General features: G+C 33.9%; 95 protein-coding genes, 1 rRNA gene, 1 pseudogene and 1 other annotated feature. Of the genes and pseudogenes, 77 read left to right on the forward strand and 20 right to left on the reverse strand.

Annotation, left to right across the window (positions count from 1 at the left end):
• The 3 genes from rrf to LQ693_RS04875 all read left to right on the forward strand — a co-directional run.
• A 5S ribosomal RNA gene (rrf, locus tag LQ693_RS04865) occupies positions 1-89 on the forward strand; the annotation flags it as partial.
• 87 nt (positions 90-176) lie between these two features.
• Positions 177-614 (forward strand): hypothetical protein, encoded by a 438-nt coding sequence (locus LQ693_RS04870; protein WP_232339621.1) that lies wholly within the window; start codon positions 177-179, stop codon positions 612-614.
• Between the two features lie 57 nt (positions 615-671).
• Positions 672-2,075 (forward strand): FUSC family protein, encoded by a 1,404-nt coding sequence (locus tag LQ693_RS04875; RefSeq protein ID WP_233670824.1) that lies wholly within the window; start codon positions 672-674, stop codon positions 2,073-2,075.
• A 27-nt stretch (positions 2,076-2,102) separates the two neighbouring features.
• Here the strand turns inward: LQ693_RS04875 and pdxR are convergent, their stop codons facing one another.
• Positions 2,103-3,491, reverse strand: a complete 1,389-nt coding sequence (pdxR, locus tag LQ693_RS04880; RefSeq protein ID WP_107565220.1) for a MocR-like pyridoxine biosynthesis transcription factor PdxR — start codon at positions 3,489-3,491, stop codon at positions 2,103-2,105.
• Positions 3,492-3,602: 111 nt separating this feature from the next.
• Here pdxR and pdxS point away from each other — a divergent pair, with 111 nt between their 5' ends.
• Both pdxS and pdxT read left to right on the forward strand, forming a co-directional pair.
• On the forward strand, positions 3,603-4,490 hold the full coding sequence (gene pdxS / locus LQ693_RS04885) for a pyridoxal 5'-phosphate synthase lyase subunit PdxS (protein WP_025904838.1): 888 nt from the start codon (positions 3,603-3,605) through the stop codon (positions 4,488-4,490).
• A 1-nt stretch (position 4,491) separates the two neighbouring features.
• Positions 4,492-5,067 (forward strand): pyridoxal 5'-phosphate synthase glutaminase subunit PdxT, encoded by a 576-nt coding sequence (gene pdxT, locus LQ693_RS04890; protein WP_103360788.1) that lies wholly within the window; start codon positions 4,492-4,494, stop codon positions 5,065-5,067.
• A 55-nt stretch (positions 5,068-5,122) separates the two neighbouring features.
• Here the strand turns inward: pdxT and LQ693_RS04895 are convergent, their stop codons facing one another.
• Complete coding sequence (locus LQ693_RS04895) at positions 5,123-6,343, reverse strand: NupC/NupG family nucleoside CNT transporter (RefSeq protein WP_103360789.1); 1,221 nt, start codon at positions 6,341-6,343, stop codon at positions 5,123-5,125.
• Positions 6,344-6,518: 175 nt separating this feature from the next.
• Here LQ693_RS04895 and LQ693_RS04900 point away from each other — a divergent pair, with 175 nt between their 5' ends.
• The 30 genes from LQ693_RS04900 to tuf all read left to right on the forward strand — a co-directional run bounded on the left by LQ693_RS04900 (position 6,519) and on the right by tuf (position 37,531).
• Positions 6,519-6,980, forward strand: coding sequence for a CtsR family transcriptional regulator (locus tag LQ693_RS04900; RefSeq protein WP_025904841.1), 462 nt, complete (start codon positions 6,519-6,521; stop codon positions 6,978-6,980).
• A 14-nt stretch (positions 6,981-6,994) separates the two neighbouring features.
• On the forward strand, positions 6,995-7,531 hold the full coding sequence (locus LQ693_RS04905) for a UvrB/UvrC motif-containing protein (RefSeq protein ID WP_025904842.1): 537 nt from the start codon (positions 6,995-6,997) through the stop codon (positions 7,529-7,531).
• Positions 7,532-8,539: a protein arginine kinase gene (locus tag LQ693_RS04910; RefSeq protein WP_025904843.1), complete on the forward strand. Its 1,008-nt coding sequence runs from the start codon at positions 7,532-7,534 to the stop codon at positions 8,537-8,539.
• A 16-nt stretch (positions 8,540-8,555) separates the two neighbouring features.
• Positions 8,556-11,018, forward strand: a complete 2,463-nt coding sequence (locus tag LQ693_RS04915) for an ATP-dependent Clp protease ATP-binding subunit (protein ID WP_107572780.1) — start codon at positions 8,556-8,558, stop codon at positions 11,016-11,018.
• A gap of 155 nt (positions 11,019-11,173) precedes the next feature.
• Positions 11,174-12,544, forward strand: coding sequence for a DNA repair protein RadA (gene radA / locus LQ693_RS04920; protein ID WP_025904845.1), 1,371 nt, complete (start codon positions 11,174-11,176; stop codon positions 12,542-12,544).
• A 22-nt stretch (positions 12,545-12,566) separates the two neighbouring features.
• Positions 12,567-13,625, forward strand: coding sequence for a PIN/TRAM domain-containing protein (locus LQ693_RS04925; RefSeq protein WP_103360791.1), 1,059 nt, complete (start codon positions 12,567-12,569; stop codon positions 13,623-13,625).
• Position 13,626: 1 nt separating this feature from the next.
• On the forward strand, positions 13,627-14,313 hold the full coding sequence (gene ispD / locus LQ693_RS04930; protein WP_107572781.1) for a 2-C-methyl-D-erythritol 4-phosphate cytidylyltransferase: 687 nt from the start codon (positions 13,627-13,629) through the stop codon (positions 14,311-14,313).
• Complete coding sequence (gene ispF, locus LQ693_RS04935) at positions 14,306-14,785, forward strand: 2-C-methyl-D-erythritol 2,4-cyclodiphosphate synthase (RefSeq protein WP_107572782.1); 480 nt, start codon at positions 14,306-14,308, stop codon at positions 14,783-14,785. The genes ispD and ispF overlap by 8 nt, the downstream gene beginning before the upstream one ends.
• A gap of 15 nt (positions 14,786-14,800) precedes the next feature.
• On the forward strand, positions 14,801-16,255 hold the full coding sequence (gene gltX / locus LQ693_RS04940; RefSeq protein ID WP_107572783.1) for a glutamate--tRNA ligase: 1,455 nt from the start codon (positions 14,801-14,803) through the stop codon (positions 16,253-16,255).
• 253 nt (positions 16,256-16,508) lie between these two features.
• Complete coding sequence (gene cysE / locus LQ693_RS04945; RefSeq protein WP_025904850.1) at positions 16,509-17,150, forward strand: serine O-acetyltransferase; 642 nt, start codon at positions 16,509-16,511, stop codon at positions 17,148-17,150.
• Positions 17,134-18,537: a cysteine--tRNA ligase gene (gene cysS, locus LQ693_RS04950; protein WP_107572784.1), complete on the forward strand. Its 1,404-nt coding sequence runs from the start codon at positions 17,134-17,136 to the stop codon at positions 18,535-18,537. Before cysE ends, cysS begins: the two co-directional genes overlap by 17 nt.
• A 13-nt stretch (positions 18,538-18,550) precedes the next feature.
• Positions 18,551-18,940 (forward strand): Mini-ribonuclease 3, encoded by a 390-nt coding sequence (locus tag LQ693_RS04955; protein ID WP_162841903.1) that lies wholly within the window; start codon positions 18,551-18,553, stop codon positions 18,938-18,940.
• On the forward strand, positions 18,933-19,679 hold the full coding sequence (rlmB, locus tag LQ693_RS04960) for a 23S rRNA (guanosine(2251)-2'-O)-methyltransferase RlmB (protein WP_025904853.1): 747 nt from the start codon (positions 18,933-18,935) through the stop codon (positions 19,677-19,679). Before LQ693_RS04955 ends, rlmB begins: the two co-directional genes overlap by 8 nt.
• Positions 19,679-20,197 carry an NYN domain-containing protein gene (locus LQ693_RS04965; protein WP_025904854.1) on the forward strand — a complete coding sequence of 173 codons (519 nt, stop codon included), beginning with the start codon at positions 19,679-19,681 and terminating at the stop codon, positions 20,195-20,197. Before rlmB ends, LQ693_RS04965 begins: the two co-directional genes overlap by 1 nt.
• A gap of 78 nt (positions 20,198-20,275) precedes the next feature.
• Positions 20,276-20,890: a sigma-70 family RNA polymerase sigma factor gene (locus tag LQ693_RS04970; protein WP_107565224.1), complete on the forward strand. Its 615-nt coding sequence runs from the start codon at positions 20,276-20,278 to the stop codon at positions 20,888-20,890.
• A 50-nt stretch (positions 20,891-20,940) separates the two neighbouring features.
• Positions 20,941-21,081: a 50S ribosomal protein L33 gene (gene rpmG, locus LQ693_RS04975; RefSeq protein ID WP_075577615.1), complete on the forward strand. Its 141-nt coding sequence runs from the start codon at positions 20,941-20,943 to the stop codon at positions 21,079-21,081.
• Between the two features lie 14 nt (positions 21,082-21,095).
• Positions 21,096-21,275 carry a preprotein translocase subunit SecE gene (gene secE, locus LQ693_RS04980; protein WP_025904856.1) on the forward strand — a complete coding sequence of 60 codons (180 nt, stop codon included), beginning with the start codon at positions 21,096-21,098 and terminating at the stop codon, positions 21,273-21,275.
• Between the two features lie 14 nt (positions 21,276-21,289).
• The gene (nusG, locus tag LQ693_RS04985) at positions 21,290-21,838 is read left to right on the forward strand and encodes a transcription termination/antitermination protein NusG (protein WP_107565225.1); all 549 of its coding nucleotides are present in this window, start codon (positions 21,290-21,292) and stop codon (positions 21,836-21,838) included.
• Positions 21,839-21,985: 147 nt separating this feature from the next.
• Positions 21,986-22,408, forward strand: a complete 423-nt coding sequence (gene rplK, locus LQ693_RS04990; RefSeq protein WP_025904858.1) for a 50S ribosomal protein L11 — start codon at positions 21,986-21,988, stop codon at positions 22,406-22,408.
• Positions 22,409-22,523: 115 nt separating this feature from the next.
• Positions 22,524-23,216 carry a 50S ribosomal protein L1 gene (gene rplA / locus LQ693_RS04995; RefSeq protein WP_037589918.1) on the forward strand — a complete coding sequence of 231 codons (693 nt, stop codon included), beginning with the start codon at positions 22,524-22,526 and terminating at the stop codon, positions 23,214-23,216.
• 41 nt (positions 23,217-23,257) lie between these two features.
• Positions 23,258-23,398, forward strand: a sequence feature (ribosomal protein L10 leader region).
• 42 nt (positions 23,399-23,440) lie between these two features.
• Positions 23,441-23,947: a 50S ribosomal protein L10 gene (gene rplJ / locus LQ693_RS05000; RefSeq protein WP_239703106.1), complete on the forward strand. Its 507-nt coding sequence runs from the start codon at positions 23,441-23,443 to the stop codon at positions 23,945-23,947.
• 40 nt (positions 23,948-23,987) lie between these two features.
• Entirely contained in the window at positions 23,988-24,350 is a 363-nt protein-coding gene (gene rplL / locus LQ693_RS05005) for a 50S ribosomal protein L7/L12 (RefSeq protein WP_267919501.1), read from the forward strand.
• Positions 24,351-24,432: 82 nt separating this feature from the next.
• On the forward strand, positions 24,433-25,041 hold the full coding sequence (locus LQ693_RS05010) for a class I SAM-dependent methyltransferase (protein WP_037589919.1): 609 nt from the start codon (positions 24,433-24,435) through the stop codon (positions 25,039-25,041).
• 206 nt (positions 25,042-25,247) lie between these two features.
• Positions 25,248-28,802 (forward strand): DNA-directed RNA polymerase subunit beta, encoded by a 3,555-nt coding sequence (rpoB, locus tag LQ693_RS05015; protein ID WP_037589920.1) that lies wholly within the window; start codon positions 25,248-25,250, stop codon positions 28,800-28,802.
• 100 nt (positions 28,803-28,902) lie between these two features.
• On the forward strand, positions 28,903-32,520 hold the full coding sequence (rpoC, locus tag LQ693_RS05020) for a DNA-directed RNA polymerase subunit beta' (RefSeq protein WP_107572785.1): 3,618 nt from the start codon (positions 28,903-28,905) through the stop codon (positions 32,518-32,520).
• Positions 32,521-32,655: 135 nt separating this feature from the next.
• Positions 32,656-32,910: a ribosomal L7Ae/L30e/S12e/Gadd45 family protein gene (locus tag LQ693_RS05025; RefSeq protein WP_025904865.1), complete on the forward strand. Its 255-nt coding sequence runs from the start codon at positions 32,656-32,658 to the stop codon at positions 32,908-32,910.
• A gap of 91 nt (positions 32,911-33,001) precedes the next feature.
• Positions 33,002-33,424: a 30S ribosomal protein S12 gene (gene rpsL, locus LQ693_RS05030; RefSeq protein ID WP_025904866.1), complete on the forward strand. Its 423-nt coding sequence runs from the start codon at positions 33,002-33,004 to the stop codon at positions 33,422-33,424.
• A gap of 85 nt (positions 33,425-33,509) precedes the next feature.
• Positions 33,510-33,980 carry a 30S ribosomal protein S7 gene (gene rpsG / locus LQ693_RS05035; RefSeq protein WP_025904867.1) on the forward strand — a complete coding sequence of 157 codons (471 nt, stop codon included), beginning with the start codon at positions 33,510-33,512 and terminating at the stop codon, positions 33,978-33,980.
• A 142-nt stretch (positions 33,981-34,122) separates the two neighbouring features.
• The gene (fusA, locus tag LQ693_RS05040; protein ID WP_107565229.1) at positions 34,123-36,204 is read left to right on the forward strand and encodes an elongation factor G; all 2,082 of its coding nucleotides are present in this window, start codon (positions 34,123-34,125) and stop codon (positions 36,202-36,204) included.
• A gap of 136 nt (positions 36,205-36,340) precedes the next feature.
• The gene (tuf, locus tag LQ693_RS05045; protein WP_107565230.1) at positions 36,341-37,531 is read left to right on the forward strand and encodes an elongation factor Tu; all 1,191 of its coding nucleotides are present in this window, start codon (positions 36,341-36,343) and stop codon (positions 37,529-37,531) included.
• Positions 37,532-37,603: 72 nt separating this feature from the next.
• On the opposite strand, the gene LQ693_RS05050 is transcribed toward tuf, so the two are convergent.
• From LQ693_RS05050 to LQ693_RS05060, 3 genes are read right to left on the reverse strand one after another with little or no spacing between them, the layout of a single operon-like run.
• Positions 37,604-38,779, reverse strand: a complete 1,176-nt coding sequence (locus LQ693_RS05050) for a M20 metallopeptidase family protein (RefSeq protein WP_107565231.1) — start codon at positions 38,777-38,779, stop codon at positions 37,604-37,606.
• A complete protein-coding gene (locus LQ693_RS05055) occupies positions 38,763-39,962 on the reverse strand; it encodes an amidohydrolase (protein ID WP_025904871.1) in 1,200 nt (399 codons plus the stop codon). Before LQ693_RS05055 ends, LQ693_RS05050 begins: the two co-directional genes overlap by 17 nt.
• 2 nt (positions 39,963-39,964) lie before the next feature.
• Entirely contained in the window at positions 39,965-41,134 is a 1,170-nt protein-coding gene (locus LQ693_RS05060) for a M20 family metallopeptidase (protein ID WP_107565232.1), read from the reverse strand.
• 153 nt (positions 41,135-41,287) lie between these two features.
• Between LQ693_RS05060 and LQ693_RS05065 the strand changes: the two genes are divergently transcribed.
• From LQ693_RS05065 to LQ693_RS05080, 4 genes are all read left to right on the forward strand, one after another.
• Positions 41,288-42,475, forward strand: coding sequence for a glycine C-acetyltransferase (locus LQ693_RS05065; protein ID WP_025904873.1), 1,188 nt, complete (start codon positions 41,288-41,290; stop codon positions 42,473-42,475).
• A gap of 500 nt (positions 42,476-42,975) precedes the next feature.
• Complete coding sequence (locus tag LQ693_RS05070) at positions 42,976-43,938, forward strand: L-threonine 3-dehydrogenase (protein WP_107565233.1); 963 nt, start codon at positions 42,976-42,978, stop codon at positions 43,936-43,938.
• 106 nt (positions 43,939-44,044) lie between these two features.
• Positions 44,045-45,139 (forward strand): branched-chain amino acid aminotransferase, encoded by a 1,095-nt coding sequence (locus LQ693_RS05075; RefSeq protein WP_049319454.1) that lies wholly within the window; start codon positions 44,045-44,047, stop codon positions 45,137-45,139.
• Between the two features lie 70 nt (positions 45,140-45,209).
• Positions 45,210-45,920, forward strand: coding sequence for an HAD family hydrolase (locus LQ693_RS05080; protein WP_107565234.1), 711 nt, complete (start codon positions 45,210-45,212; stop codon positions 45,918-45,920).
• Between the two features lie 49 nt (positions 45,921-45,969).
• Here the strand turns inward: LQ693_RS05080 and LQ693_RS05085 are convergent, their stop codons facing one another.
• Positions 45,970-46,638 (reverse strand): deoxynucleoside kinase, encoded by a 669-nt coding sequence (locus LQ693_RS05085; protein WP_025904877.1) that lies wholly within the window; start codon positions 46,636-46,638, stop codon positions 45,970-45,972.
• The gene (locus LQ693_RS05090; RefSeq protein WP_037589930.1) at positions 46,628-47,242 is read right to left on the reverse strand and encodes a deoxynucleoside kinase; all 615 of its coding nucleotides are present in this window, start codon (positions 47,240-47,242) and stop codon (positions 46,628-46,630) included. Before LQ693_RS05090 ends, LQ693_RS05085 begins: the two co-directional genes overlap by 11 nt.
• An 83-nt stretch (positions 47,243-47,325) precedes the next feature.
• Between LQ693_RS05090 and tadA the strand changes: the two genes are divergently transcribed.
• The 3 genes from tadA (at position 47,326) to LQ693_RS05105 (ending at position 49,405) form a co-directional block, all read left to right on the forward strand.
• A complete protein-coding gene (gene tadA / locus LQ693_RS05095) occupies positions 47,326-47,793 on the forward strand; it encodes a tRNA adenosine(34) deaminase TadA (protein WP_037559967.1) in 468 nt (155 codons plus the stop codon).
• Positions 47,794-47,852: 59 nt separating this feature from the next.
• Positions 47,853-48,722, forward strand: coding sequence for a Cof-type HAD-IIB family hydrolase (locus tag LQ693_RS05100; protein ID WP_025904880.1), 870 nt, complete (start codon positions 47,853-47,855; stop codon positions 48,720-48,722).
• 104 nt (positions 48,723-48,826) lie between these two features.
• Entirely contained in the window at positions 48,827-49,405 is a 579-nt protein-coding gene (locus LQ693_RS05105) for an NADPH-dependent FMN reductase (protein ID WP_025904881.1), read from the forward strand.
• A gap of 159 nt (positions 49,406-49,564) precedes the next feature.
• On the opposite strand, the gene folE2 is transcribed toward LQ693_RS05105, so the two are convergent.
• The 4 genes from folE2 to LQ693_RS05125 form a co-directional block, all read right to left on the reverse strand.
• Positions 49,565-50,443 (reverse strand): GTP cyclohydrolase FolE2, encoded by an 879-nt coding sequence (gene folE2, locus LQ693_RS05110; RefSeq protein ID WP_025904882.1) that lies wholly within the window; start codon positions 50,441-50,443, stop codon positions 49,565-49,567.
• An 18-nt stretch (positions 50,444-50,461) separates the two neighbouring features.
• The gene (gene bshB2 / locus LQ693_RS05115) at positions 50,462-51,130 is read right to left on the reverse strand and encodes a bacillithiol biosynthesis deacetylase BshB2 (RefSeq protein ID WP_025904883.1); all 669 of its coding nucleotides are present in this window, start codon (positions 51,128-51,130) and stop codon (positions 50,462-50,464) included.
• A 12-nt stretch (positions 51,131-51,142) separates the two neighbouring features.
• Entirely contained in the window at positions 51,143-51,502 is a 360-nt protein-coding gene (locus LQ693_RS05120) for a YojF family protein (protein ID WP_025904884.1), read from the reverse strand.
• 77 nt (positions 51,503-51,579) lie between these two features.
• On the reverse strand, positions 51,580-52,386 hold the full coding sequence (locus LQ693_RS05125; protein ID WP_025904885.1) for a MurR/RpiR family transcriptional regulator: 807 nt from the start codon (positions 52,384-52,386) through the stop codon (positions 51,580-51,582).
• 125 nt (positions 52,387-52,511) lie between these two features.
• Between LQ693_RS05125 and LQ693_RS05130 the strand changes: the two genes are divergently transcribed.
• The 6 genes from LQ693_RS05130 (at position 52,512) to LQ693_RS05155 (ending at position 57,949) form a co-directional block, all read left to right on the forward strand.
• Positions 52,512-54,047, forward strand: coding sequence for a PTS transporter subunit EIIC (locus LQ693_RS05130; protein ID WP_107572786.1), 1,536 nt, complete (start codon positions 52,512-52,514; stop codon positions 54,045-54,047).
• 15 nt (positions 54,048-54,062) lie between these two features.
• Positions 54,063-54,731, forward strand: coding sequence for an N-acetylmannosamine-6-phosphate 2-epimerase (locus tag LQ693_RS05135; RefSeq protein WP_025904887.1), 669 nt, complete (start codon positions 54,063-54,065; stop codon positions 54,729-54,731).
• A gap of 2 nt (positions 54,732-54,733) precedes the next feature.
• Entirely contained in the window at positions 54,734-55,474 is a 741-nt protein-coding gene (gene nagB / locus LQ693_RS05140) for a glucosamine-6-phosphate deaminase (protein WP_107572787.1), read from the forward strand.
• A 104-nt stretch (positions 55,475-55,578) separates the two neighbouring features.
• Positions 55,579-55,917, forward strand: a complete 339-nt coding sequence (locus tag LQ693_RS05145; protein WP_232157687.1) for a hypothetical protein — start codon at positions 55,579-55,581, stop codon at positions 55,915-55,917.
• 540 nt (positions 55,918-56,457) lie between these two features.
• Positions 56,458-57,297 carry an ABC transporter ATP-binding protein gene (locus LQ693_RS05150; RefSeq protein WP_232151886.1) on the forward strand — a complete coding sequence of 280 codons (840 nt, stop codon included), beginning with the start codon at positions 56,458-56,460 and terminating at the stop codon, positions 57,295-57,297.
• Position 57,298: 1 nt separating this feature from the next.
• Positions 57,299-57,949 (forward strand): ABC-2 transporter permease, encoded by a 651-nt coding sequence (locus tag LQ693_RS05155; protein WP_107596549.1) that lies wholly within the window; start codon positions 57,299-57,301, stop codon positions 57,947-57,949.
• Positions 57,950-58,568: 619 nt separating this feature from the next.
• Here LQ693_RS05155 and thiD read toward each other — a convergent pair.
• Positions 58,569-59,399 (reverse strand): bifunctional hydroxymethylpyrimidine kinase/phosphomethylpyrimidine kinase, encoded by an 831-nt coding sequence (gene thiD / locus LQ693_RS05160; protein WP_025904890.1) that lies wholly within the window; start codon positions 59,397-59,399, stop codon positions 58,569-58,571.
• Between the two features lie 114 nt (positions 59,400-59,513).
• Here thiD and LQ693_RS05165 point away from each other — a divergent pair, with 114 nt between their 5' ends.
• The 5 genes from LQ693_RS05165 (at position 59,514) to gltS (ending at position 63,839) form a co-directional block, all read left to right on the forward strand.
• Positions 59,514-60,170 carry a uracil-DNA glycosylase gene (locus LQ693_RS05165; RefSeq protein WP_107634239.1) on the forward strand — a complete coding sequence of 219 codons (657 nt, stop codon included), beginning with the start codon at positions 59,514-59,516 and terminating at the stop codon, positions 60,168-60,170.
• On the forward strand, positions 60,170-60,505 hold the full coding sequence (locus LQ693_RS05170) for a DUF5327 family protein (protein WP_107634238.1): 336 nt from the start codon (positions 60,170-60,172) through the stop codon (positions 60,503-60,505). Before LQ693_RS05165 ends, LQ693_RS05170 begins: the two co-directional genes overlap by 1 nt.
• A gap of 20 nt (positions 60,506-60,525) precedes the next feature.
• Positions 60,526-60,888 (forward strand): DUF423 domain-containing protein, encoded by a 363-nt coding sequence (locus LQ693_RS05175; RefSeq protein WP_107634237.1) that lies wholly within the window; start codon positions 60,526-60,528, stop codon positions 60,886-60,888.
• Between the two features lie 50 nt (positions 60,889-60,938).
• Positions 60,939-62,417 (forward strand): APC family permease, encoded by a 1,479-nt coding sequence (locus tag LQ693_RS05180; protein WP_239703105.1) that lies wholly within the window; start codon positions 60,939-60,941, stop codon positions 62,415-62,417.
• A 213-nt stretch (positions 62,418-62,630) separates the two neighbouring features.
• Positions 62,631-63,839, forward strand: a complete 1,209-nt coding sequence (gene gltS / locus LQ693_RS05185; RefSeq protein ID WP_107565239.1) for a sodium/glutamate symporter — start codon at positions 62,631-62,633, stop codon at positions 63,837-63,839.
• A gap of 161 nt (positions 63,840-64,000) precedes the next feature.
• Here gltS and hemQ read toward each other — a convergent pair whose 3' ends face one another.
• Entirely contained in the window at positions 64,001-64,753 is a 753-nt protein-coding gene (gene hemQ / locus LQ693_RS05190) for a hydrogen peroxide-dependent heme synthase (protein ID WP_107565240.1), read from the reverse strand.
• A gap of 196 nt (positions 64,754-64,949) precedes the next feature.
• Between hemQ and LQ693_RS05195 the strand changes: the two genes are divergently transcribed.
• The 9 genes from LQ693_RS05195 to LQ693_RS05235 all read left to right on the forward strand — a co-directional run bounded on the left by LQ693_RS05195 (position 64,950) and on the right by LQ693_RS05235 (position 73,166).
• A complete protein-coding gene (locus LQ693_RS05195; RefSeq protein ID WP_119489250.1) occupies positions 64,950-65,672 on the forward strand; it encodes a methionine ABC transporter ATP-binding protein in 723 nt (240 codons plus the stop codon).
• The gene (emtB, locus tag LQ693_RS05200; protein ID WP_103361272.1) at positions 65,669-66,340 is read left to right on the forward strand and encodes a metal ABC transporter permease EmtB; all 672 of its coding nucleotides are present in this window, start codon (positions 65,669-65,671) and stop codon (positions 66,338-66,340) included. The genes LQ693_RS05195 and emtB overlap by 4 nt, the downstream gene beginning before the upstream one ends.
• A 7-nt stretch (positions 66,341-66,347) precedes the next feature.
• Positions 66,348-67,154 (forward strand): MetQ/NlpA family ABC transporter substrate-binding protein, encoded by an 807-nt coding sequence (locus LQ693_RS05205; protein WP_119489252.1) that lies wholly within the window; start codon positions 66,348-66,350, stop codon positions 67,152-67,154.
• A gap of 21 nt (positions 67,155-67,175) precedes the next feature.
• The gene (locus LQ693_RS05210) at positions 67,176-68,084 is read left to right on the forward strand and encodes an ABC transporter substrate-binding protein (protein WP_119489254.1); all 909 of its coding nucleotides are present in this window, start codon (positions 67,176-67,178) and stop codon (positions 68,082-68,084) included.
• 183 nt (positions 68,085-68,267) lie between these two features.
• Positions 68,268-70,067, forward strand: a complete 1,800-nt coding sequence (locus LQ693_RS05215) for a purple acid phosphatase family protein (protein ID WP_119489257.1) — start codon at positions 68,268-68,270, stop codon at positions 70,065-70,067.
• Between the two features lie 95 nt (positions 70,068-70,162).
• Positions 70,163-70,819, forward strand: a complete 657-nt coding sequence (locus LQ693_RS05220; protein WP_239703104.1) for a hypothetical protein — start codon at positions 70,163-70,165, stop codon at positions 70,817-70,819.
• 113 nt (positions 70,820-70,932) lie between these two features.
• Positions 70,933-71,919, forward strand: a complete 987-nt coding sequence (gene pta, locus LQ693_RS05225) for a phosphate acetyltransferase (protein ID WP_025904903.1) — start codon at positions 70,933-70,935, stop codon at positions 71,917-71,919.
• A gap of 2 nt (positions 71,920-71,921) precedes the next feature.
• On the forward strand, positions 71,922-72,761 hold the full coding sequence (locus LQ693_RS05230; RefSeq protein ID WP_037589955.1) for a lipoate--protein ligase family protein: 840 nt from the start codon (positions 71,922-71,924) through the stop codon (positions 72,759-72,761).
• Between the two features lie 78 nt (positions 72,762-72,839).
• Positions 72,840-73,166: a YuzB family protein gene (locus tag LQ693_RS05235; RefSeq protein ID WP_103361268.1), complete on the forward strand. Its 327-nt coding sequence runs from the start codon at positions 72,840-72,842 to the stop codon at positions 73,164-73,166.
• 81 nt (positions 73,167-73,247) lie between these two features.
• Here LQ693_RS05235 and LQ693_RS05240 read toward each other — a convergent pair whose 3' ends face one another.
• Positions 73,248-74,597, reverse strand: a complete 1,350-nt coding sequence (locus LQ693_RS05240; RefSeq protein ID WP_239703103.1) for a sugar porter family MFS transporter — start codon at positions 74,595-74,597, stop codon at positions 73,248-73,250.
• A gap of 109 nt (positions 74,598-74,706) precedes the next feature.
• Positions 74,707-75,411 carry a sugar phosphate isomerase/epimerase family protein gene (locus LQ693_RS05245; RefSeq protein WP_345772884.1) on the reverse strand — a complete coding sequence of 235 codons (705 nt, stop codon included), beginning with the start codon at positions 75,409-75,411 and terminating at the stop codon, positions 74,707-74,709.
• Positions 75,412-75,588: 177 nt separating this feature from the next.
• On the opposite strand from LQ693_RS05245, the pseudogene LQ693_RS05250 reads away from it, so the two are divergent.
• The 14 genes and pseudogenes from LQ693_RS05250 (at position 75,589) to LQ693_RS05315 (ending at position 88,198) form a co-directional block, all read left to right on the forward strand.
• Positions 75,589-76,455 (forward strand): annotated as a pseudogene (locus LQ693_RS05250) (NAD-dependent epimerase/dehydratase family protein).
• 347 nt (positions 76,456-76,802) lie between these two features.
• Positions 76,803-77,279 carry a GNAT family N-acetyltransferase gene (locus LQ693_RS05255; protein ID WP_048541439.1) on the forward strand — a complete coding sequence of 159 codons (477 nt, stop codon included), beginning with the start codon at positions 76,803-76,805 and terminating at the stop codon, positions 77,277-77,279.
• Positions 77,280-77,292: 13 nt separating this feature from the next.
• Positions 77,293-78,054 (forward strand): 2-keto-4-pentenoate hydratase, encoded by a 762-nt coding sequence (locus tag LQ693_RS05260; protein ID WP_107565872.1) that lies wholly within the window; start codon positions 77,293-77,295, stop codon positions 78,052-78,054.
• Positions 78,055-78,077: 23 nt separating this feature from the next.
• Positions 78,078-79,376 (forward strand): HD domain-containing protein, encoded by a 1,299-nt coding sequence (locus tag LQ693_RS05265; RefSeq protein WP_103361264.1) that lies wholly within the window; start codon positions 78,078-78,080, stop codon positions 79,374-79,376.
• 68 nt (positions 79,377-79,444) lie between these two features.
• Positions 79,445-79,957: a YwhD family protein gene (locus LQ693_RS05270; protein ID WP_025904914.1), complete on the forward strand. Its 513-nt coding sequence runs from the start codon at positions 79,445-79,447 to the stop codon at positions 79,955-79,957.
• Between the two features lie 205 nt (positions 79,958-80,162).
• Positions 80,163-80,579 (forward strand): YwiB family protein, encoded by a 417-nt coding sequence (locus LQ693_RS05275; RefSeq protein ID WP_025904915.1) that lies wholly within the window; start codon positions 80,163-80,165, stop codon positions 80,577-80,579.
• Complete coding sequence (gene argS, locus LQ693_RS05280; protein ID WP_049319477.1) at positions 80,576-82,234, forward strand: arginine--tRNA ligase; 1,659 nt, start codon at positions 80,576-80,578, stop codon at positions 82,232-82,234. Before LQ693_RS05275 ends, argS begins: the two co-directional genes overlap by 4 nt.
• A 95-nt stretch (positions 82,235-82,329) precedes the next feature.
• The gene (locus LQ693_RS05285) at positions 82,330-83,220 is read left to right on the forward strand and encodes an ABC transporter substrate-binding protein (RefSeq protein ID WP_239703102.1); all 891 of its coding nucleotides are present in this window, start codon (positions 82,330-82,332) and stop codon (positions 83,218-83,220) included.
• Positions 83,213-84,193: a FecCD family ABC transporter permease gene (locus tag LQ693_RS05290; protein ID WP_119495209.1), complete on the forward strand. Its 981-nt coding sequence runs from the start codon at positions 83,213-83,215 to the stop codon at positions 84,191-84,193. Before LQ693_RS05285 ends, LQ693_RS05290 begins: the two co-directional genes overlap by 8 nt.
• 86 nt (positions 84,194-84,279) lie before the next feature.
• Positions 84,280-85,044, forward strand: coding sequence for an HAD family hydrolase (locus LQ693_RS05295; protein WP_239703101.1), 765 nt, complete (start codon positions 84,280-84,282; stop codon positions 85,042-85,044).
• Entirely contained in the window at positions 85,041-85,820 is a 780-nt protein-coding gene (locus LQ693_RS05300; RefSeq protein ID WP_025904920.1) for an alpha/beta fold hydrolase, read from the forward strand. The genes LQ693_RS05295 and LQ693_RS05300 overlap by 4 nt, the downstream gene beginning before the upstream one ends.
• A gap of 124 nt (positions 85,821-85,944) precedes the next feature.
• Complete coding sequence (locus LQ693_RS05305; RefSeq protein ID WP_025904921.1) at positions 85,945-86,472, forward strand: SA0570 family protein; 528 nt, start codon at positions 85,945-85,947, stop codon at positions 86,470-86,472.
• Between the two features lie 94 nt (positions 86,473-86,566).
• Complete coding sequence (locus LQ693_RS05310) at positions 86,567-87,283, forward strand: hypothetical protein (protein WP_025904922.1); 717 nt, start codon at positions 86,567-86,569, stop codon at positions 87,281-87,283.
• Between the two features lie 132 nt (positions 87,284-87,415).
• Positions 87,416-88,198 (forward strand): alpha/beta fold hydrolase, encoded by a 783-nt coding sequence (locus LQ693_RS05315; RefSeq protein WP_119495210.1) that lies wholly within the window; start codon positions 87,416-87,418, stop codon positions 88,196-88,198.
• 192 nt (positions 88,199-88,390) lie between these two features.
• On the opposite strand, the gene sarA is transcribed toward LQ693_RS05315, so the two are convergent.
• The 5 genes from sarA to LQ693_RS05340 all read right to left on the reverse strand — a co-directional run bounded on the left by sarA (position 88,391) and on the right by LQ693_RS05340 (position 94,271).
• Positions 88,391-88,759, reverse strand: coding sequence for a global transcriptional regulator SarA (gene sarA, locus LQ693_RS05320; RefSeq protein ID WP_025905497.1), 369 nt, complete (start codon positions 88,757-88,759; stop codon positions 88,391-88,393).
• 380 nt (positions 88,760-89,139) lie between these two features.
• Positions 89,140-90,258, reverse strand: a complete 1,119-nt coding sequence (locus tag LQ693_RS05325; protein WP_119495557.1) for a mannitol-1-phosphate 5-dehydrogenase — start codon at positions 90,256-90,258, stop codon at positions 89,140-89,142.
• Positions 90,258-90,692, reverse strand: coding sequence for a PTS mannitol transporter subunit IIA (locus LQ693_RS05330; RefSeq protein ID WP_025905499.1), 435 nt, complete (start codon positions 90,690-90,692; stop codon positions 90,258-90,260). Before LQ693_RS05330 ends, LQ693_RS05325 begins: the two co-directional genes overlap by 1 nt.
• A gap of 6 nt (positions 90,693-90,698) precedes the next feature.
• On the reverse strand, positions 90,699-92,741 hold the full coding sequence (locus LQ693_RS05335) for a BglG family transcription antiterminator (protein WP_025905500.1): 2,043 nt from the start codon (positions 92,739-92,741) through the stop codon (positions 90,699-90,701).
• 24 nt (positions 92,742-92,765) lie between these two features.
• On the reverse strand, positions 92,766-94,271 hold the full coding sequence (locus tag LQ693_RS05340; protein ID WP_025905501.1) for a PTS mannitol transporter subunit IIBC: 1,506 nt from the start codon (positions 94,269-94,271) through the stop codon (positions 92,766-92,768).
• 367 nt (positions 94,272-94,638) lie between these two features.
• On the opposite strand from LQ693_RS05340, the gene LQ693_RS05345 reads away from it, so the two are divergent.
• Positions 94,639-95,185, forward strand: a 547-nt coding sequence (locus LQ693_RS05345; RefSeq protein WP_239703100.1) for a transposase, incomplete at its 3' end; no start/stop codon positions are given.

A 95,185-nucleotide genomic window follows, 5' to 3' on the forward strand; every position in this document is an offset into this window, starting at 1 on the left:
ACCTGTTCCCATGCCGAACACAGAAGTTAAGCTCTTTAGCGCCGATGGTAGTTGGGCTTACGTTCCGCGAGAGTAGGACGTTGCCGGGCAAATGTTTATAAATGGATGCGATGAGTCGCACTCGAGACCTGTTAGGTCTCTTTTTTTTGCTTGAAAATTGTGAGAGGAGATATGACATGAAAAAATATTTTGAAGTGATGTTTAAAGTGAATAAAAATAATTTAGCAACTAAAAAAGCATTTATGCAAGCCATCATTGTTTTTATCATTTTAGCTGGAAGTGTATTACTTGGAAGATTCGATCTAGGACTAACTGCGTTATTAGGATCATTTAGTAATATATACATTATTAATGGATCATATCCTTCACGAATTAGAAAAGTTATAGCAGTTTCTATAGTATTAAGTATTTGTATCATGTTAGGAACGATTACAATCACGATTCCATTTTTATATGCATTAGTATTAGGACTTATAGGGATGATAGGTCATTTCGTTTTAAAAGCTTTTCAAATACCTGGTCCTTCTTCTTTATTCTTTGTACTTACATATAGTGTAGCTTCTATTATGCCAATTATGCCTGAGGATTTCCTGAACAGAGGATTACTTGTTTGAGGATTACTTGTTTTATGTGGGGGTATTGTTAGTACAATTGTTGTAATAATTGATGCAATGTTTAATCATAAAAAGCCGGAAGCTGAAAGTGTATCAAATATTTATAAGAATTTAGCAATTTTAACTGGAAATTTTAGTGGGAAAAAATTTGATGATGCACGTAGTAATACTTTAAATGCGATACATCATGCAACAAATACTTTAACAACTGCTAATGCTTTTTGGAATAAAACGCATGGTTATAATAGAATGTTGCAGTTAAAAGGGCGTGCTGAAGCTATATGGTCTGCCTGCTTAGAATTATCGTCTAAAGGTTATGAAGTGTTACCAAAAGAAATAAGTGAAGCACTTACTTATATTCAGCTTAGAATTGCAGGTAGTGAATCTGCTCAATATGTACCGATTGAATATGATGGAGAAAGCTCTTACATAAAGTCATTAGCTGAATTAATTAATGATACAGTCATGATTCTTAACGATAAGAATTTGCAATTTGATAAACAAATTAAATATAGAAAACCGATGTACTCAAGAATTATTAAGGAAAATTTATCAAGAGATTCATTAGTTTTAATGTCTTCTATGCAATATGGAATTATATTATTTACTTCAGTTATCATCGCATTTGGTATGGGGTTTGAAAGAGCTTATTGGATACCAATATCTTGTTGTTCTGTATTATTAGGTTCATCATCACTCTCTACAATCCAAAGAGCATTGCAAAGAACAGTAGGTACAATTACGGGTATGTTAGTTGCAATTTTAATTTTAGCATTTGAGCCTAATACATGGACGATTGTCATACTAATGGCTATCTTGATGGGAACAGCTGAGTTATTAGTCGCATTTAATTATACAATTGCAGTCACATTTATTACACCGAATGTTCTTTTAATGTCAGCAGCAATCACTCAACATTTCGATACATATTTAGTGATGCCAAGAATTGTTGATGTAGTAATAGGTTCAGTAATAGGTTTAATTGGTGTACTAATAGTAGGAAGAAATCAAGCGTCTAAAAAATTACCTAAGACGATTAATAATACGTTAAAACTACAAGCAAGTTTGTTACATGCAATATTTTCTTCTAATAAGTATCATCATAATATAGCAAAATCAAAAATCATCACAGATTTGCACACTGAAATCATGAATACGAAGGCAATGTATCAAGCTGCGTTGAATGAAATGGATAACAAAGTTAAAAAGATTGAATATGTTTATCCGATTATATTTACAGTTGAACAATTAGCATTTACGTTAGAAAGAGCTTATGCACAAGGTAAGATTACGACGCTATCAGATCATGACTTAGGACTTTATTTAACGACATATGAGAATATTTGTAAGAAAGTGGTCTTTAATGCAGACTATGAAAAAATTGATTTACCAGAATTAAAAGAATATACAAGCATTAGAAATGAATTAATGAAATTACAAAGTTTAAGTCATAGCAAATAAAAAAAGACTTCATTGCGAAGTCTTTTTTTATTTGGTTAAACATTCTATTAAACTATTGATATGTGTTTTGGCATCTTCAATATTAATACCACCGAATCCGAGAACAAAGTGAGGTTTCTCATCAGTTTGTTTAAAGCGATAATGAGAGAGGGGTTTAATATCGATATTGCATGCTTCAATTCTTCTTATACATTCCTCTAAAGATAAACCATTATGAACATTTAATATAAAATGCATTCCCGTTAATTCCCCTGAAATCGAAAAGGTTTCAGGATATTTTTTGAGTTGTTCGAGTATAATATCTCTTTTAGTTCGATATATTTTTCTCATGCGATTTAAATGTCTTTCGAAATGACCTTCATTCATAAACCTTGCTAACATATATTGGGTATGTCTTGGTACGGTGCCACCTTCTATGTTTGTCTTTTTGTGATATAAAGCAATTAAATTTTTCGGAAGTACAGCATAGGCCACTCGCAATGAAGGCGAAATAGATTTAGAGAACGTACTGACATATATAACGCTATCTGAATGATCTAAACTTTGTAGTGCTGGTATCGGCCTTCCACTATATCTAAATTCTGAATCATAGTCATCTTCAATAATAAATCGATTGTCTCGTTCTGAAGCCCATTTAATGAGTTGTGTTCGTCGTTTTAAGTCCATAATGACACCAGTTGGAAATTGATGACTAGGTGTTATATACACAACATCACTATCCGTCTTGATAATTTGCTCTATATCAATCCCATTTTGTGTAACTGGAATAAAATCAAATGGGATATGTTTTCTTTTTAATAGATCTCTCACTTGTTTGTATAGAGGATCTTCAATCATATATTTAGACTCTGAAATGATATCCGTAATAATGGATAATAACTGCTCTGTTGACGACCCAACGACAATTTGATCTGGTGAACAATTTACGCCACGGCTATGAAAGACATAATAACTGATTTCTTTTCTTAGATTAAAATCACCTTGCTTATGGCCACTATCTAATAAATCTATTTGTTGTTCATCAAATGCTTCTTTAGCGTATTTTCTAAAAAGGTCATTCGGGAAATGCGTTTTGTCTATTGCACCTAATTTAAAGCTATATTGATACTTTTGTTCTTCTATGTAGTGAGCTTCAGGAATTTTCGTTTTATAGGTTACCGGTAGATTAACGATGTCATTAATATAAAAGCCAGAACGATTTTTACTATAGATATAACCTTCATCGCAAAGTAGCTGATAAGCGTGTTCTATCGTTGTTTGACTTACCGATAAATAATGACTTAATTGCCTTTTTGAAGGTAATTTTTCGTTATACCTCATAACGTCGTTAATAATATTTTTTTTGATATTTTCATATAGTTGTATGTATATAGGCGTATTAATCTTCCTATTGATGTTGAACATGAGCATTTCCATTTTATTCACCTCGAAAACTGACCACTAATTATTTGATAAATCTGACTCTTTTACCAGTTCAGAATTTAGTATAACCTACTAGTAAGCGATTTAAAAGGAGGAAGTTTTACGATGTCAAAAATTACTGGTTCAGATAAAGTTAAAAGAGGTATGGCAGAAATGCAAAAAGGTGGCGTAATCATGGATGTGGTTAATGCCGAACAAGCTAAATTAGCTGAAGAAGCAGGTGCTGTTGCTGTAATGGCATTAGAACGCGTACCATCTGATATTAGAGCAGCTGGTGGGGTAGCAAGAATGGCTGACCCACGTATTGTAGAAGAAGTTATGAATGCTGTATCTATTCCTGTTATGGCTAAAGGTAGAATTGGTCATATCACAGAAGCACGTGTATTGGAATCAATGGGCGTAGATTATATTGATGAGTCAGAAGTGTTAACACCAGCAGATGAAGAATATCATTTGAAAAAAGATGAATTTACAGTGCCATTTGTTTGTGGTTGCCGTAATTTAGGTGAGGCTGCACGTAGAATTGGTGAAGGTGCTGCAATGTTACGTACGAAAGGTGAACCAGGAACTGGTAATATAGTTGAAGCAGTTCGTCATATGAGACAAGTGAATGCAGAAGTACGTAAATTAGTTGTGATGAGTGACGACGAAATTATGACTGAAGCTAAAAATATTGGTGCACCATATGAAGTATTAAAAGAAATTAAAGATCTAGGTCGTTTACCAGTTGTAAACTTTGCAGCAGGTGGGGTAGCAACGCCAGCTGATGCTGCATTAATGATGGAATTAGGCGCTGATGGTGTATTCGTTGGATCTGGTATCTTTAAATCTGAAGCACCAGAAAAATTTGCTAAAGCTATTGTTCAAGCAACTACACATTATCAAGATTATAAATTAATTGCTGAATTGTCTAAAGAATTAGGACCAGCTATGAAAGGTTTAGACATCAATCAATTATCATTAGAAGAACGTATGCAAGAGCGTGGATGGTAATATGAAGATAGGTGTCCTAGGTTTACAAGGTGCTGTAAGAGAACATATTAAGCATATTGAAAAAGCTGGCCATGAAGGTATTACAATTAAGCATGTAGAGCAGTTAGATGAAATTGATGGTTTAGTCTTACCTGGTGGAGAATCAACGACTATGCGTCGTTTAATGGATTTATATTGCTTTACAGAAGCACTAAGAAATAGTTCCTTACCTATGTATGGAACTTGTGCGGGGTTAATACTTTTAGCGAAAGAAGTAGTTGGCCAAGAAAGTCATTTAAATAAATTGGACGTTGTTGTTGAGAGAAATTCATTTGGTAGACAAGTAGATAGCTTTGAACAAGATTTAGATGTTAAAGGTATTGAAGAAGCGGTTAATGCAGTATTTATACGTGCACCTCACATACAATCAGCTCATGAAGGTGTGGAGGTATTATCTAAGGTTGAAGATAGAATTGTAGCTGTAAGACAAAATCAATACTTAGGTATTTCATTCCATCCGGAACTTACTGAAGACTACAAAATTATGGCGTATTTCATTGAAGAAATCGTAAAACAATATCAAATAGAACAAGTATAATAAACAAAAAAGCAGTCTACAGAACGATTATTGTTCTGTAGACTGCTTCTATTTATTATAAGAAAAATCCTGCGATTGTAGCTGATAAGAATGATACTAATGTTGCACCGTATAATAATTTAATACCGAAGCGTGCGACATTATCCCCTTGTTTATCATTTAATGATTTAACAGCACCCGCGATGATACCAATAGAACCAAAGTTTGCGAATGAAACTAAGAATACTGAAATGATACCATTTGCTCTTTCTGAAATATCTGCATCAGGTAGAATACCCATCGCAACAAATTCATTTGAAAGAACTTTAGTAGCCATAATACTACCTGATTGTACTGCATCTGCCCAAGGAACCCCTGTTAAGAAAGCGAATGGTGCAAATACAAATCCAATTAATGTTTGGAAGTCCCATGAAACTGTACCACCAGAAACGAAACTTAAAATGTTAGACGTAACACCATTTAATAGTCCGATTAATGCAACATAACCGATTAACATTGCTGCTACGATAACGGCAACTTTGAAACCATCTAAAATATATTCACCTAACATTTCGAAGAATGATTGTTTTTCTTCTGATTCTTGAATCATGATGTCGTCTTCTTTTGGATCTACTGTATATGGATTAATAATGGATGCCATAATAAATCCACCAAATAAGTTTAATACGATAGCTGTTACAACGTATCTTGGTTCAACCATCGTAAAATATGCACCAACGATTGATGCAGATATAGTAGACATAGCTGAAGCTGTTAATGTATACATACGATGTTTAGGAATTAATGGAAGTTGTTTTTTGATAGAAATAAACACTTCTGATTGACCTAAAATTGCAGATGCGACCGCATTATATGATTCTAATTTACCCATACCATTAACTTTAGAAATGACTAAACCTAAATATTTAATGATAAGAGGTAAGATTTTAAGGTATTGTAAAATACCGATAAGTGCTGATACAAACACAATTGGCATTAATACGTTAAGGAAATAAACTGAAACAGGCTTATCTGTCTTAGGATCGATATTTGCAATACCCGCAAATACGAAGTTTATCCCTTCCATAGCTTTTGCTATGATGTAGCCAAAACCACTTGAAATACCACCTATGATAGTTAATCCACCTGTTGTTTTTAATAATAAGAAAGCAAATATAAACTGGATTACGATCATTAATCCTATATACTGCCATCTGACACGCATTTTATCAGAGCTTACTAACCATGCTAGAAATAGGAATAATAAGATACCGATAATCCCGATAATATAATGCATAATTGACACACCTTTCCCTTCGTTTATACTCAATCATAACCTACCTTATATGATAACTTATTTCTTTTGAAAGCGGTATAAAATTTTAAAAATTTTTAAAGAAACAAATTAATTGAAATAATAAACAACAGAACATATAATATAGTCAAAGAAGGTCAAAAGAGGTGATGAATTAATGCACAACATGTCGGATATCATTGAGCAATACTTAAAGCAATTGCTAGAGGAGGCTCAAGGAGATGTCGTTGAAATTAAACGTGCACATATTGCTGAAAAGTTTGATTGTGTACCTTCCCAATTAAACTATGTTATAAAAACAAGATTTACAAATGAGCACGGATACGCTATTGAAAGTAAAAGAGGCGGCGGTGGTTACATTCGTATTTCAAAAGTTGAAACGAATAGTCAATCAGCATTCATTAGACATCTAATTGAATTGACAGGCGATCAAATCTCACAAGCAAATGCATTTAGAATTGTGGATGGTTTGTATGAAAATGACTTAATTACAGATAGAGAGAAAAAAATGATTGTTCAAACGCTTCATAGAGATACATTGCAAATAGAAATACCATATAGAGATATTATTCGAGCAAATATATTGAAACGTATACTTGCCGTCATACATTATAGTTAAAAAGGAGTGACAGTATGCTTTGTGAAATTTGTGGTAAAGAAGAAGCAACAATTCAATTAACATCAACAGGTAAGAAACATAAAACAGAACAATGGATATGTAAAAACTGTGCTTCAGAACATTTTTATTTCCAAGATGATCATATGAGTGATCAAAATTTGGACCAAGAATTTGTTGTGAACCAATTTCTACAATATTTAGTAGGTAAACATGGTATTAACTTTAAACAAGTTCAACCACAAGAAGAAAAGCACTGTCCTACTTGTGGCATGACTTTAACAGATATTGCTAAAGTTGGTAAGTTTGGTTGTCATGACTGCTATGAAACTTTTAAAGATGATGTACCGCAAATTATTAGAAGAGTTCAAGCGGGCAGTGGGGAGCATACAGGTAAAATACCTGTATCTTCAAGAAGTAAAATACAACTCAAACAACAAATTGCTGAGAAAGAAAAAATACTCCAAGGCTTAATTGAAGAGCAAGCCTTTGAAGATGCAGCAGTTGTAAGAGATGAAATAAAAGCATTGAAAGCAGAAGGTGAGGTCGAGTAAATGGAAGAGCATATGAATGAACATATTAGCGATTGGATGAAAGAAACAGAAGACACGCCAATTGTCATGAGTTCTAGAATAAGACTTGCACGTAACCTTCAAGACGAAGTTCATCCGCTCAAATATGAAGAAGATGACGAAACAGGCAACAAAGTAATAGAAAAAGTGAGTAAAGCATTATCAGAATTGAAATTGACGAAGTTATCAGATTTAAGTGAACTAGATCAGAATAAACTCGTGTTCAAACATCTTATTAGCCCAGCTCTGACAAAACAGAAATTTGGTGCAGTATTATTAAATGAAGATGAATCAACAAGTGTTATGATCAACGAAGAAGATCACGTTAGAATACAAGTTATGGGTCACAATCTCGTGCTAAACGAGTTGTATGAAACAGCATCTAAATTAGATGATGAGCTTGATAAACATCTAACGATTTCATATGATGAACAGCACGGATTTTTAACGACTTGTCCAACGAACATTGGAACAGGGTTAAGAGCGAGTGTTATGTTGCACTTACCTGGCTTAAGCATTATGAAACGTATGAAACGAATTGGACAAGCTATCAATAGATTCGGATATACTATTCGAGGTATTTATGGTGAAGGTACAGGTGCACTTGGTCATGTGTATCAAATATCCAATCAATTAACACTTGGTAAGACTGAAGAAGAAATCATTGAAGATTTAACTCAAATTGTTGAACAAATCATTAGTGAAGAAGAACAAATTAGACAAAGACTTGATCGCTTTAATCATATGGAAACAAAAGACAGAGTTCATCGTGCGAAAGGTATATTGAAATCTGCACAATTAATATCTGTTGAAGAAGCTTCATTAAGATTAAGTGAAATGAAACTGGGTATAGATTTAGGACATATCGAGAGTAATAACTTTAATTTTGATAATTTAATGGTTACAATACAAACACCATTCTTTGAAGGTAATGACTCGGAACAATCTGTAGATGAACAAAGAGCAACCTTTTTAAGAGAACATATATAAAATAGGAGGTTAGTTTATGCTATTTGGTAGATTAACAGAACGTGCGCAACGTGTATTAGCGCATGCACAAGAAGAAGCAATGAGATTGAATCATTCAAATATAGGTACGGAACATTTATTATTAGGTTTAATGAAAGAACCTGAAGGCATTGCAGCAAAAGTGTTAGATGCTTTCGGTATTACTGAAGAAAAAGTAACAAAAGAAGTTGAAAACTTAATTGGCCAAGGTCAAGAACAAGTTGGTGCGATTCATTACACACCAAGAGCTAAGAAAGTAATTGAACTTTCAATGGATGAAGCAAGAAAGTTAAACCATACATTTGTTGGAACAGAACATCTATTACTTGGATTAATTCGTGAGAACGAAGGTGTGGCAGCACGTGTATTTGCTAATTTAGATTTAAATATCACGAAAGCAAGAGCACAAGTTGTTAAATCATTAGGCAGTCCAGAACAAGGTTCAAAAAATGCTCAAACGACTAAAAATCAAGCAACACCAACTTTAGATGGATTAGCAAGAGACTTAACAGTCATCGCGCAAGATGGTACGTTAGATCCAGTAGTTGGTCGTTCAGATGAAATTACACGTGTCATTGAAGTGTTAAGTAGAAGAACTAAAAATAATCCGGTATTAATCGGTGAACCAGGTGTCGGTAAAACGGCTATCGTTGAAGGCTTAGCACAAGCAATCGTACAAAACGAAGTACCAGAAACATTAAAAGGTAAACGCGTTATGTCATTAGACATGGGTACTGTTGTAGCAGGTACTAAATATCGTGGTGAATTTGAAGAAAGACTTAAAAAAGTAATGGAAGAAATTCATCAAGCAGGCAATATTGTGTTATTCATCGATGAGTTACACACACTGATTGGTGCAGGTGGAGCAGAAGGTGCTATCGATGCATCAAACATCTTGAAACCAGCATTAGCTCGTGGTGAACTACAATGTATCGGTGCAACTACATTAGATGAATACCGTAAATATATTGAAAAAGATGCTGCATTAGAACGTCGTTTCCAACCTGTAACAGTTGATGAACCAAATACTGAAGATTCAATTGCGATTTTAAAAGGTTTGAGAGATCGTTACGAAGCGCATCACCGTATTAATATTTCAGATGAAGCGATTGAAGCGGCCGTTAATATGAGTGACCGTTACATTTCAGATAGATTCCTACCTGATAAAGCAATCGACTTAATCGATGAAGCAAGTTCTAAAGTAAGACTTAGAAACTATACAACACCTCCAAGTCTTAAAGAACTTGAATCAGAATTAGAAACAGTTAAGAAAGAAAAAGATGCTGCCGTACATTCTCAAGAGTTTGAAAATGCAGCTAATTTAAGAGATAAACAAACAAAACTTGAAAAACAATTAGAAGATACTAAAAACGAATGGAAAAAAGTACAAGGTGAGAAAAACACTTGTGTAACTGCTGAAGATATCGCAGTCGTTGTCGCAAATTGGACAGGTATTCCAATTACGAAATTAAACGAAACTGAGTCAGAGCGATTACTAAACTTAGAAACTATCTTACATGAACGTGTAATCGGTCAAAACGATGCAGTTAAATCTATTTCTAAAGCAGTAAGACGTGCCCGTGCTGGTCTTAAAGATCCTAAGAGACCAATTGGTAGCTTTATATTCTTAGGACCAACAGGTGTTGGTAAAACTGAACTTGCACGTACATTAGCTGATGCAATGTTCGGTGAAGAAGATGCTATGATCAGAGTGGACATGAGTGAGTTTATGGAGAAACACTCTGTCAGTCGTTTAGTAGGTTCTCCTCCAGGTTATGTAGGTCATGATGATGGTGGACAATTAACTGAAAATGTAAGACGTAAACCATATTCGGTTATCCTATTTGACGAAATTGAAAAAGCACATCCAGATGTATTTAATATCTTGTTACAAGTGTTAGATGATGGTCATTTAACAGATTCTAAAGGTCGTAAAGTAGACTTTAGAAATACTGTCATTATCATGACATCAAACGTTGGTGCACAAGAATTACAAAATGCTAAATTTGTTGGATTCGGTGCTAAAGAAAGTGGACCGGATTACGAAACTATCAGGAAAACAATGATGGATGAATTAAAACAACAATTTAGACCAGAATTCTTAAACCGTGTAGATGATATTATCGTCTTCCACAAACTTGAAAAAACACATCTTAAAGAAATTGTGAATAAAATGGCTGGTAACTTAACGAAACGATTATCAGAACAAGGTATTCACATTACGCTTTCAGATTCAACACAAGAAAAAATTGCTGATGAAGGATTTGATCCAGAATATGGTGCAAGACCATTAACACGTGCTATTCAAAAACACGTCGAAGATAATTTAAGTGAATTAATCTTATCTGGACAAGATTTAGTAGGTAAAGATGTCATTGTAGATTATAGAGATGATGAATTTAAATTCGATTTATCAGATCATAAGGAAGATAAAGAAGCAGAAGAAACTTCAAAAGCTTAAAAATCAACAATGTTAATTTAATATTATAATGAGTCCGCAAGCTATTTATCATAATAGTTTGCGGGCTTTTATATTGATTTTAAAGTATATTAATTTGTTTTTAATGTCAGTCAAGTTTAAAATATAACTATTCAATTAATACGGAGGTAACATGAATGGCCAAAAAGAAAGTAATATTTGAGTGTTTAGCCTGCGGATATCAATCTCCAAAATGGATGGGGAAATGCCCTAATTGTGGTGCATGGAACCAAATGGAAGAATCAATAGAACATAAAGAAACTAAAGGTCCTAAAAATACATTCAAGTCAGATGTACCCGCACAAAAAATAGAAAAATTAAAAGACGTTAAAGAAGAAGATACACCTAGAATTAAGACAAAAATCAATGAATTTAATCGCGTTTTAGGTGGCGGTGTTGTAGAAGGTTCGCTTGTACTCATTGGTGGTGACCCTGGTATTGGTAAATCCACATTATTATTACAAATTTGTGCGGCTTTATCTCAACAAAAAAATGTCTTATATGTTTCAGGTGAAGAATCTGTAAGACAAACAAAATTAAGAGCTGAAAGATTAGTTGAAGATTCAGGAGAATTAAATGTTTATGCTGAAACGAATTTAGAGATTATACATAGTATGGTTCAAAAAGAAAAACCAGATGTATTAGTAATAGATTCCATTCAAACTGTCTTCCACCCTGAAGTCACTTCTGCGCCAGGTTCTGTTTCTCAAGTTAGAGAATGTACACAAAATTTAATGCACATCGCAAAACAAATGAACATTGCTACATTTATTGTTGGACACGTAACGAAAGATGGACAAATTGCTGGTCCACGTTTGTTAGAACATATGGTAGATACAGTATTATATTTTGAAGGCGATACACATCATGCATACAGAATATTAAGAGCAGTCAAAAACCGTTTTGGTTCAACAAATGAAATGGGTATTTTTGAAATGAAGCAAACGGGTCTTAACGAAGTTAAAAATCCGTCTGAAATGTTCTTAGAAGAAAGAACGAAACATGTATCGGGTTCGACTATTGTGGCAACTATGGAAGGTACGAGACCTATTTTAGTTGAAGTACAAGCTTTAGTGACGCCAACGACTTTTCATAATCCACGAAGAATGGCAACAGGTATTGATCACAATAGATTAAGCTTATTGATGGCTGTATTAGAGAAGAAAGAGAATTTCTTATTACAACAACAAGACGCATATATCAAAATTGCTGGTGGTGTAAAATTAAGTGAACCCGCAGTAGATTTAAGTATTGTTATCGCAATAGCTTCAAGTTTCCAAGATAAACCTACTAAAGGTGATGATTGTTTCGTAGGAGAGGTTGGCTTAACAGGTGAAGTAAGAAGGGTTGCTAGAATTGATCAACGTGTACAAGAAGCGGCTAAATTAGGGTTTAAACGTATTATCATACCTAAAAATAATATTAAAGGTTTAGAATTCCCTGAAGGTACAGAAGTAATTGGCGTATCAACAACAAGAGAAGCATTGAAAATTGCTTTTAATGCATAATTAACCATTAGGAGGTTAACGTATGAAAATTTTAAAAGGACTAATCATACTGTGTTATTTAGTCATAGGTTCCTCACTAGGCATTATGGTGATTCCAGAACTGATTAATGCGTTTAGTATTCAACCCGAACAAGTACTGACCAATCCGTATATCGATGGTCTTATAGGTGCGGTTGTTATTTTCCTATTGTTTGGGTTTTTGATTGATAAGATTGTAGACATGGCTGATCAAGGAGAAAAATATTTATTAAAAAGGAGTATTCTTGAAATATTCTTCGCCACAGTTGGTGTCATGATAGGCTTAATGATCGCGGTTATGGTTTCGTTTATATTAGAAATGATCGGTGCACCAGTTCTGAAACATATTTTACCTATTATTATTGCTGCTTTTTTATGTTATCTAGGCTTTCAGATTGGTTTGCAAAAGCGAGAAGAAATATTACGATTATTTCCAGAAAGTATATCAAATTCTTTAACGAGACAAACAACTTCAAAATACGCCAAAATTTTAGATACAAGTGCCATTATTGACGGGAGAATATTAGACGTCGTGAAGTGTCATTTTATAGATGGAGAAATTCTCGTACCTCAAGGTGTAATTGAAGAGTTACAAGTCATTGCAGATGCTAAAGACAGTGTTAAACGCGATAAAGGACAACGTGGGTTAGATATATTAAATGAATTGAAGAAAACGGATTTCTCGATTTCAATTATTGAACCAACGTCTACACATAAAGATGTAGATGCCCTTTTAATCAATTTAGCTAAGCGATATCAAGCAAGTATTATTACAACAGATTATAATTTGAATAAAGTATGTGCATTTCAAGGTATAAAAGTTCTAAATGTAAATGATTTATCAGAAGCGATTAAACCAGTACTACACCAAGGGGATATTTTCGATTTATTAATTACGAAAATAGGTAAAGAAGATGATCAAGGTGTTGGTTATCTTGATGATGGTACAATGGTCGTCATTGAAAAAGGGCGAGAATATATAGGAAAGACAATTCCTGTTGAAGTGATGAGCTTACTACAAACTTCCTCTGGTAGAATTATATTTGCGAAGAAGGTGTCATAAATTGGGGTTTACGACAATCATTCCTGCAGCTGGACAAGGTAAAAGGATGGGAACTGAAATCAACAAATTATTTCTAGAAATTAACGGTGAAACAATTATTCGTCAAACTGTTGCCGTGTTTCAAGAAATAGATTCATGTGAACAGATTTTTATTGCTGCACATCCAGACGAAGTTGAATTAATGGAAGACCATTTAAAGGACTTTAGTAAAGTTGCTGGTGTTATTCCAGGTGGTCAAGAAAGACAACATAGCATTAATGAAGTTTTGAAAGTATTGATTGATACTGAAGTTGTAATGGTTCATGATGGTGCAAGACCATTTATTACACAAGAAAAAATCAATCAATTATATCAAAATGCCTTAACAAAAGATGCAGTGATTTTAGCAGTTCAAGCTAAGGACACAATTAAGCAAGTTATCGATGGTGTTGTTGAACAAACTTACGATCGCTCAACAATGTGGCAAGTTCAAACACCTCAAGCGTTCAAAAGAGACATAATTTTAAAAGCTTATGAACAAGCAGAAGCACAAAATTATTTAGGTACAGATGATGCTTCGTTAGTAGAGAGAGCAGGGTATAAAGTACACATATCAAATGGTGATTACGACAATATCAAAATTACAACCCACGAAGATTTAATCATTGCACATTCTATACTAGAGAAGCGAGGTATTTGCGATGTTTAGAATAGGTTACGGTTATGATGTGCATGAATTTGATCCGACAAGACCATTGATCATTGGTGGTCTTGAGATTGAACATACACATGGTTTAAATGGTCACAGTGATGCAGATGTGTTGCTCCATGCAATTACGGATGCTATTCTAGGTGCTGCAAGTCTAGGAGATATAGGAAAGCTATTCCCAGATACAGATCCAGCTTTTAAAGATGCAGATTCAAAGTTATTGCTTAAAGAATCTTATGAACAAGTTTTGAAAAAAGGATATAAACTTGGGAATGTAGATGCTACAATTGTAGCGGAACAACCTAAATTCAGGCCTTATATAGATCAAATGCGAAGTGCAATTGCTTCAGTATTAGACGTGTCTATTGAAGATATAAATGTAAAAGCAACAACGAATGAAAAATTAGGATTTCTAGGAAGAGAAGAAGGCATACAAGCACAAGCTGTGGTATTATTAACAAGTAAAGAATAAAACAGGAGTGAGACGATGAGTAACAAAGTAAGAGTAAGATACGCGCCAAGTCCGACTGGTTACTTACACATCGGTAACGCAAGAACCGCATTATTTAACTATTTATTTGCGAAACATTATAATGGGGACTTTGTTATACGTATTGAAGATACAGATATAGCCAGAAATTTAGAAGACGGAGAAGCATCACAATTTTCTAACCTTGAATGGTTAGGCTTAGATTGGGATGAGTCTGTTAATAAAGACGGAGGATACGGTCCATATCGTCAATCTGAACGTGGCGACATTTATAAGCCATTAATTGAAAAATTATTAGCTGAAGATAAAGCGTATAAATGTTATATGACTTCAGAAGAATTAGAAGCAGAACGCGAAGAGCAAATTGCAAGAGGTGAAATGCCTCGTTATGGTGGTAAACACGCACACTTAACAAAAGAAGAACAAGAAGCATTTGAAGCAGAAGGTAGACAACCAAGTATTCGCTTTAGAGTGCCACAAGATAAAGAATATAAATTCGATGACATCGTTAAAGGTGAAGTATCATTTGATTCAAATGGTATCGGCGACTGGGTAATCGTTAAAAAAGATGGTATTCCAACTTATAACTTTGCAGTTGCGATTGATGATTACTACATGGAAATTTCACACGTTATTCGTGGTGATGACCATATTTCAAACACACCTAAGCAACTTATGATTTATGAAGCGTTTGGATTCGAGCCTCCACAATTTGCGCATATGACATTAATCGTTAATGAAGAGCGTAAAAAATTAAGTAAACGTGATGGTCAAATTCTACAGTTCATCGAACAATATAAAGATTTAGGTTATTTACCTGAAGCAATCTTTAACTTTATTGGTTTATTAGGATGGTCTCCTGAAGGCGAAGAAGAAATCTTCTCTAAAGAAGAATTTATTAAGATCTTCGATGAAAAACGTCTTTCTAAATCACCAGCATTCTTTGATAAGAAAAAATTAGAATGGATTAATAACCAATACATGAAAGAAAAAGATTCTGAAACAGTCTTTGAAATGACAATTCCTCACATGGTTAAAGCAGGTCTATTACCTGAAAGTCCATCTGAAGCTGAATTATCTTGGGCAAGAGACTTAGTAGGTTTATATCAACAACAAATGAGTTATGCTGGAGAAATTGTTCCTTTATCTGAGTTATTCTTCAGAGAACATCTTGATTTCAGTGATGAAGCACAAGAAGTCTTAGATGGTGAACAAGTTCCAACTGTTATGGCTGAACTTGTGAAACAACTTGAAACTTTAGAGCCATTTGAACCAGCAGAAATTAAAAAATCAATTAAAGCTGTTCAAAAAGAAACAGGCATCAAAGGTAAACAATTATTTATGCCTATACGTGTTGCTGTTTCAGGTCAAACTCATGGCCCTGAATTGCCGAATACAATTGCGTTGTTAGGTCGATATAAAGTACTTAACAGATTAAAACGTTTTGTTTGATTTTTTTAGAACGAGAAATTATTATATAAATGACTTAAAGGACAAGTAGATTAGATAATGTGAAATTAGAGAGTACATGGTTGCTGAAAATGTGCCACATTACTTAAGCGAATGCACCTTTATTACAAATATGATGATGTTAATATTTAAAAGAGTGAGCATTTTTTAATGCTAAAAAGAGTGGAACCGTGCAAAAAGGCACCTCTAGCAATTATTGTTAGGGGCGCTTTTTGTTATCTGAGGGGGGATTTAAATGTTTAAACGAGTCAAAGATGATATTCAAATGGTATTTGATCAAGACCCTGCAGCAAGATCTTCATTTGAAGTCGTTATGACTTACTCAGGACTACATGCTATATGGAGTTATTTGATCGCTAATTGGTTCTTTAAGAAAAAAATGTACTTTATAGCAAGATCGATATCTCAAATTGCTCGATTTTTCACAGGAGTTGAAATTCATCCAGGTGCTACAATCGGCAAGAGATTATTCATCGACCATGGCATGGGTATCGTAATAGGTGAAACATGTCGTATCGGCAATAATGTAACAATCTACCAAGGTGTAACACTCGGTGGGACAGGTAAAGAACGCGGAAAAAGACATCCAGACATAGGCGATAATGTACTGATAGCTGCTGGTGCAAAAGTATTAGGTAATATTGAAGTCGGCAACAATGTGAATATTGGCGCGAACTCAGTCGTTCTCAAAGATGTACCAGATTATTCAACAGTAGTTGGTATTCCAGGTAGAATTGTTAAACAAGATGGATTGAAAATTGGTAAGAACTTTAATCATACAAATTTACCAGACCCAATATATGAACAATTAAAAGAATTAGAACGTCAACTTGAAAAGACGAAGAATGGAGAGATTGTTGATGATTACGTTATATAATACGTTAACAAGACAAAAAGAAGAATTTATTCCTATCGAAGAAGGAAAAGTAAAAATGTATGTATGTGGACCGACAGTTTACAACTACATTCATATTGGTAATGCAAGAGCAACAGTAGCATTTGATGTCGTAAGAAGATATTTAGAATACCGTGGCTACGATGTACAATATGTATCTAATTTTACAGATGTTGATGACAAATTAATCAAAGCTGCAAATGAATTAGGTGAAACAGTTCCGGAAATTGCGGATCGTTTTATTGAAGCATTCTACGAAGATACAGGTGCTTTAAATTGTAAACGTGGAACAGCGAATCCAAGAGTAATGGATCACATGGATGATATTATTGCGTTCATAGCTGTATTAGTCGAAAAAGGCTATGCATATGAAAGCGGTGGTGACGTTTATTATCGTACAAGACGTTTTGATGATTACGGTAAGTTGAGTCATCAATCATTAGATGATTTAAAAGTTGGCGCTAGAATAGAATCAGGTGAACAAAAAGAAGATGCGCTAGACTTCACTTTATGGAAAAAAGCTAAACCAGGCGAAATTAAATGGGTTAGCCCATGGGGAGAAGGTAGACCAGGTTGGCACATTGAATGTTCTGTAATGGCACAAGTTCATTTAGGCGATACGATTGATATCCATGCTGGAGGAACAGATTTGCAATTCCCTCACCACGAAAATGAAATTGCTCAATCAGAAGCACACAATGATAAGACATTCGCGAATTATTGGATGCACAATGGCTTTGTAAATATTAACAATGAAAAAATGAGTAAATCATTAGGTAACTTTATTTTAGTTCATGACATTATAAAAGAAATTGACCCTGATGTATTAAGATTCTTTATGGTAGGTGCGCACTATAGAAATCCAATAAACTATGATTTAGAACTTGTACAAGCAGCTAATAGAGGTTTAGAAAGAATTAGAAACAGTTATCAATCGTTAGTTGATAGATCGCAACATGCTGTATTAGAAGAAGATGAAACAGAACAACATATCGAACGTATTAATGAAATATTAAAAGACTTTGAAACATCTATGGATGATGATTTCAATACAGCTAATGCAATGACTGCATGGTATGACTTGAATAAATTAGCTAATAAATATTTACTTGAAAATACAACTTCTACAAAAACAATTAATCGTTTCAAAGAAGTGTATGAAATCTTTAGTGAAGTTCTCGGTGTACCTTTAGTAGGTAAACAACAAAATGAATTGCTTGATGAAGAAATTGAAGCATTAATTGAAGAACGTAATGAAGCAAGAAAAGCTAAGAATTTCCAAAGAGCGGACGAAATTAGAGACGCACTAAAAGAACAAAATATTATTCTTGAAGACACAGCTCAAGGTGTGAGGTTTAGACGTGGATAAATTAACAATTAAAATGTTAAATCCGTTATCCTTAGCTTACATGGGTGATTCGATATTAGATACGTATGTCAGAAAACATATTATCCTTAAAATAAAAGGGAAACCTAATCGATTACATCAATTGTCTAAACAATATGTTTCTGCAAAGGGACAAGCTTATGCACTTAATATTTTGATAGAGAATGAATTTTTTACAGAAGAAGAATTAGAAATTATTCAACGAGGTCGTAATGCAAAAAGTTATACGAAAGCGAAGAATACAGATATTCAAACGTATAGAAAAAGTTCAGCGATTGAAGCGGTCATCGGTTATTTATTCTTAATAGATGAAACAGAACGCTTAGAAGAACTCGTTAATAAAATGATTGAAATAACAGAAGAAAGGGTGGGAGCCAATGGATGAATCGATTATAGTTGGTAGGCATGCAGTCAAAGAAGCGATAACTTCAGGTCATACGATTAATAAAATATTAATTCAAGAAGGTATCAACAAGAAACAAATTGGTGAAATTTTAAAAATTGCAAAATCTGAAAAAATAGTCGTCCAAACTGTACCTAAATCAAAAATTGACTATTTAACAGATGTTCCACATCAAGGTATCGCGGCTCAAATTGCGCCATATCCATATAAAGAATTAGAAGATTTCATTTCAGAAACTAAAGATATTGACCATGTACCGTGCTTATTGATGTTAGATGGTTTAGAAGATCCGCATAATTTAGGTTCTATTATGAGAACAGCTGATGCAATAGGTATTGATGGCATTATTATTCCGAAGAGAAGATCCGTGCAGTTAAATGCAACAGTAGCAAAAGCTTCAACAGGTGCCATTCAACATGTTCCAGTTATTCGCGTGACGAATTTACCGCAAACAATTGAAAGACTTCAAGAAGTAGGATATTGGGTCGCAGGTACAGATGCAAAGAATGCGACTGATTATAGACAAATGGATGCTGGAATGCCACTTGTTATCGTTATAGGCAGTGAAGGCGAAGGTATGAGTCGATTAGTGAAAGATAAGTGTGATTTTTATATTAAATTACCAATGGTTGGACACGTTAATAGCTTAAATGCTTCTGTTGCAGCGAGTCTGCTTATGTATGAAGTTTATAGAAAAAGGCATCCAATAGGACAATCATAATGAAAGATATCTATTTAATTATTGATGGCTATAACTTAATAGGACAATCAAACGAATTGTCTTCCATTGCTCAAGTTTCTTTAGAAGAAGCGAGAGATAAATTGTTAATCACACTTATCAATTATAATACCCAGCATGATGGTGAAATGATTGTTGTTTTTGATGCATATGGTGTAGAAGGTACTGAATCAGTAGAATTTAAGCACGGTGTGAAAGTTGTTTATACGAAAGGGAAAGAAACAGCAGATAGTTATATCGAAAGACTAACGTATGAATTATATCGAAAGCATATTACGCATATTACAGTAGTCACAAGTGATATGAGTGAACAACATGCTATTTTTGGTTCAGGTGCGTATAGAATCTCATCTAGAGAAATGTGGTCAACAATTGCAAATCAAGAATCTGTTGTAACAAAGCATCTATCAGAAATTAAAACTAAGACGCCTAGAAATAGATTGAACTTGCCAGATGAAGTATTACAGCAATTTGAAAAATGGAGAAGAAATAATCGATAAATATGATTTTTTGGAGTTTGATTTATAAGGAACGCGCTCTGTAAAATATGCTCAAAACAATAACAAGGGATGAGCATGATGAATGACATGAATACAGACAAGCAGTTGTTAAAATGGATTGCTGACATTCAGCGTGGTGACAAAGAAGCGTTTAATCAACTATTAAATGTTTTCGAAAGTGACATTCAGAAGCGGGTAAGCACATTGAGACTACCTTATAATGATAAAGAGGACATCGCACAAATTATAAGATATAAGTTGTATAAGCAAGCACTCACATTTGATTGTGACAAGCAAGAGTCCTTTATACATTGTGTGAATGTCATTATTAAAAATGCTAAAATTGATTATATAAGAAAAGTTAAAAGTACTAAGTATCAAATATTAAAAGATTCATTGAGTATTGATGAAACAAAAAGTGATTCGGTTAATTTAATAGGGTGTCTAAGAGATGGTCATGGTCAGGATTTTGAAAATGAAATGTTAACAGAATGTTCGCTATCCTATTTGATGGATTCTAATAAACTATCACCTATAGAAACGGACATTCTAAAATTAACAGCACAAGGAAAAACAAAAAAAGAAATATCAAATGAACTAGATGTACCAGTAAAACATATATACAACGCACAATACAGATTAAAAAAGAAACTGAACAAGGCTGAAATTACTTCAGCTTTGTTTGACAATTAGGTGTTTTGTTTTGTATATTAATCTAGGATTAGAATGAATTAGGTGATAAGATGAGAAAAGTCCCTTTAAATTGCGAGAAATGCGGAGCTAGAAATTATACAGTCCCTAAAAAAGATACAGATCAACGATTAGAGCTAAAAAAGTTTTGTAAAACTTGTAATACGCATACATTGCATAAAGAATCCATCTAAAAGGAGGAAAATCAATGGCTAAAAAAGAAAACTTCTTTCAAGGCGTAAAATCAGAAATGCAGAAAACAAGTTGGCCAACTGGCAAAGAACTTGTTAAATATACAACAATAGTAGTGTGTACAGTAATCTTTTTCTTAATCTTTTTCTATGCATTAGATTTAGGAATTACAGAATTAATTAATTTGATTAGATAGTAAGGAGTGGCAAAATGTCAGAAGAGATAGGCGCTAAACGATGGTATGCAGTGCACACTTATTCAGGTTATGAAAATAAAGTCAAAACAAACCTAGAAAAGCGTGTTGAGACAATGAACATGCAAGAACAAATTTTTAGAGTTGTGATTCCTGAAGAGGAAGAAACATCTATTAAAGATGGTAAAGCGAAGACACAAATCAAGAAGACTTTCCCTGGATACGTATTAGTTGAGTTAATTATGACTGATGAATCATGGTATGTCGTAAGAAATACACCTGGCGTTACAGGTTTCGTTGGTTCTGCTGGTGCAGGATCTAAACCAAATCCATTATTACCTGAGGAAGCGAAATTCATCCTTAAACAAATGGGCATGGTAGAAAAAACTGTCGACGTAGAAGTTGAATTAGGTGAACAAGTACGCGTAACAAGCGGACCATTTAGTAACCAAGTTGGTGAAATCAAAGAAATCGATGTTGAGAAGTATAAATTAACAGTACTTGTTGACATGTTCGGTAGAGAAACACCAGTCGAAGTTGAATTCGATCAAATTGAAAAGTTGTAAAAAAACACTTGAAATTTCATAATTTCAATGTTATTATTTAAAGGTCGCGCTCGGACTATGCGCAACCATTTCGTCACGAAATGAAGAGTGGGAGGGTAAAATATCATTACCCCATGACCACATCACGATATCAAGGAGGTGCACATCGTGGCTAAAAAAGTAGTTAAAGTTGTTAAATTGCAAATTCCTGCAGGTAAAGCAAACCCAGCACCACCAGTTGGTCCTGCATTAGGTCAAGCCGGTGTGAATATTATGGGATTCTGTAAAGAATTCAACGCTCGTACACAAGAGCAAGCAGGTTTAATCATTCCAGTTGAAATTACAGTATTTGAAGATCGTTCATTTACTTTCATCACTAAGACACCACCTGCAGCAGTATTACTTAAAAAAGCAGCTAAAGTAGAAAAAGGTTCTGGTGAACCTAACAAAACTAAAGTTGCTACAGTAACTCAAGACCAAGTACGTGAAATTGCTAACACTAAAATGCCTGACTTAAACGCGGCATCTGAAGAAGCAGCTATGCGTATCGTTGAAGGTACTGCACGCAGCATGGGTATTGTCGTAGAATAATTGAGTTTTAAAGTTTAAGCAGGCGGCTATTTCGCTGTCTGCTATTGCATTGTCTTTATGGATAATGCACGTGGGAGGTAACATTCCGCTAAAACCACTAAAGGAGGAAAACAAAATGGCTAAAAAAGGTAAAAAGTATCAAGAAGCAGTTGCTAAAATCGATCGTACTGCAACATACGCTGTTGAAGAAGCGATTAAATTAGCAAAAGAAACAAGTACTGTTAACTTTGATGCATCTGTAGAAGTTGCATTTCGTTTAGGCATTGATACACGTAAGAATGACCAACAAATCCGTGGTGCTGTAGTATTACCACACGGTACTGGTAAAACACAACGTGTATTAGTATTCGCCAAAGGCGATAAAATCAAAGAAGCAGAAGAAGCTGGAGCAGATTATGTAGGTGAAGAATATATTAACAAAATCAACCAAGGTTGGTTCGACTTTGATGTAATCGTTGCAACACCTGACATGATGGGTGAAGTTGGTAAACTTGGTCGTGTATTAGGACCTAAAGGTTTAATGCCAAACCCTAAAACTGGTACAGTAACAATGGATATCAAAAAAGCAGTAGAAGAAATTAAAGCAGGTAAAGTAGAATACCGTGCTGAAAAATCTGGTATTGTTCATGCATCTATTGGTAAAGTATCATTTGACGAGCAACAATTAGTTGATAACTTCAAAACAATTCAAGATACATTAACTAAAGCTAAACCAGCATCATCTAAAGGTACTTATTTCAAATCTGTTGCTGTTACAACAACAATGGGTCCTGGTATCAAAGTTGATACTTCAAGCTTTAAATTATAATATAAAAATATTGACTTCAACTCCAAAACGCGTTATAGTTTTGGATGTGTAATATTTAACCTAAGACAGTAGGAGTTCATTTTTGAACTTAAAAAGCGATCCTACCGAGGCTTAAATTGACTTGAACGTATAAAATTCAAGCACTTTTTGCCGTGGGTAAAAAGTGCTTTTTTGTTGAGAAACCTCATCATAAAAGCACGGACAATTAATATGGAGGTGTAGAGATGTCTAATTCAAAAATCGTTGAAGCTAAACAACAAAAAGTTGATTTAATTACTGAACAACTTAAAAATTCTGTTTCAACAATTATTGTTGACTACCGTGGTTTAACAGTTGCGCAAGTTACTGAATTACGTAAACAATTACGTGAAGCAGGTATCGAATATAAAGTTTACAAAAACACTTTAGTTCGTCGTGCTGCTGAAGCTGCTGGTATCGAAGGTTTAGAAGAAACATTAACTGGTCCTAACGCAATTGCTTTTTCAAACGAAGAAGTTGTTGAACCAGCTAAAATTCTTGCTGACTTCGCTAAAGAAAACGTAGCGTTAGAAATCAAAGCAGGTGTTATCGAAGGACAAGTTGTATCTGCAGAAGAAGTTAACACTATCGGTTCATTACCATCAAAAGACGGTCTTGTATCAATGTTACTATCTGTATTACAAGCTCCAATTCGTAACTTTGCTTATGCAGTTAAAGCTGTTGGAGAACAAAAAGAAGAAAGTGCTGAATAATTCAGCAACAAATAAAACTATTTAATGGAGGATATATATCATGTCTAATGAAAAAATTATTGAAGCAATTAAAGAAATGTCAGTATTAGAATTAAATGACTTAGTAAAAGCTATCGAAGAAGAATTTGGTGTAACAGCAGCAGCTCCTGTAGCAGCAGCTGGCGCAGCTGGTGGAGACGCAGCAGCTGAAAAAACTGAATTCGACGTTGAATTAACTTCAGCTGGGGATTCAAAAATTAAAGTTGTTAAAGCGGTTAAAGAAGCAACTGGCTTAGGCTTAAAAGAAGCTAAAGAAGTCGTAGACAACGCTCCTAAAGTTGTTAAAGAAGGTTTATCTAAAGAAGACGCTGAAGCTTTAAAAGAAAAATTAGAAGAAGTTGGCGCATCTGTAGAATTAAAATAATCTCTGTATTAAATCAAAAAACCCGTTATTATCATGATAACGGGTTTTTATTTACTCATTTAATCAATAAAGAGGTGGCGTAATGAGTCATTATTTTGATAACGATCCAAACGTGAAGTCGGAACGAGAAAGTTTCGATTATTTTTATCGCGATAACAAACTCTCTCTTCAGACAGATCATGGTGTTTTCTCAAAAGGGAAAATAGACTTTGGGTCTGATTTACTCGTAACAACGTTCTTAAATGCAAATCCCCCTGGTCCTAAAAAGAAAATATTGGATGTGGGCTGTGGTTATGGTCCAATAGGTTTAATGTGTGCGAAAGTACTTCCGCATAGTGAAGTGACTATGGTAGATGTGAACGAACGCGCATTGGATTTGGCAAAAGATAATCAACGATCTAACAACATTCAAAATGCTCAGTTGAAAGTAAGTAACTGTTTAGATGATGTATTAGATTTAGAATTTGATTTTGTATTAACAAACCCTCCAATTAGAGCAGGGAAAGAAATTGTTCATAAAATTCTTGAGCAAAGCATCGAAGTATTATCGAGTGGTGGACAGCTTCTAGTTGTTATTCAGAAGAAGCAAGGTATGCCTTCTGCAAAGAAAAAAATGCAAGATATTTTTGGTAATGCAGAAATAATCGAAAAAAGCAAGGGTTATTACATTTTAAAAAGTGTAAAAGCTTGATTTTGGTGTTTTGTTCTGATATAGTAATAGAATGTTAAAAATTATATTCAATAAGTGTGTACTTTTGCGTCGCCCTTAATTGAATGTTAGGAATAAGTCGTACGAAATAGAAAATGGAATCATTGACTTTCCGTTTTCTTTTTGTCTTATTATATTTATTTTGTAAGGCGCAAAGTTATATTCACAATATTTGAGGGGTGAATCTGTTGACAGGTCAACTTATCCAGTATGGAAGACATCGTGTTCGTAGAAGTTATGCGAGAATTTCCGAGATTTTAGAACTACCTAACTTAATAGAGATTCAAACGAAATCATATGAATGGTTTCTAAAAGAAGGTTTACTAGAAATGTTCCGCGACATTTCTCCAATTGATGATTTTACAGGTAACCTTTCTTTAGAGTTCGTAGATTACCGTCTAGGTGAACCAAAGTATGATTTAGAAGAATCTAAAAACCGTGATGCAACATATGCAGCACCATTACGCGTTAAAGTCCGTTTAATTAACAAAGAAACAGGCGAAGTGAAAGATCAAGAAGTATTCATGGGTGATTTCCCATTAATGACTGACACTGGTACTTTTGTAATTAACGGTGCAGAACGTGTTATTGTATCTCAACTTGTACGTTCACCATCCGTTTACTTCAACGAAAAAGTTGATAAAAACGGTAAAGTGAGTTTTGGAACTACTGTAATTCCTAACCGTGGTGCATGGTTAGAATATGAAACAGATGCTAAAGATGTTCCTTACGTAAGAATAGACAGAACACGTAAATTACCAATTACAGTATTAATCCGTGCTTTAGGATTCTCATCAGATCAAGAAATCATTGATTTACTTGGTGATAATGAGTATTTAAGAAATGCATTAGACAAAGATAATACTGAAACAACAGACCAAGCATTGCTTGAAATTTATGAGCGTTTACGTCCGGGAGAACCACCAACAGTAGAGAACGCTAAAAGTCTATTATATTCACGTTTCTTTGACCCAAAACGTTATGATTTAGCGGCAGTAGGTCGTTACAAAATGAATAAAAAATTACATCTTAAACATCGTTTATTCAACCAAACTTTAGCTGAGCCTATCGTTGACGTTGAAACAGGTGAAATTGCGGCTGAAGAAGGTACTGTTTTAGACCGTCGTAATTTAGATAAAATCATCGATGTTTTAGAATCAAACGCTAATATTCATGTTTATGAACTTAATAGTGGTGTCTTAGATGAGCCAGTAGAAGTTCAAACAGTTAAAATTTATATTCCTGGTGATGAAGAAAAACGTACGACAACAGTGATTGGTAATGCATTCCCTGATGAAGCAGTGAAATGTATTACACCAGCAGATATTATTTCTTCACTATCATATTTCTTCAACTTGTTACATGGTGTAGGTTACACAGATGACATCGACCATTTAGGTAATCGTCGTCTACGTTCAGTAGGAGAATTACTACAGAACCAATTCAGAATTGGTTTATCACGTATGGAACGTGTTGTACGTGAACGTATGTCAATTCAAGACACTGATTCAATCACACCTCAACAATTAATTAATATTCGTCCAGTAATTGCATCTATTAAAGAATTCTTTGGTAGCTCTCAATTATCTCAATTCATGGACCAAGCAAACCCATTAGCAGAGTTGACGCATAAACGTCGTCTATCAGCATTAGGACCGGGTGGTTTAACTCGTGAGCGTGCTGGTATGGAAGTACGTGACGTTCACTACTCTCACTATGGTCGTATGTGTCCAATTGAAACGCCTGAGGGACCAAACATTGGTTTAATCAACTCATTATCAAGTTATGCAAGAGTTAATGAATTTGGTTTCATTGAAACACCTTATCGTAAGGTAAACATCGAAACAAACCAAGTTACTGACAGAATTGACTACTTAACAGCTGACGAAGAAGACAGCTATGTAGTTGCGCAAGCAAACTCTGTACTTGATGAAACAGGTAAATTCGTAGATGACGAAGTACTTTGTCGTTTCCGTGGGGACAACACTACGAAACCTAAAGAACGTATGGACTACATGGATGTATCTCCTAAACAAGTTGTTTCTGCAGCGACAGCATGTATTCCGTTCTTAGAAAACGATGACTCTAACCGTGCGCTTATGGGTGCGAACATGCAACGTCAAGCGGTACCTTTAATGAACCCAGAAGCACCATTTGTTGGTACTGGTATGGAACACGTAACTGCACGTGATTCAGGTGCAGCAGTAGTTGCTAAGTATAAAGGTAGAGTTGAGCACGTAGAAGCAAAAGAAATCCTTGTTAGACGTATTGTTGAAGAGAATGGAAAAGAGATCGAAACAGAATTAGATCGTTACCCATTATCTAAATTCAAACGTAGTAACTCAGGTACTTGTTACAACCAACGTCCAATCATTGCCAGCGGAGATATTGTTTCTAAAGGTGAAATTTTAGCTGATGGTCCTTCAATGGAACTTGGTGAAATGGCACTTGGACGTAACGTAGTCGTTGGTTTCATGACTTGGGACGGTTATAACTATGAGGATGCTGTAATCATGAGTGAACGTCTTGTTAAAGATGATGTTTATACTTCAATTCACGTTGAAGAATATGAATCAGAAGCTCGTGACACTAAATTAGGACCTGAAGAAATCACACGTGATATTCCTAACGTTTCTGACAATGCGCTTAAGAACTTAGATGATCGTGGTATCGTTTATGTTGGTGCTGAAGTTAAAGACGGAGATATCCTAGTTGGTAAAGTAACGCCTAAAGGTGTAACTGAATTAACAGCTGAAGAAAGATTATTACATGCAATCTTTGGTGAAAAAGCTCGTGAAGTTCGTGATACATCATTACGTGTACCTCACGGTGCAGGTGGTATTGTATTAGATGTTAAAGTATTTAACAGAGAAGAAGGCGATGATTCATTATCTCCAGGTGTAAACCAATTAGTACGTGTATACATCGTTCAAAAACGTAAAATACATGTCGGAGATAAAATGTGTGGTCGTCACGGTAACAAAGGTGTTATCTCACGTATCTTACCTGAAGAAGATATGCCTTACTTACCAGATGGAACACCAATTGACATCATGTTAAACCCATTAGGTGTACCTTCTCGTATGAATATCGGACAAGTATTAGAACTTCATCTTGGAATGGCAGCTAAGAATTTAGGTATTCATGTTGCTTCACCAGTATTTGATGGTGCAAACGATGATGATGTTTGGTCAACTATTGAAGAAGCAGGTATGGCTCGTGATGGTAAAACTGTACTATACGATGGTCGTACTGGTGAACCGTTTGATAACCGTGTATCTGTAGGTGTAATGTACATGCTTAAACTTGCACACATGGTAGACGATAAATTACATGCGCGTTCTACTGGACCATACTCACTTGTTACACAACAACCACTTGGCGGTAAAGCTCAATTTGGTGGACAACGTTTCGGTGAGATGGAAGTATGGGCACTTGAAGCTTACGGTGCAGCTTATACTTTACAAGAGATTTTAACTTATAAATCTGATGACACAGTAGGTCGTGTTAAAACTTACGAATCTATCGTAAAAGGAGAAAACATCCCTAAACCAGGTGTTCCTGAATCATTCCGCGTATTAATGAAAGAGTTACAAAGTTTAGGTCTAGACGTTAAAGTTATGGACGAACACGATAACGAAATCGAAATGCGTGATTTAGAAGATGAAGATATGATGGACAAGAAAGTTGATTTAGGTGTTTCACAAGATGCATCAATAGAAGGGCAACAAGTAACTGACTAAAAGTTAATAAAGCGCATTTGATTAACCATTTGCGCTTTACATTTGTTATACATTATCAATCAACCGGCACAACTAATTTAAATTGAAGGAGGTAGGCTCCTTGATTGATGTAAATAATTTCCATTACATGAAAATAGGACTTGCTTCACCTGAAAAGATCCGTTCTTGGTCATTTGGTGAAGTGAAAAAACCAGAAACAATTAACTACCGTACGTTAAAACCTGAAAGAGATGGTTTATTCTGTGAGAAAATTTTTGGTCCAACTAAGGACTGGGAATGTAGTTGTGGTAAATATAAAAGAGTACGCTATAAAGGCATGGTCTGTGACCGCTGTGGTGTAGAGGTTACTAAATCAAAAGTGCGTCGTGAAAGAATGGGGCACATTGAATTAGCAGCTCCAGTTTCACACATTTGGTACTTCAAAGGTATCCCAAGTCGTATGGGACTTTTACTTGATATGTCACCACGTTCACTTGAAGAAGTTATATACTTTGCTTCTTACACTGTAATTGATCCAGGTCCAACTGGATTAGAGAAGAAACAATTATTAACTGAAGGTGAATTCCGTGAGTATTATGATAAATATCCAGGTAAATTCACAGCAAAAATGGGTGCAGAAGCAATCCGTGACTTATTAAGCGATATTGACTTAGATAAAGAATTAAAAGAATTACGTGAAGAATTAGAATCAGCAACAGGACAAAGATTGACAAGAGCAATTAAACGTCTAGAAGTTGTTGAATCATTCCGTCACTCAGGTAATGACCCATCTTGGATGATCTTAGATGTATTACCAATTATTCCACCTGAAATTCGTCCAATGGTTCAATTAGATGGTGGACGTTTCGCAACAAGTGATTTAAATGATTTATACCGTCGTGTTATCAACCGTAATAATCGTTTGAAACGTTTATTAGACTTAGGTGCACCTGGTATTATCGTTCAAAATGAAAAACGTATGTTACAAGAAGCTGTAGATGCTTTAATTGATAATGGTCGTCGTGGTCGTCCAGTTACTGGACCAGGTAACCGTCCATTAAAATCATTGTCACATATGTTAAAAGGTAAACAAGGTCGTTTCCGTCAAAACTTACTTGGTAAACGTGTTGACTATTCAGGTCGTTCAGTTATCGTAGTTGGACCAAACCTTAAAATGTATCAATGTGGTCTACCGAAAGAAATGGCGTTAGAATTGTTCAAACCTTTCATTATGAAAGAACTGGTTGAACGTGAAATTGCTACAAACATTAAGAATGCAAAGGGTAAAATAGAAAGAATGGAAGAAGAAGTTTGGGATGTACTAGAAGATGTTATTAAAGAACATCCAGTACTATTAAACCGTGCACCAACACTTCACCGTTTAGGTATTCAAGCATTTGAACCTACATTAGTTGAAGGTCGTGCAATCAGACTTCATCCACTTGTAACAACTGCTTATAACGCTGACTTTGATGGTGACCAAATGGCTGTCCATGTTCCATTATCAAAAGAAGCACAAGCAGAAGCACGTATGTTAATGCTTGCAGCTCAAAACATCTTGAACCCTAAAGATGGTAAACCAGTCGTAACACCTTCTCAAGATATGGTATTAGGTAACTATTACTTAACACTTGAACGTAAAGGCGCTACTGGAGCTGGTGAAATCTTTAGTGAAACAGAAGAAGTTATTAAAGCGTATGTAAATGGTTATGTTCATTTACATTCACGTATAGCTGTTCATGCAAGATCATTAAAGAACCCAACATTCACTGAAGAACAAAACAATAAATTACTTATCACATCTGTTGGTAAGATTATTTTCAATGAAATTATGCCGGATTCATTCCCGTATATTAATGAACCAACGAATTTCAATTTAGAAAAATCAACACCTGATAAATACTTTGTATCACCTACTGATATTCCAGAAGGTGGATTAATTGAGTACTTACAAGATGTTGAACTTGTTAAACCATTTAACAAGAAATTCTTAGGTCAAATCATTGCGGAAATCTTTAATAAATTCCACATTACAGATACATCTGTAATGCTTGATAAGATGAAAGACTTAGGATTTAAATATTCATCTAGAGCTGGTATTACAGTTGGGGTTTCTGACATTGTGGTACTTCCTGATAAACAAGAAATTATTGGAGAAGCAGAAATCAAAGTAGATAAAGTACAGAAACAATTTAGCCGTGGTTTAATTACTGAAAGCGAACGTTATGCTGCTGTAATTGAAATTTGGACAAAAGCTAAAGATGATATTCAAGCAAAATTAATGATGTCATTAGACAGCTTAAACCCAATCTTCATGATGAGTGACTCTGGTGCCCGTGGTAACGCATCAAACTTCACTCAATTAGCTGGTATGCGTGGTTTGATGGCTAACCCATCTGGTCGAATTATCGAGTTACCTATTAAATCTTCATTCCGTGAAGGTTTAACAGTACTTGAATACTTCATCTCTACTCACGGTGCGCGTAAAGGTCTTGCCGATACAGCACTGAAAACTGCCGATTCAGGTTACTTAACACGTCGTCTAGTTGACGTAGCACAAGATGTTATCGTTAGAGAAGAAGACTGTGGAACTGACCGTGGATTACTTGTTTCAGATATTAGAGAAGGATCAGAGTTAATCGAACCATTCATTGAACGTATTGAAGGTCGTTACTCTAAAGAAACATTACGTCATCCTGAAACAGATGAAGTAATTATTAAAGTTAATGAATTAATAACTGCTGATATTGCTAAACAAATAGTTGATGCAGGTATTACTGAAATGCATATTCGCTCTGCATTTACATGTAATACTCGTCACGGTGTATGTGAAAAATGTTATGGTAAGAACTTAGCAACTGGTGAACAAGTTGAAGTTGGTGAAGCAGTTGGTACAATTGCTGCACAATCAATCGGTGAACCAGGTACTCAGCTTACAATGCGTACATTCCATACAGGTGGTGTGGCAGGTGCCGATATCACTCAAGGTTTACCTCGTATTCAAGAGCTATTTGAAGCACGTAACCCTAAAGGACAAGCTGTTATTTCTGAAATTAATGGTGAAGTAACTGAAATTACGATCGTTAAAGATCGTCAACAAGAAATTAAAGTTAAAGGCGAAAATGAAATCCGTACTTATAACGCACCAGGTACTGCTCGACTTAAAGTTGAAGAAGGTCAATACGTAGAACGTGGTGAAGTTATGACTGAAGGTTCAATTGAACCTAAAGGATTACTAGCTGTTGCAGGCTTAAATGCTACTCAAAGTTACTTACTTAAAGAAGTACAAAAAGTTTACCGTATGCAAGGTGTTGAAATTTCAGATAAACACGTTGAAGTTATGGTTAGACAAATGCTTCGTAAAGTAAGAATTATTGAAGCAGGAGATACTAAATTATTACCAGGTGCATTAGTTGATATTCATATATTCACTGATGCAAACAGAGAAGTATTTGCGACGCGTAAACGTCCAGCAACTGCTAAACCTGTATTACTTGGTATTACGAAAGCATCTCTTGAGACTGAAAGTTTCTTATCAGCTGCTTCATTCCAAGAAACAACAAGAGTACTTACAGATGCTGCTATTAAAGGTAAACGTGATGACTTACTTGGACTTAAAGAAAATGTTATCATCGGTAAATTGATCCCTGCCGGAACAGGTATGAGAAGATATACTGGTGTTGACTTTGAAAAAGTTGAAAAAGAAGTAGTACCTGAAGAACAAGTTGTGACTGACTAATATATATGGGCTGTTCTAGGTTCCTAGAACAGCTTGTATTTTATTATAAAAACACCTTGAAAATGATTGACTTTATAACTGTGCAATGTTATTATTGTTAAGGTTGATGAAAGCAGACGCTTTGGAGGATATGAAATGTCTAATGAAAAAGCCTTAAGCTTAAATCAAGACAGTTATGTCATTGGTTTAAAACAGACCACTAAAGCATTATTGAAGCATGATGTACGTCAAGTAATCATTGCTCAAGATGTCAATATTCATATTTTGTCGAAAGTGTTATCGATAGCATTTGAGACAGGCGTTCCGATAAGTTATAGTCCTAGTCGACAAGAACTTGGATCACGCTATGGAATAGAAGTTAATGCGACAGTTGTTGCATTGCTTAAATAAATGTGTAAGCTGTGCTTACTATTTTTATTTGACTTAAAATGAACCACCTGGATGTGTGGAATTAAGAAATGAAGAGAGGAGGACATTAAAGATGCCTACTATTAACCAATTAGTACGTAAACCTCGTACTAGTAAATCACAAAAATCAACTGCACCAGCATTAAACAGAGGTTACAATAGCATGAAGAAAAAAATGACTACTGTATACTCTCCTCAAAAACGTGGTGTATGTACTCGTGTAGGAACTATGACACCTAAAAAACCTAACTCAGCTTTACGTAAATATGCTCGTGTTCGTTTATCAAACAACATCGAAGTAAACGCGTATATCCCTGGTATTGGCCACAACTTACAAGAACACAGTGTTGTACTTATTCGTGGTGGACGTGTAAAAGACTTACCTGGTGTACGTTACCATATCGTACGTGGTGCTTTAGACACTTCTGGTGTTGACGGTCGTATGCAAAGCCGTTCACTTTATGGTGCTAAAAAACCTAAAGCTGCTAAAAAATAATTTGACATTAAATTTCTGTAAATAACAGTTTTTTAAATGACGATAAAACAATTAAACTTTATAATGAGGAAGGAGGATTACGATTATGCCTCGTAAAGGTCCAGTTGCAAAAAGAGATGTTTTACCAGATCCAATTCACAACTCTAAATTAGTAACAAAATTAATCAACAAAATCATGCTTGATGGTAAACGTGGTACTGCTCAAAGAATTCTTTATTCTGCATTCGAACTTGTTCAAGAACGTTCAGGTAAAGATGCTATGGAAGTATTCGATGAAGCTATCAACAACATCATGCCTGTACTTGAAGTTAAAGCTCGCCGTGTAGGTGGTTCAAACTATCAAGTACCTGTAGAAGTACGTCCAGAACGTCGTACTACTTTAGGTTTACGTTGGTTAGTTAACTACGCGCGTCTTCGTGGTGAAAAAACTATGGAAGAGCGTTTAGCTAATGAAATCTTAGATGCTGCCAATAACACTGGTGGTGCTGTTAAGAAACGTGAAGACACTCACAAAATGGCAGAAGCTAACAAAGCGTTTGCTCATTACCGTTGGTAAGATAGAACTTAGAACCCTAAGCGTTAAAATTATAAAGAGGCTTATTTATAGGTCATCTATAGTTTTTTAAACACTTAGGGTATCAAAGTATCTATATAAACAACAACCAAATATCCAATGTTTTGGAAGGAGTAAGAATACTATGGCAAGAGATTTTTCTTTGAAAAACACTCGTAATATCGGTATCATGGCTCACATCGATGCTGGTAAAACTACTACTACTGAACGTATTCTTTATTACACAGGCCGTATCCATAAAATTGGTGAAACACATGAAGGTGCTTCACAAATGGACTGGATGGATCAAGAGCAAGAGCGTGGTATTACAATCACTTCTGCTGCGACTACTGCACAATGGGATGGTCACCGTGTAAACATCATCGATACACCAGGACACGTAGACTTCACAGTTGAAGTTGAACGTTCATTACGTGTACTTGATGGTGCTGTAACTGTTCTTGATGCGCAATCAGGTGTTGAACCTCAAACTGAAACAGTTTGGCGTCAAGCTACAACTTACGGAGTACCTCGTATTGTATTCATTAATAAAATGGACAAAATGGGTGCTAACTTTGAATATTCAGTTGGTACACTACATGAGCGTTTACAAGCAAATGCTCACCCAATTCAGTTACCAATTGGTGCGGAAGACGATTTCAACGCTATTATTGATTTAGTAGAAATGAAATGTTTCCAATACACTAATGACTTAGGTACTGAAATTGACGAAATTGAGATCCCAGAATCTCACAAACAACAAGCTGAAGAAGCTCGTGAAGCTTTAATTGAAGCTGTTGCTGAATCAAATGACGATTTAATGGAAAAATACTTAGGTGGAGAAGAAATCACAATTGATGAGCTTAAAGCGGCTATCCGTCAAGCTACTTGTGACGTTGAATTCTACCCAGTATTATGTGGTACAGCATTCAAAAACAAAGGTGTTCAATTAATGTTGAACGCTGTTATTGACTACTTACCATCACCATTAGATGTTAAACCTATTATCGGACATAGAGTTGATAACGAAGATGAAGAAGTAATTGCTAGACCTGATGACTCAGCGCCTTTCGCTGCATTAGCGTTTAAAGTAATGACTGACCCATTCGTAGGTAAATTAACATTCTTCCGTGTTTATTCAGGTACAATGGAATCTGGTTCATACGTAAGAAACTCTACTAAAGGTAAACGTGAACGTGTAGGTCGTATCCTACAAATGCACGCTAACTCTCGTGAAGAGATTTCTACTGTATATTCTGGTGACATTGCAGGTGCTGTTGGTCTTAAAGATACTGGTACTGGTGATACTTTATGTGATGAAAAAGATAACATTATCTTAGAATCAATGGAATTCCCAGAACCTGTTATTCACTTATCTGTTGAGCCTAAATCTAAAGCTGACCAAGATAAAATGACTAACGCATTAGTTAAATTACAAGAAGAAGATCCAACATTCCATGCACACACTGACCATGAAACTGGACAAGTTATCATCGGTGGTATGGGTGAATTACATCTTGATATCTTAGTAGACCGTATGAAACGTGAATTCAAAGTAGAATGTACTGTTGGTGCTCCAATGGTATCTTACCGTGAAACGTTCAAAGAATCTGCACAAGTTCAAGGTAAATTCTCTCGTCAATCAGGTGGACGTGGACAATATGGTGATGTTCATATTGAATTCACACCTAACGAACAAGGTGGCGGCTTCGAATTCGAAAACGCTATCGTCGGTGGTGTAGTTCCTCGTGAATACATTCCATCAGTTGAAGCTGGTCTTAAAGACGCTATGGAAAACGGTGTATTAGCTGGATATCCATTAGTTGACGTTAAAGCTAAACTATATGATGGTTCATATCATGATGTCGATTCATCTGAAATGGCCTTCAAAGTTGCTGCGTCATTAGCACTTAAAGAAGCAGCTAAAAAATGTAACCCTGTAATCTTAGAGCCAATGATGAAAGTTGAAATCGTTATGCCTGAAGAGTACATGGGAGACATCATGGGTGACGTAACAAGTCGTCGTGGACGTGTTGAAGGTATGGAAGCACGCGGTAACGCTCAAGTTGTTCGTGCATTTGTTCCACTTTCAGAAATGTTCGGTTACGCTACAAACTTACGTTCTAACACTCAAGGTCGTGGTACTTATACTATGGTATTTGACCACTACGAAGAAGTTCCTAAATCAATTTCTGAAGAAATTATCAAGAAAAACAAAGGTGAATAATACATTCGCTTTAATAAATTGATTTTTTCCTCAAAATGATTTATAAATTAACTATAGGTTATCCTCATGATGGTGAGTAACCATCATGAGGATTAAATAAAAAATAATTTTTAATATGAATAGGAGAGATTTTATAATGGCTAAAGAAAAATTTGATCGCTCAAAAACACATGCCAATATTGGTACTATCGGTCACGTTGACCATGGTAAAACTACTTTAACAGCTGCTATCGCAACTGTATTAGCAAAACGTTCTGGTGACGGAGAAGCTCGTTCTTACGCCCAAATCGATAACGCTCCAGAAGAAAAAGAACGTGGTATTACAATCAATACTTCACACATCGAATATGAAACTGAAAAACGTCACTATGCGCACGTTGACTGCCCAGGACACGCTGACTATGTTAAAAACATGATCACTGGTGCTGCTCAAATGGACGGCGGTATCTTAGTAGTATCTGCTGCTGACGGTCCAATGCCTCAAACTCGTGAGCACATTCTTTTATCACGTAACGTAGGTGTTCCTGCATTAGTAGTATTCTTAAACAAAGTTGACATGGTTGACGATGAAGAATTATTAGAATTAGTTGAAATGGAAGTTCGTGACTTATTATCTGAATATGACTTCCCAGGCGACGACGTTCCTGTAATTGCTGGTTCAGCATTAAAAGCATTAGAAGGCGACGAAGCTTACGAAGATAAAATCCTGGAATTAATGGAAGCTGTTGATACATTCATTCCAACTCCAGAACGTGACTCTGACAAACCATTCATGATGCCAGTTGAGGACGTATTCTCAATCACTGGTCGTGGTACTGTTGCTACTGGCCGTGTTGAACGTGGTCAAATCACTGTTGGTGAAGAAGTTGAAATCATCGGTTTAACTGAAGAATCTTCTAAAACAACTGTAACTGGTGTTGAAATGTTCCGTAAATTATTAGACTTCGCTGAAGCTGGAGATAACATCGGTGCATTATTACGTGGTGTTGCTCGTGAAGACGTTAACCGTGGTCAAGTATTAGCTAAACCAGGTTCAATCACACCTCACACTAAATTCAAAGCTGAAGTTTATGTATTATCTAAAGACGAAGGTGGACGTCATACTCCATTCTTCACAAACTACCGCCCACAATTCTATTTCCGTACTACTGACGTAACTGGTGTAGTTAACTTACCAGAAGGTATTGAAATGGTTATGCCTGGCGACAACGTTGAAATGGACGTTGAATTAATTTCACCAATCGCTATTGAAGACGGTACTCGTTTCTCAATCCGTGAAGGTGGACGTACAGTTGGATCAGGCGTTGTTACAATCATCGAAGCTTAATTCGATATTGAATAAACTTGATTAAACAAAATAAAAGCCGAGACATTAAGTTGTCTCGGTTTTTTTAATTGCTTATTTTTCTAATTTATCACTATGTTCAATAATAGATAAGAATAATTTGACGCTATTTTGTAGTGATTGTTCATCTAAATCGAATTTTGGATGGTGATGCGGATAAGTCGCTTTAAGTGCTTCGTTACCTACACCAGTAAAGAAATATGTTCCTGGAACGTGTTGTAAGAAATAACCAACATCTTCGCCACCTAAAGAAGGAGGGAAATCGAAAGCTTCTTCAACTGAATCAATTTCGGAAGCAAGTTTTTTAGCCCATTCTGTTTCTTTCTCATGATTTACTACTGGTGGATAGCCATCGTGATATTTCAAATGACATTTAACACCATAACTTGATTCGATACCGTTTAATATACCGTTCAAACGTTCTTTAATTTGATCTTTAACGTATGGTAAATACGTTCTAATAGTGCCTGATAATTGAACCTTATCCGCGATAACATTGAATGCATTACCACCTTTAAATGTACCGAACGTTACGACAGCCGATTCTAATGGATCTACTGTTCTTGAAACGATACTTTGTGCTTGGACAATCAATGAAGATGCAGCAACGATTGGATCTTTAGCTAGTTGAGGCATAGCACCATGTCCGCCTAGTCCTTGTATATCAATTTCAAATGAATCAGCTGCAGCATATGCTGGTCCAGAACAAAATCCAACTTTATTCGCGTCAATATGACTTGCTGTATGTGTTCCGAAGACATAATCCACACCATCGAGTGCACCAGCTTCTACCATCGCTTTAGCGCCACCAGGAAGTGACTCTTCAGCATGTTGATGGATTAACACGACATTCCCATGAATATCTTGCTCGTGCTTTTTAAGAATTTTTGCAGTGATGAGTAAACTTGCTGTATGGGCATCATGACCACAAGCATGCATCACACCGTCTACTTTAGATTTATAAGGTACATCTTTCTCGTCTTGAATTGGCAATGCATCAAAATCAGCTCTTAATGCAATCGTTGGTCCTTCATGTCCACCTTTAATATAACCTAATAAGCCATTACCACCGACATCTCTTTTAACTTCAATTCCAAGGTTTTCAAGATAATCAGCTATGTATTTCTTTGTATTTTCTTCTTGAAAAGAAAGTTCGGGATGCTGATGTAAATGTCTTCTAATTTCTATTAATTCATCCATGTATTGATTAACTTCAGTCGTTAATGTCATGAATATCATTCCTTTCCATAAACTTAAATGTTGTGAGTAAGAAGATGCGTACAGCGTTTATTAAGCCTTGCTCATCAATATCAAACTTTGGATGGTGATGAGGGAAATCGGCTTTGAAATGCTCGTTTCTCGTGCCTGTATAGAAAAATGCACCGGGAACACGCTGTTGATAATAAGAAAAATCTTCTCCACCTAGACTTGCTTCTAATTCTACGAGTTCTTCAACGCTATCAATTTCTTTAGTCGCTTCTAATATAAGATCAGTTTCACGCTCCGTGTTTATGACAGGAGGATACCCTTTACTATATTTTAAGTCATAAGTAACGTCGGTAGAAGTCGCAATGCCTTCTAATACTTTCTTAAATCCTTCTATGACACTATTTTGTGTATCTGAGTCGAAAGTTCTAATCGTTCCACCAATTTTGCATGTATCTGGTATGACATTATTCGTTTCTCCAGCATTAAACATTGTAATAGATAGAACGGCAGGAGAGAGTGCACTTGTTTTACGTGAAACAATGTATTGTAAATCGTTACACAATTGTATACCTGCAGCGAGTGGATCAATCAATTGATCTGGATGAGCAGCATGTCCACCTCTACCTTTCAAAGTAATCCAAAAATCATCTGGTATACCTGTTGTAGTACCGTATTTATAGCCAATTTTACCAACATCTAAATGACTAGATACATGTTGCCCGATAATCGCATCAACGCCTGTTAAACACCCGTCAGCAATCATTTGAATAGCACCACCAGGATCGACTTCTTCAGCATGTTGGTGAATAAAGACGACGCGACCATTAATTTCATCTTTATGTTCAGATAAAATTTTCGCAGTCATTAACAATACAGCCGTATGGGCATCGTGACCACAAGCGTGCATGACACCATCAACAGTTGATTTGTAAGGTACTTCTTTTTCATCTTGGATAGGTAATGCATCAAAATCAGCTCTAATCGCTAATGTAGGACCTTCTTTATCCTTGTTTAATGTACCTACAACACCACGTCCTCCGACGCCTTCACGAACGTCAATGCCTAATTCTCTTAAGTAATGTGCAATATAAGCAGGTGTCTTCACTTCTTCAAAAGATAATTCTGGATTCATATGTAAATATCTTCTGATTTCAATCATTTCATCATAATAGTCTTCAACTTTTTGTAATAAAATATTTTTCATTCTTATAGAACACCTTCTATCTCAAGTACTTGAATAAACATTTGTGTCGTCGTCTTCATCGCTTCTTCGTCTAAATCAAACATAGGGTGATGGTGTGGGGCAGTTGAGCCTTTATCTTCATTACCACTACCTGTTAGGAAGAAACAACCTGGACGATTAAGTAAGTAGTATGAGAAATCTTCACCTATCATCATAGGAGGGATGTCTTCATAAGTTAAATCTAAGCGCTCAGCAGCTTCTTTAACCACTTCATATTGTTCTTCGTGATTGACGACTGTAGGATAGCCTCTACGGTATTCAAAGTCATAAGTCGCGTTATTGGCTAAACAAATTCCTTTTAAGACACGTTCAAGCTCAGCCTCTATTGTGTCTTTAACTTCTGGTTTAAACGTTCTAACAGTACCCGCTAAAGTAGCCGTATCACTAATAACATTAAATGCAGTACCCGCATCTACTTTCCCAACTGTAATCACACCTCGATCAATTGGGTCTATGTTTCGAGAAATGATTTTTTGGATGCTAGAAATGTATTCAGCTACGATTACAATCGGATCGATTGATGTATGAGGTTTAGCACCGTGACCACCTTTACCTTGAATGGTCACTTCAAAGTAGTCAGGTGATGCCATCATTTCATTAGGACGTGTCTTAATTGAAGATGTTTCATGACCACTCCAAAAATGGTTTCCATAAACTTTATCGACACCTTCTAATGCACCATCATCAACCATTGGATTAGCACCGCCAGGACTTAACTCTTCTGCATATTGAAAAATAAAAACAACATTCCCTTTAAGCAAATGTTGATGTTCATGCAGTATTTCACAGAATGTTAAGAGTGTAGCGGTATGACCATCATGACCACAAGCATGCATTACACCATCAACAGTCGATTTATAAGGTACGTCTTTTTCATCTTGAATAGGTAAAGCATCAAAGTCTGCACGAAATGCGATCGTTTGACCAGGTTCATTCCCTTTTAATTTAGCGACAATACCACGTTCCCCGACTGGCGCTTTAATCTCTAATTTATCTAGTTTCTTTAATTCAGATAAAATAAAATCATGAGTTTTTTCCTCATGATAGGATAGTTCAGGATTTTTATGCATATATCTTCTGATGTCTACAAGTCGATCGAATTTTTTATCTACTTCTTCTTTCCAATTAACCATTCATAAACCTTCTTTCAGTTCTTTAAAAATATAATATGATAATTGTAGCAAAATTTATAGAAAATTTAAACAATTCAATTTGAGATGATAACGCTTAATTCTTTGATTTTGATGTGTTATGATTGAGAAAAAGTGCTAAAGGAGAAGGTTTAAATGGTACAAACATTAGATTCATTCTTACAAACAAATTTAAATGAATTAAAAGACAATGGTCTATATAACGAGATTGATGTCGTTGAAGGTGCAAATGGTGCTGAGATTACAATTGGAGGTAAAAATTACATTAACTTATCTTCAAATAACTATCTTGGATTAGCAACAGATGAAGATTTAAAGAAAGCTGCTAAAGATGCGATAGATTCTCACGGTGTAGGTGCGGGGGCAGTACGTACAATTAATGGTACATTAGACTTGCATAGAGAACTTGAAGAAACTTTAGCTCAGTTCAAAGGTACTGAAAGTGCAATTGCATACCAATCAGGCTTTAACTGTAACATGGCTGCTATTTCAGCTGTTATGAATAAAAATGATGCAATCTTATCTGATGAATTAAACCATGCTTCAATTATTGATGGATGTCGTTTATCTAAAGCGAAAATTATTCGTGTTAATCACTCAGATATGGATGATTTAAGAGCGAAAGCTAAAGAAGCGGTTGAATCAGGTCAATATAATAAAGTTATGTACATTACAGATGGCGTATTCTCAATGGATGGAGACGTAGCAAAATTACCTGAAATTGTAGAAATTGCTGAAGAATTTGGTTTAATCACATATGTTGATGACGCGCATGGTTCTGGTGTAATGGGTAAAGGCGCAGGTACAGTTAAACATTTCGGACTTCAAGACAAAATTGATTTCCAAATCGGAACACTATCAAAAGCAATTGGAGTTGTAGGTGGTTATGTAGCTGGTACTAAAGATTTAATCGACTGGTTAAAAGTTGCTTCAAGACCATTCTTATTCTCAACTTCATTAGCACCTGGAGACACTAAAGCTATTACAGAATCAGTGAAAAAATTAATGGCTTCTACAGAATTACATGATAAATTATGGGATAACGCTAATTACTTAAAAGAAGGCTTAAAAGCAAAAGGCTTCGATATTGGTCATTCAGAAACACCAATTACACCTGTAATTATCGGTGAAGAGAAAAAAGCTCAAACATTTAGTAAGAGATTAATGGACGAAGGTGTATATGCGAAAGCAATCGTATTCCCAACAGTTCCAAGAGGTACTGGCCGTGTAAGAAATATGCCAACAGCTGCTCACACTAAAGAACAACTAGATCAAGCAATTGATATTTATGAAAAAATCGGTAAAGAATTAGGATTACTATAATTAATATTTCATCAAGCGCATGGGACAAATGTATACGTCCCATGCGCTTTTAATTTGATAGTTTGAGTTAGTAACAAAACTTAGTACTTTTGTAATTAAGGGGGCTGTTAGTAACAAAACTCCGTACTTTTGTAACTAAGGGTGCTGTTAGTAACAAAACTCTGAACTTTTGTAATTAAGGAGGGCGTTAGTAACAAAACTCTGAACTTTTGTAATTAAGGGAGCTGTTAGTAACAAAACTCTGAACTTTTGTAATTAAGGGTGCTGTTAGTAACAAAACTCTGAACTTTTGTAACGAAACGTACCGTAACTAACATTTTATTCTCAACTTATGTATTACAATACGATTGTTTTTTTGTATTAGGTAACTTAATTTATCATTCTTATGTACTTCTGAAGTATACAAAACGGTAAAAATATAGTAAAATATCATTGAAGAAAGCGCTTTTGTATTTATTGAGCGCACAAATGAACATTTCAACAATACAGGAGGATTTAAAATGAAAAAGATAATAATCACTGGGGCGTTAGGACAAATAGGGACAGAATTAGTTATAAAGCTAAGAAATAAATATGGTAATGAAAATGTATTAGCGACTGATATTAGAGAACCAGAAAGTGACAGCGAAATTAACAATGGACCATTTGAAATTTTAGATGTTACAGATCAAGAAAGATTTCATGAATTAGTTGAAAACTTCAATGCAGATACTTTAATGCATATGGCAGCATTACTTTCAGCAACTGCTGAAAAGAATCCACTATTCGCTTGGAATTTAAATATGGGTGGATTAGTGAATGCACTTGAAATAGCACGTGAATTCGATATGCAATTCTTCACACCAAGTTCAATCGGTGCGTTTGGACCAAATACACCTAAAGATATGACACCACAAGTTACAATTCAAAGACCAACTTCAATGTATGGTGTAAACAAAGTAGCTGGGGAATTATTATGTGACTATTACTACACGAAATTTGGCGTAGATACGAGAAGTATGAGATTTCCTGGGTTAATCTCTTATGTTAAAGAACCAGGTGGCGGTACAACTGACTATGCAGTGGAAATTTATTTCAAAGCTATCAGAGAAGGAAGATACGACAGCTATATAGATAAAGGTACATTTATGGATATGATGTTCATGGATGATGCTATTGATGCAATCATTAAATTGATGGAAGCGGATAGTTCACGATTAATTAACCGTAATGCATATAATGTGAGCGCAATGAGTGTTGATCCTGAGACAATTAAAGCTGCTATCCAAAAACATATGCCTGATTTCGAATTAGGTTATGATGTGGATCCAGAAAGACAAGCAATTGCTGATAGCTGGCCAAATTCTATTGATTCAACTTGTGCGAAAGAAGAGTGGGATTTCTCACCAACTTATGATTTAGAAAAAATGACTTCATTAATGCTTAAAGCTATTGAAGAAAAAGATAATTTAGCTAAGCAGTAATTTTATTGTGTATATTTTTTAAATTTTCCAAAAATTCATTGAATAACACCTCTATGACTGATATACTTGATAACATTAATTATTAATTAGCCTAGGAGGAATCATTATGACAGAAACATTTTACGTAGAAAAGCGTGAACAGCTTAAAGAGAAACCGGATTTTTCAAATTTGGTCTTTGGCGAAATCTTTACTGATTATATGCTATCTATGTCATATAAACAGGGTGAAGGCTGGTCAGAGCCAAAAATAATTCCATATGGGCCGATTACGTTGTCACCAAGTGCACAAGGTCTTCATTATGGACAAACAGTGTTCGAAGGAATGAAAGCATATAAAGATGGTGATGAAGTTACGTTATTCAGACCTGACCAAAATTTCAAGCGAATTAATTTATCTTTAAAAAGACTTGAAATGCCTCAAATCGATGAAGAAAAAGTGTTGAACGGTTTAATTCAACTTATTGATTTAGAGCGCGATTGGATTCCAAGTGGAGAAGGTCAATCTTTATATGTTAGACCATTTGTATATGCAACTGAACCATACTTAGGTGTGCGTTCTTCTACGGACTATGAATTTTTAGTAATACTTTCTCCAGTAGGCGCTTATTACGGTGATGATCAAATGAAACCAACAAGTATATATGTTGAAGATGAATATGTACGTGCTGTAAGAGGTGGCGTTGGATTTGCTAAATGTGGTGGTAACTACGCAGCAAGTTTAATCGCGCAAACACGTGCTAATGAACTTGGATTTGATCAAGTATTATGGTTAGACGGCGTTGAACAAAAATACATCGAAGAAGTCGGAAGTATGAATATATTCTTCGTCATCGATGGTAAAGTTGTAACACCTGAGTTGAATGGTAGTATTTTACCAGGTATTACACGTAAAACAGTTCTCGAACTTGCTCAAGAGTTAGGTTATGAAACTGAAGAGAAACGATTATCTATTGATGATATTATAAATGCTCATCATGACGGTCGTTTAACAGAAATTTTTGGAACAGGAACTGCAGCAGTTATTTCTCCAGTAGGATTCCTAAAATACGAAGAAGCTGAAATTACAATTAATAATAATGAAATCGGTCCGGTTACTCAAACGTTATTTGATGAATATACAGCAATCCAAACAGGTAAGAAAGAAGATAAACATGGTTGGAGAGTTGTTGTAGGACAAGAAAGCCACATTGAAATTGTGTAAATAAATTCAATAATAAGAAGAGAGTCTGAGACAGTATCTGTAGCAGGCTCTTTTTTAAAGGAGTAAAGTGATGATTAAATGGTTATTATTTGATAAAGATGGGACATTGCTTAAGTTTGATGAAACATGGTCTGAAATATCACTTGTGATGATTGATCGCTTTGTAGAGAAATATCATATAGAGCAAAAACAATCATTACAAGAAGCGTTAGGATATGTAGATGGACAATTTCTATCAAGTGGTATATTAGCATCTGGAACGTTAGCTGATATCGTACGTGTGTTTACACAATTTGCAGAGAATGCTGATCCAAAAGAAATTGAAGACTGGACAGTACAATTAAGCAAAGATTTAATCGCAGAGTACGAACCAGAAACGATCGTTATAGAAGGAATGGTAGAAACATTAACAGCATTTAAAGAGAAGTCATACCAAATCGCAATTATAACAAGTGATGATATCGACGGGACAAATCGATTTATTCAAGATGCAGGTGTAGGTCATTTAATAGATGAAAAAATAACAGCATCTATTAACGGTTATCAAAAGCCAAATCCAAAAATGGTAGAAGCATTTTATGAAAAATGGAAAGCATCACCAGATGAAATTGTGATTATAGGCGATACACCAACAGATATACAAATGGGTAAGAATGCACACTTCAAGAAAGTTATTGGCGTTCTGAGCGGTACGGGTAATAAAGAAGATTTATCAGAAGCAGACTTTATTTATCAAGATATTAATGAATTTTACGCACAAGAAGCGGAATGGAGTAAATAAAATAAAAGGCCATAAATATGCTAATAACAGCATGTTTATGGCCTTTTTATTATTTCACGCGTGTATCGATTGAACGGTGTGTTTCAATGACATGCGCAATTTTATCTATAATATGGTTAATGGAATCTGGATCTTCGTATAAGTCATAGTCGTTAATATTTACACGTACAACTGGACATTCTGTAAAGTTATTAATCCAATTATCGTAACGTGAGAATAATTTTTTCCAGTATGCTTCATCTGTTTCAATTTCCATTTGACGTCCACGTCTTTGGATACGTTGGATAACATCATTATAGTCACATTCTAAATAGATTAATGCATCAGGTTTAGGGAAGTAAGGTGTCATAACCATTGCTTCAAATAATTCTCTATACGTCGCATAATCTTCTTCCGTCATTGTGCCTTGTTCTTCGTGCATTTTAGCAAATATATCAACGTCTTCATATATTGAACGGTCTTGGATAAATCCGCCACCATATTCGAACATTCTCTTTTGTTCTTTAAAGCGTTCTGCTAAAAAGTAAATTTGTAGATGGAAACTCCAACGTTCGAAGTCGTGATAAAATTTTTCTAAATAAGGGTTGTTATCGACTTTTTCAAAAGAAGTCTTGAAGTTTAGTCGTTCGCTAAGTGCTTGTGTTAAAGATGATTTTCCAACACCAACAGTACCAGCAATTGTGATGATAGCATCATTTGGTATGACTTTATTTGTCATGTATAATCTCTCCAATCAAAGGTTGTAATAAGTTTAAGACTTGTTGATAATCTGCGGTGTTATTCACGAAATCTAAATGAGAAGTATCGATTTGAATGGCATCAATTTCATTTTTTACTTCTTCATAAAATTGATTATAGTCACGTTTAAGTTGAGCTAAATAATCATTTTCAATTTGAGTTTCGTATGATCTATTTCGATGGGCAATTCGTTGTTGAAGTACTTCGAGGGATGCATCGAGAAAGATAATTTGGTCAGGCATGCGAATATCTTCAGTTAAGATATCATAAATTCTACTAAATTTATCAAATTCAGTTTCATTTAATGTGTTTTTAGCGAAAATCTTATTTTTAAAGATATGATAGTCGCTCACAATACCGTTAATATTTTCTAAATCGGTTAACTGTTTGTAACGATGACACAAGAAGAACATTTCGGTTTGAAAGCTCCACTTAGAAATATCGTCATAAAAATCACTTAAGTATGGATTCTCATCAACAATTTCAAATTCTTCAGTGTAATGGAGCGCTTCAGCAAGCTTTTTCGTTAAAGAGCTTTTCCCGACGCCGATAGGTCCTTCAATTGCGATAAAGGTTTTTTTCATATATATCTCTCCAGATGTTAAAATAGACATACCTATTCTATCACAAATTAAACGGAGTGAAATGTGACGTGCATGAAAAATATATGAAACTTGCAATTGAAGAAGCAAAAAAAGCTTGGGCTATGGATGAAGTACCGATTGGCGCAATAATTGTTTATAAAAATGAAGTAATTGGCAGAGGGCATAATTTAAGAGAACATGATCAAAGTCCTGTAGCGCATGCTGAGATGATTGCGATACAAGAAGCGGCCAAGCATCTTAATTCATGGCGTCTTGAAGAGACAACATTATATGCCACGTTAGAGCCTTGTGTGATGTGTTCAGGCGCTATTGTTATGAGTAGAATTCCTCATGTCGTTTACGGCGCGACAGATTTAAAAGGCGGTTGTAGTGGTAGCTTAATGAATTTAATTGAAGATACACGCTTCAATCATCGTTCTACAGTTGAAAGAGGGATACTCGAACAAGAATGTGGTGACATGTTACGAACATTTTTTAAGGAAAAAAGGATTTTAAAAAAACAAATTAAGCAGAATAATACAGATTCATAGAGATTATTACTGTTATTTGTTAAAATTTATGTTGAATATAAAGAAAAGAGGTTACTTTCATGATTAAGTTAATCGCAACAGATATGGATGGTACTTTATTAAACGCTGCACATGAAGTTTCTAATGAAAATTATGAAGCAATAAAGTATGCACAATCTAAAGGGATAACTGTCGTTATAGCTACGGGTAGAGCATTTTATGAAGCAAACAGTCCAATTGAAAAAACAGATTTAACATTACCATATATTTGTTTGAATGGTGCAGAAGTAAGGGATGAAGAATTCAACATCGTTCATACATCTAAATTAACACGTCCATTAATCAACAAAATCACAGGCGTCTTAAATAAAGAAGATATTTATTATCAAGTATATACAAACTTTGGTATATATACAGAAGACCCAGAAAAAGATTTAGAAATCTACGTTGATATCGCTGAAAAAGCTGGTCAAAAAGCAGATGTTAAAAAAATTCGTGCCAACATTCAAAGTAGAATTGACAACGGTACTTTAAAAACGGTTGATAGCTACGATGAAATCAAAAATAGACCAGGCGAAATCATTTTGAAAATATTAGCATTCGCGAGTGACTTATCTAAAATTGATAGAGCCAAAGCTGAAATTTCAGAATCAAAAAGCTTAGCTGTATCTTCATCATCAAGAGGGAATATCGAAATTACGCATTCAGATGCTCAAAAAGGTATTGCTTTAGAAGAAATCGCAAATCAATTAAACATCCCAATGTCAGATGTAATGGCAATTGGTGATAATTTAAATGACGTTTCTATGTTAGAAAAAGCAGGCTATGCAGTTGCCATGGAAAATGGTGCACCCGAAGTTAAAGAGATAGCAGATTATGTTACAGACACTAATGAACACAGTGGTGTAGGTAAAGCGATTATACATGCACTCAAAGATTATGACCGCTAAAACATCGTCCAAAAGAATGATTTTTCTATAAATTTAAATTCATAGTTTTTTTGTATGTTATAATGGTCCGTAATGATAATCATTAAAATTTTGAGGTGACAACATTGAAAGTATTACTTATTGTAGGTAGCGCAAAACAATATTCACATACACATGCATTAGCACAATTTGTTCGAGGTAATTTAGAAGAACAAGGTGCAGAAGTAACATTGGTTGATTTATATGATAAACCAATACCGTTTTTAGATGTATCAGGCAAGCATTTAAATGACGAACGCGTTAAAGATAATGTAAATGAATTACGTGAGAAAGCTGAAGAAGCCGATGCAATAATTATCGGTACACCAAATTATCACGGTTCATATTCAGGTATACTGAAAAATGCATTAGATCATTTAACGATGGATCAATTTAAAATGAAACCTGTTGGCTTAATATGTAACAGTGGTGGTATGCGCAGTACAGAACCATTATCACATTTACGTATTATTATGAGAAACTTATTAGGTATTGCAGTACCAGTTCAAATCTCAACACAAGATGCAGATTATGGTAAAACAGAAGACGGCACATATTATGTAGATGTAGATGATATTAAATTACGCGTTAAATTATTTACAGAACAAATCACAAAATTAATACAAAATAACCCATGGATTGAAACAGAAGAAGTAAATTCATAATAAGAGGAGAGCAACAGCTTAGGCTGTTGCTCTTTTCTTTATAGAGAATGGTGGAAATGTCGGGATGGGAGTGGGAAATATGGACCGATACGAAAAATTAACGGTCCACAACCCCAAAAAAAGGACCGACTTTATACGTCGGTCCGTTCTCTATTTAAATTACTTAGTATATTTTAATCTTGCGAATGCGTCGTGTTGATGTATAGATTCTTCGTTTCGGCATTCGATTTCGAATCCTTGAATCCATTCTAATTCTACTAAATCAGCTGCTACTAATCTAATTAAATCTTCTACAAATCTTGGATTCTCATATGCTCTTTCTGTTACAGCTTTTTCGTCAGTTCGTTTCAAGATTGGATATAGCATTGAACTTGCGTTAGCCTCCATACCGTCTAATACAATATCTTTGTAGTTATCTGGTAGGCTTACTTCTGGATCTAAATCAATTAGGACTGTGATGATACCACGCTGATTATGAGCAGAGTATTCACTAATTTCTTTAGAACATGGGCATAACGTTGTTACAGGTACTTCTATACCTAAAGATTTCTTTATTATTTTATCTTCTGAAACGGATAAGATATATCTAATATCTGCATGACCGACTGCCTTTTGGTTTGTAACTGGGCTAAAGCGGTTAAAGAACCATTTTGCTGTTACATTTACTGATGCAGTATTTTGAATCATTGCAGTTTGTAGTGTATTTAATAATGTTGTTAGATGATCGAAATCTAGTTTTACACCGTTATCATAATGTTTTTCAACACTTTCGATAATACGGCTCATATTAATACCTTTTTCGTCTTGATTTAAACTAGTTGAAAATTCGAAGTTTCCAACTGTTTGAAAATCATCAATTCTTACAGGGTAAATTAAGTTCTTGATACCAACATGTTCAATTTCGAACAGGAAATCTTTCTTAGAGCTTTGTAAATCAGGCATCTTTTCTTTTTCAGTTGGTTTCGTACCTTTAATAGGGTCAACTGAACCGAAATATTTCCAGCGCGCTTCACGTGTTGATAAATCTAATTGTGTCATTCACATTGCCTCCACTATCTATTCAATATGATATGTCCAGAAATGTTCTGTCTTCATCCACATATCTTTAGCTGCTTCACCTTCTTGAGTATTTGAAGCAAGGTTTTGTAACATTGGACCTGTTTGAGACGCATGAGCTTGAAGGACCTTCATCTTGCGTTCTTCATATCCAGTAATATCTATATTAATATCCGGTTCTCCTAAATCGCTGTATGTGTCATTACTAAATGCCACAAGGTGTAATTTAGGTCTTGCTGATGCTTCCATACGACTGACTGTTCTTACAACTGATTCTGCAGTTGCTTCATGGTCAGGGTGAACGGAATAACCAGGATAGAATGAAATAATCAATGATGGGTTAAGTTCATCTATTAATGATTTTACCATATTATCTAATTCATCTTTAGGTTCAAATTCGATTGTTTTATCTCTATAGCCCATTTTTCTTAAATCTGTGATACCGATCGCTTCAGCTGCTGCATCTAATTCACGTTCTCTTATAAATGGTAAAGATTCACGTGTAGCAAAAGGTGGGTTACCTAGGTTACGGCCCATCTGTCCTAACGTTAAACATGCGTAAGTTACTGGTGTACCATTGTCCACGAACTTACTTAATGTACCAGATGTTCCAAATGCTTCGTCGTCTGGATGTGGAAAAATAACTAATACTTGTCTTTCGTCATTCATTGTATTCACCTCTTAATCCTTGAAAGGATTGCTACTAATTTCTAAAGTTGCAGCAAGTTGTCCTTCATAATTTAGTCCCGCTATTAATAGTTCGTTATTTTCAGTTACTTCATAATGTGTTAATCCTTGAACATAAACCCAACCATTGTTGTCTAATTTTAAACCAACACGATAAGGTTCTTTATTACCGCCCGTTAAATGTGCGTGTGTAAAAGTAACTTGAATATTTCTTAAAAATGTACCAGCATTAAATACTTTGCTATCAAAATGGTTTGCATAAGCACCATTTGTTGTTTCTACATGGAGATAAACTGGCTTATTTTCATATTCCGATATTAGTGATTGTACTTGATCTACTTGAATTAATTCCATGCCTTTCACTCCTCATAGTATATACTTTACTATTCTACTAAATTCTTGAGTAAATTTATATACATTCTGCTCACAAGTTATGATTTATTGTCTTGAAGTATGACATCTCTCGTATGCTGATAAAGATTCATATTATCTTGGCGCTCTAACAACATATAACTGACCACATCAATCAAGAAATGTGCTGAAATTTGTGTATTAATGAATTGTCTATCGTTCACTCTCGTTTGATCAATCGTCATGATGACAATGTCAGAATAAGCAGTCAGCTCACTGCCAGCATAGTTTGTAATCGCAATAACAGTTGCCCCTTGAGATTTCGCAATTTTCGCAGCATTAATCAGTTCTTCTGTCTTGCCACTATTAGAAAAAGCAATTAACGCATCATTTCTATTTAATAGCGAAGCGCCAATTTTCATTTGATGCGCATCAGTTACAGAACTTCCAGCTATGCCCATTCTCATCGTTCGATAATAGAATTCAGTTGCCGTTAAACCAGAACTTCCTAAACCTGCAAAAAGCGTTTGTCGGCTATTGGTCAATATATCAATCAGTTGATTAATTTTATCATTAGATATAAATTCTCCTGTTTGTTGTATAAGCGTTTGATGATATTCGTGGATTCTTTTAATGAGTGGAACGTTTTGAATATCTGTCTTCTCATAAGTTTGTTGAATATTGAACTTCATATCTTGAAAATGTTGATAGTTCAATTTATGACTAAATCTTGTAATGCTAGAAGTTGATACACCAATTGCATAAGCTAAAGAAGTAATTGTTGAAAAATGATCGCCAACTGGATGATCGAGTATAAATCTAGCAATCTTTTCATCGGACTTTGTGAAAAGGTATGAAAATTGTTGAATACGATTTTCAAAATTCATGAAGGACACCTCAATTTATAGAATAAATAACATTATAATTGAAAATATTTTTCAAAACAATTAATAAAGTTGACTGTAATTTTCGTGGTGTTATATTTAGGATAAATAGGGAGGTAGGTGTTCGAATGAGTAAAATTTTTGATAAAGCACAGCAATTCGGGAAATCATTTATGTTACCCATAGCAATTTTACCTGCAGCAGGGTTGTTATTAGGTATAGGTGGTGCTTTAAGTAATCCAAACACAATTAAAGCATATCCGATTTTAGACGTAGATTTATTACAGTATATATTTATTTTGATGTCATCAGCGGGGAATATCGTTTTTGCGAATTTACCAGTATTATTCGCAATCGGGGTTGCGATAGGCTTAGCAAGAAGTGATAAAGGTACAGCAGGTTTAGCAGCAATGTTAGGATTCTTAATTATGAATGCGACGATGAACGCATTATTAACGATTACGGATAATGTTGCAGCACCAGAAGCATTAGCTAAAGCAGGACAAGGTATGGTACTAGGTATTCAAACTGTCGAAACAGGTGTGTTCGGTGGGATTATCGTCGGTATTATGACTGCCATGCTACACAATAAATATAACAAAATCACATTGCCACCGTTCTTAGGGTTCTTTGGTGGATCGAGATTTGTACCGATTGTAACGTCAATTGCGTCAATCGTACTAGGTGTTATTTTGTTCTTTGTTTGGCCAACGATTCAAGGTTGGATATTTAATGCGGGTGGTCTTGTTAATAAAACAGGTGTCATCGGGACGTTTATTTATGGATTTATATTACGTATGCTTGGGCCATTTGGCTTACATCATATATTCTACTTACCATTCTGGCAAACTGCACTTGGTGGTACGATGGAAATCAACGGGAAAATCATACAAGGGACTCAAAATATCTTCTTCGCACAATTAGGAGATGCAGATTTAACACATTATTATTCAGGTATTTCAAGATACATGTCTGGTCGCTTTATAACAATGATGTTCGGATTGCTTGGTGCAGCTTTAGCAATTTACCACACAGCTAAACCAGAGAAGAAAAAAGTAGTAGGTGGCTTAATGCTTTCTGCAGCATTAACATCATTCTTAACAGGTATTACAGAACCACTTGAATTTAGTTTCTTATTCATTGCTCCAGTATTATATGTTATCCATGCAATATTTGATGGTTTAGCATTTATGATGGCTGACATATTTAACATCACTGTCGGTCAAACCTTTAGTGGCGGATTCATTGATTATATCCTCTTCGGTGTGTTACAAGGGAATAGTAAGACGAACTATTTATTAGTCATTCCGATCGGTATAGTTTGGTTCTTCTTATACTATGTGACTTTTAGATTTTTAATTACGAAATTTAACTTTAAGACACCAGGACGTGAAGATAGTGAAGCGGTTCAAACTGTTGAAGCAAGTGAACGTGCCGAAACAATCATTAAAGGTTTAGGTGGAAAAGAAAACATAGATACAGTCGATTGTTGCGCAACAAGATTACGTGTAACGATTAATGATGAGCATTTGTTCAACGAAGATCTCATTAAGACGACAGAATCAAGAGGTATCGTCAAAAAAGGAACGGGTATTCAAATTATTTATGGTCCACATGTTACGACTATAAAAAATGAAGTAGAAGAAGCGTTAGAAAATCAATAAGGAGTGTTTTTATAAATGTTACCACAAGGATTAATCGTGTCATGTCAGGCTTTACCGGATGAACCATTACATTCATCTTTTATTATGAGTAAGATGGCGTTAGCTGCATCTCAAGCAGGTGCTAAAGGTATTAGAGCGAATACGAAAGAAGATATTATCGCTATTAAAGAAGAAGTTGATTTACCGGTAATCGGAATAGTAAAACGTGATTATGAAGGTTCAAAAGTATTTATCACAGCAACTTCAAAAGAAGTCGATGAATTAATTGAAAGTGGTTGTGAAGTTATTGCTTTAGATGCAACTAAACAAGAAAGACCTAAAGAGTCACTTGAAGAACTTGTTTCATATATTAGAGAGCATGCACCAAATGTTGAAATTATGGCAGATGTCTCTGATTTAGAAGAAGCTATTCAGGCTGATAAATTAGGATTCGACTATGTTGGTACAACTTTAAGAGGTTATACAGAATATACAAAAGGTCATGTATTATACGAAAATGATTTTCAATTTTTAAAAGATGTATTAGATAATGTTAACGCAAAAGTAATCGCAGAAGGAAATGTTATTACACCTGAAATGTTTAAACGCGTAACAGATTTAGGTGTACATTGTACAGTCGTTGGCGGCGCTATTACGAGACCTTTAGAAATAGCGAAAAGATTTATAAAAGAAATAGAGGGATAATTATGCAAATCATGAATTTAGGATCTAAAGAGGAAGCATGCCATTATGTTGCGAATGAGTTATTAAAGCAAATTATTTCAAATAAAAAAAGTGTGCTTGGATTAGCAACTGGTGGAACGATGGTTCGTGTATACGAACAACTTGTGAACTTGATTAGAATTAATGAAATTGATTTGAGTGAAATCACGACATTTAATTTAGATGAGTATATTGGCATCGATTATGATCATCCAGAAAGTTACTACACATATATGCATGACGTACTCTTTAATCATTTACCATCTTGGAACGAATCGCGTATACATTTACCAAACGGTTCAGCAGAGGATTTAGATGCAGAAACGAAACGTTATGAAGCATTATTAGATCAAGAAGGACCAATAGATGTTCAAATTCTTGGTATTGGAGAAAATGGACATATAGGTTTCAATGAACCAGGCACTTCATTTGATAGTGTGACAAGTATTGTTGATTTAACAGAGTCTACAATAGAAGCGAATAGTAGATATTTTGAAACAATTGAAGAAGTACCAGAACAAGCTATTTCTATGGGTATTCAATCTATTATGAAAGCTAAACGTATAATTCTATTAGCTTATGGACCGAAGAAAGCAGAAGCGATTAAACGATTATTAACAGGTGACATAACAACAGACTTACCAGCATCTGTTTTGTATAATCATCCTAATGTAGAAGTTATACTAGATAATAATGCGTATTTAAGGGAAGAAGACGACATTTAGAGTAATAAGTCATAGTAAAAATTCACTTGAATGATGATACTCTTTAAAGTACAATTACAACTGAGATTAGCCTCAAGAAATGGCGGGTGGAATTATTGGAAACAATGCGCATTTCATTTAACGATGAAGCGGTTTTAGATTATTGTAATATAATGGGATATCAGTACTATGAAGAAGTGCCAGTTCAATACTTATTAAGCGTACTTCGAGAGTTTAATAGTTTTAAGCCATTTATGAGAAATGATACAAAACTTAAACAAATTAAAAGTGAGTTTGAACAGACAGAACGTATCATGACATTAGAAAATTACATCGCAGAATTAGAATGTTTAAATGAAACTAAAGAGGGAGATAATGCATTTTATCAATATCAAATGACATTATTTAAGAACCGCAAAGAAGTGGCAAAAGTCACAGCGGAATTTAGTATCATGCAATCATAATAAAGAGCTGTACGCATGTGCGTATCGTAATGAATGGAGCCGAGACAAGAAACGTTGTCTCGGCTTTTGCTTATATTTGGGGATTGGTTGTGAGAATTTCATGTGATGAGCTTGTTGTTATGAGCAGTTTTGGCTACGCAATCGTGATGATAAGTAAAATAGGCGACTAGCCAACATAAATAAAACCTCACTACTCATAATAGTGAGGGGATTGGTGCATATATGCACGAACTCTTGTTAAAAAGAGTAACATCATATTGAAGAAAAATACAAAATAATGAGATAAATTAAATGTGCATTGTTCATTATTAAATATATAAAAATCAGTAAAACCACAATCAATTTTTATTATATTTTTCATAATAATCCCTCCGAGATATTATTGATGTTTTATTTATAATTATAATTATTTTAGTCAATATTATAATTATATTTACACTATTTTAATATTAAAATAGTTTACAAATATATGAAATTGTGTGAAGATTGTGTTAATAATAACTATTTGTGCCAAATTTTATTTGTTAGAGAGGAAAAATGATGGTCTTACTAAAAGTTGAAAATCTTAGTAAAAGTATAGATAATAAAAAAATTTTAGATAATTTGAATTTTGAAATTAATGAAGGTGAAATTGTAGGGTTTATAGGTGAAAATGGAGCTGGCAAATCTACAACATTTAAAACTTTGTTAAACCTTATTTCAAAAGATGAAGGATTAGTTTTGTTTTTTAACGAAGATTTAGATTTAAATATAAATTTAAAGAATAAAATAGGAACAGTCTTTGATGCTATTAATTTACCATCAGACTTGACTGCTAAACAACTAAATAATGTCTTTCAAGAAATATTCAGTGAATGGAATCAAAATGAGTATTTTGATTTACTTAAAGAATTTGATTTACCTTTAAATAAAAAAGTATCCACTTTATCACGGGGAATGTCTATGAAGCTCTCAGTTTCAATCTCAATGGCTCATAATGCCAAAGTTTTACTATTAGATGAAGCAACAGGAGGTTTAGATCCTGTCTCAAGAAATAAGCTTCTTGAAAAATTACAAGTCTATAATGAAATAAACAATGGAGCTATTTTGTTATCTTCTCATATACTAGGGGATGTTCAAAAGATAGCAACACACTTAATTATTTTAAAAAAAGGTAAAATAATTTTGAAAGATAGTAAAGAGAATATTATGCAAAATTATGCAGTTGTAGAGGTCGAAGATTCAAATATTGTTGAGAAAAATATAATTATTTATCAAACCACTTTACATAACAATAAGAAAAAAATACTAATTTCAGATAGATCTAATATACCTAAAAACATAGAGTATAAAGCCATTGATTTAGAGGAAATGGTTTTATTACTAACAGGGGGGGAGTAAAATGAAAGGTTTATTACTTACAAACTACTACTTAGTACATAGAAGTGTCTTGTCTTATATATTTATCGCTAGTTTAGTTGCTTTTGTATTACTTTGGTTCTCATCAGAAAAATCATTACCAATAGCTATAATGATTATTTTATTATTAACTTCATTACCTTCTTTAGAAATAATAAAGAAAGAAAATAGTTCTGGATATGATAGATATGTTTTAACTCTACCTGTCAGTAAAAAAAATATAGTAACTAGTCATTATATTTTTTATTTTGTTAATTCCAGTATAGGAGTTATTGTATCATTTTTTATATTTTTTGTTTACGACAATTTTTTTGTAAAAGAGGAAAATTTAAAATTTTTAGATTCTGCAAGTTTAGGGATATTTATTGTACTATTTGGAGGTAGTTTAGTATTCCCACTTTTGTACTTATTAGGTCCAGAAAAATCAGATGCTATTGTTATCGGCGGAGGTATGATCGGGCTATTATTTGTTTTTATTATTCAAGAATTAATTAAACAATTTCAAAAAATATTCCCATTAATACTTAAAGATACACACTTTATAATACCTATGATTTATATATTTTTAGGAATAATTATATATTTAGTATCGTACTATGTATCTAGAATTATATATTTAAAAAAAGAGTTTTAGAAAGGTGATTGTTATGAAGGATAATACTTTATATAATTTTATTTAAAACCAGGTATAGATTTTTTGAAAAAATGATATGTACGTTATTCTGAATCTGAAAACTCGAAATTCTAAAAGGAACTATCATTTTTACTTAGCTGAAGATAAAAATGGTCAATATTTTGATCATGGAGATGATATATTACTTTTATCTTAAAATGTTAATGCGTGGTATAAAATCGAATAAATTGCTATTAATAAACTCTAGATTTATTAATATTCATACCAATATCTGAAAAGATAAAATCATTTTTCTTTTTTGTTTTAGTATTCATTATTTATACACTTATAGTTTGGTGTTTTTAGAAGCAGTTTTGGTTGAAGGTGCAAATAGTGAGTGCCATGTTTACAGTTGTTACGAGTTTTGTAACTAAGGCGGTCCATAGTAACATTTCGGCCGAGTTTTGTAATTAACGCCCCCGTTATGAACAAGTTTGGTCAGAAGTGTTCACAACGCTCGCTGTATCCTCCCGATACCTCCATAACTAACACCAATCCAGCATCCCCACAAAAAAATGCCAACAAAGTCTAAGACCTTGTCGACATTATGAAGCTGTACGCACATGCGTACAGCTTTTTATTATACTTCTTCAGTATATACTTCTATTTTTTCGATACGGTTTGAAGCGCCGTGATCTACTGGACCTACGAAGTCGTTCATTTTCCAACCGTTTTTAATAGCTGATGCTACGAATGCTTTTGCATGTATGATTGCATCTTCTGGTGATTCGCCGTTTGCTAAGTTAGCTGTTGTTGCTGCTGCGAATGTACAACCTGCACCGTGGTTATAACTTGATTGGAATTTATCTGTTGATAATAGGACATGCTTTTGTCCGTCATAATATAAGTCATAAGCTTTATCTGATTCTAAAGCTTTTCCACCTTTAATGACAACATATTGTGCACCAAGTTCGTGGATTTTTTCTGCTGCTTTTTTCATATCATCAATTGAAGTTAGTTTACCTAAACCTGATAGTTGACCTGCTTCAAATAAATTTGGTGTAACGACTGTTGCTTTTGGTAATAGTTCTTTAATCATTGCATCAGTATTTCCCGGGTTAAGTACTTCGTCTTCACCTTTACATACCATTACAGGGTCAACTACGAAAATTTCAGCGTCTGCTTCGTCATATGTTTGACGTGCACGTTTAATAATTTCTTCAGAACCAAGCATACCTGTTTTAATTGCATCTGGTCCGATTGAAATAGCTGTGTTTAATTGTTTATCTAGTAAATCAAGAGGTAATGGTGTTACGTCGTGTGACCATGTTTGTGGGTCCATTGTAACGACTGCTGTTAATGCAACCATTCCATATGTGTCATGCTCTTGGAATGTCTTTAAATCTGCTTGCATTCCAGCTCCAGCACTTGTGTCTGATCCTGCTATTGTTAAGACTTTTTTTAATGCCATTGATGATTCCTCCCAATAATTCATATATTTTATCATATCACGTTTTTTAATTGTAAAAAATAGTTATGACCTTTTCTTGAGTGCTATGTTATCATTTTTATTGAGGTGAATAATATGGATTGGCAACAAATATTTCATAAAATAAAATCTGAACATGATTTTTCTGAAATGGAGTCATTTTTAGAAGAAGCATATAAAAGTAAGACGATTTATCCTGATAGAGAAAATATTTATCAAGCATTTGATTTAACACCTTTAGATCATGTGAAAGTGGTTATTCTCGGGCAAGATCCTTATCATGGTCCGAATCAAGCGCATGGCTTAGCTTTTTCAGTACAACCAGACGCAAAATTCCCACCTTCATTAAGAAATATTTATAAAGAATTAGAAGACGATATAGGTTGTAAGAGAACGACACCTCACTTGCAAGATTGGGCTAATGAAGGTGTATTACTTTTAAACACCGTCTTAACAGTAGAAGCACATCAAGCACATTCACATAAAAATATTGGCTGGGAAATATTCACGGATGAAATTATTAAACATGTTTCCAGTGAATTAGAAGATGTTGTGTTTATACTTTGGGGTAAACCTGCACAATCTAAGATCAAGCTTATTGATACAGAACGCCATCATATTATACAATCTGTACATCCAAGTCCATTATCGGCTTATAGAGGATTCTTTGGGTCTAAATCATTTAGTAAGACGAATGAATATCTTATTGAGAGTGGTAAAGAACCCATTAATTGGTGTGGAGGTGACATTTAATGATAAGTAGATCACAATTAATTGCTGCAATAGAAGAAGAACTTGTCGCTGCTGACAATGCTTCAACAAATGAAGTCTTTAATCGTCACATGCATGCCATTCATACGTTAAGTGGATTGGTAGATAAAGAAGACGATTTAACGCACGATATTAAAGTAGAACAAAATATTTCTTCAACACCTAAACCAACACCAAAAGCAAAACCACAAATTTCAGATGAAGAAATTAGAAAAATGGGTGGTAAAGTGAGTAACGCACCATCTGTAAATAAAACAGACAATCAATTAACAACAGATGATGGTATAGGTAACGGAGATTCAATATTTGATTTTTAAATAAGAAAGGGAGATAACAAATGAAATTATTTATTATAATAGGTGCAATTAATGCAATGATCGCTGTAGCAGCAGGTGCATTTGGCGCACATGGTTTAGAAAATAAATTATCGACTAAATACTTAGATATATGGGGTAAAGCAACAACATACCAAATGTATCATGCACTCGGTTTAATTTTAATTGGTATTATTTCGGGCACAACATCTATCAGTTTAAACGTAGCTGGATGGTTGATGACATTTGGCATAGTATTCTTTAGTGGTTCATTATATGTACTTGCTGTAACTCAAATTAAAATACTTGGCGCTATTACACCAATTGGCGGCGTGTTATTTATAGCAAGTTGGTTATTACTCGTAATTGCTGTTTGGAAAATTTAATTAAAGGTTAATTACGTTTCACGAAAATTAAAAATAAGGGTGGAACATGTATGGCTAGGAAAAAGAAAGATTTATCAAGAGGAAATTTAGATCAGAACTTATCAGAAAAATTTGTATGGGCCATTGCTTACGGCTCAAGTATAGGTTGGGGTGCATTTATCCTACCAGGTGACTGGATTAGTCAGGCTGGTCCATTAGGCGCTTCAATCGGTATATTTATCGGGGCATTATTGATGATTGTTATTGCCGTTAGTTACGGTGCATTAGTTGAAAAGTTCCCAGTATCAGGTGGTGCTTTTGCATTCGGATACTTAGGATTCGGTAAATATGTATCATTCTTCTCATCATGGTTTTTAACTTTTGGATATATTTGTATCGTTGCTTTAAATGCCTCAGCATTTAGTTTGCTTTTTAAATTTATTATGCCGGGATTTTTAGAACAAGGTAAATTATATACAGTAGCAGGTTGGGATGTGTACATAACTGAAATTATACTATCTTCACTTATATTGTTAATATTTGCTTGGATAAGTATAAAAGGTTCTAGTTTTTCAGGAAGTCTGCAATATATATTCTGTGTGATATTAGCAGTTGTTGTCATACTTTTATTTGCAGGATCATTTTTCACGCATGATTTTTCATTCTCAAATCTTAAGCCTGTTGTCAATAATGACATGGGTTGGCTTGCCTCAATTGTTGTAATTCTGGCAGTTGCACCATGGGCATATGTAGGCTTTGATAATATTCCGCAAACGGCAGAAGAATTTAACTTTTCACCAAGTAAGACGTTCAAGTTAATCGTATTTAGTTTGATCGCATCAGCGCTTACTTATGTGATGATGATACTTTTAACAAGTTGGTTGTTTAAAGATGCATCATCTGTAGGTGGAGATTTATGGGTGACAGGTTCAGTCGTTCAAGAAGCCTTCTCGTTTGTTGGTTTAGCCGTATTAATCGTCGCAATATTGATGGGGATATTCACAGGATTGAACGGATTCTTTATGAGTTCAAGTAGATTGTTATTCTCTATGGGTAGAGCATCTGTTATGCCAAGCGTCTTTAAAAAGTTACACCCAAAATATAATACACCGTATATTAGTATTATATTTATTTTAGTATTGGCACTCGCTGCACCATGGTTAGGTAGAACAGCATTAACATGGATTGTAGATATGTCATCAACAGGTGTTTCAATCGCTTATTTCATAACATGTTTATCAGCATTCAAACTATTTTCATACGATAAACGAAGCATGATGTATCATCCAAAATACAAAACATTTGCGATTATCGGTGCAATTATCGCTGGTATATTCTTAGGCTTATTACTTGTCCCAGGATCACCAGCAAGTTTATCATTACCTTCTTATATCGCTTTGTTCATTTGGTTAGTGCTTGGTATTGTATTCTTTATGATAAGATACCCATCACTTAAGAAAATGACGAACGATGAACTAAACTATTTAGTATTAGATAAGACACAAGAAGAAATGATAGACTTAGAAGCCAAAACAGAAGTGAAAAAATAAATAAATAGTAAACCAAACTAGCGAGAGACGCTAGTCTGGTTTTTTAGTTGTTGTTATTTTGCAATTAAAGAAATTTGTATAATAATCTTTTTGTGAATTTATTTTATTTCGTATTTATAGAAGGTGGCATTCTTTACTCAAGATAAGTATAATGTTCATCAGTGTTTGAAAACGATTTCTATATAAAAATATAAGGTTTTAGGGGGAACGATGATGTTACAGTTTGATGCTGTCACAACTTTAGCTATAGCATGTGTCTTACTTTTATTAGGTGAGGGTATTGTAAATAAAGTTTCTATATTGAGACGTTTATGTATTCCTGCGCCAGTAATTGGTGGCTTGTTATTTGCTATTGTAGTTGCTATTTTACAATCATTAAATGTCATTACAATTAAATTAGATTCTGATTTTCTACAGGACTTCTTTATGTTGGCATTCTTTACAACAATAGGTTTAGGTGCTTCATTAAAATTATTAAAACTTGGTGGAAAAGTACTAATTTTATATTTTATTTTTTGCGGAATTTTAGCATTTTGTCAAAATGTAATCGGTGTTTCATTATCTAAAGTGTTAAATATACCACCACTACTTGGCTTAACTGCAGGATCAATGTCCATGGAAGGTGGTCATGGTAATGCAGCGGCATACGGTAAGACATTAGAATCATTAGGTGTAGACTCTGCGCTAACAGCGGCACTTGCAGCAGCGACATTAGGACTTGTTGCAGGTGGATTAATAGGTGGTCCTGTGGTTCGATATTTAATTAAAAAGTTTGATTTGAAACCAGGAGATGCTAAAGATACAGGTATTGATTTTAGTGAAGTGGGATATAACGAGAACTTACATAGTAGAATGAACCCTACAACAGTATTTATTGTTCAATTTACAATTATTGCAGTATGTATGGCGATTGGTACATATATTGGAGATGGATTTACGAATTTAACAGGAATAAATATTCCGGTTTATGTTGGGGCAATGTTTGTAGCAGTGATCATAAGAAATATTTCTGATTACGGAAACTTAAACATTATTGATATGAAAATTACTAACCAAGTGAGTGATGTTTCATTAAGTTTATTCTTATCAATTGCGTTAATGAGTATTAAATTAACAGAAATTTATCAATTGGCGCTGCCGTTAACAATTATTGTATTAGTACAAATTGTATTTATCGTACTATTCTCAGTATTTGTCGTGTTTAGAGGACTGGGTAAAAATTATGATGCAGCAGTTATGATAGGCGGATTTATCGGACATGGACTTGGCGCAACACCAAATGCCATGGCTAACTTAGATGTTATAACTAAAAAATTCGGTGCATCACCAAAAGCATATTTAGTAGTCCCAGTAGTTGGAGCCTTCCTAATAGATTTACTAGGCGTACCAATTGTTACATTATTCATCAATATATTTAGTTAAATATAGTTGGCAATGAGATAGAGGCTGGGATATTGTATTATGTCCCAGCCTTAATTAATATTCTGGACCGATAAATAAAAATATCGGCCTGTAAATCAACATCATTAGCACTCAAAATATGAAGAGCCTGGAACTTTACTCAGTTCCAGGCTCTTTCTATATTATTTCAATTTAAAGAATGTATCTAATTCATCAATATTTAATATATTACCTACATAGAATGCTCCGAAGTCACCATATCTTGCTGATACTTCGTCGAAACGCATTTCATAGATTAATTTCTTGAATTGTAACATGTCATCACTGAATAATGTTACGCCCCATTCGTAATCGTCTAGTCCTACTGAACCTGTAATAAATTGTTTTACTTTACCTGCATAACTACGTCCGATTAAACCGTGTGAGCGCATTAGGCTACGTCTATGATCCATATCTAACATATACCAGTTGTCTTCGCCGTCACGTCTTTTATCCATTGGGTAGAAACATACGTACTCTGAACGTGGTACTTCTGGATATAATCTTGCTTTAACATGTGGGTTTTCGTATGGATCTTCGTTAGAGTCACCTGCAAGATAGTTTGAAAGTTCTACGATTGATACGTATGAATATGTTGGAATTAAGAAGTCGCTAATATCTAACTTGTTAAATTCATTTTCTAATGCGTTTAATTGTTTAACGTCTGGTCTTAAGAACCATAACATTAAGTCTGCTTTTTGGCCTGTTATGTTATAGAAAGCATGAGAACCTTCTTTACTATTATGAACTGTTTCCAACGCTTCAAGGAAAGTCTTGAATTCGCTGATCATTGTGTTTCGATCTTCTTCAGGTACAGTTTTTAAGCTTGCCCAATCAATTGCATAAAATAAATGTAAGCTGTACCAACCATCTAATGTTTTTGCTGCTTCGTTCATTTTACTTTCGCTCCTTTTAGAAAAGATATCTTCATTACAAGTCTATCATACTAGATAAGGTTGAAAGGACTCAACTTTTTACATTGTTGTGAAAGAAAGAATACTTAAATGTATTAATTGATATTGATTATCGATTTCAATTATTAGATAATGAAAATAGATTCCCTTTTTAAAATAATTTTACAGGAGTATAAAGTTGTATAAATTAGAAAATGTTTCAAAAAAATATAATGACAATTTTGCTATAAAAGATTTTTCTTTAACGATAGAACCAGGATCTGTTACAGGTATTGTCGGCAAAAGTGGTTCGGGAAAGTCGACGTTACTGAGATTACTGAATTTAATAGAACAACCAACAGAAGGGCGCATTGTTTTTGACGGGAAAGATACAGAAGCATTATCAAAGCGTGTTGTAAGGAAGTATAAAGAAAAAATAGGCATGGTATTTCAAAATTATAATTTGTTGAATAATCTTAATGTTGAGCAAAATATCGCTTTGCCTTTAAAAATTATTAATCAGCAAGATAATGCAAAAGTAGATGAATTAATAGGGTTTGTAGGGTTAAATGATAAAAAGGATTATTATCCAGCACAATTATCCGGTGGTGAGAAACAACGTGTTGCATTAGCAAGAGCGCTCGTACGAAATCCGGATATTTTATTGTGTGATGAGGCGACAAGTAGTTTAGATGAACATAACACAGAAATCATCATTAAGATGTTGAAGAAAGTGAATAAAGCATACAACATTACGATTATTTTTGTAACGCATGAATTAAGTGTTGTTAAACAATTATGTGAAAAAGTATGTGTTATGGAGGACGGTCAATTGTTAGAGGTTATGGATAATAAAGTAGTAAGTGTAGAAAGAAATACGAATTCTTATTTAGAGAATGTTAGGCAGAGTTTAGAAGAATGACATTTTTAGAGAAGATAAATTACTACTTACCAGAATTGATTCAGTCCTTACAAGAAACGTGCATCATGTTAGGTTATTCCATGCTTATCACTTTGCTAGTTGGACTACCTCTAGGCATCGCATTATTTTTATCAAACCCAAGTATTAAAGCGTTAAATATCAATTATTATTGGTCATTTAATTTCTTAATTACATTTATACGTTCATTCCCGTACTTACTATTTGTAATCAGTTTAATCCCACTTACACGCATGATTTTAGGGAGTGCGTTTGGTCCATACCCATCGATTATCCCTTTAAGTATTGTAGGTATTGCGATATTTTCAAGGTTGGTTGAGCAAGTATTATTAGATATTCCTGGTGATATTAAAGTCTTAGCAGAATCTCTAGGTGCCTCAATATATAAATATATATGGAATTTCATATTAGTTGAATCACGTAGCGGCATTATATTGGCATATACAACGACGACAGTAAGCATGGTGTCTTATTCAACAGTCATGGGTATTGTTGGCGGTGGTGGAATAGGTGATTTCGCAATCAGATACGGTTACCAAAGTTATGAAAATGAAATCATGTATTTCTCAATCATCATCATCATTATCAGTGTATTTATCATACAAATGTTAGGAAACTTTATAGCTCAAAAAATAGATAAAAGAAAGTAGTGTAGAAATGAAAAAAAGTTTATTTGTTATGTTATTAATGTTAAGCATTATCATCGCAGGCTGTGGCGCGAATAAAAAAGATAACGAAGACAAAGTTATTAAAGTAGCTTCTCAAGCACCACCAATGACAGACGTTGTTAAACAAGCAGCAAAAGAAGCTAAAAAGGACGGCTGGGAAATTAAACTTGTCCAAGTGAATGACAACGTTGCTTATAACGATATGGTAAGTAGTAAAGAAGCAGATGCAAGTTTCTCGCAACATAAACCATTTATGGAAAAATACAACTCAGAACGTAAAGCAAATTTAGTCGCAATCCAACCGATTTATGATGCAAAAGTTGGTTTTTATTCTAAAAAATATAAAGACATCAATGACATTCCAAAAGGTACAAAAGTAGCAATACCAAATGATATTTCAAATGAAGGTAGAGCGTTAGCGATTCTTGAAGAACAAGGTCTTATTAAATTGAAGGACGGCGTTGGTGTAAATGGCACTACGAAAGATATCGTCGAAAACCCTAAAGATTTCAAATGGTTGAAAGTAGACTTACTGAACTTAGCAGAAACTTATAGTGAAAAAGATGTATCACTTGTTTATAACTATCCAACTTATATTTCTAAAATTGGCTTAAAACCTGCTGACGCATTGTTCTTAGAAAAAAACATTGATTCACGATTCTCAATTCAACTCGTTGCAAGAGAAGATAATAAAGACTCAGAAAAAATTAAAGAATTACATAAAGTTATGAAAAGTGATGCAGTTAAAAAATATCTAAAAGAAAAACATGAAGATACGTTAATTCCATCATTTTAAAATAAAATAAGAGGTGTAGAAATGAAAAAATTATTAAGTTTTGTATTATGTTTAGCGTTATTGTTAGCAGCATGTGGTAATAACAACGAAGCATCAAGTAGTAAAAGTGACAGTAAAGAACGAACATTTACGACTGAAGGCGGCGAAAAAGTAAAAATCCCTAAAAATCCAAAGCGTATTCTATTACTGACAGCTAACTATGGTAACTTGAAAAAATTAGGTGTAGAACCAGTAGCGATCACAAGTGTATTCCCGGATTCTAAATATTTAGATATAGAAGACGTTAAGAAAATAGATCCAGAAGATGTTGAAGCGGCAGCGAAGCTTAAACCAGATTTAATCGTAACGTATAAAGAAAATAAAAATAATAATAAACTTTCAAAAATAGCACCAACTGTATCACTAAAAGTACAAGACACAGATTATAAACAAACACATATCGAATACGGTAAATTAGTGAACAAAGAAGAAAAAGCTAAAAAACAAGCAGACGAACTATCAGATAAACTTTTAAAAGACGGTAAAGAAATTAAAAAACATATCGGAGCAGATAAAACAGCTTCAATTATGGACGTACAAGCTAAAGATATTTATCAGTTCGGCGCAAGATTCGGTAGAGGTAGTGACGCACTATTCGATGGTTTCAAATTAAAAGAAGATCCAGAAGCTAAAAAAGCAATGCCAAAAGAAAAATTCATGAAAGTACCTCAAGAAAAATTTAACGATTATTCAGGAGACTACTTATTTATACCAACAAAAGACGGTAAAAAACCAAATAATGAATTTACAAATTCAACTATATGGAAAAATAATAAAGCAGTTAAAAACAATAACGTCATTTATTACACAAGTAATGAAGCATTATACGGAGATTTAATCTCAGTAGAGAAACAAGCAGAAACATTTAAGAAAGAACTATTAAAAAAATAAAGTAATATACAAAAAAAGAAGCTCGAGTTGAGCTTCTTTTTTGTTATTTTATTATTCTATCTCTCTTCATATTACATTCATACAATACTCATACTATCTTTACATAGGGTTAAAATATGATTGATACACTTCTTAATAGATTGCTTTTTAAATCACTATAGGGTTAATTAGGAGGAAGTGTACATGTATAATCAGTCAATAGCAAAGAGATTCATTAGTGGTACGGCATGTATGATGTTATTATTAGGGATTTCTACTACTGGTACGGTTGAGGCGAGTGGTGCTGGTGGTTCAGGATCTGATTCGTCTGTTGTGAATCAACAAGCTCATTCGGATATTAAAGTGATGTCTCAGAAGCCGGAGGTAGCGCCTGTACCTAAGAAAAATCAGCCGAATCGTATTATTACGAATTTTAATGGTGATACGAAAACAGAAATGGCTTTTAATTGGTATACGACAGATCAATTTAATGATGCTAAAGTTTGGGTGTCAGAGACGGGTCAATTTGATGATGCACAAGCGTTTGATGCAACTTCTAAACAAGTAGATTCTAAATATGTTGAACGAGATAAGAACGGCAATTTCATCTTTGCGGATGTAGAAAAAGATGACGAAGGTGAACCTGTTAAAGATGCACAAGGTAAAGAAAAAATAAATGGATATTATACAGATGAACATGCACAAGGTGCTGAATGGACGCGCGGTGATAAACATGGGAAGTCTGAGCTAATGACAGTTCCTGAATATAATTATAAAGCGAAAGCAACGGGATTAAAGCCGAATACTACATATTATTATCGCGTAGGTAGTGCAAGTGGTCCTCAAAGTGAAGTTGGACAATTCAAGACTTCTGGCAACAACGGCGATCCTTTCCAATTCGTTCAGTATACAGATACACAAAATGCTTATTGGAATGAACACGTAAGAAATGAAGCGCAATTTGGAGCAGATACGTTAAGCAATGCTATTCAAACAGCAGGCGATCCAAACTTCGCATTACACACAGGAGACTTTGTAGAAACTGCAGAAATTGAAGATGAGTGGTTAGATTTATATGATCAATCACGTCCATCATTTATGTCACTACCTGTAGCTTCTGCACCAGGTAACCATGACGAATATGCGTTAAGTGAAGATGATGAAAAATTACTGACAAAATATAACGAACATGTCAATGTGCCTAAAGAAAACAATGCGGTAAATGGTGGTTCTTATTATTCGTTTGATTATAATGGTGCACATATGGTTGTCGCTAATACAAATGATAATAAGAAATCTAAAGATAATCCTGAAGAAAAAGCAATTGGCAAAGAACAAATGGAATGGATTAAGCAAGATATTAAAGATGCAAGAAAGAATGGCTCTAAATGGGTTATCTTAAATCTGCATAAACCAATGTATTCTAAATCGTATCATGCACTATCAGATGAAGATGTTGCAAAAATACGTGACGAACTCACTCAACAAATTGATGATTTAGATGTGGATTTAGTATTACAAGGTCATGACCATGTGCTTTCGCGTACGAAACCACTAGAACATACATCGACTAAAAATAGCTTTGTAAATGCTAAGAAAGAAGATGCCAAACAAATTAGAGGGCAAGATAACATCACTTATTATGACAATCCGGAAGGTTCAGTTTACGTACTGCCTAATACAGGTGGTACAAAAGCGTATGACAGTATATATGACCGTCCTTTAGAACACATTAAGAAAGTTAGACCAGAACTAGAAGATTTAACGCAAGAAGAATTAGATCATTATAATAGTTTGTTTGCGATAGGCGAGCAACCTCATAAGACAGATGCTTTTAATGATAGTCATGAAAATAATCGAGATTCATCTGATCAGAACTTCTCAGTTTATGATGTATCTGAAGGTAAATTAGTCGTTAAAATTTATCAATTACATGGCGATATTAGTAAAGGTGAACAAAGAACAGTTAAATTAGTTGATGAATTCGGTATTAAAAAAGACTAATCATAGATTTCAAAGTTAAACAAATATCCAAAAGGCGTCTCCTTCAAATATGATGATATGGAGGCGCCTATTTGTTAATAGAAGGAGGGGTTACTTTGCGACGTGTATTCAATTATTTAAGTATGGCAGTAGTGATGATATTGATATTAAGTGGTTGTCAAAATGGTTCGCAAGAAGAGACAAAGCAGCATAGTGAAACGAAACATGCAGCAACTAGACATATTCAACTTTCAGAGCAAGACAAAGATGCATTGAAACAAGAGTTACTAAAAATTGCTGACGAATATGGCCAAGATCAGCATAAAGCAGTAACTAATCGTTATTTTAGTCGAAACGAACAAATGGAAGGTGATGGCTATGCGATTACTGATGATGGTGAAATACAAATAACAGATCATAATAAACCAGGGTGGAAACATTTTAAGATCCATAATGTTGTCGGATTAACGATGTATCAAGGACATCATACTCAAGGTGGTTATGATGAACGTGCACAAGATCTAACTAATATTCAAGGATACAGTAGTGTCGCTAAAATGGATCAACCGATTACGAAATATTTGTTTGCAGATAACGGTAAAGTATACGAATATCAATTCAAGCCGAATAGTGAACCATCACTATCAACTGGATTTGCAACTAAAGATTACAACGGTAAAGATCCAAACTTAAAACCAAACGAAAAATTCATAGTTTCAAAGGGTAAAATTTTAAATAAAAAATGGAAAATGTTGCTTTCAGAATATAAATGATAATATTTTAAAAATATCCAATATAAATTCACAGTTTAGATACGTGAAAATTTATGAAAAAATGTTATAATTGTGAATGGAAAAATAATAGCAATCATATATAGGAGGCAATTATGTCTAATTTACTTAATGTTCTAAGCGACAAACTAACAGGTAAAAATGTACGTATCGTATTACCAGAAGGTGAAGATGCGCGCGTATTAACAGCAGCAGTTAAATTACAAGCTACAGATTTGGTTGCACCAATCGTACTTGGTAATGAAGAAAAAATTAAAGAAACAGCAGCTGGTGCAGACTTATCAATCGATGGTCTTACAATCATCAACCCAGAAACAAGTGAACTAAAAGCAGATTTAGTAGAAAAATTTGTTGAACGTCGTAAAGGTAAAGCAACTCAAGAACAAGCTGAAGAATTGTTAAATAACGTTAACTACTTCGGTACGATGTTAGTATACACAAATCAAGCTGACGGATTAGTAAGTGGTGCAGCACATTCAACTGCAGACACTGTACGTCCAGCATTACAAATTATCAAAACAAAACCAGGCGTTACAAAAACATCTGGCGTATTCTTTATGACTAAAGGTGAAGAACAATATGTATTCGGAGATTGTGCAATTAACCCAGAACTTAATGCACAAGACTTAGCTGAGATTGCAATCGAAAGTGCTAAGACTGCTCAAGCATTTGGTATGTCTCCAAGAGTAGCAATGTTAAGCTTCTCAACTAAAGGTTCAGCTAAATCACCTGATACTGAAAAAGTATCTGAAGCAGTTTCTATTGCTCAAGAGAATTTAAAAGAAACAGATTTAAAAGATGTTGTATTAGATGGTGAATTCCAATTTGATGCAGCAATCGTACCAGAAGTTGCTGCTAAGAAAGCACCAAATTCTGAAATTCAAGGTGATGCAAATGTATTTATCTTCCCTAGCTTAGAAGCGGGTAACATTGGATACAAAATTGCACAACGTTTAGGTGGATTTGATGCAGTTGGTCCTGTATTACAAGGCTTAAACGCACCTGTTAACGATTTATCTCGTGGCTGTTCAGCTGAAGACGTATATAGTCTTTCAATCATTACAGCTGCTCAAACATTATAATCATGGCAAATTTGCAAGATTATTTTACACAAGAATGGCGATACATTGACCACACTTCAGGACTGCAGCCAATGCAGTCCTTTAGTTTCGATGATACATTTTGTGATCAAGTAGGAAATGATAAAAGTCCAAGTGTTGTTAGGACATGGATACACAATCACGTCGTGATATTAGGCATACATGATTCTAGATTACCTTATTTAAAAGATGGTATTGCATATTTAAATGATGTTAGAGGTTATAGTGCAATCGTTAGAAATTCTGGCGGATTAGGTGTTGTGCTAGATAAAGGTGTCCTCAATATATCTTTAATTTTTAAAGGTAAGCATGATGTATCCATTGATACAGGATATGAAGTGATGTTACGTCTTATTCGTGAAATGTTTAAAGAAGATACTAATGAAATTGAGAATAAAGAAATTACTGCATCATACTGCCCTGGTAGTTATGACTTAAGTATTCATAATCAAAAATTTGCTGGTATATCACAACGAAGAGTAAGAGGTGGTATAGCAGTTCAAATCTATTTATGTGTGGAAGGATCAGGTGCTGAACGTGCCGAAATGATGAAAGCATTCTATGAACATGCACTGAAAAACGAAAAGACAAAATTCATTTATCCGACTATCATACCTGAAAGCATGGCTTCATTGAACGAATTATTAGGCACTGAATATACAACTAACGACATACTATTTAAATTGTTAGGAAGTTTGAAAAATTTAGGTGCAACTTTGAATATGGATCCTGTCACAACAGAAGAATGGACATTGTACGATAAATATTTCGAAAGAATGATTGAACGCAATGATAAAATGATTCGAAATATGGAAAAACGATAAAATGACATTCTCAAACAACTGTTAAGGTGGTATAATAATTTATTGCAAAATTAACAATTAAGAAAGGTGGGGAAACAAATGCGAAATAAATTTCAAGTCTGCGATGATTGCCAAGCCGTTAACTTGCCATCACTTTTGAAAAAAATTAAAAAATTAGACCCAGAAGCTGAAATAGAAGTAGCATGCCAATCATATTGTGGACCAGGTAGAAGAAAAACATTCGCATTCGTAAATAACCGCCCATGTGCCGCTTTAACAGAAGACGAACTAATGGAAAAAATCCAAAAACAACTTCAAAAGAAACGCGATCCAGAAGAAGAAGAAAGATTGCGACTTAGAAATGAAGAACGAAAACGTCGACAAAAAGAATTAGACGAGAAGTTAAATAAGAAGTTGAAAAAATAGAATTTATAATAATAGAAGGCTGGGACAATATGAAAGTTGTCTCAGCCTTCTTGTGATTCTAGAGTTATTTTATTCAATTATTTATACAACACTACTTTTTCCGAATCTGATATCTAGTTCTAGTTCTTCAAGTGTTTTACCTTTAGTTTCAGGTAAATATGTTTTAATAAAATAGAAACTAAATGCACAGATTACTGCAAATATAATAAATATTGTACCTGTACCTAATTTTTCAGTTAGTACTGGGAATAGGAAAGCGATAATGCCATTCGTTGTCCATAATCCAAATGTACATAGACCCATGGCCATTCCTCTAATTTTTAAGGGGAAAATTTCTGCTAGTACAACCCAATTAATCATTCCCCAAGTACTAGAGTAAGAAACCATGAATAAGCACATAGATAAGATCATGATTAAACCGATATTACCCGGTGAAAATTCAGCAAATCCTATTATTAGTAGACTTAATCCCATACCGACACTACCGGTAAGTAGCATTTTCTTTCTTCCAATTTTGTCTACTAAAAATACACCGACGATAGTCATAATGACATTTACAGTACCAATTCCAATAGTACTTGTTATAGCTGCTGAGTCTCCTAAACCAGATTGAGAAAGTATTGATGGTGCATAATATAATATCGCGTTTGTACCAACTAATTGCTGTAAAATAGCGACCATAAAACCAACAAAAATAATTGGTCTACACCAAGATTTGAATAAATCCATGAAATGGCCTTTTTCTTCTTTTTTAGCCAAAGATTCCATGACAAATATTTCGTGATATACAGACTTTTCGTCATTATGTGTAAGTCGTAAAACATCTTTGGCTTTACTAATTTTGTTTTTCTGAGCAAGCCATTTTGGACTTTCGGGCATAAAAATCATACCAATACTTAGAAGAACAGAAGGTACGACTGCAAATCCTAACATGAAATGCCAATTTCCAGAGTCACTTAAAAAATGATTTATGATGTAGGCTAACAACATACCTGAAGTATTCATAATACTATTAATAGCAGTTATTGCGCCACGATTATTAGCTGGAGAAAGTTCTGCTAAATACATAGGAACCATTCCTGAAGCACCACCTACAGCTATCCCAAGAATTACTCTTGAAATAATCATGACTGTTATATTTGGTGGCCAAGATGATCCGATTGTAGAAATTGTAAAAATAACACCTAATAAAAATATTAATTTTTTTCTTCCAATTTTATCGGATATTGGACCACTCACTATGGAGCCTAAAATAGCACCAAACATAACACTGCTAACTACTAAACCTTCAAGTGTTGGCGTTAAGTTATAATCTTTCTTTATAAATAATAATGCACCAGATATTACACCTGTATCATAACCAAATAATAGTCCACCAAGAGCACCAAAGAAATAAATATAAATTTTATAAGCTTTCGAATTATTTTTCATAGTAAATTGATTTTCACCCTTTCTATTTTTAAAGGCATTCTTTTTCATTGTTTTAAAAAAGAGACATAGCACTTTCTAAATGAATTGCCATATCTCTTGTTGATGCGATTTATTTTTGATCCCACATTTTGATAAGTTTTAAGGATTCTTTATAAAAGTCAGTTAAAACTTCTATGTAATCATCACCTTTGACAGGCGTAAAAGGATTTGGACCAGTAGCCATTATTTCCATAATAATTGGTCCTTGATAGTCAATATCATGTAGAGTTTTAATTTGTTCTTCTATATTCGCATGACCATTACCGATTTGTTCTCTATTCGAATCTGCAACATGATATACACCTAGCTTTTCTCCAGCTAGTTTTAATGCAGCTACAGGGTTCTGTTCTTCAATATTCATATGATAAGCATCTAATAATACTTTAAGGTTTGGATTATTTACCTCTTTGATTAACTCCAAAGCTTCTTCACATGTCACAATTTGATGATTTTCATATCTATTTAAGACTTCAAAAACAACTTCGATATTTGATTTTAATGCTTTATCCATGATTTTCTGAGTGCTAGATACTAAATAGTTCCAATCTAGTTCAGAATCTCCAGAGCCACTAACTTTTCCTACATCTCCATGTAAGCAAATTCTTGGGGCACCAACTTTAACTGCCCAGTCAATTAAATCTAAAAAGTATTGAACAGCTAGTTCTCTTACATTATTTATTGGAGAAGAAATATCAACATTAGCAGGTGTAACAGATAAAATTTTTAAATTATAAGATTCTAAAATATTTTTTAGGTTTGCTGGATTTTCTTTAATGTTGCCTTCTACTTCAACACCATCAACACTATGTTTTGAGCTATTTCACATTTTTGAGTTATTGGTATATCACCTAAACTCCAGAAACAGAAGCCATAATCTCTCATAGTTTTACCTCTTTATTAAAATTTTTTAGTAGATTTTCTATATATTTTTTAGCTGAAATTGCATATTCTAATGGGTTCGCTTTGGCTGGATCTTGTTCAGCTTCAACAATTATCCAACCGCTTAGGTACAAAATTGACTAAACGCTTAATTGAAGAAGGTTATGAAGTAGCTGGGTTAACGACTTCTGAAAAAGGTAAAGAAAAACTTGATAATGCAGTTGTAAAAGCATATATAGGTAACATATTAGAATATGACACAATAGAAAAAAGTATAGGTGATTTTAAACCAGATATAATTATGAACGAAATCACAGACTTAAAACAAGTTGATATGTCAGCTAATACGAAAGTTAGAATAGAAGGTACGAGAAATCTTGTAGAAGCGGCAATTAAACATGATGTGCCACATATTTAATCATAAAGTATTGCATTTGTTTATGAAGCTGGAGATACATTAGCAACAGAAGAAACAAGTTTAGACTATGACGCTAGTGGCGATCGTAAAATAACAGTTGATGGTGTAGAAGGATTAGAAAAAGAATCAGCTAGATTAAACAAACATGTTATTTTACGTTACGGTTTATTATATGGACCAGGTACTTGGTACGGTAAAGATGGAATGATTTATAATCAATTTATAAATGGTGAAGTTACAATGACAGATGGCGTACAATCATTTATTCATATAGATGATGCGGTTGAAATAGCCATTCAAGCATTAAACTTTGAATCAGGTGTTTATAATGTAGCAGATGATGAGCCTGTAAAGGGAGACGATTGGGCTAAATGGTATGCCAACGAATTAAACGTCACACCAACTCTAAACATCGAGCCAGCAGCACCATTTGAGCGTGGTGTAACGAATAAGAAATTTAAAGACCAAGGCGGTAAACTTATTTATACAACTTGGAAAGACGGTATGCATCCGATTAAATAAATATATTTAATACTAAACTCCCCCTCTACTATTTTTATAGTGAGGGGATTATTATTTAGTAAAAATGATTGTTAGTTTTTCATTTTTTATATTTTGACGTTCTGTATTTTAAATTTGTGTTAACATACTTAACAAATATTACATTTCTGTAGGGTTTTCGGGTATAATTAAGTATTCTGAATATTATAGTTTTTAATATATAAATGATATAATTATTTATAACGTGAGATATAAAGTTATTTGAAATGTGTACATTGGAACGTTATTAAACGGGGATTTACAAACTTAGATTAATAGACATCATGAATTGACGATTGATGTGTAAGGTAGATAGAGGAGAGATATTTATGGCAAATGTAAGAAAAGCAACAATTGAAGATTATTCAGGTATTAAAAATGTAGCGTCTAAGGCTTGGTATGACACGTATACCAATATTTATACTGCGAGCACTGTGACGGCATTTTTAAATGCGTCTTATTCTAAAGAGATGCTTCAAAAGCGCATTAATGATTCTGATTTCTTTGTTGCAGAAGATGAAGATAAGATTGTTGGTTTTGCTAATTTTATCAAAGGTACTGAATTGTATTTATCTTCTCATTATGTTCTGCCTGAAGCGCAACGTGAAGGGTATGGTAAAGCTTTATTACAAGCAGGTTTAGATCAATACAAAGATTCATATCATGAAGTTTATTTAGAAGTGGATGGCAAGAATGATATCGGTATAGCCTTTTATAAAAAGGAAGGTTTTGAAGTGATACGTGAATATGAAGAATTACTTTTTGGTGACACGATGCGCACGACGTTAATGAAAAAAACTTTTTAGGAGGTTGATTGTAATGGAACAATCACTAAATAAATGGATTTCACAATTTTATGAAGCTTATGAGAATCAATCAATTATTCCAAATGGTGTTTTACCATCGAATATAACTGAACATGCTGCATATGATATTCAAGAAGGTGTGTTGCAGCGTAAGGAAGAAACTGAAATTCATAAAGGTTATAAAATTAGTTTAACGAGTCAAGAAACGAGAGATATCTTTTCTTCAACAACGCCATTATATGGTGCAATGGGAGAAACAACTATTCTGGACAAACATATTTATTTAAATGATTTAAATGAACCTTTAGCAGAGTTAGAATTAGTCTTTATTGTTCAAGAAGAATTAACAGAAGGAGATAGCCTTGAAGATATTATGAATAAATGCTTGATTGCACCAGGGGTAGAGATTCCGGATTCACGTTTTAGTAACTGGTTCCCTAATTTATCTGTAACAGAAATTATTGCCGATAGCGCAGTAAGTGGTGTTGTTGTTTACGGTGAACCTAAGAAATTAAGTTATGAAGATATAGATAACATTAAAGGGACATTATATTTAGACGGTAAAGAATTAGCTTCTGGATTTAGTACAGAAGTTGAAGGACATCCTGCTAAAGCTGTTAAGTGGTTGATTAATGAAATTAAAGAATATAATCGTTCATTAACACCTGGCATGTTTATTTCAAGTGGAACATTTATTTTGCCAAAACCTTTAACACAAGGAGAGTATAAAGCCGTATATGAAAATGTCGGCGAAATTGAATTTATTGTAGAATAATTGGACGAAATGGAGGGAACAAAGTGACACAGGAAGCTTATGGAACAAAAAAATTACCTGAAGAGAAAGTTTTTAAAGACCCTGTTCATCGTTATATACACGTAAGAGACCAATTAATTTGGGATCTTATCAAAACGAAAGAATTTCAACGCTTAAGAAGAATTAAACAACTTGGAACACTCTATTTATCTTTCCATACAGCTGAGCATAGTCGCTTTGGACATTCTCTAGGTGTATATGAAATTGTACGACGTATGATAGATGAAGTATTTGAAGGACGTGCACATTGGGATAATAAGGATAGACCACTCGCATTATGTGCAGCACTTTTACATGATTTAGGGCACGGTCCTTTTTCACATTGTTTTGAAAAAATCTTCCTAACGGATCACGAAAAATTCACACAGCTGATCATTAAAGGTGATACAGAAGTTAATGAAGTGTTGAGTAGAGTTTCGCCTGACTTTCCATCTGAAGTAGCAGAAGTGATTAATAAGACACATGAAAATAAATTAGTCATATCGATGATTTCATCTCAAATAGATGCAGATCGCATGGATTATCTACAGCGAGATGCATATTTTACAGGTGTGAGTTATGGTCAATTTGATATGGAACGTGTGCTGAGATTGATGCGTCCGTCTAAAGATGAAGTGTTGATTAAAGAAAGTGGTATGCATGCAGTTGAAAACTTCTTAATGAGTCGTTATCAAATGTATTGGCAAATTTATTTTCACCCGGTGAGTCGAGGTGGAGAAGTGTTGCTAAATCGCTGCTTTAAGCGTGCAAAGGTACTTTATGATCAAGGATACTCATTTAAAGAGCAACCTAAATATTTAATTCCATTTTTTGAAGGAGACGTTTCAATCGCTGATTATATTCGTCTTGATGAAGCGGTCGTGATGTATTATTTAGAAGAGTGGACTGAAGAAGATGATCCAATCTTAAGTGATTTAAGTAAAAGATTTGTTAATCGTGATTTATTTAAATACTTACCATTTGATGGATCTATTATTACGATTGGTGAACTGACAGATCTATTTGAAAAAGGCGGCATTGACCCAGAATATTATTTCGTTTGTGACTCGTTCTCAGATTTACCGTATGATTATGACCGACCAGGATCAAATAGACAGCCGATACATCTATTACAGAAGACAGGTCGTATTAAAGAAATTAGTAGCCAATCAGTCATCATCCATAGTATTACAGGGATTAAACGTTTAGACTATAAACTGTATTATCCTAAAGAATTAATTATAGAAATGGAAGATGAAACGATTAAAGGCGATATTATCAATATATTAAATGAACTCGTGTAGATTACAAACTTGAATGTCAGTCTGATACTCTAGTATGATGTAATCATGAATTAAATGAGGTGAAACAAGTGGCTGAAAAGAAAGGATTTCAATTTAATATCATTAAAAATGATCCATTAGATGGGCATAAAGGTACAAATATAGGCTCTATAAGTTTAGACAACGTTGCGCCTGTATTCGTCGATGTATCAGAACAAACTGCATTTATCGATATTGGTGCCATGCATGCTAGAGCTGAAGTAGAAAAGCGTGTGAAATGGGTTAAAGATATAGAAGAAGTCAAAGGTGAAGAAGCAAAAGAATATTGGCTTTGCTGGGTTACAACTGAACGTGGCGAACAAGGTCCATATTATGCAGGGCTAACAGGTTGCTATTTAATGGTTAATAAACCTAAGAAGCGTGGATATAAAAGTATGCCAGAACATGTGAATATGATGGATAAATCTATGAAACATCAAGTGAAGATTGACCAAATTGGTGACGAAAATAGAGCAGTTCTTAAAAAATTCCTTCAAGAACATAATTCTGAAATGTGGCATAACAGCAGTGATGAACTAAAATCATCATTAGAGATAAATTAAATATGTCTATTTTGTGACTTAATTGTGAATTATCACAATTCAACTAAATAGCTATTGTCTTTTCACAATATCATAAGTAAAATAGTTGATAGCTACTATAGCTAGGACACTAAAAAAAGCAGGCGCTTTTCGCCCTGCTTTTTTTAATTTTAATAGTCAAATATGCTATAATGATATACGTTCTTAAACGGTGAGGTGGCCAATTATGAAAGAAAATATTAATATAAATATTAAACAAGTCGTGAAACAAAATGGCGAGAAAGAAACATTTCAAACAAAAACATCAGGTACATTTCATAGAAGAAATAGCGATATAATTAGATATGAAGAAACGATTGATGAACAAATCGTAAAAAATATGCTTAAAATAGAAGATGATGGCGTGAAAATCCACCGTACTGGCGCGGTCAAAACAGTCTTTCACTTTGTTGAAGGACAGGAAACGATTAGTTATTATGATACTGATGCAGGACGCATGACAATGCACGTTAATACATTATCAATCAAACATTTTATAGACGATCAACAAGGTAAACTCAGGATACATTATCAGCTAAGTGATCAAACTGGGTTACTTGGAACATACCAATTTCAAATTAATTATAAGGAGATAAATGAATGAACATTATTAACCAAGTTAAAGAAACGTTAATTGAAGAAATTAAAGCAAGTATCATTAAATCTGAACTTGTAGAAACAGTTCCAGAAATTAAAATCGAAACACCTAAAGACCCTGCAAATGGAGATTATTCTTCAAATATTGCGATGGTATTAACAAAATTAGCGCGCAAAAATCCACGCGAAATAGCAAATCAAATCGTTGAAAATTTAGATACAAATAAAGCGAATGTTAAAAAAGTAGATATTGCAGGTCCTGGATTTATTAACTTTTACTTAGATCAACAATATTTAACTGAAATTATTAAGACAGCTTTAACAAAAGGCGAAACATTTGGTCAAACAGAAGAACGTAAAAACGAAAGCATCATCGTTGAGTATGTATCTGCAAACCCAACAGGAGATTTGCATATTGGACATGCACGTAATGCAGCAGTAGGTGATACATTATCAAACGTGTTAAGTGCAGCTGGTTATGATGTAACACGTGAATATTATATTAACGATGCAGGTAAACAAATTGAAAATTTAGCGCACTCTATTGAAGCGCGTTATAACCAAGCATTAGGTTTAGATGCAGAATTACCTGAAGATGGTTATTACGGTAAAGACATTATCGCAATCGGTAAAGACTTAGCTGAAAAACATCCTGAAATTAAAGATGAAGCTGAAGAAGAACGTATTAAGACATTCCGTAAACTTGGTTTAGATTATGAAATGAAAAAATTAAAACAAGACTTAGCAGATTTTAATATTCATTTTGATAATTGGTTCAGTGAAACATCATTATATGAAACAAACAAAATTTCAGCTGTTTTAGATAAAATGACAGAATTAGGCTATACTTATGAACAAGATGGCGCAACATGGTTAAAAACAACAGAATTTGGTGACGATAAAGACCGTGTGTTAATTAAACAAGACGGTACGTATACGTATTTCTTACCAGATATCGCTTATCATTACGATAAAGTTGAACGTGGTTTTGACAAATTAATTAATTTATTTGGTGCTGATCACCACGGTTATATTAATCGTTTAAAAGCATCTCTTGAAACATTTGGCGTAGATTCAAAACGTCTTGAAATACAAATTATGCAAATGGTACGATTATTACAAGACGGCGTTGAAGTGAAAATGAGTAAACGTACAGGTAATGCTATTACGTTACGTGACATTATGGATGAAGTAGGCATTGATGCCGCTCGTTACTTCTTAACGATGCGTAGTCCTGATACACACTTTGACTTTGATATGGAATTAGCTAAGAAAGAATCACAAGATAACCCAGTGTATTATGCACAATATGCACATGCGCGTATATCATCTATTATTCGCCAAGCAGAAGAAAAAGGTATCACGATTGATCAAAATGTCGATTTATCTTTAATTACACATGAAAAAGCATTTGATTTATTGAAGAAAATTGCTGAATTTGAACCAACAATTGTTTCTGCTGCAGAATCACGCAGTCCACATCGTATTACGAATTATATTCAAGATTTGGCTGCACAGTTCCATAAGTTCTATAATGCAGAGAAAGTATTAACAGATGATGCAGAGAAGACAAAAGCGCATTTAGCTTTAATTGAAGCGGCGCGTATTACACTTCGCAATGCGTTAGCATTAGTAGGTGTGTCAGCTCCAGAATCTATGTAATTTAATCATTATTTTAATTGAGGTGCAGCTCAATCTTATTTGAGTTGCGCCTTTTTGTGTACCATTTTTTAATTAAATATATGGAGGGATTAAGTATGAAAATAAACAAAATATTTTATTTAATCTTTGCTGCTATGATCATCGTGACAGGTTGCCAAAGCGGAGATAATACGGATAACAAGAAAGAAACGAAACAAGAAACAACTGATAAGAAAGAATATAAGCGTATTGTGTCGCTTATTCCAAGTAATACAGAAATATTATATGCGTTAGGACTTGGAGATAAAGTTGTTGGGGTATCAACTGTTGATGATTATCCTAAAGATGTGAAAGATAAAAAACAATTCGATGCCTTTAAACTTGATACAGAAGCATTATTAAAAGCAAAACCTGATTTAATTTTGGCGCATGAGTCGAACAAATCTACACAAGAAAAAGATTTAAAAAAATTAAGTGATGTAGGCGTGAAAGTCGTCTACATAGATGATGCAAATTCAATTAATGAAATGTATGATACATTCAAGCAAGTTGGAAAAGTAACAGGTAAAGAAAAAGAAGCAGATAAATTAGTAAGTAAAGTGAAGAAAGAAATAGAAGATGTTGTAAAAGATGTCCCTAAAGACCAACAAGGTACAAAAGTATTTATGGAAATTTCTTCTCAACCTGACATTTACACTTCAGGATCAAATACGTTTTATGATGATATGTTAACTTCTATCAAAGCTAAGAATCTTTATCATGACCAAGAAGGATGGATTAAAACGGATAAAGAAAGTATTCTTAAAAGAAATCCTGATGTTATGATTACAACAAGTGGACAGTCTGAAGCGGAATATCAAAAATTAAATAACAATAGAGATGGCTTTGACCAAGTTAATGCTGTTAAAGAGAAACACGTTCATGCACTCAATGCAGATATGATTTCTAGACCAGGACCAAGATTAGCGAAAGGGCTAAAAGAACTTTCTGATAAAGTTTATGACTAAAAATCATAACGTTTATCGCCATGTTGTGATATGGTTTCTCGTTCTATTGTTTGCAATTGGCATTTCTTTATTCGTAGGATCTACGGGTATAACATGGAAATTTGATAATCAACTAGAATGGACGATTTTTTACAAGTTAAGAGTACCGCGGACACTTTTAGCATTAATTGCTGGTATGGGGCTAGTCATGAGTGGTCAAATCTATCAAACGATATTGAATAATCCACTCGCGGATAGTTTTACGTTAGGATTAGCGAGCGGTGCAACATTCGGAAGTGCACTTGCCGTATTTATCGGCGTATCCATTTGGTTTGTGCCACTATTTTCAATATTCTTCAGCTTGTTAACGCTTATCGTTGTTGTACTGATTACAGAAACGATGGTCAAAACATTTCATGTAGCAACAATGATACTTTCAGGTATTTTTATTGGTGCGTTCTTTAGTTCGGCACTCTATATACTTTTATTGCTTAAGCCGGATAAAGTTAATAGCATGGTGTCATATATGTTTGGTAGTGTTTCATCTGCCGAAAAAATAACTGTAGAAATCACAGGGATTGTTACTTTAATCTGTATCTTAATCTTGTTTATGATGAGTCATTATATTAAAATGATTCAATTAGGTGAAGATAAAGCTATAACACTTGGTGTGAATGTTCGATTGATATCATGGACATGTTTGCTATTAGCTGCTATAATGACAGCCGTTATTATAAGTTTTACGGGTATTATTGGATTTATAGGTATGATTGTACCTCAAGTTGTTAGAAGGGTGTACAAGGTACCTATTAACGTTCAAATGATGTTGAATTTATTAATCGGCGGTGCACTTTTATTAATTGCAGATACTGTTGGCAGAATTATCATAAGTCCGATACAAATTCCGGTTGGCATTATACTCTCAATTATTGCCATACCGATTATGATGTATTTAATGATTACAGAACAACGAAAAAAAGAAAGAACTTACTGAATATTTAATGTATCAATCAGTATTAAATCACAATCAATAGCATACGGACACCAATCCTTTAAACATTATGATAGAGGGTTGGTGTTTTGTATGTAAAAATTGTATTGCTTTCTTTATGGAATAGTTTAAAATGTTTCTATGAAAGGGATGATGACATGTGTTCGTGTGATATTCAAGCGATTATTTTTGACTTAGAAGATACGCTTGTAGATCGTGAGAAATCGCGAATGAAGTTTTTGGAAGAGCAGTTTGAGAGATTTCATGAGTTAATGGTAACAGTCCAAAGACGTGATTTTGAAAAGGTATATTTAACGTTAAATCCCTATGGTATAGAAGATGTTGAATGGGTATATCAAGAACTTGTTAAGAGATTAAATATAGAAAGGATATCGTGGAAGACATTTTATAACGACTATAAAATGCATCACTACAGATACCATTTTCCTTTCTATGATACATTGGTAGCATTGGATAAACTACGCAGTATGGGTTATAAATTAGGTGTTGTAGCGAATGGTAAGAGTGAAGAAATTAAACACGTTATGAATGCAATCGGTATTTATCCATACATTCATTATGTTTCAACTTCTGATGAGGTGGGTGCTATGAAGCCAGACCCAATTATATTTGAAGATATATTGAAACATCTTGGCATAACGGCACATCATGCATTATATGTTGGAGATTGTCCTTTAAATGATATCGCAGCAGCGCATGCTATGGGCATGAAGACTGCATGGATGGCTAATTCAGTCAATGGCACACCAGAGGAGCACGAATTAGATTATACAATCGAAAGTTTAAGTGATCTCATAGATGTTTGTAAACAAATCGAAAGAGGTGAAGCATGATGAACTTATTTTTAACGAAAGAAAATGTTGCCATACACTATAATACAAAAGGAAGCGGCTATCCAATTATTTTGTTACATGGTGTTTTTCAAGATATGGATGTCTTTGAACCACTTATTAAAAAGTTAAGTAAAAATTATCAAGTTATATCTATTGATTTAAGAGGTCATGGTTTAAGTGATACACCACATGATAGTAGAGTAGATGACTATATTTCAGATATTCAACAACTATTAAATGCATTATTCATTAACTCAGCATATGTGATTGGTCTAGAACTTGGAGCAACCATTGCAACAGGTCTCACATATAAAAATCCTGATTTGATCAATGGCGTGGTGTTAATTAATCCTACAGACGATCATTCAACGTTCCCAGATAACCGTATTTATGATAGACATGCTGATGAAATTAGAACGATGTCTGATGAAGACAAAGAAAAATATTTATTAAGATTCAGATATAAAAATATTAAACAAGCTAAAAAGTTTGTAAAGTCACATATTCCGTCAAATGACCTTCAAACGATGGAAGAAGAGATTGCTGTTAAGCGCTCTTTTAAAGATTTTGATATTATATCGTTACTTCCAGATATTGAAACACGTACGCTCGTCATTTCTGGACAATACGATGGCAAAATATTATATAGCGAAGGTAAAAGAATAAGTGAACTGTTACCGAATGCTGAATTTAAACTGTTTGAAGGTTCAGGTGAATTGCCTTTTATTGAGGAAAAAGAGAAATTCATTAAAGTATTGGAAGAATTTTTAAGTTAATCAAGCGATATTTCACGGTTTTGTTACATGATTGTAATAAAAGTGGTCATTTTGTAATCTTTATGTTATAATTAACGCAGTTCAATGCATAGCATATAAGACACAGACTGAAGGAGAACCTCATATGAAAAAATGTCTCTTAATAATTGCAATGGTACTTATGGTTCTGCCATTTTCAACTTTTGCTGAGGCAAATGCTGCAACTAAAAATCAATTAAATATTAACGAAAACAATGTGCAGACCTATAAAGACGGTACAGTAACAATCGAAGGTATTAAAATTGGTGATAAGATTTCTAAAATTAAATCAAAGTATCCTAATTTAATGTTCTCATATTCTGATGATAGTAATGATAGAGAAAATTATTACGAATTTGATACTAAAAATGGACATATGATTATTACTGCCAAAGTTAAAGGTAATAAAGAAACGGTTAAACGCGTTACAATGATTTATGACAAATTAACAAATGTGAAATTAGATCCACTTGTCTCAATTCTAGGAGACAATACGACTAAACGTGTACAAAATAATAAGTATACGGGCGGTTATGCTTATGTGAATAATGGACAAGCACACTTCCAGCTTTCAAAAGCAACACCTGATAGTAAACAATTTAAAGTATATCGTGTTGATATAGGTAAATACTAAATCAATAGCGAATTTAATCCCCTGTTATGTTATATACATATTGCATAATAGGGGATTAATTTATACAATATTATAATGAAGGTGGTGTATTTATTTGCGTCCGAACAATAATGTATTGCTGGAAAATGTAAATGACTATTTACAGCATGTCGGTGTATTACCTAAACAAATTGATAAAGTACAACATTCATTAAAGAAGGATATGAAAAAGTCAGATGAGAAAGATATAGACTATGCAGAATATCGACACAAATCTCACGCTGAAATACTTCAAATCATAGAGAGAAATATTGTGGTTGTAAATTATAATCCAATCATTTTTTATACACTACACTTCTTATTATTAGCATATTTATTTGATAAAAAGCTCATTCCGTTTAATGCCGTAACGGGATTGTATATATTTTATTTTGTAATTATATTATCTATTTCACTCGTTATATATTTAATTATAAAAAAACATAGTTATCTCTATCCTAATCAGAAATTGATGATGACCAATATTTTCTTATTTAGTATAGGCATTGTTCTATGTATGCTTAAAATATTTAATGTTACGTTAGGAATGTATGTATTACCATTACAAGTATTTCAAGCCATATTTGGCATTGGGATTCTTCTCGTCATACTCGCAATATTTATGAAAAAGCTCGAAGTTGGTGCAATGGGATTAGCAGTTATTCAAAAAACAATTGCATCCATAACGATGAATGAAACAGTAATTATGATCGTTACATTTGCGAGTTGGTCTATTATCCTCGTGATTATCCTTTATTTTGTAATGATGTATTCAACAAGAAAATATGTATAACATAAATGCAGAAGATGATGTATTGACTACAATCATTTTTTGCATTTATTTTTATGGCATTAACTTAATATTATAAGTGTGAAAAATTGTTAAATGGGTATATTATTACTGTAAAGTAGGGAGGTACTCACTATGGGAGAATTATTAACAAGGGATGGGACTCATATAGTGTATGAAAAACACGGTAAAGGGAAACCATTAATTATGTTACATGCATTAAATATGAATTTAGCGACATTTAATTCAACAGTACAGCTTCTGAAAGATCAATTTACAATATATACAATGGATTCTAGGGGACATGGTAAATCAGATAAACAACAAGAAATTTCTATCCAAAATCATATAGATGACATTGTAGATTTAATGGATGCTGAAGACATAGAATCAGCTTATATATTAGGACATGATATGGGTGGCGTCATTGCTCAAGAATTTACAAACCAACATTCAGATAAAGTAGAAAAGTTAGTACTCGTATCTTCAATTTCCAATCAAGGTAAACAACCACTTATTAAATTAATAGCCAAACATAGAGATAAAGTTGCAGGATTTAGTAAAGAAGAAGCAATGTTAATATTGTTCAATGAAATATTTCATGATGTTAAATTGACTTTTAAATGGTATCAAGAAGTGAAAAAATATTATCGAATGACACCAGAAGAAGATGCAATTTCTGTTAGATCTATAAATGGTATAAATATCAAAATAGATCATATAGACATACCAACACTTATCGTGAAAGGTAAACATGATCCTTTTGATATTGATAATGATTCGGAAAATATAAAGAACGCTCAAACAGAAATATTTGAACATTCAGGGCACGCACCATTTATTGAAGAAAGTGAAAAATTCAAACAAGTCGTATCATCTTTTTTAAACCAACCAGTAAGAGATAAACAAGTCATATAATAAAGCGAGCTAGGGCATTTGATGATGTCTTAGCTTTTTTATTGGTAAGGTGAGGAAGGTGGGGGGTGTGAAAGATATGAGTTAAAGTCGGAATAAACTCACATCTTTGCCAAGTATATACCTAGTTTACCAATCACCCCCACACCACACAAAAAAGCGGAGACATCATAAAATGTCTCCGCTTTATTCATATTATTCGTTAATTTCAGTCTTAGCGATTTCGTTATCGATTTTTTCAAGCACTTCTGAAATTGATTTACGTTGTTTTTTATTAACTAGAATTAAAACTGTACGCTCGTCATATTCATTTCTTCTTTTTGTAAAGTAGTCTTGTTGTGATAAGTTTTTAACTGCTTTTACAATTTGTGGTTGTTTGTAATTTAACTTGCTAATGATTTTTTTAAGATGATATTCTTCATCGTCTGTTTCATTAATGTAAGTTAATACTGCGAATTCTTCAAAGCTAAGTGAAAAATCCTTTTTAATGATTGATTTTAATTTGTCCACATATGTTACAAGTGCTAATAAATCGGAACAATTTTCTATTTTAGAAATTGCCATTTTGAATCCCCCTAGAAGTGAGTATTTTGCTTCTGTAATTGAAATAATACAGTTTGGTGGTAAAGCCTCGCATTATCAATATGGAAGCGTTTTAAATTTTTAATTCATAAATACAGTTATCAATTATTTACTTATTTTAGCCTAAAAATAACTGTATGTAAACTAATAAGAGTAGGATTTAATTAAATAATAATATAAATAATATAACTGTCACAAACGAAAGGTAGGTATAATATAATCTCAAAAAATTAAAGTGCATGGTTATTATTAATTCTATCAATAAAATAAATTGAAAATTACAAAATATGCCGATATTAAATGGGAATATTATAAAATCAACCATATAAAGAAGTCGTATTTAACATACGACTTCTTTATAATTATTTATTGATTGAAGTATATTGAATAATTACTTCTTCGATAATATCTGATTCTAATTCTGCATATTTACTTAAGAATTCAGCAACGCTATGTTCCTTGATATAGTCGTTTTTCTCAACTGTTTCTTTATCGTTTTCATCTTGATATTCTAATAAATAGCAAAGTGCTTTAACGAGTTCAGAATGTTTTTTATTCGTTTTAGATAATGCTACTAGCGGTTTAACGATACGATCGTTTGGTCCAATTTTACGTAATACGCCACGACCAACTCTTGTTACATCATCAGATAAATATGGGTTTTGGAAACGACCAATTATTTTTTCAACATAGTAAGATTGGTCTTCTTTCGTAAATTCATCGAAGTTAGAAACAAGATATTCACTTGTTTCTTTTAATACTTCACGTAAACCTACATTAATTTCTTCATCTTGAATCGCTTCAAGAATTGTGTTGTAACCTTTGTATTGACCAAAGTATGCTAAATAAGCATGACCTGTATTAACTGTTAATAATTTTCTTTCGATATAAGGTGTTAAATCATCAACATAGTGTACATCTTGTAATTGTGTACCTTGCCATTTTGAAGCTTCTACAACCCATTCAAAGAAAGGTTCAACTAATACGTCTAATGATCCTTCTTTTTGACCTTGAGGTACGATACGGTCAACTGCTGAGTTAGGGAAACTAATGTCATCAGATAAAGGACCTGTAATATCTAAAATGGCTTTTTTAAGTTGATCTGTTGCCATAATAGCATTTTCACAAGCAACGATATTTAACGGTTTACCAGCTTCACGCTCTTTTAAGAATGATGCAAATGATTTAGCGATAATAGGTAAGATATTTACACCAACAGCTGTCGTAATGACATCTGCTTCTAAAATCGCTTCTTTTAATTTGTCTGTTTCAGTAATGCTATTGATACCTTTAACACCTGAAACAGGTTCTTTAGTATTTTCTTCATTTGCGATAACAACTTGATAAGCTTTTTCTTCATTAATTTGATTAATAATTGTTTCGTTAACATCGACGAATGTTACTTCATAGCCATTATCATTTAATACTTTACCTATGAAGCCACGTCCGATGTTACCAGCACCAAAGTGAATGGCTTTCATTAAAGTTCAACCTCCTCAAAGATTGCAAGAATTTCATCTTTAGATTGTGCATTGATAACACGTTCAACATTTTCTTCTTCACTAAATACAATAGCGATTTGAGAAAGAATATCTAAATGCTCGCCATCTTTACCAGCGATACCAACGACTACTTTTGCTTCATTGCCGTCCCAATCTACGCCATCTGGAATGTGAAGTAATACAAGACCTGATTTTAATACTTCAGTTTTAGCTTCATCTGTACCGTGTGGGATAGCTAAGAAGTTACCCATATACGTTGTAACGATTTGTTCGCGTTCTTTCATTGCAGTAATATATTTGTCAGTTACAGCACCTTCTTCAACTAATGCTTGGCCAGCTTTTTCGATAGCTTCCTCTTGAGAATTTACTGAGAGATTCATAAAAATGTTTTCTGGATTAAATAATTTTGTCATGTTAATTCACTCCGTTTTCGTTAGTTTTTGTTTTAATTTATTTAAGAAAAATGATTTGAGTGTGTTCTCTATCTTTACCCTATCATTTAACAACTGATCAATATCATCCAAATGTTCTGTAATTAAGGATGACACTTCGCTCATAAGTTGTCCTTGTTCCGAATTTCTCGGAATAAACATACATACAAGCCAATTTACTTCTTGTTGTTCATTTTCAATCGTTTTTAGCATTAGTGGCTTTGTTAATTCCGTAATAATCAATTGTGGCTTTTTGATTGATTCATCAGAAAGATGGGGAATAGCAACTGGATAACCAGTTAATGCAAAGCCTTGTAAATTCATTCGGCTGTTAAGCTTTTCACTGAACGTATGTGTATTGTCAATCACACGATGCTTGGACAATGTTTGAATGAGATATCGTTCTAACTGTGTTACTTTTTTCTTTTCAACGATCATATTTTGAATCAGTGCCAAACTTTCTTCTATAAAAGTTACAGTGCGATCATAATCTTCATATGATAGTGGTTGTTCTTGATTTTGCGTATTTTGAGGATCATGGACAACAGATTGCTGTAATTTCAAAAAGTATTTCACATTTTCAGCGTCTTGCTTTGGTAATAAAGGATTCACTGTAATATGTGGGTACTTTGTGTCTACAGCTACAGTTGAAATCATGCCATCATACTTTGAAAAATCAATCGACTTCAAACTACTGACAGAAACTTCGGTAGTTTGCGTGATTTCAGAAAAATGCTGTTTTAAACGATTGGATAGAATACGGCTTGTACCAATTCCACTGCTACATACAACGAGAACATGTAATGAACGTCTTTGTTTTGCTTGTAACATGCCACCAAAGTGAAGTGCGATATAAGCAACTTCGCTTTTTGGAAAATGATAATTCATGAATACAATCTTTAAACCTGATGAAACAGCTTCAAATAACTCTTGATCATAGGTTTCTATCATTTCGGTAAGCGGATTGTAGGTTTCAATGTTTGCCTCAAGTCTATTAATCGCAGGTTCTAAATGTAAATTTAATCCTTTGAATAGGGCATCTTCATCTTTAAATGAAAATCCTTGATCTTTTACAAATTCTATAAGTTCGGTAACGCGCTGCTTATGAATATCATTGTTTTCATAAGTTGTTTCGTGGCGACGTCTTGCGCCTCTTAAATGCATTGTAATAAAAGCAATTTCAGAATGATTAAATGTCACATCATATATATCGCTTAATACATTGGTAAGTCTCTCTGATACTTTAAATTCATCCGTCGAAATCAATTCATTTAAAATATCATCCTCAATTTCTACATGTCCATCTTGCTTAATACGTTCAATTGCTAAAACGATATGAATCGTTAATGTGAGGTAACTTGCCTCAGTTAATGTATAAGGTAATGTACCGAGTTCATCCATTAACAAGCGTTCAACATTAAACAATCTATCTATATCAACAATACCTCGAAGATGTGTTTCGTTTAACGTATGATATACGAAATGATCTTCTACTACAGAGTACACGCTGTCACCATCTAATTTTTCTAACATGATTCTAGCAAGTAACTGCCTTTTGTTGACTTCTTCACCATTAAGAATCAAACCTTCGCCACGTCTTCGTTCTAATGAAAGTTCAAATGTGTGTAATTCAGGTTCCAATTGCTCAATGATTTTGTTAAGTGTATGTGTAGATGAACCAATTTCATTCGCAAGACTATATAATTTCACTGGATCTTTAGATTGAATAAGGTTGTATAGAATAATAACTTTTCGTTCTTCATCAGATAAATCAATTGTATTTTGTTCAGTCAATGATTGTACAAAATTGTCAATGTCTTCTGGTTCTCCTTCAATACGTAATCCTAATTTAGGAACTCTTGTCAGAGATAAGTGATATTTATTCAGTGTATCTTCAACGCTTTTCATCTCTCTATGAACAGTTCGAGAGGAAATACCAAGTGCTTGTGCAATATCATGAATTGTTAAAAAAGAGTGAAGACGCTCAGATAGTAATTTGAGAATACTCTTTTCCCGGTTACTGATCATCATCGTTCTTCACTCCTTTGTGTAAAATTATTTTTTCAGTTCGTTAATTAATTCTTCATATCTTGGTGAATTTAAGAAATTATCTACTGAAATATGAATGGCTTTAGGATTTTTCTTAATTGCTCTATCTGTTAATGTTTTTTGCGTAATGACAACATCAGCATCGTCTGGTAATTGGTTAATAGCTGTATTTGTAACTTCAATATCAGTTAACTCAGCTTTTTTGAATTTATTTCTTAACATACCAGCACCCATAGCACTTGAGCCCATACCAGCATCACAAGCAAAGATAACTTTTTTAACATTAGAGAAATCATGTGCATCAATATTTTCTGTGTCATATTGATCTAATAGTTCTTCAGATTCATCTTTTTCTTCTTCAGAAGCTTCACCTTTTTCTTGTTCTTTAGAACCAGTTAAAGCACCGCTAACAGAAGATTTTTTACCTTTACGAGCTTCCATATCAGCAGTAGCTGATTCAATGTCGCCTTCAGGGTCTTTAGTGAATTTTAAGATGATAGATGCAACTACAAATGAAACTAATGTTGCTAGGAAGATACCAAGTAACATAATTAAGTAACTACCTTTAGGTGTAATAGCTATATAAGCTAAGATTGAACCTGGAGATGCTGGTCCAGTAGTACCGAAGTCGAACATACTAAATGTTGCAACACCAGTCATACCACCTAAAATAACGGCAACTAATAATAAAGGACGCATTAAAACATATGGGAAGTAAATTTCATGAATACCACCTAAGAAGTGGATGATACCAGCACCATATGAAGTTGCTTTTGCAGTACCTTTACCGAATACCATATAAGCTAATAGAATACCAAAACCTGGTCCAGGATTTGATTCTAAAGTATAAAGAATAGATTTACCAGCATGAGCTACTTGTTCAGATGCAAGAGGTGTTAAGACACCGTGGTTAATTGCATTGTTCAAGAATACTGTTTTAGCTGGTTCAATAATAATACTTACTAATGGTAATAAGTGATGAGAAACTAAGAAGTCAACACCCATACCTAAGACTTTCATAAGTCCTTCAACTAATGGCGCTAATCCTTTGAAACCAACAATCGCCATGATGAAAGCTAGAATACCAGCTGAGAAGTTATTGAATAACATTTCAAAGCCTTGAGGTGTTCTAGGAACTAAGAATTGGTCAACTTTTTTCATTAACCAACCAAGTAATGGACCCATAATCATTGCACCGATTAACATCGGCGTATCTGGGAATGCCGCGATAACACCCATAGTAGCTGTCGCACCAACGACACCACCACGTAAACCGTGAACTAAACGACCACCACTAAATGCAATAAGTAATGGAATTAAATATTTAATCATTGGATCAACCATTGAAGAAAGTTCTTCGTTAGGTAGCCAACCATCTTTGATAAACAGTGCTGTAATTAGCCCCCAAGCAATAAAAGCACCAATGTTTGGCATAATCATACTACTTAAAAATGAACCAAAAGCTTGAACCTTAGGACCAATGCCTTTTTTCTTTTCAGCTTGTTCTGCCATATTGAACACACCTTCCCTTATATAAAAAGTATTTTGTAACTTAATCATACGAAGATGTATGTACATATACAATGATTAGTAAATGCAACTTTGTCACATCCATTTTGACATGCGTGTCATAAACATTTATTTTGGGGGATTCAAATAGCTTATACACACTTGTAATGTAATTATACACTTTTGAAGAGGCGCTTCATACTGTTATGGAATATAAAATAGGAAATAAAGTTGAAATAGAAGAAGATGGAGGAAGAGGAGGAGGTTTCTGGGAATATGTCCATATAATTGTGTAATAAAAAAAGAGCCATATATAGCTCACTTTAGTACAATGTAATCGACTAAGAAAAAATTGTAGAGGTGACTATATATGACTCAATTAAATGTTAACTTAGATTATGAAGAATTGGCAAGTGCTATTTTTGGAAGTGATATGAATGCATCTATGAAAACAATAGCTATGACTGTCATAAATGCATACATGGAAATGGAAAGAGATAAGTATGTTAATGCTGGATATAAACAAAAGAATTCAGGAAGAAACGCACAACGTAATGGTTATTATGAGCGTGACTTCCTGATGCCTATTGGCAATCTGACATTAAAAGTTCCAAGAACACGTGACGGTGAATTTACAACTGAAGTATTCAATCAATATTCACGTTCTGACCAATCCCTTATTTTAGCGATGACAGAAGCATATATTAATGGTGTTTCAACTAGAAATGTTAATAAAATTGTGGAATCCCTAACGGGAAAATCTGTGTCTAAATCCACTGTTTCAAGCGTAATAAAAAACCTGGATCCTGAAATCAAAGAATGGGCGGGTAGACCTATTGTTAGTCATCAGTATAAGTATGTATTTGTTGATGCTATGCACATTAAGGTAAGAGAGAATAATAAAATTGTTTCTAAAG

The sequence above is a fragment of the Mammaliicoccus sp. B-M6 genome (assembly GCF_022386965.1).
Lineage (GTDB): Bacteria > Bacillota > Bacilli > Staphylococcales > Staphylococcaceae > Mammaliicoccus > Mammaliicoccus sciuri_A.

What these genes read in the sequence shown, in the direction of transcription:
- LQ693_RS04870 (WP_232339621.1), top strand. Translation starts at nt 177, where the DNA reads ATGAAAAAATATTTTGAAGTGATGTTTAAAGTGAATAAAAATAATTTA.
- LQ693_RS04875 (WP_233670824.1), top strand. Translation starts at nt 672, where the DNA reads ATGTTTAATCATAAAAAGCCGGAAGCTGAAAGTGTATCAAATATTTAT.
- pdxR (WP_107565220.1), bottom strand. Translation starts at nt 3,491, where the DNA reads ATGGAAATGCTCATGTTCAACATCAATAGGAAGATTAATACGCCTATA.
- pdxS (WP_025904838.1), top strand. Translation starts at nt 3,603, where the DNA reads ATGTCAAAAATTACTGGTTCAGATAAAGTTAAAAGAGGTATGGCAGAA.
- pdxT (WP_103360788.1), top strand. Translation starts at nt 4,492, where the DNA reads ATGAAGATAGGTGTCCTAGGTTTACAAGGTGCTGTAAGAGAACATATT.
- LQ693_RS04895 (WP_103360789.1), bottom strand. Translation starts at nt 6,343, where the DNA reads ATGCATTATATTATCGGGATTATCGGTATCTTATTATTCCTATTTCTA.
- LQ693_RS04900 (WP_025904841.1), top strand. Translation starts at nt 6,519, where the DNA reads ATGCACAACATGTCGGATATCATTGAGCAATACTTAAAGCAATTGCTA.
- LQ693_RS04905 (WP_025904842.1), top strand. Translation starts at nt 6,995, where the DNA reads ATGCTTTGTGAAATTTGTGGTAAAGAAGAAGCAACAATTCAATTAACA.
- LQ693_RS04910 (WP_025904843.1), top strand. Translation starts at nt 7,532, where the DNA reads ATGGAAGAGCATATGAATGAACATATTAGCGATTGGATGAAAGAAACA.
- LQ693_RS04915 (WP_107572780.1), top strand. Translation starts at nt 8,556, where the DNA reads ATGCTATTTGGTAGATTAACAGAACGTGCGCAACGTGTATTAGCGCAT.
- radA (WP_025904845.1), top strand. Translation starts at nt 11,174, where the DNA reads ATGGCCAAAAAGAAAGTAATATTTGAGTGTTTAGCCTGCGGATATCAA.
- LQ693_RS04925 (WP_103360791.1), top strand. Translation starts at nt 12,567, where the DNA reads ATGAAAATTTTAAAAGGACTAATCATACTGTGTTATTTAGTCATAGGT.
- ispF (WP_107572782.1), top strand. Translation starts at nt 14,306, where the DNA reads ATGTTTAGAATAGGTTACGGTTATGATGTGCATGAATTTGATCCGACA.
- gltX (WP_107572783.1), top strand. Translation starts at nt 14,801, where the DNA reads ATGAGTAACAAAGTAAGAGTAAGATACGCGCCAAGTCCGACTGGTTAC.
- cysE (WP_025904850.1), top strand. Translation starts at nt 16,509, where the DNA reads ATGTTTAAACGAGTCAAAGATGATATTCAAATGGTATTTGATCAAGAC.
- cysS (WP_107572784.1), top strand. Translation starts at nt 17,134, where the DNA reads ATGATTACGTTATATAATACGTTAACAAGACAAAAAGAAGAATTTATT.
- LQ693_RS04955 (WP_162841903.1), top strand. Translation starts at nt 18,551, where the DNA reads ATGTTAAATCCGTTATCCTTAGCTTACATGGGTGATTCGATATTAGAT.
- rlmB (WP_025904853.1), top strand. Translation starts at nt 18,933, where the DNA reads ATGGATGAATCGATTATAGTTGGTAGGCATGCAGTCAAAGAAGCGATA.
- LQ693_RS04965 (WP_025904854.1), top strand. Translation starts at nt 19,679, where the DNA reads ATGAAAGATATCTATTTAATTATTGATGGCTATAACTTAATAGGACAA.
- LQ693_RS04970 (WP_107565224.1), top strand. Translation starts at nt 20,276, where the DNA reads ATGAATGACATGAATACAGACAAGCAGTTGTTAAAATGGATTGCTGAC.
- rpmG (WP_075577615.1), top strand. Translation starts at nt 20,941, where the DNA reads ATGAGAAAAGTCCCTTTAAATTGCGAGAAATGCGGAGCTAGAAATTAT.
- secE (WP_025904856.1), top strand. Translation starts at nt 21,096, where the DNA reads ATGGCTAAAAAAGAAAACTTCTTTCAAGGCGTAAAATCAGAAATGCAG.
- nusG (WP_107565225.1), top strand. Translation starts at nt 21,290, where the DNA reads ATGTCAGAAGAGATAGGCGCTAAACGATGGTATGCAGTGCACACTTAT.
- rplA (WP_037589918.1), top strand. Translation starts at nt 22,524, where the DNA reads ATGGCTAAAAAAGGTAAAAAGTATCAAGAAGCAGTTGCTAAAATCGAT.
- rplJ (WP_239703106.1), top strand. Translation starts at nt 23,441, where the DNA reads ATGTCTAATTCAAAAATCGTTGAAGCTAAACAACAAAAAGTTGATTTA.
- rplL (WP_267919501.1), top strand. Translation starts at nt 23,988, where the DNA reads ATGTCTAATGAAAAAATTATTGAAGCAATTAAAGAAATGTCAGTATTA.
- LQ693_RS05010 (WP_037589919.1), top strand. Translation starts at nt 24,433, where the DNA reads ATGAGTCATTATTTTGATAACGATCCAAACGTGAAGTCGGAACGAGAA.
- LQ693_RS05025 (WP_025904865.1), top strand. Translation starts at nt 32,656, where the DNA reads ATGTCTAATGAAAAAGCCTTAAGCTTAAATCAAGACAGTTATGTCATT.
- rpsL (WP_025904866.1), top strand. Translation starts at nt 33,002, where the DNA reads ATGCCTACTATTAACCAATTAGTACGTAAACCTCGTACTAGTAAATCA.
- rpsG (WP_025904867.1), top strand. Translation starts at nt 33,510, where the DNA reads ATGCCTCGTAAAGGTCCAGTTGCAAAAAGAGATGTTTTACCAGATCCA.
- fusA (WP_107565229.1), top strand. Translation starts at nt 34,123, where the DNA reads ATGGCAAGAGATTTTTCTTTGAAAAACACTCGTAATATCGGTATCATG.
- tuf (WP_107565230.1), top strand. Translation starts at nt 36,341, where the DNA reads ATGGCTAAAGAAAAATTTGATCGCTCAAAAACACATGCCAATATTGGT.
- LQ693_RS05050 (WP_107565231.1), bottom strand. Translation starts at nt 38,779, where the DNA reads ATGACATTAACGACTGAAGTTAATCAATACATGGATGAATTAATAGAA.
- LQ693_RS05055 (WP_025904871.1), bottom strand. Translation starts at nt 39,962, where the DNA reads ATGAAAAATATTTTATTACAAAAAGTTGAAGACTATTATGATGAAATG.
- LQ693_RS05060 (WP_107565232.1), bottom strand. Translation starts at nt 41,134, where the DNA reads ATGGTTAATTGGAAAGAAGAAGTAGATAAAAAATTCGATCGACTTGTA.
- LQ693_RS05065 (WP_025904873.1), top strand. Translation starts at nt 41,288, where the DNA reads ATGGTACAAACATTAGATTCATTCTTACAAACAAATTTAAATGAATTA.
- LQ693_RS05070 (WP_107565233.1), top strand. Translation starts at nt 42,976, where the DNA reads ATGAAAAAGATAATAATCACTGGGGCGTTAGGACAAATAGGGACAGAA.
- LQ693_RS05075 (WP_049319454.1), top strand. Translation starts at nt 44,045, where the DNA reads ATGACAGAAACATTTTACGTAGAAAAGCGTGAACAGCTTAAAGAGAAA.
- LQ693_RS05080 (WP_107565234.1), top strand. Translation starts at nt 45,210, where the DNA reads ATGATTAAATGGTTATTATTTGATAAAGATGGGACATTGCTTAAGTTT.
- LQ693_RS05085 (WP_025904877.1), bottom strand. Translation starts at nt 46,638, where the DNA reads ATGACAAATAAAGTCATACCAAATGATGCTATCATCACAATTGCTGGT.
- LQ693_RS05090 (WP_037589930.1), bottom strand. Translation starts at nt 47,242, where the DNA reads ATGAAAAAAACCTTTATCGCAATTGAAGGACCTATCGGCGTCGGGAAA.
- tadA (WP_037559967.1), top strand. Translation starts at nt 47,326, where the DNA reads ATGAAACTTGCAATTGAAGAAGCAAAAAAAGCTTGGGCTATGGATGAA.
- LQ693_RS05100 (WP_025904880.1), top strand. Translation starts at nt 47,853, where the DNA reads ATGATTAAGTTAATCGCAACAGATATGGATGGTACTTTATTAAACGCT.
- folE2 (WP_025904882.1), bottom strand. Translation starts at nt 50,443, where the DNA reads ATGACACAATTAGATTTATCAACACGTGAAGCGCGCTGGAAATATTTC.
- bshB2 (WP_025904883.1), bottom strand. Translation starts at nt 51,130, where the DNA reads ATGAATGACGAAAGACAAGTATTAGTTATTTTTCCACATCCAGACGAC.
- LQ693_RS05120 (WP_025904884.1), bottom strand. Translation starts at nt 51,502, where the DNA reads ATGGAATTAATTCAAGTAGATCAAGTACAATCACTAATATCGGAATAT.
- LQ693_RS05125 (WP_025904885.1), bottom strand. Translation starts at nt 52,386, where the DNA reads ATGAATTTTGAAAATCGTATTCAACAATTTTCATACCTTTTCACAAAG.
- LQ693_RS05130 (WP_107572786.1), top strand. Translation starts at nt 52,512, where the DNA reads ATGAGTAAAATTTTTGATAAAGCACAGCAATTCGGGAAATCATTTATG.
- LQ693_RS05135 (WP_025904887.1), top strand. Translation starts at nt 54,063, where the DNA reads ATGTTACCACAAGGATTAATCGTGTCATGTCAGGCTTTACCGGATGAA.
- nagB (WP_107572787.1), top strand. Translation starts at nt 54,734, where the DNA reads ATGCAAATCATGAATTTAGGATCTAAAGAGGAAGCATGCCATTATGTT.
- LQ693_RS05145 (WP_232157687.1), top strand. Translation starts at nt 55,579, where the DNA reads ATGCGCATTTCATTTAACGATGAAGCGGTTTTAGATTATTGTAATATA.
- LQ693_RS05150 (WP_232151886.1), top strand. Translation starts at nt 56,458, where the DNA reads ATGGTCTTACTAAAAGTTGAAAATCTTAGTAAAAGTATAGATAATAAA.
- LQ693_RS05155 (WP_107596549.1), top strand. Translation starts at nt 57,299, where the DNA reads ATGAAAGGTTTATTACTTACAAACTACTACTTAGTACATAGAAGTGTC.
- thiD (WP_025904890.1), bottom strand. Translation starts at nt 59,399, where the DNA reads ATGGCATTAAAAAAAGTCTTAACAATAGCAGGATCAGACACAAGTGCT.
- LQ693_RS05165 (WP_107634239.1), top strand. Translation starts at nt 59,514, where the DNA reads ATGGATTGGCAACAAATATTTCATAAAATAAAATCTGAACATGATTTT.
- LQ693_RS05170 (WP_107634238.1), top strand. Translation starts at nt 60,170, where the DNA reads ATGATAAGTAGATCACAATTAATTGCTGCAATAGAAGAAGAACTTGTC.
- LQ693_RS05175 (WP_107634237.1), top strand. Translation starts at nt 60,526, where the DNA reads ATGAAATTATTTATTATAATAGGTGCAATTAATGCAATGATCGCTGTA.
- LQ693_RS05180 (WP_239703105.1), top strand. Translation starts at nt 60,939, where the DNA reads ATGGCTAGGAAAAAGAAAGATTTATCAAGAGGAAATTTAGATCAGAAC.
- gltS (WP_107565239.1), top strand. Translation starts at nt 62,631, where the DNA reads ATGTTACAGTTTGATGCTGTCACAACTTTAGCTATAGCATGTGTCTTA.
- hemQ (WP_107565240.1), bottom strand. Translation starts at nt 64,753, where the DNA reads ATGAACGAAGCAGCAAAAACATTAGATGGTTGGTACAGCTTACATTTA.
- emtB (WP_103361272.1), top strand. Translation starts at nt 65,669, where the DNA reads ATGACATTTTTAGAGAAGATAAATTACTACTTACCAGAATTGATTCAG.
- LQ693_RS05205 (WP_119489252.1), top strand. Translation starts at nt 66,348, where the DNA reads ATGAAAAAAAGTTTATTTGTTATGTTATTAATGTTAAGCATTATCATC.
- LQ693_RS05210 (WP_119489254.1), top strand. Translation starts at nt 67,176, where the DNA reads ATGAAAAAATTATTAAGTTTTGTATTATGTTTAGCGTTATTGTTAGCA.
- LQ693_RS05215 (WP_119489257.1), top strand. Translation starts at nt 68,268, where the DNA reads ATGTATAATCAGTCAATAGCAAAGAGATTCATTAGTGGTACGGCATGT.
- pta (WP_025904903.1), top strand. Translation starts at nt 70,933, where the DNA reads ATGTCTAATTTACTTAATGTTCTAAGCGACAAACTAACAGGTAAAAAT.
- LQ693_RS05230 (WP_037589955.1), top strand. Translation starts at nt 71,922, where the DNA reads ATGGCAAATTTGCAAGATTATTTTACACAAGAATGGCGATACATTGAC.
- LQ693_RS05235 (WP_103361268.1), top strand. Translation starts at nt 72,840, where the DNA reads ATGCGAAATAAATTTCAAGTCTGCGATGATTGCCAAGCCGTTAACTTG.
- LQ693_RS05240 (WP_239703103.1), bottom strand. Translation starts at nt 74,597, where the DNA reads ATGAAAAATAATTCGAAAGCTTATAAAATTTATATTTATTTCTTTGGT.
- LQ693_RS05255 (WP_048541439.1), top strand. Translation starts at nt 76,803, where the DNA reads ATGGCAAATGTAAGAAAAGCAACAATTGAAGATTATTCAGGTATTAAA.
- LQ693_RS05260 (WP_107565872.1), top strand. Translation starts at nt 77,293, where the DNA reads ATGGAACAATCACTAAATAAATGGATTTCACAATTTTATGAAGCTTAT.
- LQ693_RS05275 (WP_025904915.1), top strand. Translation starts at nt 80,163, where the DNA reads ATGAAAGAAAATATTAATATAAATATTAAACAAGTCGTGAAACAAAAT.
- argS (WP_049319477.1), top strand. Translation starts at nt 80,576, where the DNA reads ATGAACATTATTAACCAAGTTAAAGAAACGTTAATTGAAGAAATTAAA.
- LQ693_RS05285 (WP_239703102.1), top strand. Translation starts at nt 82,330, where the DNA reads ATGAAAATAAACAAAATATTTTATTTAATCTTTGCTGCTATGATCATC.
- LQ693_RS05290 (WP_119495209.1), top strand. Translation starts at nt 83,213, where the DNA reads ATGACTAAAAATCATAACGTTTATCGCCATGTTGTGATATGGTTTCTC.
- LQ693_RS05300 (WP_025904920.1), top strand. Translation starts at nt 85,041, where the DNA reads ATGATGAACTTATTTTTAACGAAAGAAAATGTTGCCATACACTATAAT.
- LQ693_RS05305 (WP_025904921.1), top strand. Translation starts at nt 85,945, where the DNA reads ATGAAAAAATGTCTCTTAATAATTGCAATGGTACTTATGGTTCTGCCA.
- LQ693_RS05315 (WP_119495210.1), top strand. Translation starts at nt 87,416, where the DNA reads ATGGGAGAATTATTAACAAGGGATGGGACTCATATAGTGTATGAAAAA.
- sarA (WP_025905497.1), bottom strand. Translation starts at nt 88,759, where the DNA reads ATGGCAATTTCTAAAATAGAAAATTGTTCCGATTTATTAGCACTTGTA.
- LQ693_RS05325 (WP_119495557.1), bottom strand. Translation starts at nt 90,258, where the DNA reads ATGAAAGCCATTCACTTTGGTGCTGGTAACATCGGACGTGGCTTCATA.
- LQ693_RS05330 (WP_025905499.1), bottom strand. Translation starts at nt 90,692, where the DNA reads ATGACAAAATTATTTAATCCAGAAAACATTTTTATGAATCTCTCAGTA.
- LQ693_RS05335 (WP_025905500.1), bottom strand. Translation starts at nt 92,741, where the DNA reads ATGATGATCAGTAACCGGGAAAAGAGTATTCTCAAATTACTATCTGAG.
- LQ693_RS05340 (WP_025905501.1), bottom strand. Translation starts at nt 94,271, where the DNA reads ATGGCAGAACAAGCTGAAAAGAAAAAAGGCATTGGTCCTAAGGTTCAA.